The 109,792-nt window shown below is 69.3% G+C and carries 112 protein-coding genes and 1 pseudogene (2 of these 113 only partly in view); 48 read left to right on the top strand and 65 right to left on the bottom strand.

Features of this window, described 5'->3' with window-relative positions; all coding sequences use genetic code 11:
- On the top strand, positions 1-963 hold the end of the coding sequence (locus HUG10_RS13160; protein WP_179170013.1) for a TRAP transporter permease. It extends 1,746 nt beyond the left edge of the window; 963 of the gene's 2,709 nt are visible here — the last part of the coding sequence; its start codon lies off the left edge, out of view; its stop codon occupies positions 961-963.
- Positions 964-1,076: 113 nt separating this feature from the next.
- Here HUG10_RS13160 and HUG10_RS13155 read toward each other — a convergent pair whose 3' ends face one another.
- From HUG10_RS13155 to HUG10_RS13130, 6 genes are all read right to left on the bottom strand, one after another.
- Positions 1,077-1,706, bottom strand: coding sequence for an IMPACT family protein (locus HUG10_RS13155; RefSeq protein WP_179170012.1), 630 nt, complete (start codon positions 1,704-1,706; stop codon positions 1,077-1,079).
- Between the two features lie 30 nt (positions 1,707-1,736).
- Positions 1,737-2,276 (bottom strand): hypothetical protein, encoded by a 540-nt coding sequence (locus tag HUG10_RS13150; RefSeq protein WP_179170011.1) that lies wholly within the window; start codon positions 2,274-2,276, stop codon positions 1,737-1,739.
- A gap of 90 nt (positions 2,277-2,366) precedes the next feature.
- Entirely contained in the window at positions 2,367-3,536 is a 1,170-nt protein-coding gene (locus HUG10_RS13145; protein ID WP_179170010.1) for a zinc-dependent alcohol dehydrogenase, read from the bottom strand.
- A gap of 13 nt (positions 3,537-3,549) precedes the next feature.
- On the bottom strand, positions 3,550-4,332 hold the full coding sequence (locus HUG10_RS13140; protein WP_179170009.1) for an SRPBCC family protein: 783 nt from the start codon (positions 4,330-4,332) through the stop codon (positions 3,550-3,552).
- A 160-nt stretch (positions 4,333-4,492) separates the two neighbouring features.
- On the bottom strand, positions 4,493-5,083 hold the full coding sequence (locus tag HUG10_RS13135) for a hypothetical protein (RefSeq protein WP_179170008.1): 591 nt from the start codon (positions 5,081-5,083) through the stop codon (positions 4,493-4,495).
- 275 nt (positions 5,084-5,358) lie between these two features.
- Positions 5,359-5,859: an amino acid-binding protein gene (locus HUG10_RS13130; protein ID WP_179170007.1), complete on the bottom strand. Its 501-nt coding sequence runs from the start codon at positions 5,857-5,859 to the stop codon at positions 5,359-5,361.
- Positions 5,860-6,159: 300 nt separating this feature from the next.
- On the opposite strand from HUG10_RS13130, the gene HUG10_RS13125 reads away from it, so the two are divergent.
- The gene (locus HUG10_RS13125) at positions 6,160-6,933 is read left to right on the top strand and encodes a hypothetical protein (RefSeq protein ID WP_179170006.1); all 774 of its coding nucleotides are present in this window, start codon (positions 6,160-6,162) and stop codon (positions 6,931-6,933) included.
- Between the two features lie 36 nt (positions 6,934-6,969).
- Here HUG10_RS13125 and HUG10_RS13120 read toward each other — a convergent pair whose 3' ends face one another.
- Both HUG10_RS13120 and hisB read right to left on the bottom strand, forming a co-directional pair.
- Positions 6,970-7,500: a GNAT family N-acetyltransferase gene (locus HUG10_RS13120; protein ID WP_179170005.1), complete on the bottom strand. Its 531-nt coding sequence runs from the start codon at positions 7,498-7,500 to the stop codon at positions 6,970-6,972.
- A gap of 184 nt (positions 7,501-7,684) precedes the next feature.
- Positions 7,685-8,275: an imidazoleglycerol-phosphate dehydratase HisB gene (gene hisB, locus HUG10_RS13115; protein ID WP_179170004.1), complete on the bottom strand. Its 591-nt coding sequence runs from the start codon at positions 8,273-8,275 to the stop codon at positions 7,685-7,687.
- A 226-nt stretch (positions 8,276-8,501) separates the two neighbouring features.
- Between hisB and HUG10_RS13110 the strand changes: the two genes are divergently transcribed.
- A complete protein-coding gene (locus HUG10_RS13110; protein WP_179170003.1) occupies positions 8,502-8,654 on the top strand; it encodes a hypothetical protein in 153 nt (50 codons plus the stop codon).
- A gap of 32 nt (positions 8,655-8,686) precedes the next feature.
- Here the strand turns inward: HUG10_RS13110 and hisA are convergent, their stop codons facing one another.
- On the bottom strand, positions 8,687-9,415 hold the full coding sequence (gene hisA / locus HUG10_RS13105) for a 1-(5-phosphoribosyl)-5-[(5-phosphoribosylamino)methylideneamino]imidazole-4-carboxamide isomerase (RefSeq protein ID WP_179170002.1): 729 nt from the start codon (positions 9,413-9,415) through the stop codon (positions 8,687-8,689).
- A gap of 207 nt (positions 9,416-9,622) precedes the next feature.
- Between hisA and HUG10_RS13100 the strand changes: the two genes are divergently transcribed.
- Positions 9,623-10,489 carry a CheF family chemotaxis protein gene (locus tag HUG10_RS13100; protein ID WP_179170001.1) on the top strand — a complete coding sequence of 289 codons (867 nt, stop codon included), beginning with the start codon at positions 9,623-9,625 and terminating at the stop codon, positions 10,487-10,489.
- A gap of 61 nt (positions 10,490-10,550) precedes the next feature.
- Here HUG10_RS13100 and HUG10_RS13095 read toward each other — a convergent pair whose 3' ends face one another.
- The 6 genes from HUG10_RS13095 to cheB all read right to left on the bottom strand — a co-directional run bounded on the left by HUG10_RS13095 (position 10,551) and on the right by cheB (position 18,180).
- Positions 10,551-11,975, bottom strand: a complete 1,425-nt coding sequence (locus HUG10_RS13095) for a carotenoid oxygenase family protein (protein ID WP_179170000.1) — start codon at positions 11,973-11,975, stop codon at positions 10,551-10,553.
- A 134-nt stretch (positions 11,976-12,109) separates the two neighbouring features.
- Positions 12,110-12,985 carry a CheF family chemotaxis protein gene (locus tag HUG10_RS13090; protein WP_179169999.1) on the bottom strand — a complete coding sequence of 292 codons (876 nt, stop codon included), beginning with the start codon at positions 12,983-12,985 and terminating at the stop codon, positions 12,110-12,112.
- Positions 12,982-14,208, bottom strand: coding sequence for a HEAT repeat domain-containing protein (locus tag HUG10_RS13085; RefSeq protein WP_179169998.1), 1,227 nt, complete (start codon positions 14,206-14,208; stop codon positions 12,982-12,984). The genes HUG10_RS13090 and HUG10_RS13085 overlap by 4 nt, the downstream gene beginning before the upstream one ends.
- On the bottom strand, positions 14,208-15,023 hold the full coding sequence (locus HUG10_RS13080; RefSeq protein ID WP_179169997.1) for a CheR family methyltransferase: 816 nt from the start codon (positions 15,021-15,023) through the stop codon (positions 14,208-14,210). Before HUG10_RS13080 ends, HUG10_RS13085 begins: the two co-directional genes overlap by 1 nt.
- The gene (locus HUG10_RS13075; protein ID WP_179169996.1) at positions 15,020-17,161 is read right to left on the bottom strand and encodes a chemotaxis protein CheA; all 2,142 of its coding nucleotides are present in this window, start codon (positions 17,159-17,161) and stop codon (positions 15,020-15,022) included. Before HUG10_RS13075 ends, HUG10_RS13080 begins: the two co-directional genes overlap by 4 nt.
- Positions 17,161-18,180, bottom strand: coding sequence for a chemotaxis-specific protein-glutamate methyltransferase CheB (gene cheB / locus HUG10_RS13070; RefSeq protein WP_218780703.1), 1,020 nt, complete (start codon positions 18,178-18,180; stop codon positions 17,161-17,163). The genes HUG10_RS13075 and cheB overlap by 1 nt, the downstream gene beginning before the upstream one ends.
- A 188-nt stretch (positions 18,181-18,368) precedes the next feature.
- Here cheB and HUG10_RS13065 point away from each other — a divergent pair, with 188 nt between their 5' ends.
- The 4 genes from HUG10_RS13065 to HUG10_RS13050 all read left to right on the top strand — a co-directional run bounded on the left by HUG10_RS13065 (position 18,369) and on the right by HUG10_RS13050 (position 20,938).
- Entirely contained in the window at positions 18,369-18,821 is a 453-nt protein-coding gene (locus HUG10_RS13065; RefSeq protein WP_179169994.1) for a chemotaxis protein CheW, read from the top strand.
- 274 nt (positions 18,822-19,095) lie between these two features.
- On the top strand, positions 19,096-19,791 hold the full coding sequence (locus tag HUG10_RS13060) for an RAD55 family ATPase (RefSeq protein ID WP_179169993.1): 696 nt from the start codon (positions 19,096-19,098) through the stop codon (positions 19,789-19,791).
- Positions 19,791-20,237 (top strand): hypothetical protein, encoded by a 447-nt coding sequence (locus tag HUG10_RS13055; protein ID WP_179169992.1) that lies wholly within the window; start codon positions 19,791-19,793, stop codon positions 20,235-20,237. Before HUG10_RS13060 ends, HUG10_RS13055 begins: the two co-directional genes overlap by 1 nt.
- A 74-nt stretch (positions 20,238-20,311) precedes the next feature.
- Complete coding sequence (locus HUG10_RS13050; protein WP_179169991.1) at positions 20,312-20,938, top strand: RAD55 family ATPase; 627 nt, start codon at positions 20,312-20,314, stop codon at positions 20,936-20,938.
- Positions 20,939-21,101: 163 nt separating this feature from the next.
- On the opposite strand, the pseudogene HUG10_RS13045 reads toward HUG10_RS13050, so the two are convergent.
- From HUG10_RS13045 to HUG10_RS13040, 3 genes and pseudogenes are all read right to left on the bottom strand, one after another.
- Positions 21,102-21,890 (bottom strand): annotated as a pseudogene (locus tag HUG10_RS13045) (HpcH/HpaI aldolase family protein).
- Positions 21,887-22,018, bottom strand: a complete 132-nt coding sequence (locus HUG10_RS22035; protein ID WP_281375650.1) for a hypothetical protein — start codon at positions 22,016-22,018, stop codon at positions 21,887-21,889. Before HUG10_RS22035 ends, HUG10_RS13045 begins: the two are co-directional and overlap by 4 nt.
- Entirely contained in the window at positions 22,018-23,007 is a 990-nt protein-coding gene (locus HUG10_RS13040) for an alpha/beta hydrolase (protein ID WP_179169990.1), read from the bottom strand. Before HUG10_RS13040 ends, HUG10_RS22035 begins: the two co-directional genes overlap by 1 nt.
- A 296-nt stretch (positions 23,008-23,303) precedes the next feature.
- Between HUG10_RS13040 and HUG10_RS13035 the strand changes: the two genes are divergently transcribed.
- The 3 genes from HUG10_RS13035 to HUG10_RS13025 all read left to right on the top strand — a co-directional run bounded on the left by HUG10_RS13035 (position 23,304) and on the right by HUG10_RS13025 (position 25,972).
- Positions 23,304-23,642, top strand: a complete 339-nt coding sequence (locus HUG10_RS13035; RefSeq protein ID WP_179169989.1) for a DUF5783 family protein — start codon at positions 23,304-23,306, stop codon at positions 23,640-23,642.
- 70 nt (positions 23,643-23,712) lie between these two features.
- On the top strand, positions 23,713-24,099 hold the full coding sequence (locus HUG10_RS13030; protein WP_179169988.1) for a NifU family protein: 387 nt from the start codon (positions 23,713-23,715) through the stop codon (positions 24,097-24,099).
- A 316-nt stretch (positions 24,100-24,415) separates the two neighbouring features.
- Complete coding sequence (locus HUG10_RS13025; protein WP_179169987.1) at positions 24,416-25,972, top strand: sulfatase; 1,557 nt, start codon at positions 24,416-24,418, stop codon at positions 25,970-25,972.
- A gap of 166 nt (positions 25,973-26,138) precedes the next feature.
- Here the strand turns inward: HUG10_RS13025 and HUG10_RS13020 are convergent, their stop codons facing one another.
- The gene (locus HUG10_RS13020; protein ID WP_179169986.1) at positions 26,139-27,050 is read right to left on the bottom strand and encodes a ketopantoate reductase family protein; all 912 of its coding nucleotides are present in this window, start codon (positions 27,048-27,050) and stop codon (positions 26,139-26,141) included.
- Between the two features lie 438 nt (positions 27,051-27,488).
- On the bottom strand, positions 27,489-28,976 hold the full coding sequence (locus HUG10_RS21680) for a hypothetical protein (RefSeq protein ID WP_394354965.1): 1,488 nt from the start codon (positions 28,974-28,976) through the stop codon (positions 27,489-27,491).
- A 1,077-nt stretch (positions 28,977-30,053) separates the two neighbouring features.
- On the opposite strand from HUG10_RS21680, the gene HUG10_RS13010 reads away from it, so the two are divergent.
- Positions 30,054-31,775, top strand: coding sequence for a DUF4013 domain-containing protein (locus HUG10_RS13010; protein WP_179169985.1), 1,722 nt, complete (start codon positions 30,054-30,056; stop codon positions 31,773-31,775).
- 260 nt (positions 31,776-32,035) lie between these two features.
- Here the strand turns inward: HUG10_RS13010 and HUG10_RS13005 are convergent, their stop codons facing one another.
- The 4 genes from HUG10_RS13005 to HUG10_RS12990 form a co-directional block, all read right to left on the bottom strand.
- Positions 32,036-35,569: a DNA polymerase II large subunit gene (locus tag HUG10_RS13005; protein ID WP_179169984.1), complete on the bottom strand. Its 3,534-nt coding sequence runs from the start codon at positions 35,567-35,569 to the stop codon at positions 32,036-32,038.
- A 16-nt stretch (positions 35,570-35,585) separates the two neighbouring features.
- Complete coding sequence (locus tag HUG10_RS13000) at positions 35,586-36,005, bottom strand: PPC domain-containing DNA-binding protein (RefSeq protein WP_179169983.1); 420 nt, start codon at positions 36,003-36,005, stop codon at positions 35,586-35,588.
- A gap of 421 nt (positions 36,006-36,426) precedes the next feature.
- Positions 36,427-37,650 carry a homoserine O-acetyltransferase MetX gene (gene metX, locus HUG10_RS12995; RefSeq protein ID WP_179169982.1) on the bottom strand — a complete coding sequence of 408 codons (1,224 nt, stop codon included), beginning with the start codon at positions 37,648-37,650 and terminating at the stop codon, positions 36,427-36,429.
- Entirely contained in the window at positions 37,651-38,937 is a 1,287-nt protein-coding gene (locus HUG10_RS12990) for an O-acetylhomoserine aminocarboxypropyltransferase/cysteine synthase family protein (RefSeq protein ID WP_179169981.1), read from the bottom strand.
- 109 nt (positions 38,938-39,046) lie between these two features.
- Here HUG10_RS12990 and HUG10_RS12985 point away from each other — a divergent pair, with 109 nt between their 5' ends.
- Entirely contained in the window at positions 39,047-39,982 is a 936-nt protein-coding gene (locus tag HUG10_RS12985; RefSeq protein WP_179169980.1) for an ABC transporter ATP-binding protein, read from the top strand.
- Positions 39,979-40,821, top strand: a complete 843-nt coding sequence (locus HUG10_RS12980) for an ABC transporter permease subunit (RefSeq protein WP_179169979.1) — start codon at positions 39,979-39,981, stop codon at positions 40,819-40,821. The genes HUG10_RS12985 and HUG10_RS12980 overlap by 4 nt, the downstream gene beginning before the upstream one ends.
- Positions 40,822-41,290: 469 nt before the next feature.
- On the opposite strand, the gene ligA is transcribed toward HUG10_RS12980, so the two are convergent.
- Positions 41,291-43,423: an NAD-dependent DNA ligase LigA gene (gene ligA, locus HUG10_RS12975; protein ID WP_179169978.1), complete on the bottom strand. Its 2,133-nt coding sequence runs from the start codon at positions 43,421-43,423 to the stop codon at positions 41,291-41,293.
- A gap of 150 nt (positions 43,424-43,573) precedes the next feature.
- Between ligA and HUG10_RS12970 the strand changes: the two genes are divergently transcribed.
- Complete coding sequence (locus HUG10_RS12970) at positions 43,574-44,749, top strand: pyridoxal-phosphate-dependent aminotransferase family protein (RefSeq protein ID WP_179169977.1); 1,176 nt, start codon at positions 43,574-43,576, stop codon at positions 44,747-44,749.
- Between the two features lie 64 nt (positions 44,750-44,813).
- On the opposite strand, the gene serB is transcribed toward HUG10_RS12970, so the two are convergent.
- The 3 genes from serB to HUG10_RS12955 all read right to left on the bottom strand — a co-directional run bounded on the left by serB (position 44,814) and on the right by HUG10_RS12955 (position 46,769).
- Positions 44,814-45,473: a phosphoserine phosphatase SerB gene (gene serB / locus HUG10_RS12965; RefSeq protein ID WP_179171079.1), complete on the bottom strand. Its 660-nt coding sequence runs from the start codon at positions 45,471-45,473 to the stop codon at positions 44,814-44,816.
- A 62-nt stretch (positions 45,474-45,535) separates the two neighbouring features.
- Positions 45,536-46,561, bottom strand: a complete 1,026-nt coding sequence (locus tag HUG10_RS12960) for a hypothetical protein (protein WP_179169976.1) — start codon at positions 46,559-46,561, stop codon at positions 45,536-45,538.
- Entirely contained in the window at positions 46,554-46,769 is a 216-nt protein-coding gene (locus HUG10_RS12955; RefSeq protein ID WP_179169975.1) for a hypothetical protein, read from the bottom strand. Before HUG10_RS12955 ends, HUG10_RS12960 begins: the two co-directional genes overlap by 8 nt.
- A gap of 317 nt (positions 46,770-47,086) precedes the next feature.
- Between HUG10_RS12955 and serA the strand changes: the two genes are divergently transcribed.
- Positions 47,087-48,673: a phosphoglycerate dehydrogenase gene (gene serA, locus HUG10_RS12950; RefSeq protein WP_179169974.1), complete on the top strand. Its 1,587-nt coding sequence runs from the start codon at positions 47,087-47,089 to the stop codon at positions 48,671-48,673.
- 144 nt (positions 48,674-48,817) lie between these two features.
- Here the strand turns inward: serA and HUG10_RS12945 are convergent, their stop codons facing one another.
- From HUG10_RS12945 to thrC, 3 genes are all read right to left on the bottom strand, one after another.
- Entirely contained in the window at positions 48,818-49,159 is a 342-nt protein-coding gene (locus HUG10_RS12945; protein WP_179169973.1) for a hypothetical protein, read from the bottom strand.
- Positions 49,160-49,320: 161 nt separating this feature from the next.
- Positions 49,321-50,313 (bottom strand): methyl-accepting chemotaxis protein, encoded by a 993-nt coding sequence (locus tag HUG10_RS12940; protein ID WP_179169972.1) that lies wholly within the window; start codon positions 50,311-50,313, stop codon positions 49,321-49,323.
- Positions 50,314-50,451: 138 nt separating this feature from the next.
- A complete protein-coding gene (gene thrC, locus HUG10_RS12935) occupies positions 50,452-51,711 on the bottom strand; it encodes a threonine synthase (RefSeq protein WP_179169971.1) in 1,260 nt (419 codons plus the stop codon).
- 219 nt (positions 51,712-51,930) lie between these two features.
- Between thrC and HUG10_RS12930 the strand changes: the two genes are divergently transcribed.
- Positions 51,931-52,317: a hypothetical protein gene (locus tag HUG10_RS12930; RefSeq protein WP_179169970.1), complete on the top strand. Its 387-nt coding sequence runs from the start codon at positions 51,931-51,933 to the stop codon at positions 52,315-52,317.
- Between the two features lie 88 nt (positions 52,318-52,405).
- On the opposite strand, the gene HUG10_RS12925 is transcribed toward HUG10_RS12930, so the two are convergent.
- The 3 genes from HUG10_RS12925 to HUG10_RS12915 form a co-directional block, all read right to left on the bottom strand.
- Complete coding sequence (locus tag HUG10_RS12925; RefSeq protein WP_179169969.1) at positions 52,406-52,846, bottom strand: hypothetical protein; 441 nt, start codon at positions 52,844-52,846, stop codon at positions 52,406-52,408.
- Between the two features lie 99 nt (positions 52,847-52,945).
- Complete coding sequence (locus tag HUG10_RS12920; RefSeq protein ID WP_179169968.1) at positions 52,946-53,317, bottom strand: helix-turn-helix domain-containing protein; 372 nt, start codon at positions 53,315-53,317, stop codon at positions 52,946-52,948.
- A 121-nt stretch (positions 53,318-53,438) separates the two neighbouring features.
- Positions 53,439-53,675 (bottom strand): hypothetical protein, encoded by a 237-nt coding sequence (locus HUG10_RS12915; RefSeq protein ID WP_179169967.1) that lies wholly within the window; start codon positions 53,673-53,675, stop codon positions 53,439-53,441.
- A gap of 59 nt (positions 53,676-53,734) precedes the next feature.
- On the opposite strand from HUG10_RS12915, the gene HUG10_RS12910 reads away from it, so the two are divergent.
- A complete protein-coding gene (locus HUG10_RS12910; RefSeq protein ID WP_179171078.1) occupies positions 53,735-54,136 on the top strand; it encodes a VOC family protein in 402 nt (133 codons plus the stop codon).
- Positions 54,137-54,175: 39 nt separating this feature from the next.
- On the opposite strand, the gene HUG10_RS12905 is transcribed toward HUG10_RS12910, so the two are convergent.
- The 7 genes from HUG10_RS12905 to HUG10_RS12875 form a co-directional block, all read right to left on the bottom strand.
- The gene (locus tag HUG10_RS12905) at positions 54,176-54,892 is read right to left on the bottom strand and encodes a DUF5828 family protein (RefSeq protein WP_179169966.1); all 717 of its coding nucleotides are present in this window, start codon (positions 54,890-54,892) and stop codon (positions 54,176-54,178) included.
- A gap of 115 nt (positions 54,893-55,007) precedes the next feature.
- Positions 55,008-55,187, bottom strand: a complete 180-nt coding sequence (locus tag HUG10_RS12900; protein WP_179169965.1) for a hypothetical protein — start codon at positions 55,185-55,187, stop codon at positions 55,008-55,010.
- A 467-nt stretch (positions 55,188-55,654) separates the two neighbouring features.
- Entirely contained in the window at positions 55,655-56,998 is a 1,344-nt protein-coding gene (hemL, locus tag HUG10_RS12895; protein ID WP_179169964.1) for a glutamate-1-semialdehyde 2,1-aminomutase, read from the bottom strand.
- Positions 56,999-57,277: 279 nt separating this feature from the next.
- Positions 57,278-57,544 carry a gas vesicle protein GvpA gene (gvpA, locus tag HUG10_RS12890; protein ID WP_179171077.1) on the bottom strand — a complete coding sequence of 89 codons (267 nt, stop codon included), beginning with the start codon at positions 57,542-57,544 and terminating at the stop codon, positions 57,278-57,280.
- 642 nt (positions 57,545-58,186) lie between these two features.
- The gene (locus HUG10_RS12885) at positions 58,187-58,591 is read right to left on the bottom strand and encodes a hypothetical protein (RefSeq protein WP_179169963.1); all 405 of its coding nucleotides are present in this window, start codon (positions 58,589-58,591) and stop codon (positions 58,187-58,189) included.
- A gap of 542 nt (positions 58,592-59,133) precedes the next feature.
- Complete coding sequence (locus HUG10_RS12880; RefSeq protein WP_179169962.1) at positions 59,134-60,915, bottom strand: ammonium transporter; 1,782 nt, start codon at positions 60,913-60,915, stop codon at positions 59,134-59,136.
- 410 nt (positions 60,916-61,325) lie between these two features.
- Positions 61,326-61,508, bottom strand: coding sequence for a hypothetical protein (locus HUG10_RS12875; protein ID WP_179169961.1), 183 nt, complete (start codon positions 61,506-61,508; stop codon positions 61,326-61,328).
- A gap of 126 nt (positions 61,509-61,634) precedes the next feature.
- Between HUG10_RS12875 and HUG10_RS12870 the strand changes: the two genes are divergently transcribed.
- A complete protein-coding gene (locus tag HUG10_RS12870) occupies positions 61,635-62,030 on the top strand; it encodes an SRPBCC family protein (protein ID WP_179169960.1) in 396 nt (131 codons plus the stop codon).
- A 29-nt stretch (positions 62,031-62,059) separates the two neighbouring features.
- On the opposite strand, the gene HUG10_RS12865 is transcribed toward HUG10_RS12870, so the two are convergent.
- Positions 62,060-63,292: a CobW family GTP-binding protein gene (locus HUG10_RS12865; protein WP_179169959.1), complete on the bottom strand. Its 1,233-nt coding sequence runs from the start codon at positions 63,290-63,292 to the stop codon at positions 62,060-62,062.
- 306 nt (positions 63,293-63,598) lie between these two features.
- Here HUG10_RS12865 and HUG10_RS12860 point away from each other — a divergent pair, with 306 nt between their 5' ends.
- The 3 genes from HUG10_RS12860 (at position 63,599) to HUG10_RS12850 (ending at position 66,826) form a co-directional block, all read left to right on the top strand.
- Positions 63,599-63,895 carry a hypothetical protein gene (locus tag HUG10_RS12860; RefSeq protein WP_179169958.1) on the top strand — a complete coding sequence of 99 codons (297 nt, stop codon included), beginning with the start codon at positions 63,599-63,601 and terminating at the stop codon, positions 63,893-63,895.
- Complete coding sequence (locus HUG10_RS12855) at positions 63,895-64,854, top strand: ArsA family ATPase (RefSeq protein WP_179169957.1); 960 nt, start codon at positions 63,895-63,897, stop codon at positions 64,852-64,854. Before HUG10_RS12860 ends, HUG10_RS12855 begins: the two co-directional genes overlap by 1 nt.
- Before the next feature lie 139 nt (positions 64,855-64,993).
- Complete coding sequence (locus HUG10_RS12850) at positions 64,994-66,826, top strand: carbon starvation CstA family protein (RefSeq protein ID WP_179169956.1); 1,833 nt, start codon at positions 64,994-64,996, stop codon at positions 66,824-66,826.
- A gap of 266 nt (positions 66,827-67,092) precedes the next feature.
- Here HUG10_RS12850 and HUG10_RS12845 read toward each other — a convergent pair whose 3' ends face one another.
- On the bottom strand, positions 67,093-67,782 hold the full coding sequence (locus HUG10_RS12845) for a hypothetical protein (protein ID WP_179169955.1): 690 nt from the start codon (positions 67,780-67,782) through the stop codon (positions 67,093-67,095).
- Positions 67,779-68,150 (bottom strand): cupin domain-containing protein, encoded by a 372-nt coding sequence (locus HUG10_RS12840; RefSeq protein ID WP_179169954.1) that lies wholly within the window; start codon positions 68,148-68,150, stop codon positions 67,779-67,781. The genes HUG10_RS12845 and HUG10_RS12840 overlap by 4 nt, the downstream gene beginning before the upstream one ends.
- Positions 68,151-68,223: 73 nt before the next feature.
- Here HUG10_RS12840 and HUG10_RS12835 point away from each other — a divergent pair, with 73 nt between their 5' ends.
- The gene (locus HUG10_RS12835; protein ID WP_179169953.1) at positions 68,224-68,424 is read left to right on the top strand and encodes a hypothetical protein; all 201 of its coding nucleotides are present in this window, start codon (positions 68,224-68,226) and stop codon (positions 68,422-68,424) included.
- A gap of 19 nt (positions 68,425-68,443) precedes the next feature.
- Here HUG10_RS12835 and HUG10_RS12830 read toward each other — a convergent pair whose 3' ends face one another.
- From HUG10_RS12830 to hemC, 3 genes are read right to left on the bottom strand one after another with little or no spacing between them, the layout of a single operon-like run.
- Positions 68,444-69,178 (bottom strand): uroporphyrinogen-III synthase, encoded by a 735-nt coding sequence (locus HUG10_RS12830; RefSeq protein ID WP_179169952.1) that lies wholly within the window; start codon positions 69,176-69,178, stop codon positions 68,444-68,446.
- Positions 69,175-69,960, bottom strand: a complete 786-nt coding sequence (gene cobA / locus HUG10_RS12825; protein ID WP_179169951.1) for a uroporphyrinogen-III C-methyltransferase — start codon at positions 69,958-69,960, stop codon at positions 69,175-69,177. The genes HUG10_RS12830 and cobA overlap by 4 nt, the downstream gene beginning before the upstream one ends.
- 1 nt (position 69,961) lies before the next feature.
- Complete coding sequence (hemC, locus tag HUG10_RS12820) at positions 69,962-71,152, bottom strand: hydroxymethylbilane synthase (RefSeq protein WP_179169950.1); 1,191 nt, start codon at positions 71,150-71,152, stop codon at positions 69,962-69,964.
- A gap of 134 nt (positions 71,153-71,286) precedes the next feature.
- Between hemC and HUG10_RS12815 the strand changes: the two genes are divergently transcribed.
- The 10 genes from HUG10_RS12815 to argF all read left to right on the top strand — a co-directional run bounded on the left by HUG10_RS12815 (position 71,287) and on the right by argF (position 82,327).
- The gene (locus HUG10_RS12815) at positions 71,287-72,681 is read left to right on the top strand and encodes an ATP-binding protein (RefSeq protein ID WP_179169949.1); all 1,395 of its coding nucleotides are present in this window, start codon (positions 71,287-71,289) and stop codon (positions 72,679-72,681) included.
- A 356-nt stretch (positions 72,682-73,037) separates the two neighbouring features.
- The gene (locus HUG10_RS12810) at positions 73,038-74,294 is read left to right on the top strand and encodes an argininosuccinate synthase (protein ID WP_179169948.1); all 1,257 of its coding nucleotides are present in this window, start codon (positions 73,038-73,040) and stop codon (positions 74,292-74,294) included.
- Positions 74,295-74,300: 6 nt separating this feature from the next.
- Positions 74,301-75,806 (top strand): argininosuccinate lyase, encoded by a 1,506-nt coding sequence (gene argH, locus HUG10_RS12805; protein WP_179169947.1) that lies wholly within the window; start codon positions 74,301-74,303, stop codon positions 75,804-75,806.
- Positions 75,807-76,114: 308 nt separating this feature from the next.
- A complete protein-coding gene (lysW, locus tag HUG10_RS12800) occupies positions 76,115-76,285 on the top strand; it encodes a lysine biosynthesis protein LysW (RefSeq protein WP_179169946.1) in 171 nt (56 codons plus the stop codon).
- A 1-nt stretch (position 76,286) separates the two neighbouring features.
- Entirely contained in the window at positions 76,287-77,168 is an 882-nt protein-coding gene (locus HUG10_RS12795; RefSeq protein WP_179169945.1) for a RimK family alpha-L-glutamate ligase, read from the top strand.
- Positions 77,165-78,205 (top strand): N-acetyl-gamma-glutamyl-phosphate reductase, encoded by a 1,041-nt coding sequence (gene argC, locus HUG10_RS12790; protein ID WP_179169944.1) that lies wholly within the window; start codon positions 77,165-77,167, stop codon positions 78,203-78,205. The genes HUG10_RS12795 and argC overlap by 4 nt, the downstream gene beginning before the upstream one ends.
- Complete coding sequence (locus HUG10_RS12785; protein WP_179169943.1) at positions 78,202-79,143, top strand: acetylglutamate/acetylaminoadipate kinase; 942 nt, start codon at positions 78,202-78,204, stop codon at positions 79,141-79,143. Before argC ends, HUG10_RS12785 begins: the two co-directional genes overlap by 4 nt.
- On the top strand, positions 79,140-80,306 hold the full coding sequence (locus HUG10_RS12780) for an aspartate aminotransferase family protein (RefSeq protein WP_179169942.1): 1,167 nt from the start codon (positions 79,140-79,142) through the stop codon (positions 80,304-80,306). Before HUG10_RS12785 ends, HUG10_RS12780 begins: the two co-directional genes overlap by 4 nt.
- A complete protein-coding gene (locus HUG10_RS12775) occupies positions 80,307-81,383 on the top strand; it encodes a [LysW]-lysine hydrolase (protein ID WP_179169941.1) in 1,077 nt (358 codons plus the stop codon).
- An 8-nt stretch (positions 81,384-81,391) separates the two neighbouring features.
- A complete protein-coding gene (gene argF / locus HUG10_RS12770) occupies positions 81,392-82,327 on the top strand; it encodes an ornithine carbamoyltransferase (RefSeq protein WP_394354964.1) in 936 nt (311 codons plus the stop codon).
- A gap of 245 nt (positions 82,328-82,572) precedes the next feature.
- Here argF and hemB read toward each other — a convergent pair whose 3' ends face one another.
- Positions 82,573-83,553 (bottom strand): porphobilinogen synthase, encoded by a 981-nt coding sequence (hemB, locus tag HUG10_RS12765; protein ID WP_179169940.1) that lies wholly within the window; start codon positions 83,551-83,553, stop codon positions 82,573-82,575.
- 410 nt (positions 83,554-83,963) lie between these two features.
- Between hemB and HUG10_RS12760 the strand changes: the two genes are divergently transcribed.
- Positions 83,964-84,500 (top strand): DedA family protein, encoded by a 537-nt coding sequence (locus HUG10_RS12760; RefSeq protein ID WP_179169939.1) that lies wholly within the window; start codon positions 83,964-83,966, stop codon positions 84,498-84,500.
- A gap of 196 nt (positions 84,501-84,696) precedes the next feature.
- Here HUG10_RS12760 and HUG10_RS12755 read toward each other — a convergent pair whose 3' ends face one another.
- Positions 84,697-84,867, bottom strand: coding sequence for a DUF6757 family protein (locus HUG10_RS12755; RefSeq protein WP_179169938.1), 171 nt, complete (start codon positions 84,865-84,867; stop codon positions 84,697-84,699).
- A 27-nt stretch (positions 84,868-84,894) separates the two neighbouring features.
- Complete coding sequence (locus HUG10_RS12750) at positions 84,895-85,689, bottom strand: PHP domain-containing protein (RefSeq protein WP_179169937.1); 795 nt, start codon at positions 85,687-85,689, stop codon at positions 84,895-84,897.
- A 191-nt stretch (positions 85,690-85,880) separates the two neighbouring features.
- Between HUG10_RS12750 and HUG10_RS12745 the strand changes: the two genes are divergently transcribed.
- Positions 85,881-86,165 carry a DUF5789 family protein gene (locus HUG10_RS12745; protein ID WP_179169936.1) on the top strand — a complete coding sequence of 95 codons (285 nt, stop codon included), beginning with the start codon at positions 85,881-85,883 and terminating at the stop codon, positions 86,163-86,165.
- A gap of 78 nt (positions 86,166-86,243) precedes the next feature.
- Here the strand turns inward: HUG10_RS12745 and HUG10_RS12740 are convergent, their stop codons facing one another.
- Both HUG10_RS12740 and HUG10_RS12735 read right to left on the bottom strand, forming a co-directional pair.
- Positions 86,244-87,233 carry a glycosyltransferase family 4 protein gene (locus HUG10_RS12740; RefSeq protein WP_179169935.1) on the bottom strand — a complete coding sequence of 330 codons (990 nt, stop codon included), beginning with the start codon at positions 87,231-87,233 and terminating at the stop codon, positions 86,244-86,246.
- A gap of 213 nt (positions 87,234-87,446) precedes the next feature.
- Entirely contained in the window at positions 87,447-88,490 is a 1,044-nt protein-coding gene (locus HUG10_RS12735; protein ID WP_179169934.1) for a DUF5784 family protein, read from the bottom strand.
- Positions 88,491-88,608: 118 nt separating this feature from the next.
- Here HUG10_RS12735 and HUG10_RS12730 point away from each other — a divergent pair, with 118 nt between their 5' ends.
- A complete protein-coding gene (locus HUG10_RS12730) occupies positions 88,609-88,779 on the top strand; it encodes a DUF5786 family protein (RefSeq protein ID WP_394354963.1) in 171 nt (56 codons plus the stop codon).
- A gap of 203 nt (positions 88,780-88,982) precedes the next feature.
- On the opposite strand, the gene HUG10_RS12725 is transcribed toward HUG10_RS12730, so the two are convergent.
- Positions 88,983-89,966: an NAD(P)H-binding protein gene (locus HUG10_RS12725; protein ID WP_179169933.1), complete on the bottom strand. Its 984-nt coding sequence runs from the start codon at positions 89,964-89,966 to the stop codon at positions 88,983-88,985.
- A gap of 93 nt (positions 89,967-90,059) precedes the next feature.
- Positions 90,060-90,956 carry a YkgJ family cysteine cluster protein gene (locus HUG10_RS12720; RefSeq protein WP_179169932.1) on the bottom strand — a complete coding sequence of 299 codons (897 nt, stop codon included), beginning with the start codon at positions 90,954-90,956 and terminating at the stop codon, positions 90,060-90,062.
- A 77-nt stretch (positions 90,957-91,033) separates the two neighbouring features.
- Between HUG10_RS12720 and HUG10_RS12715 the strand changes: the two genes are divergently transcribed.
- The 5 genes from HUG10_RS12715 to HUG10_RS12695 all read left to right on the top strand — a co-directional run bounded on the left by HUG10_RS12715 (position 91,034) and on the right by HUG10_RS12695 (position 95,312).
- Positions 91,034-91,252 carry a DUF7561 family protein gene (locus tag HUG10_RS12715; protein ID WP_179169931.1) on the top strand — a complete coding sequence of 73 codons (219 nt, stop codon included), beginning with the start codon at positions 91,034-91,036 and terminating at the stop codon, positions 91,250-91,252.
- Between the two features lie 657 nt (positions 91,253-91,909).
- Positions 91,910-93,793, top strand: coding sequence for a helicase C-terminal domain-containing protein (locus HUG10_RS12710; protein ID WP_179169930.1), 1,884 nt, complete (start codon positions 91,910-91,912; stop codon positions 93,791-93,793).
- A 103-nt stretch (positions 93,794-93,896) separates the two neighbouring features.
- Positions 93,897-94,082: a hypothetical protein gene (locus HUG10_RS12705; RefSeq protein WP_179169929.1), complete on the top strand. Its 186-nt coding sequence runs from the start codon at positions 93,897-93,899 to the stop codon at positions 94,080-94,082.
- A gap of 151 nt (positions 94,083-94,233) precedes the next feature.
- Positions 94,234-94,869 carry a helix-turn-helix domain-containing protein gene (locus HUG10_RS12700; protein WP_179169928.1) on the top strand — a complete coding sequence of 212 codons (636 nt, stop codon included), beginning with the start codon at positions 94,234-94,236 and terminating at the stop codon, positions 94,867-94,869.
- Between the two features lie 71 nt (positions 94,870-94,940).
- A complete protein-coding gene (locus HUG10_RS12695; protein ID WP_449272352.1) occupies positions 94,941-95,312 on the top strand; it encodes a DUF7344 domain-containing protein in 372 nt (123 codons plus the stop codon).
- Between the two features lie 42 nt (positions 95,313-95,354).
- On the opposite strand, the gene HUG10_RS12690 is transcribed toward HUG10_RS12695, so the two are convergent.
- Positions 95,355-96,476 carry a 60S ribosomal export protein NMD3 gene (locus tag HUG10_RS12690; RefSeq protein ID WP_179169926.1) on the bottom strand — a complete coding sequence of 374 codons (1,122 nt, stop codon included), beginning with the start codon at positions 96,474-96,476 and terminating at the stop codon, positions 95,355-95,357.
- A gap of 98 nt (positions 96,477-96,574) precedes the next feature.
- Between HUG10_RS12690 and HUG10_RS12685 the strand changes: the two genes are divergently transcribed.
- The gene (locus HUG10_RS12685) at positions 96,575-96,838 is read left to right on the top strand and encodes a glutathione S-transferase N-terminal domain-containing protein (RefSeq protein WP_179169925.1); all 264 of its coding nucleotides are present in this window, start codon (positions 96,575-96,577) and stop codon (positions 96,836-96,838) included.
- Positions 96,839-96,930: 92 nt separating this feature from the next.
- On the opposite strand, the gene HUG10_RS12680 is transcribed toward HUG10_RS12685, so the two are convergent.
- The 3 genes from HUG10_RS12680 to HUG10_RS12670 form a co-directional block, all read right to left on the bottom strand.
- Entirely contained in the window at positions 96,931-98,079 is a 1,149-nt protein-coding gene (locus tag HUG10_RS12680; protein ID WP_179169924.1) for an SPFH domain-containing protein, read from the bottom strand.
- Positions 98,080-98,121: 42 nt separating this feature from the next.
- Positions 98,122-99,123 (bottom strand): DUF7096 domain-containing protein, encoded by a 1,002-nt coding sequence (locus HUG10_RS12675; protein WP_179169923.1) that lies wholly within the window; start codon positions 99,121-99,123, stop codon positions 98,122-98,124.
- A gap of 94 nt (positions 99,124-99,217) precedes the next feature.
- Positions 99,218-100,369 carry a helix-turn-helix transcriptional regulator gene (locus HUG10_RS12670; RefSeq protein ID WP_179169922.1) on the bottom strand — a complete coding sequence of 384 codons (1,152 nt, stop codon included), beginning with the start codon at positions 100,367-100,369 and terminating at the stop codon, positions 99,218-99,220.
- A gap of 99 nt (positions 100,370-100,468) precedes the next feature.
- Between HUG10_RS12670 and HUG10_RS12665 the strand changes: the two genes are divergently transcribed.
- Both HUG10_RS12665 and HUG10_RS12660 read left to right on the top strand, forming a co-directional pair.
- Positions 100,469-100,642: a DUF7554 family protein gene (locus HUG10_RS12665; protein ID WP_179169921.1), complete on the top strand. Its 174-nt coding sequence runs from the start codon at positions 100,469-100,471 to the stop codon at positions 100,640-100,642.
- Between the two features lie 8 nt (positions 100,643-100,650).
- Complete coding sequence (locus tag HUG10_RS12660; protein ID WP_179169920.1) at positions 100,651-101,175, top strand: 2'-5' RNA ligase family protein; 525 nt, start codon at positions 100,651-100,653, stop codon at positions 101,173-101,175.
- A 34-nt stretch (positions 101,176-101,209) separates the two neighbouring features.
- Here HUG10_RS12660 and HUG10_RS12655 read toward each other — a convergent pair whose 3' ends face one another.
- Positions 101,210-101,512: a hypothetical protein gene (locus HUG10_RS12655; protein ID WP_179169919.1), complete on the bottom strand. Its 303-nt coding sequence runs from the start codon at positions 101,510-101,512 to the stop codon at positions 101,210-101,212.
- Positions 101,513-101,870: 358 nt separating this feature from the next.
- On the opposite strand from HUG10_RS12655, the gene HUG10_RS12650 reads away from it, so the two are divergent.
- Positions 101,871-102,191, top strand: coding sequence for a DUF7344 domain-containing protein (locus HUG10_RS12650; protein WP_179169918.1), 321 nt, complete (start codon positions 101,871-101,873; stop codon positions 102,189-102,191).
- Positions 102,192-102,328: 137 nt separating this feature from the next.
- The gene (locus HUG10_RS12645) at positions 102,329-102,478 is read left to right on the top strand and encodes a hypothetical protein (RefSeq protein ID WP_179169917.1); all 150 of its coding nucleotides are present in this window, start codon (positions 102,329-102,331) and stop codon (positions 102,476-102,478) included.
- A gap of 78 nt (positions 102,479-102,556) precedes the next feature.
- Here the strand turns inward: HUG10_RS12645 and lpdA are convergent, their stop codons facing one another.
- Entirely contained in the window at positions 102,557-103,981 is a 1,425-nt protein-coding gene (lpdA, locus tag HUG10_RS12640) for a dihydrolipoyl dehydrogenase (RefSeq protein WP_179169916.1), read from the bottom strand.
- A gap of 278 nt (positions 103,982-104,259) precedes the next feature.
- On the opposite strand from lpdA, the gene glmM reads away from it, so the two are divergent.
- Both glmM and HUG10_RS12630 read left to right on the top strand, forming a co-directional pair.
- Positions 104,260-105,621, top strand: a complete 1,362-nt coding sequence (glmM, locus tag HUG10_RS12635; RefSeq protein WP_179169915.1) for a phosphoglucosamine mutase — start codon at positions 104,260-104,262, stop codon at positions 105,619-105,621.
- 65 nt (positions 105,622-105,686) lie between these two features.
- Positions 105,687-106,235 carry a GNAT family N-acetyltransferase gene (locus HUG10_RS12630; protein ID WP_179169914.1) on the top strand — a complete coding sequence of 183 codons (549 nt, stop codon included), beginning with the start codon at positions 105,687-105,689 and terminating at the stop codon, positions 106,233-106,235.
- A 14-nt stretch (positions 106,236-106,249) separates the two neighbouring features.
- On the opposite strand, the gene HUG10_RS12625 is transcribed toward HUG10_RS12630, so the two are convergent.
- The 5 genes from HUG10_RS12625 to HUG10_RS12605 all read right to left on the bottom strand — a co-directional run.
- Positions 106,250-107,434, bottom strand: coding sequence for a DUF7118 family protein (locus HUG10_RS12625; protein WP_179169913.1), 1,185 nt, complete (start codon positions 107,432-107,434; stop codon positions 106,250-106,252).
- Positions 107,421-107,798, bottom strand: a complete 378-nt coding sequence (gene hisI, locus HUG10_RS12620; RefSeq protein WP_179169912.1) for a phosphoribosyl-AMP cyclohydrolase — start codon at positions 107,796-107,798, stop codon at positions 107,421-107,423. Before hisI ends, HUG10_RS12625 begins: the two co-directional genes overlap by 14 nt.
- Positions 107,799-107,921: 123 nt before the next feature.
- Positions 107,922-108,998: an A24 family peptidase gene (locus HUG10_RS12615; protein WP_179169911.1), complete on the bottom strand. Its 1,077-nt coding sequence runs from the start codon at positions 108,996-108,998 to the stop codon at positions 107,922-107,924.
- Between the two features lie 100 nt (positions 108,999-109,098).
- On the bottom strand, positions 109,099-109,488 hold the full coding sequence (gene fer / locus HUG10_RS12610; protein ID WP_179169910.1) for a ferredoxin Fer: 390 nt from the start codon (positions 109,486-109,488) through the stop codon (positions 109,099-109,101).
- A gap of 154 nt (positions 109,489-109,642) precedes the next feature.
- On the bottom strand, positions 109,643-109,792 hold the 3' portion of the coding sequence (locus tag HUG10_RS12605) for an inorganic phosphate transporter (RefSeq protein ID WP_179169909.1). The gene runs 1,020 nt beyond the window's last position; 150 of the gene's 1,170 nt are visible here — the last part of the coding sequence; its start codon lies off the right edge, out of view; its stop codon occupies positions 109,643-109,645.

Raw genomic sequence — 109,792 nt, 5'->3', positions numbered from 1 at the left:
GCCGTCGACGACGCGGCGGAGAACACGGCCGAGACGTTCGGCCGTCGCTCGCTCGCCGACAACAACGCCTACCGCTTCGGCACGTTCGTGCTGAAGGCGATGGAGTCGGGCGCGCGGACGGCGACGGTCGTCGTCATCGCCGTCGCCGCCGCCGGCGTCATCCCCGGCGTCATCAGCGTGAGCGGCCTCGGGCCGAACCTCGTCTCGCTCATCGGGGCCGTCGCCGGCGACTCGCTCATCCTGCTGCTGGTCATCACCGCCATCTCCTCGATCATCCTCGGGATGGGGATGCCCACGACAGTGACGTACATCATCCTCATCGCGCTGCTGGGCGGGGCCATCTCCGAACTCGCGAACATCCCGCTGCTCGCGGCGCACCTGTTCATCCTCTACTTCGGCGTCATCGCCGACATCACCCCGCCCGTCGCCGTCGCGGCCTACGCCGCGTCCGGCGTCGCCAAGTCCGACCCGTTCAAGACGGGCGTCGAGGCGTTCTCGCTCTCCCTGAACAAGGCGATCGTCCCGTTCGCCTTCGTCTTCTCGCCGGGCATCCTGCTCATCCGCGGCGAGAGCACCGAGGAGTACCACATCATCAACCTCGCCGACGTGGCGGATCTCGGCTTCTTCATTCCGGAGGTGGTCGTCCCCATCGCCGGGGTCTTCCTCGGCGTGCTCGCGCTCGGGCCGACCATCATCGGCCACTTCTACTCGCCGGTCGACCGGGGCGCACGCCTGCTGTTCGCCCTCTCGTCGGTGCTGCTCATGGCACCGCAGATGCTACTCGACCCTGCGTTCACGCTCCTCTCGGCGGCGGGGACGAACGTCGGCGTCGAGATACTGACGCTCGACCTCGTCCTCCGCGCCGTCGGCGCGGTGATCTTCGGGATGCTCACGCTGCGGAACCGCAGGGAGATGGAGGGGGACCGCACCGAACCGACGTCGGCGACGCCGACGACCGACTGATACCCGGACGGTTCGCGGGCGACCCCCGCCCGCACGGCTGATTCTCACGGTCCGTCGGCGCCTCTGCCTCTCCCGATCGAGACTGCTCCAGAAGGGACTACTCGGTCACCCGGTCATCCGTCCCGGTCGATGTCCACGCGCCCGGACGTCGCGGAGCGGAGCCTGTCGCGGAGGGCGTTCGCGTCCTCGACGGGGACGCGGACGGCGAAGGTGACGTCGGCGTCGTAGTCGGCGTCGAACTCCACCCCGGAGCTCTCCAGGACGCCCCGGACCGTCCCCGAGTCGTCGTACTCGGTGGTGGCGGCGAACCGCTCGTGGGGAACGTCCTCGACGACGCCGGCGGCGTCGAGGCCCTCCTTGACCGCACGGGAGTACGAGCGTGCGAGTCCGCCGACGCCGAGATTCGTCCCGCCGTAGTAGCGCGTGACGACCGCGACGACGTTCCTGACGTCCCGCTGCTGGAGGACGTTCAGCGCCGGCTTGCCCGCGGAGCCCGTCGGCTCGCCGTCGTCGCTGGAGTACTCGCGGAGCATGACCTCGCCGGGGGATGCCGTTCCATCACCGGCGGGGACGCGGTACGCGGGGACGTTGTGGGTGGCGTCGTCGTACTCGTCCTCGACTGCCTCGACGAACGCCTCGGCCTCGGCGACGGTGTCGACGGGGGCGACGTGGCCGAGAAATCGCGAGCCGCGCACCTCGAACTCGGCCGACGCGCGGCCGGCGACGGTCCGGTACGGCTCCATACCCCGAGTCCGGGGCGCGGCCCCAAAGGGTTACTCGTCGGCGCGGTCGCCCGCGTGCTCGCTCGCGGCGTCGGCCGCGTCAGCGCGGGTGTCCGAAGTTGCGGCGGCGCCGGCATCCCGCGTCGAGTGCTGCGGGAGTTCCGGGTCGGCGACGAACAGCGCGAGGAAGGCGACCACCCCCACGACCTGGGCGGCGAACGCGACGAACGCGACCGGGTCGGTCGCGAGGTGTGCCGCGATCTCCCCGACCGGGTTCGTCACCTCGTGGCTCGGCACCAGCCCCCCGTGGTCGGTGAGGTGCCACCAGGCGTAGCCGACGGTGTACGCGAGCAGCACGCCCGCCGACAGCGAGTAGAGCCGCCGGTGACGGGCGCCGCGGACGATGACCGTCGCCAGCCCGACGAGCAGCAGCGCCGACGGGACGAACAGGTACGGGCGCGGGTCCGCGAACGAGAGGATGGGGAGGTACACCGCCAGTTTCGGTAGTCCCTCGAGGAGGTGGATGGCGGCGCTCACGATCGCCGCCTGCACCGCGAGCACCCGGAGCACGGTCGCCGTGCGGTCGTCCATGGCGGGTGGTGAGGCCGGGGGCGCGAAGAGGGCGTCGGTTCCGGGCTCCCGTTCGACGGACGCTCCAACCGAACCCGAACCGCACGGCCCTCAGGGCGTGAACACCGCCCTGACGCAGTTGTCCTCCTTGTGCTTGAACAGCTCGTAGCCGCGGGGCGCGTCCTCGAGCGGGAACTCGTGGGTCGCCAGGTACGACGGGTCCATCTCGCCCTCCTCGACGTGCTCCAGCAGCTGCGGGACGTACCGCTGGCCGTGCTGCTGGGCGGTCCGCACGGTGAGCCCCTTGTTCATGACGATCCCGAGGGGGAACTTGTCCATCAGGCCGTAGACGCCCAGGATCGACAGCGTACCGCCCTTCCGGCAGGCGACGATAGCCTGGCGAAGCGCCTCGCCGCGGTCGGTGTGGAGCCGGAGCGACTGCTTCACCCGGTCGTAGCTGTGGACGACACCGGTGCCGTGCGCCTCCATCCCGACGGCGTCGATGCAGGCGTCGGGGCCGCGCCCGCCGGTCATCCGCTTCAGCGTGTCGACGACGCTGTCGACCTCGGTGTAGTCGATGGTCTCGCTGCCCGCCTCATCGCGTGCCATCCGTAGCCGCTCGGGGAAGCGGTCGATGCCAATGACGCGCTCTGCGCCCATCAGGGCCGCGCTCTCCTGTGCCATCAGCCCCACCCCGCCGCAACCCCAGACGGCGACGGTGTCGCCGGGCTGGATGTCACAGAAGTCCGCGCCCATGTACCCCGTGGGCCAGGCGTCGGAGGCGAACAGCGCCTGCTCGTCGGTCAGTTCGTCGGGGACGTGGAAGCAGTTGCTGTCTGCGTGTGGCACCCGGACGTACTCGGCGTGCGAGCCGGCGTAGCCGCCGAAGGCGTGGGTGTAGCCGTAGATGCCGGCGGTCGTGTCGCCGAGCACCGGCTCCTGGAGTTCGGAGTTCGGGTTCGTGTTGTCACAGAGCGACCAGAGGTCGCCCTGGCAGTAGCCGCAGTTGCCGCAGCCGATGAACGACGGAACCACCACGCGGTCCCCCTCCTCGACCCCGTCCACCTTCCGGCCGACCTCGGCGACCTCGCCCATGAACTCGTGGCCGATGACGTCGCCCTCGCGCATCGTCGGGAGGTAGCCGTCGATGAAGTGGAGGTCCGAGCCGCAGGTCGTGGTCTTCCGCACCCGGAGGACGACGTCGCGTGGGCTGACGATCTCCGGCTCGGGGACGTCGTTCACCCGCAGGTCGTCGACGTCGTGCCAGCAGAGCGCCCTCACGAACGATCCCCCCTCACACCAGATCACCGCTCCCGCGAGCGGACGGGTTCCCCGCGAGCGTCGGGACCTCGCCAGTCTCGGCGAGGCTCTTGAAGCGGCGGAGCGTCTTGCCGACGAGCGTGTCAGGCACGACACCGAGGAGCCGCATCGCCGCGTCGCCGAACCCGCCGCCCGGCGGGTCGAACCGGACGCGGAGCGTCACCTCCGTCCCCCGATCGCCCGGCGCCGGTTCGAAGCGTATCTCGCCCTCGTTGGGCACCGACGCGCCGTCGAGCGACTCCCACCGAAGGAGTTCGCCGGGTCGTTCCTCGACGACCCGCGTCTCCCACGACAGGGTACGACCGAGTGGGCCGGGCACCGTCCAGTGCAGGCGTTCCACGCCCGCCCCGGTTACCTCGGCGAAGTGGCCCGCGATGTGCGACAGTCGCTCCGGGTCGTGCCAGACCTCGGAGAGTTCGTCCGCGGGCCTCCCGACGGTGACGGAGCGCTCGACCTCGGGCGCGTCGGCCGGCGGTCCGTGGCCCTCCCGGTCGGTCTCGCCGCCGGTGCCCTTGCCGAACGCCCGGACCGGGCGACCGCGTCCGCTGACGCCGCGGGCGAGCAGCCAGCCGCCGGCGAGCGCCATCGCGGCCCCGCCCGCCGAGCGCCGGCGGAGGCCACGGACGACGAGCGCCCCGCCGGCCGCCGCGGAGGCCACCCGCTCCCACGAGTCGAGACCTGTGGTGGGTGAACGATTCGACGTGTGTGGTTCCTCCGGCGCGCCAGCGGTCGGCACGCCCTGGGGTGGTTGTGACATTGGAAGCTCCCGTCGAGATTGGGACGCGCATACCTCGGCGACTGGGGTTGCAAGTGCAGACCCAGTAGACCGTCCGGCGCGAACGGGGTACCGACCGACACCGGGCGGCGTATCGCCGCCGGGCCATTTCGGGGGCGTTCGGGGGGCGTAGTTCCGCCGGTCAGATCGCGTAGCCCTCGTTTCGCAGGGCGAGTTCGACCGCCCGGTCGAACCGTTCCCGGAGTTCGGCCCCGAACTCCTCGACGCGCTCGTCGGCGTCCGTCGGTTCGAGCTGCCGTTCGTCCCCGTCGGCCTCCCCGTCGACGGGACGGAACGTCCGGGTGAACTTCCGCCCGTCGTTCCCGTACACGACTGCGACGACGGATCGCTCCTCCGCCTCCTCCCCCTTCCGGTCCGTCACGTTCACCCGTTCGAAGTCGGTCAGGTTCGTGCTGAGCCCGCCGGTCGCGAGCTGTTGTTCGAGCGTCTTGCGCTCCCACTCGCGCCGCTCGCCCGTCTCCTGGTCGGTCCCGATGACCGTCTCCGGGCCGATCGTCTCGATCGTCCACTTCCCGAGCGACGGGGACTCGAGTTCCTCCTCCGCTCGCGCGCGGATGTCGCCCTCCCGGACCACGTCGCCCTCCCTAACGCGGATGTACCGTGCGCTCGCGGCGGGGATGTCGATGAATATCTCGCCGACCTTTACGTTGACGAGCGTTTCCGTGCCCTCGATCGTCCGGGACTCCATCTTTCGCTCCCTGTCGGTTCCCATGAGTTCAGTCTCCCCCCGCGTTTGGACTCACGGATATCTAAGAATGGCGCCGGGTTCGTCCGCAAATCCACATACATCGTCGAGAACGTGGGCGTATCCGGACGTATCGTGTGTTACATCCGGTTGATAGATGACCGAACTCGCGGCGCCTGACGTAGCCCCGAATCGGAACTCGTTCGAGGTAATAGGTCCTGCTCGCGGTCGGATCACGCTCGCGGCGACCGCTTGCCGCTCGTGGTCAGAACACGCTCACGGCGACCGCCTGCCGCTCGCGATCAGAACTCCAGGCTCCGGACGTACGGCAACTGCCGGATCTCCACGAGCAGGTCGCCCGGGATCTCCTCGTCGGTGATGACGTACAGCTTCGGGTCGTCGGCGAACTCCGGGTCGTCCGAGAGCACCTGCCGGAGGGAGATGTCGGCGTCCGCGAGCATCCCGGTGATGTCTGCGACGATGCCCGAGGCGTCCGGGTCGCCGACCTCCACCGTCAGCACCGTGAGGTCGAGCACCGGCGCGAGGTCCATCAGGCTCGGGATCGCGGTGATGTTGCGGAAGATGCGCCGGAGCTCCTCGTCCTCCAGGATGGCGGTCGTCGTCGCGTCGACGACCCGCCGGTCAACGTCGGCCTCGCGGGCGATGCCGGTGTCCGCGATCTCGATGCCGCCGGAGACGACCCGTCCCTCGTCGTTCACGGAGAAGCCCCGTTCGAGCAACAGCCGGATGACCGTCTGCTGGCCCGGCGAGCCCTCGAACTTCCCCATGATCTCGTCGAACATCGCTGTTCGTGGTCCCGCCCCGGCGGACATAATCGTTCGGTGTTCGTCGATCGATTCCGGGTCGCGGTGAGACGGGGTCGGGATGCGAAGGGCGAACGAGCCCTACAGTCGTCGGAACGGGGTTCGCTGCCCCCCGGACGGGCAGACCGCGATGGCGTCGCCGGAGCTACGACCCTGTTCGGTCCAGCATCCCGTCGGTCGGTCGGCAACGCGCCGTCGAGGACGACCTTGCGGTTCCCTTCCCGCGTCCGCCGTGCGTACGACGGAAGACCCATACCCCCCGCGTTCGAGGCACCCCTCATGCGCGAACTCGACTGCGACTTCTGCGGCGCGCGGGCGGCCGGCGCCTACGAGGTCCTCCCCGACGAACTCGACCCCACGCCCGACGAACAGGTCCGCGTGGTGCTGTGCGGGAACTGTCGCGACACGCTCGACGCCGTGACCGCCCCGCTGCTCGCTCGACTCGGCGTCGACGACACCGATCGACCCTCCGGGGCGGCCCTCCGAGACGCGTCGCGACCGTCCGGGACCGCCGGAGACGACGAGGACGACGGCCCGGAGGACGGCGCGCAGGCGTCCGCGCGCTCCGAGAACCCCGTCTCCCCCGCCGACGACGCGGTCATCATCGACTCCGGGGCACGCCGGGAGCCGCGCTCGACCGACGATCGCCGGGGGAACGCGGACGCCGGGGCCACCGACGCCCCGCCGCAGGGGGACGAACCCGGCGGAGGAGACGACGGGGAAGACGACGACGGACGCGACGTGGGCGACGGACGCGGTGACGATGGCAGCACCGAAGGGGCCGATCGGAACGAGGACGCCGCCGCGTCCGCGAACGGCGACTCGTCCCGGAGCGGCGGGGGGACCGGCCGAGGGCGCGCCGAGGAACCGGAGGAGTTCCGGACCGTGATGCGCCTGCTCAACAACCGCGAGTTCCCCGTCGACCGCGGGGAGGTCGTCGACCTCGCGAGCGGCGCCTACGAACTCGAGACCGCCCAGGTCGAGGAGATCCTCGACTACGCGGTCGAACGCGGGATACTGTCCGACGAGAAGGGGAAGTTGACGAAGGCGTGACGTCGTCGGAAGACGTGCTACGGGGCCGTGTTCCCCTCACCGTGAGGCGATTCGCCGTCGCTCGTCTGGTTCCCGTCCGATCCCCTCGCGGGCGTAGGTGTTCTCGAGCAGCCAGTTCCCGCCGACGTTCGTCCACTGTTCGCCGGTCTTGACGAACCCGAGACCGCGGTAGAACTCGTTCCCGAGCGGGTTCTCCGCGAGGGTCTCCGCCTGGAGACTGACGATCCCTTCGGCGGCGAGCGTCGCCGCCGATTCGTCGTAGAGCGCCCGCCCGATCCCGCGTCCCCGATACCCCGGATGGACGTACATGCGGAGGATGTTCCCCGCTCGCTGCCGGAAGTTCGCCCACGCGTGCGAGAAGCCGACGACCCGTCCGTCCTCCTCGGCGACGAGGAGCAGCGTCAACGGGTCCGAGAGCGCCCGTCGGATCCGGTCGTCCGTGTACCACTCGTGGATCCCCTGCTGGAGCGACTCGCGCGAGAGGAACGGGTAGTCCGACTCCCACGAGTCCCGTGCGACGGCCTGAATCCCGCCGACGTCGTTCGGGGTCGCCAGTCGAATCCACATGGGATTCCGTTCGCTGCCGCCTTTATTAGGGGTGTTTACGGGATACTGGGCCGTTCTCGACGGTTCGACGTGGAGGGACGAGGCATCGGGTCCGTCTCCGACCACGTGGGACGGGTCGCGTTCGCAGTGGAAACTCCGGCCGTCTACACGGGACCCGCCCCGTCGGATGGGATCTCGGGGCGTCTCAGAGGTCGCCCTTCGTGCTCGGCGTGTCGCTCCGGCGCTCGTCGAGCCGCGTCGCGTCGTCCAGCGTCCGGGCGAGCGCCTTGAACAGCGCCTCGACCTCGTGGTGGGCGTTTCGACCGCGTTCGACCTCGGCGTGGAGGGTCAGGTCGGCGTTCATCGCCACCGAGTAGGCGAAGTGGCGGGCCATGTCGCTCGTGAACTCGCCGACGCGGTCCTGGGAGAACTCGCCCGTCCACTCGAAGTGCGGGCGACCGGAGACGTCGACGACGACGGCTGCGACGGCCTCGTCCAGCGGGACCCGGCGGTCGGCGTACCGGCGGATGCCCCGCTTGTCCCCGAGCGCCTCGTCGAACGCCCGCCCGAGGACGATGGCCACGTCCTCGACGGTGTGGTGCTCGTCGATCTCCAGGTCGCCGTCACAGCGGACCGTCAGGTCGAACAGGCCGTGTTTCGCGAGCGCGGCGAGCATGTGGTCGAAGAAGCCGACGCCCGTGTCGACCTCGTGCTCCCCGTCGCCGTCGATGGCCAACGTGACCTCGATCTCCGTCTCCGCCGTCTCGCGGGTGACGGCGGCCGTGCGGTCGCTCATGGGCGCTCCTCGGGGTGGCGCGCCAAGACGATTGCGGAACCGTGGGGGCGAGTGACGCGCTCGGGGCTTGCCGAGGAAACGGTCACGCGGTTCGGCCGTCAGGTCGGAATACAGCGTCCTCGACTATGGTCGGCCGTAACGTTCAAACGCCGTCCGTCGCCCGTCAGACGCGTCAGACGGCCGTCTGCTCGGGGTTCATGTCCTCGCCAGCCGTGGGTACTCGTCCATGCGCTCGGAACTTCCCGCCATGCTCGCGCTCGCCGGCGGCTCGGTCTCGATCTCCACGGCGACGGCGGTGGGGGTGGTGGCTGGGGTCGCGCTCATAGCACTCTCGACCACCTTCGCCGTCGCCGGTATCTCCCGGGTACTCGGCAACTGAACCGGGACGGAGAACGGAGGTGCGGCCGGCGCTCAGACCTCCATCGCTTCTTGCAGGGTGAACCGCTCCTCGTAGAGCGCGGTCCCGACGACGACGGCCGCCGCGCCGGCCTCCCGCAGTTCCCGGATGTCGTCCAGCGAGGCGACCCCGCCGGAGGCGACGACCGGGACGTCCACCGCGTCGACGACGCGCTCGACGGCCGCGCGGTTCACGCCCTCCAACTGGCCTTCCACGTCCACGTCGGTGAACAGGATGGCACCCGCGCCGAGGTCCTCGTAGCGCGCGGCGGCCTCCGCGGGGTCGAGTCCCGTCCCCTCTGTCCAGCCCGAGACGACGACCTCGCCGTCCCTCGCGTCGAGGCTCACCACCACGCTCCCCGGGTGGTCGGCGGAGATCTCCGCCACGATGTCGGGGGTCTCCACGGCGGCGGTGCCGAGGATGACCCGGTCGACGCCGCCGTCGAGCAACTGCTCGGCGTCGGCCGCGGTCCGGATGCCGCCGCCGACCTGCACCCCGACCTCGTCGCCGACGGCGTCCACGATGGCCGAGAGCGCCGTGGCGTTGGTCCGCTCGCCGACGAACGCGCCGTCGAGGTCGACGAGGTGGAGCGTCCGCGCCCCCGCCGCGACCCACCGTTCCGCGACCTCGACGGGATCGCCGTACCGCGACCCGGTCCCCGGCTCGCCGCCGACCAGCTGGACGGTCTCGCCGCCCTTCACGTCGACCGCCGGGACCACCTCGAACTCCGGAAAGTGCGTCATTCGCTGGGTGACGGTAGCGCGGGCGGGGGGAAAACCGTTCGTGGTGGCGGCAGGAGAGGCCGTCCAGACGCCCAGCCCATCCCCAGCCGAACGGCCGGTTCGCGGGCGCCGATCGCCGACGTTCGCGGGTCAGTCGGCCCGTAGTCGGGGTATCGATTCGGATACGGCGCCCGAAACGGTGAAGTAAACCGGGGTGTTGCGGGGATTATGAGCGAGTCGGTCGTCGCTGATTTCGTCGGTCGGTTCTTCGCGCCCGGCGTCACGGGGGACCCCCCCACCGGACGCATCATCCTCAGCCAGCGACGGCTCGTGCTCGCGGCGGACGGCCTGAAGGAGACGATCCCCCTCTCGTCGGTGTTCGACGTGAAGGTGGGACAGGTTCCCCCGGAGATGGCCGGCTACTTCAACGACACCGTCACCGTCGCCTACCGGGTCGGCGACGAGCGCCGCGTCGCCGCCATCGAGGGGTCGAACACCAACATCGACCGGTTCGGCACGGTGCTGTTCAAGGTGCTGCTCAACGGGACCGGCGTGCTCGTGCGCCACCCGGCGCGGATCGGCGGCCGGGTAACGGACGCGGCGCCGACGAAGGCGTCGCTGAAGCTCCAGCACGGGTCGCTCACCTTCGAGCGCGACGAGGGCCCGTTCACGGTCGACCTGGAGACGGTCATCTCGGTCGAGCGCGAGGACCGCGACCTGGGCAACGGCCCCCGGCCGGTCGTCACCTTCCGGCACATCGAGGACGGCACGGCCGCCACCTCCGAGGTCGGTATCGGCTCCGGCCGGAAGACGAACCTGCTCGGCCGGTACATCCGGCTGCGCTACGCGGACGTGCAGGAGGAACTGGCGGACGTCAGCCTCGACGAGGACGAACTGGAGGTGCTCGTGGCGCTCTACTCCGCCGGCGAGGGCGTCTCGCTCTCCTCCATCGTCGACATCGAGCCGCAGCGCCTCACGATGCTCCTCAACGGGCTCGCGGAGGAGGGCATCGTGGTGGACACCGACACCGGGACGAAGCTCACCGCGAAGGGCCGGGTCGTGGTTGGCCAGCGGATCGAGTCCGTGAACACCTGAGGTATCCTGGCTCCGGTTCGCAGGTCCGTTCGATCGGCGAGCGGACCGCCTCGATCGGGGATCACGGTTCCGCGAAGAACCGGCCGTGGAAGCCGAACGGCTCCACGTGCGGGAGGACCGCCCGTGCCCGGAGGTCGAGCGTCGCGGCGTCGAAGACGAGGAGGAGCGTCCGCTCGCGGTCGGTGTCGAGCGCCGTCGCCACCACCACGCCGTCGTCCTCGTCGGTCCCACCCGGTCGCCGTACGGGAATCGGTTCCTCCACGAACACCGACCGCTCCCACCACTCGCGTGTCGTTCCGGCCTCGCAGTCGAGTTTCACGAGGCCGGTCGCGCCGTCGCGGTCCGTCCCCTGACCGTATGCGTAGCGATGCCGGCGGCCGACGACACGACGTGGGACGCGCGGCATCTCCATCGCCGTCGGATGGAGTCGAGCGCGATCGGCGATGCCGCGTCGCGTGTCGATTCGGTACCGTACAGGGTACCCGTCCGGAACGTCCGGGAACCCCGACTCGGTATCGGACCCGTCGCCGTCGAGATCGTCCAGCCGCATCGCGTCTACGACGTCCGCGTTCGGGTACTCGACAAGGTCCAGTACCACCGCGTCGCCGTCGGCGTAGGCGTTGATGTGGTGGAACACGAACGCGGGCGGGAGCGTCGGGTCGGCCACCAGGTCGCCGGCCTCCCGATCGACGACCAGCACGCGCGTCCCCCGCTCGGGTCGCCAGTCGAACGCGTCGAGGACACCCTCGGAGAACGGGCTGAGCGCCCGCAGCACGGAGATCACCAGCGGCGTCTCGACGACGACGACGTGGTCGGCAGTGACGCTGCAGTCGTGGACGTACGCCGGCCCGTCGGCGTCGATCGACGCGATCATCTCCCGCGACCTGCTCCCCTCGGGAACCCGGTAGAGGTGGTACCGAGGCCGGCGCCCGAACTGGGTCGCGAACCCCACCCACTCCCCTCGGTGGGGGTCGTCGACGAGGTGCGCGGTCGCGACGTGTTCGGTCAGTTCGTCCTCGAACGTGAACTCCCCGCGCGTTCCGAGCGTCCGCGGATCGAAGGCGACGCGGCGCGGGGCTTCGGTGAGCGCGATGTACTCGCCGTCGAGACGGGCGACGTGGACGTTCGCGTTGTCCGTGCTGTCCGGCGGCCCGAGCGACCGGAGCCACGAGAGGACCTTCCGCCAGCCGCGCGCGTCGGTGGCGAACTGCCCGGTCAGCGACCCGCGCAACGCGTCCTCGTACGCGTTCGTCCGGAGGAACCTGTTCGAGTAGGTGACCTCGCCGTCGTCGAAGGCGTAGCGACGGAGCATCGCCAACCCGTCGAACCAGTGGGTGAGGCGTTCGGACCCGACGTCGAAGCGACCGGGTCCGTTGCGAACGAGCGTCCCCGAGAGCCACTCGGGGATCGACCCCTCCACCGGCGGGCGGTGGTCGGCGACCTCGCTCGTCAACGAGCGGAACCCCGGACCGTAGGACGCCGACATGCCCGGTTTTCGTCGTCTCGCTCCATCAAGGTGTTGCCCTCGACACCGTCGATATGAAAGAGGCCGTGGCTGTCGAGGTTAGGTTTAGTCAGCGACCACGGAACCGAACCCGAAATCGGAAACGGCCCCGGGAGTCACTGCTCGTTCATCGCCTCGCTGGCGATGTTCCGGCCGCGCGGCATCAGGTTCACCTCACGCCGCGTCCGCACCTCCTCCAACACGTCGAGTTCGACGAGGCGCTCGAACGTCTCCTCGACGCGGTCGACGTCCATGCCGAGGAAGTTCGGCACCTCGAACGACGACACGCCGGAGTAGAGCGCCATCAGCACCTCGCGCTCGGACTCGCTCAGGTCGATCGAGCCCTGGGTCTGCTCCTGGCGCTGCTTGAGGTACGACTTGATGACGGCGACGTGCCACGGCTCGCCCGAGAGGTATGTCTGGACGCTGGTTCCGTCGTCGTCGGTGTGCTCGGCCTCGATGACGGTCCGCTTCTCGTCGAAGACGGTGCGTTCCGCCTCCTCCAGCGTGCCGATGTCGTCGAGTTCGAGCCGGACGAACGCCCCGCTCTGCTGGGCGATGCTGATGCCGTCTGCCTCCACCTTCACGCGGGCTTGCTCCCACTCGGTGTCCTGGACCACGCCGCCCGCGACGGCCGGGTGCCGCGCGTAGATGACCCGCCGGTCGAGGAACGCGCGGTAGAGGTTCGTGCGGAACTCGTCGTGGTTCTCCGAGGTGAGGAGGAACACCTCCTCGCCCAGCCTGATGCTGACGTAGTTCGAGACGCGCGCGACCTCCTGGCTGGCGTCGAAGCGCCCGCCGATGCCCTCGACGGCCGAGAGCGCGATGGTGCGCTTGCCCTCGTTCGTGACCAGGACGATGCGCTTGTTCGAGAGGATGATGCGCCCGTTCGTCCAGGACACGTCGTTCAGCTTCCGGCCGCCGCGCACCGCCTGCGCGAATCGGCCGCGCGTGTCCGCGACCTTGTACTCCTCGCCGTTCTGCTCGTTCATGCTCTCACACCTCCGAGCTTGGAGAGGGCGGCGAACGCCCGTTTCCTGATCTGTTTGTCGACGCCGTCGAGGTCGGTGATCCGGTCGAGCTCCTCGCGGGCCCGCGAGCCGCCAACGTCGCCGAGCGCGAAGGCCGCCTTCGCGCGGGCCTCGACGGACGCGTCGTCGTCGCGCAGCAGTTCGATGAGCGTCGACTCGACGTTGAGACCCTCCAGTTCGGCGATGCTCGTCGCGGCGAACTGGGCGGTCATCTTGTCCTCGTCCGAGAGCGCCTCGACGAGCGCGTCGATCACCACCTGGGGCGGCTGTTCGCTCGTGACGCGCCCGAGGAACCAGACCGCGTTGCGACGCTGGCGGACCTGGGACGCCTCCTCCAGGATCTCCACCAGCGGCCCGAGCACCGTCTCGTCGTCGGCCTCGCGCAGTTCCGAGACGACCGCCTCGCGCACCTGGTGGGACTGCTTCGTCGGCGCGTTCGCCAGCAGTTCGATGATGGAGAACACCGCCGCGCGGCGGACCGTGTCGTGCTCGTCGCCGAGCGCCGCCGCGAGCCGCGGAACCGGTTTCGCGCTGGTGGCGTTGCCGAGCGCGCTCGCCGCGACCCGGCGGATGGAGGGGTTCTCGTCCTCCAGCAGGTCGACCAGGGCCGCGAGCGCGGGTCCGGTGGCGATCGTGCCGAGCGCGTCCGCGGCGGCCGCCTTCACCGCGCCGTGGTCGTCGTCGAGTTTCGCCTCGATCCTCCCGACCGCACGCGGGTCGCCGATGCGGCCCAGCGCGTGGCAGACGCGCTCGCGGACGTGCGGGTCGGGGTCCTCGAGGCGCTTGACGAGCGGGCCGACCGCGTCGGAGTCGCCGATGCGACCCAGCGCGTTGGCCGCGGCCATCCGGAACTCGGGGATGTCCGCCGAGAGCGCCTTCGCGAACGCCCGGACCGCGGCCCAGTTCGCGCCGTTCGGGTCGACGCCGGCGGTCCTGGCGAGCAGGCGCTCGATCGCCTCGTTGCCGAGGTCGTCGAGCGCGTCGACGGCGGCCGCGCGGACCCGGTCGTCGTCGTCGTCGGTGACGAGGTGGATAAGCACGTCGACGGTCCGGTCGTCCTCGACGTCGCCGACGTCGCCGAGCATCAGGGCGGCGCGCCGTCGAACCGCGGGGCTCCCGCTCCCCTTCGCCCTGTCGCAGAGCTCCTCCATGTCGTTGTCACGGGCGAGGCGGTAGAGCGACATTATCCCGTGTAGCGGTAGATCCGGCTGCGTTTCGCCACGGGCTCGAACGAGTCGCGACAGCCCGGCGGGACGGTCTCGGTCTTCCCGACCACGAGGTAGCCGCCCTCGCGGAGCGACGCCTGCAGGGTCTCGAACAGCCCCTCCTTGAACGCGGTGTCGATGTAGATGAGGAGGTTCCTGCAGAACAGCAGGTCGACGTTCGATCGGGGTCCGTCGTCGATGAGGTCCCGCGTCTCGAAGGTGACGCGCTCCTTCACCGGATCGCGCACCCGGAAGACGTTGCCGTCCTCCTCGACGTACGGCTCGTACGCCGAGAGGGGGCCGAGCTGCTCGCCGATGTCGGTCGTCCGGGTGGTCTCGTACACGCCGGCCCGTGCGGCCGCGAGCGCCTCCTCGCTGATGTCCGACGCGGTGACGCTGAGGCGGCGCTCGTTCACCTCGGGGTCGTCCGTCGCGAGCATCACGAGCGAGTACGGCTCCCTGCCGTCGGCGCACGGGGCGCTCCACGCGTCCACCCGTCGCCGGTCGGCCGAGAGCTCCCGGAGCACCGGGCGGAGGTCCGCCCACATGTCCGGGTCCCGGAAGAAGCCGGTGACGTTGATGGTGAGCGCGTCCAGGAGCTTCCCGCGCTCGTCGTCGTCGCGGCGGAGGATTCCGAGGTACTCAGAGTGGTCCTCGGCGTCCCGTCGCTGCATCCGCGCGGCGATGCGCCTGCCGAGGTACGCCTGGTTGTAGTAGCCCGGTTCGAACGGCACCTCGTCCTCCACGTAGCGGATGACCCGGGAGAGGCCGTCGTCCCCGTCCAGCGTGCTCATCGGCGGTCCCCCAGCGTCTCCACGTCGAGGATGGACACGACGTCGCCGTCCCCGAGGACCGCCGTCCCCGAGAGGCCGGGCGTCCCCGAGAGGATGCCCTCGAGCGGCTTCACGACGACCTCCTCCTGGTGGAGCACCTCATCGCAGTGGAGCGCCACGGGCCGCTTGTCCTCGCGGATGCGCAACAGCATCCCGTCGGTGTGGTCGGCTCCGTCGGCGGCCGCGTCGGCCCCGGCGAGCTCGCCCTCCGGCAGGTCGCTCCCGCCGTCGGCGACGGCGCTCGCGGCGCCGCCACCGGCGCGTACGTCGGCGAACACCTCGCCGAGGCGGACCACCGGGTAGATGTCGTCGTCGTGGCGCACGACCTCGTCGCCGTGGGCGACGTCGACGCCGGTCGCGCGCGACACCTCCGCGATGTTCTTGATCGGAACGCCGTACTCGACGCCGTCCACCTCGATGAACATTACGCGGACGATGGCGACCGTGACGGGCAGGCGGATCTCGAAACGCGTGCCCTCGCCGGGGGTCGAGGTGAGCGAGACGGCCCCGTCGAGCTCCTTGACGGTGGTCTTCACCACGTCCATGCCGACGCCGCGGCCGCTCACGTCGGTCACCTCGTCGTTGGTGGAGAAGCCGGGGTGGAAGACGAGCTCCCGCGCCTCGTCGTCGTCCATCGCCTCGACCTCCGCGGGCGTCTTCACGCCCTTCTCGACGGCCTTCTCGCGGAGCGCGTCCGCGTCGATGCCGCCGCCGTCGTCCTCGACGACGATGGTGACGTGGTCGCGCTCGCGGTCCGCGCGGAGTTCGATGGTACCCGTCGACTCCTTCCCGGCGGCCTCGCGCTCGGCCGGGTCCTCGATGCCGTGGTCCACGGCGTTGCGGAGGATGTGGACGAGCGGGTCCCTGATCTCGGTGAGGATGGTGCGGTCGAGTTCGATGTCGCGACCGTCGATGTCGAAGTTCACCTCCTTGTCCTGGTCGCGCGCGATGTCGCGCACGAGCCGCGGGAAGGTGTCGACGACCGCGGACAGCGGGATGAGCCGCATGTCCATCACCGTGTTCTGGAGGTTCGAGCTGATCTTGTCGAGCTCGTCGAGGTTGCCCGAGTCGATGCCGGACTCCTCCATCTCCCGGCGGAGCTTGATCCGGCTCGTCACCAGCTGCTCGACGAGCCCGTACAGGTCGTCGAGCTGGTCCACGTCGACGCGGACCGACGAGATGGTGTCCGAGGAGGAGCTACTGCTCCGATCGGCGCCGCCGTCGTCCGATTCCTCGGCGGCGGTGGGGTCCTCCACGTCCGGTTCGGCAGGCGGTTCCGCGCCCGATTCTGCGTCGGTTCCGCCGTCCTCGCCGGGTGCCGGTTCGACGACGGCGATGTCGGCCGAGTCGACCTGCCCGACCGCCTCGAGTCCGGCCGCCACCTCGTCGGCGCCGGGCGCAGTCAGGTAGAGGTCGAAGCCGTCCGCGCCCGCGCCGTCCTCGAGCGATTCGCGGTCGGGGTCGGTCGCGAGGTCGCCGAACGATCCCTCGACCGCCCGCAGGAGGAATATGGCGTCGACGCCCGGCATGTCGGTCTCCGCGAGCGTCACCGCCGCGCGGTAGACGCCCTCGTCGTCGGCCGGGCCGAGGCCGTGATCGAAGTCGACGGGGCCGCCGTCCTCGCCCTCCAATTCGCCGAGCCCGCTATCGGTTTTGTCCAATTTCGCTTCCGAGTCGATTTCCGCGGTCCCGTCGTCCGAATCCGAGTCTAGAGCTCCGACGCCGTCCTCCGCTAGGGTCCTGAGCGCCTCCTCCGTGTCGCTCGGGTCGACGTTCGTGTCGCCCGTCTCGTCGATGTCGCCGAGCATGGCGTCGAGGTGGTCCACGCACTCGAACAGGAGGTCCATCAGGTCGGCGGACACGTCGATGTCGCCGTCCCGGACCTCGTCGAGCAGGTCCTCCATCGCGTGCGCCAGCCCGGAGAACTTCGAGAACCCCATCGCCGCCGCGTTCCCCTTCAGGGTGTGGGCGGTCCGGAAGATGGCGTCCATCGCCGCCGCGTCGTCGGGGTCCGACTCCAGCGCCAGCAGCGAGTTGTTCAGCTCGGTGATCCCCTCCTCGCTCTCGCGGACGAACGCCTGGATGTGTGCGTCGGACATTACGAGGCACCCCCGACGATGCCGCCGGCGACGTCGTCCAGCGGGAGCACGGTGTCGACGCGCCCCGTGGCGGCCGCCCGCTTTGGCATCCCGTAGACGACCGAGGTCGCCTCGTCCTGCGCGATGATGCGGCCGCCGGCCTCGGAGATGGCCCGCACGCCGGTCGCGCCGTCGTCGCCCATCCCCGTGAGGATGACGCCGACGAGCGGGTCGTCGATCGTCGCGGCCGCCGACTCCATCGTCACGTTGACCGACGGGCGGACGTTCTGCCCGCGGTCCTCGTCGATCAACTGGACGCGGAGTCGGCCGTCGCGGTACCGCGTGACCTTCATGTGTTCGCCCCCGCGGGCGACGAGGACCTCGCCGCGGCCGATGCGCGCGCCGTCCGTCGCCTCCGCGACGTCGAGTTCACACGCCGCGTCGAGGCGGTCGGCGAACCGACCGGTGAACGCCTCGGGCATGTGCTGGACGACGAGTACCCTGAGATCCTCCCCGCCGGGAAGCGCGGAGAGCACGCGTTCGACGGCGTCCGGGCCGCCGGTCGACGAGCCGATGACGACCGTCGTGTTCGGCTCGACGCCGCCGACCGGTCTCGTCTCGGTTGCGGTCCCGCCGTGCGTCGCCGTTGCGACCGCCGCGCCGCTCGTCCGCCCCCCGCTGATGTCGGCCTCGGCGACCGATCGAACCGTCTCGACGAGCTGTTCCTCCATCCGTGAGACGCCCATCGACACCTCGCCGCCCGGTTTGGCGAAGAAATCGACCGCGCCCGCGTCGAGCGCGGCGAACGTCTCCTCGGCGCCGTCCTCGGTGTACGCCGACAGCATGAGGGTCGGCGTCGGGTGCTCGCGCATGAGCCGTTCGACCGCCTCGATGCCGTTCATCCGCGGCATCTCCACGTCCATCGTCACCACGTCCGGGTCGACGTCCGCGACCACCGACAGCGCCTCGGCGCCGTCGGCCGCCTCGGCGACGACCTCGACCCCGCCGGACTCGAGGATGTCCGTGATGAGTCCCCGCATGAATCGCGAGTCGTCGACGACGACCGTCCGCGGCCCGCTCCTCACGGCTGCGCACCTCCGATCGGTTCCGGGGCCTGTCCTGACATGTACCGTCGTATCCGCAGGCGTTCCTTGAAGGCTCCGTCCCGAATTTCAGCGGTGATAGTTCGGGGAACACGGTTAAGTCCGGCGACGGGGCGGTTAGGGTCATGGCGAGCAGTCAACAGGCGGCCGACGGACCCGCCGCCGAGGATGGGGAGATCACGCAAGTGCTCGAGTTCGGGCTGGGCGAGGAGACGTACTGTCTCGACATCGCCTACATCGACGAGATCGTCGACGCGGGCGAACTCACGGCAATACCGAACTCGCCCCGGCACGTCGAGGGCGTGATGGACCTGCGCGGGAAAACGACGACGATCATCGACCCCAAGACGCTGCTCGGGGTCGCCGAGGACGGCGCACGCGAGCGAATCATCGTCTTCGACCCGCAGGAGACCGACGAGGGCGGCACCGTCGGTTGGGTCGTCGACGAGGTGTACCAGGTGCGCGACGTCGCCCCCGAACAGGTCGACGAGGCCACGACGGCCGGCGACGACGACGTCAGGGGCATCGTGAAGGGCGACGACCGGTTCGTCGTCTGGGTCGAACCCCGAACGCAGTAACGCGTCCCAGTTCGGACTCCCGTCCCGGGAGCCGGTCGGTCGAAGATCCCGGCTCGTTTTCGGTTCGTTCTCCGGATAGCGTCCAGCTCATCGAAACATCATTCGAGTGTGTTTCGAATGTGATTCGAATCCCACTCACGGTGGATCTCGATAGGTCATCGACGCGTGCTATCGCCCCAGTCGGCGCGGGACCGCCGGATCGGAAGGTGCCGCGGTTATCCACCGTGATACTCGGGTGGGAACCCTTATTGACGGTTCGATAAGGAGTTGACGTATGCGTGTATCGAGCGGCGTGAGCGGTTTCGACGGGGTCGTCGGCGGCGGCCTCCCCGCCGGCAGGCTCTACGTCATCTGCGGTCCCCCCGGGAGCGGAAAGACGACGTTCTCGGCGCAGTTCCTCTCCGAGGGCGTCGCCGAGGGGGACCGGTGCCTGTTCATCAGCATGCACGAGAGCCAGGCGGACCTCGTGGACGACATGAGCGGGTACGGGTTCGGCTTCGGGGACGCGCTGGATTCGGGTCAGGTGACGTTCCTCGACGCCTTCTCACCAGACGGCAAGCGCTTCTTCGGGATGCCCGGGGAACGGCGCGACTCGAACAGTATCAGCAACCGCATCACCTCGTTCGTCGACTCGCGGGACATCGACCGCGTGGTCATCGACTCGACGATGCTCCTCCGGTTCTTCCTCGACGACACCGACGACACGATGATCAGGTTCCTCTCCGCGCTCAAGCGCGTGGACGCGACCACATACCTCATCTCCGAGATGACGGACCCGTCCGCCTACGCGGACGAGCACTACCTCTCCCACGGCGTGGTGTTCTTCCACAACTACATGGAGGAGGGCGGGATGTCCCGGGGCGTCCAGGTTGTGAAGATGCGCGGGACCGACGTTGACACGGACATCCACGACCTGCGGTTCACGGACGACGGGTTGGTCGTCGACGCGGGCCGGGCGGTCACCCACTGATGTACGAGGAGCGCCTGGGAACCGACTGGGAGGACCTCTCGGAGGTGGAGGCTATCGACCGGGCGTTCGCGCTCGGCGTCGCCTCCGAGTTCGGTTACGAGAACCAGGAGGAGTTCGACCGCCTCCTGGCCGCACTCGACAGCTCGTACGATCGGAGTATCATCGACCTCGCCTACCAGGAAGGGAGACAGAAGGCACGGGTCCTCCGGGGTGACGTCCCCGACCGCGGGGACGTCTGGGACCGGCTCGTCGGCGACGATGGCGCGACACGGGACGGCGACGTGGCCGGCTCGCCCCCTGGACCGGGAGGCGAGCGGGGGCCCGCCGGAAGGCTCCCCGAGAGCCTCGACCGCGTCGGCCTCCTCGACGGGGGCGACGATCTCGGAGCGCTCCAGTACCCCCGGTTCCTCCGGAGCCGGTCCGACGACGGGGACGCGAACGAGTGATCCGCGAACCACCCGGCGGCACGGCGACGGCGGCGTGGACAAAGTTCTTGACCATCGGTCGCAACCTCATACGTATGCTGGAGGACTCCCCGCTGTCTGTCGGTGATTCGCCCGAGGGGCGGAGCCTCCTCATCGCCGGCCCCCCGATGACGGGGAAGTACGACCTCATGTTCCGCCTTCTCGGGGACGCCGTCGAGCGGGGGATCGTCATCTCGACCGGGGACGCAGCCGACGAGGTACGCGCGAGCTTCGCCGAGGTTGGGGGGCTCGATCCTGCGGAGATCGCCGTCGTCGACTGCGTCTCCAAACAGCGGGGCGTCGGGACGCCGGACAAACCCCGGGTCCGCTACGTCTCCTCGCCGAAGAACCTCACCGAGATCGGGATGAAGTTCACCGACTTCTTCGAGGAGTTCCGGGAGTACGACCCGCCGGTCGGCGTCGGCATCCACTCGCTCTCGGAGCTGCTGATGTACCTCGACCCGCAGGACGTCTACCAGTTCGTCCGCGTCCTCACCAAGCAGGCCGAGAGCGAGGGGTGGTTCACCGTCGCCGTCATCGGGTCGACGATGCACGACGAGCAGACCCTCCACACGATGTACGAGCCGTTCGACACCGTCGTCAACACCCGCGAGAACGACGGCGCGCGGGAGTTGCGCGTCCGCGACCGGTCGCAGGCCGCGACCGCCTGGACGACGTTCTGAGGGCCCATCCTCGCCGTCAGCTCGCCCGGATAGCGCGCCGTCTCCCCGTTTCGTCTCCCCTGGCTACGACGTCCAGTCTCGGATCCGGACGCCGGGAACCCGACGACGGACGCCGGCTGGCCAGCCCGTAGGTGGCTTCCGGGAGGCGGCCGGCTCGACGTGCTCACGTCGCGTCGTACTCGTCCAGCCACTCCTCGACGACGGTCTGGATCGCGAGCGTCGTCGGTCCGACGTTCAGCAGCTGATACCCGTTCCTGGCTTTCTCGTTCACGTCCGCCATGCCGAAGCCGAGCCCGCCGACGGGGACGCCCCGCTCGACGCCGGCCGATCGAATCATCTCGACGGCGTCCCGCACCTCGGGGTGGTCGAGTTCGCCCGGATGGCCGAACGCGACCGAGAGGTCGAACGGCCCGACGAAGACGAACCCGAGCCCGGGAACGTCGAGGATGGAATCGATGTTCTCGACCGCCTGCCGTGACTCGACGGTCACCCCGATCAGGAGTTCCTCGTCCTCGGTCGCCACGTAGTCGTCGTCGAGACCTCATCGGCTCGCTCTCGGAACGGCGAGCCCGCGCTCGCCGGGCCCGTCGTCGTAGCGAAAGTGGGCCGCCCGGACGATACGCCTCACCTCGTCCGCCGAATCGACGTGCGAGACGAACACGTTCCTGACGCCGGCGTCGAGCGTCTTCCGAACGAGTGCCGGCTCGTCGACCGGAAGTCGAACCAGCAGCTCCGTCTGCGCCAGTTCGCTCGCACGGAGTAGCTGCTCCATCGCCGTTCCGTCCCACGGACTGGGACCCGCGTGTTCGAAATCGATCCAGACGAAATCGAGCCCCAGTTCGCCGTACAGTTCGACGAGTGCCGGCGAGTACGTGTTCTCGGCGATCCCGAGTACGACGTCCCCGTCCTCGATTCGTTCCCGTAAGCCGGGCGGGTTGGTGGAGTGGTTCATGATCGGGGAGTATCGAGGGGGCGGTGTTGGAGGATCCCGGCCTCCCGGTCGACGACCGCCTCGAACACGTCGCCGAAGAACGACCCGAGGTCGGGGACGTCGGACACCGGGGTCACGTCCAGGGCCATCACTCGAACGCCTCCCGGACCGCCTCGCCGGCCTGCTCCTGCACGTCGTTTGCAGCCTCGACGTTCGGGAAGGGTTCGGCGAGTTCGCTCATGTTGGCGAAATCGTGGATCATCCCTTCGTAGTGGGTGTGTTCGACGGGGACGCCCGCGTCGGCGAGTGCCTCGGCGTACGCGAACTGCTCGTCCCGGAGCGGGTCGTAGCCGCAGGTGAACAGGGTCGCCGGCGGGAGTTCGGCGAGGGCCTCCTCGCGGGCGCGCAGCGGAGACGCCCGGAGGTTCGCCCCGTCGATGTCGTCCCGGAGGTAGTGGTTCCAGAACCACACCATCCCGCGCGTCGTCAGGAAGTAGCCGTCCGCGTTCTCCTCGTAGGAGGTGGTGTCGAACGAGTGGTCGGTCACCGGGTAGAACAGCACCTGGTGGTCGATCGCCGGCGCGCCCACGTCCTTCTCGGCGGCCATCCCCGCGACGACGGTCGCGAGGTTGCCGCCCGCGCTCTCGCCGGCGACGGCCAGCCCCCTGTTGGTTCCGAGTTCGTCCGCGTTGTCGGCGACCCACTTCGTCACGAGGTAGGCGTCCTCGACGGCCGCAGGGAAGGGGTGTTCCGGCGCCTTCCGGTAGTCGACGGAGACGACGAGGCACTCGCCCTCGTTCGCCAGCGCGCGGGCGACCTTGTCGTGGGTGTCGAGGTTGCCGACGACCCAGCCGCCCCCGTGGAAGTAGACGACCGCGGGGAGCGCCTGGTCCGGGTCGGGGTCGTAGATCCGTACGCGGACGTCACGAGCGTACGCCCGGATCTTCCGCTCGTCCACTTCGGCGACCGGTTCGGGATCGACCGCCGGCGTGAACAGGTCGCCGAGCAGCGTCCTGGCCTGCTCGGGCGAGAGGTGGCTGAGGTCCGGGGCGCCGACCTCGCCGAGTTCGTCCAGCAGCGCCTGCGCGTCCGAGTCGAGTTCGTCGGCACGTCGATCGTCCAGTGAGGTGCTCGCCATTGCGACTCGCTATGCGATAGCACACGCAAAGAGCGCAGTTTCCGGATAGCCAACCGTGGATGCTCCAACGCGTCGGGAGGCGACAGGTCGGAGGCCGACAGCCGACGGGAGCGTATCACGTCGAGGTCTGTGCTACCGAGATAGCGTCGAGTCGCGACAGTTTCCGTAGGCGGTGCGGCCCTCGCCGCTCGATCGGGTGACAGCACTGACGCCCCGTCACCCGATTCTCTATCGCGCCATGCGGTGTATTTCCCGGACCGCCGGGCTTACGTCGCCACCACCGAAATCAGCCGATAATGGCCGATTTCGACCCCGAGAAGTTCGACGACAAGTACGTCCACTACTTCTCGGAGCTCCAGCGCGCGTACAAGAACGCGTTCGAGACAATGAACGACCGGTACGACTCCCAGCTGATCCACGGCATCGACCAGCAGATCCTGAACGAGAGCGAGCCGTTCTACGACGCCGAGTCGGGGACCTTCCGGATCGACCTCCCCGAGAACCCGAGCGAGCGGCTCACGGCCGTCGTCGTGGACGACGAGAAGCTCGAGGCGACCCTGGAGCGGTACGTCGCGGAGATCGAGTCCGAACTGTACCGCGTGTTCGACCTCGAACCGCCGGCTGAGGGGGAGTAGCGGGACGATACTGGCCGAATCTTCGAACCGAGCACAAGGCATAAACCGACGTACTCCCAACGTTCCGTTAATGAGCACCGACTCTCAGGACGCCGACGACGACCTTCGCGAGCGGGTCACGAACTTCCTGCGGCGGAACTTCCCGCAGATCCAGATGCACGGCGGCAGCGCGGCCATCCAGCACCTCGACCGCGAGTCGGGCGAGATCCACATCGCGCTCGGCGGCGCCTGCTCGGGGTGTGGCATCTCCCCGATGACCATCCAGGCCATCAAGTCCCGCATGACCAAGGAGATCCCCGAGATCACCCAGGTCCACGCCGACACCGGCATGGGCGGCGGCGCCGACGGCGACCTCGGCGGGATGGGCCACTCGGGCGGCGGCACGTCCCCCTCGTTCCCCGGCGAGTCGAGCGACGACGGCGGCGAGTCCGACGAAGGCCCCCAGGCCCCCTTCTAACCCCGGCTATTCCTCTCACGTTTTTCGACCGATCGTGAGCCGCCGCTATCGGCCCTAAATCGCGTGGATCCGCCGGTTTTCGGCACCCTGCGCGCCGTTTTCCGCGATAGGCTAATGAGAGCGGCGAACCCGTCATAAATTCTATTTCGCGATATAAAATTTCGTTCGGAGGGTGAACTAGCCGCTCGACCGGCGGAATCCGGATCGGCTGGCCGAACGGGACGTGTGACGTGATTCGGCCGGGAACAGTCGAATCAGACGGCCAACACTCCGGAGGACCAGAAGACGTATTCGGCACGGGATGGATGCAGGGGGTATGAATCAGGAGCCGGGGAACGTCCTCTTCGTCGTCCTCGACACGGTCAGGAAGGACCGGCTCGGCCCGTACGGATACGGCCGGGATACGACGCCTGGACTCGACGCCTTCGCCGAGGAGGCGACCGTCTTCGAGCACGCGGTCGCGCCGGCGCCGTGGACGCTGCCCGTCCACGCCTCGCTGTTCACCGGAATGTACCCCCACCGGCACGGTGCGGACCAGGAGAACCCCTACCTCGAGGGGGCGACGACGCTCGCGGAGACGCTGTCCGCGGCCGGATACCGGACGGCGTGCTACTCCTCGAACGCGTGGATCACGCCCTACACCCACCTCACGGACGGCTTCGACGACCAGGACAACTTCTTCGAGGTGATGCCCGGCGACTTCCTCTCCGGGCCGCTCGCCCGGGCCTGGAAGACGATGAACGACAACGAGGCGCTCCGGTCGGTCGCGGACAAGCTCGTCTCGCTCGGCAACGTCGCCCACGAGTACCTCGCGTCCGGGGAGGGCGCGGACTCGAAGACGCCAGCCGTCATCGACCGGACGAAGTCGTTCGTGGACGACGCGGAGGCCGACGGGGACGACTGGTTCGCGTTCATCAACCTCATGGACGCCCACCTCCCCTACCACCCGCCGGCGGAGTACGTCGACGAGTACGCGCCGGGCGTCGACTCGACTGAGGTCTGCCAGAACTCGAAGGCGTACAACTCGGGCGCCCGCGACATCGACGAGGACGAGTGGACCGACATCCGGAACCTCTACGACGCCGAGATCGCCCACATCGACGACCAGCTCACGCGGCTGTTCGACTGGCTGAAGGAGACCGACCGCTGGGACGACACGGCGGTCGTCGTCTGCGCCGACCACGGCGAACTCCACGGCGAACACGACCTGTACGGCCACGAGTTCTGCCTGTACGACCCGCTGGTGAACGTCCCGCTGCTGGTGAAACACCCCGCCCTCGACGGCGGTCGACGCGAGGACACCGTCGAACTCCTCGACCTCTACCACACCGTGCTCGACACGCTGGACGTCGAGGGCGGCGAGTCGACCGCGCCGGGCGAGGAGGCCGTCCCGCTGGACGCGACCCGGTCGCTGCTCTCCGCGGACTACCGCGAGTTCGCGAACGCGACCGACCCCGACCCCGGACAGGCGGCGTCGCCCGAGGGCGAGCACGGGTTCGTCGAGTACTCCCGGCCCGTGGTGGAGTTGAAGCAGCTGGAGGAGAAGGCCTCCGCTGCCGGCATCGACCTTCCGGAGGACTCGCGGTTCTACAGCCGGATGCGCGCGGCACGGAGCACCGACGCGAAGTACGTCCGCATCGACCGCATCCCGGACGAGGCGTACCGGCTCGACGAGGACCCCGGGGAGGAGAACGACCTGGCCGGCACCGACGACGAGCGGATCGAAGCCGCCGAGGCGGCGCTCGGGGAGTTCGAGGCGGCCGCCGGCGGGGCGTGGACCGACGCCGCCGAGGGCGACGTGAGCGACGACTCGCTCGACGAGATGGACGAGGAGGCGACCGAACGCCTGCGCGACCTCGGCTACGTCGAGTAGCGCCACCGACCGCCGAATCACTGATCATCCGTTCCGTCCGCGAACTTTCGAAGTCCGTCGTATTTGAGTCAAACCGATAGACTGCAGTCCGAAACGGAGGCGTTCACGCTGATGCAGCGAACGATCCGACCCGGGGTCGAGCGTTCGACGACTCGAGGTCGAACGGTCAGTCGGCGTCCGGCGGCCGCAGGTCCCGGGCTGCCTCCCAGGTCCGCACCAGCTCGGCGAGCGTCCCGTTCGTCGGCGTCGCGACGGCGTTCGCCCGGCCCAGATCGACGACCGCGCCGTTGATGGCTTCCACCTCGGTTCTTCGGCCTGCCCGCACGTCCTGGTACATCGACGATCGATTGGCCGCCGTCTCGTCGACGACATCTCGGAGCGCCGTCACGGCGTCGTCGTCCGTGAGGTCGACTCCCTCGGCCCGGGCGACGCGGGCGGTCTCGCGGGCGGCCCGCTCGGCGGTCCTGGCTCCGGGCGGCCCCGCGAGCGCGCCGTTTTCGACCCCGGCGAGCGCCGTCACGGCGTTGATACCGGCGTTGACGGCCAGTTTCTCCCACCGGCGGCGGGCCATCGCGGGGTCGGCCTCGCAGTCGAGTTCGGCGGCGCGGAACGCGGCAGCCACCCGTTCGGCGCGGTCGCTCCCCCCGTCGTCGAGTTCGCCGACGTGGATTCGACCCAGCCCGGTGCAGCGGACGTGGCCGGGGTCGACGAGTTCCGCGCCGTAGGTCGCCGTACCGGCGAGCACGCGGTCGCCGAGTCGCTCGCGGAGCGTCCCCTCGGTGAGGCCGTTCTGGAGCGAGCAGACGAGGTCGACGTCGCCGTCGGCGAGCGCCTCGGCCGCCTCGGCGGTGTCGTACGCCTTCACCGTCACGAGCGCGAGGTCGGCGACGAGTCCCGCGGGATCGGTCGTCGCCTCCGGGTGGACGAGGGCGTCGAGTTCCCCCGAGATGCGAAGGCCGTCCTCCCGGATTCGCGCCACGTGCGGGTCGCGCCCGACCAGCGTGACCGCGTGTTTGCCGGCGAGGGCGCCGCCGACGAGGCTCCCGAGCGCGCCGGCGCCGAAGACGACGATGTCCATGTCCGGGCGAGGTGCGGGGGCGAAAAGAGCAGTTCGGTCCGGGGCGGGGTTCCGTTTCGGACTGTAGTCTTGCGGTTTTTCGATTCTCGTCGGGGACAGGTCGGTTCGGGTTCGGTACGGAAGCCCTGGGTCTCCGATTCGCGTCTCCCTCTGTCGGTTTCTCCTCGTTCCGTTCCGAGCATCCACCCGGACTCGCCGTGGACTGGCTGACCGACGGGTCTTCGGCGTTCACGTCTACACGAAGCACAGTTCCTCTCGGCTTGTTCTCGTCGTTGCTCTCACCAGGGTAGCGGCTGCCCGGATGCGTGTCCGACCCTGCGACCACACAGTCGTTTTCGAGGTCGGAATGCAGCGACGGAGTGACCTCCAGAGGCCACGGGCTACCACCACGTCACTGCCAGCGAATCGAGGAGGCGGAGGCGCTAATCGGCTGTTCGCCTATCTCAACTGGAGTACGTTTCCGTTCGAGGTGACGTGGAGATCGCGACCGACCTCGTATCCCTGACTCGTAGCGAGGTCGACGTAGCCGGAGAACCCCTTCATGTTCTGGTGTGCGGGGATGATATGCTGGGGTTGCAGCGCGTCGAGCATCTCGTAGTGACCCTCCTGTGAGAGGTGACCCGAGACGTGGACGTCGTCGTAGATGCGCGCACCCTGCATCCCGAGCAGCATCTCGGACTGGTACCGCTGGCCCTCGTTCGTCGGTTCGGGGATGACCCGGGCGCTGAAGATGACCTTGTCGCCCTGTTCGAGGTCGTACGGCGTCTCGCCGCGGCCCATCCGGGTGAGCATCGCGCGCGGTTCGCCCTGGTGGCCCGTCACGACGGGCAGGAAGTTCTCCTTGCCCTCGTTCATGATGCGCGTGAACGCCTGTTCGATGGACCGCCGGTGGCCGTACATCGCGAGATCGTCGGGGAACGACGCGGCGCCGATGCGATCGGCCGTCCCGGAGTACTTCTCCATCGACCGACCGAGGAGGATGGGTTCGCGGCCGATGTCGTTCGCGAATTCGACGAGGCTCGAGACGCGCGCGATGTGGCTCGAGAACGTGGTCGCGACGATGCCGCCATCGTAGTCCTCGAGACTCCCCATGACGTCCCGAAGCTGACTGCGGGCGACCGCCTCGCTCGGCGTTCGGCCTTTCTTGTTCGCGTTGGTACAGTCCTCGATGTAGCAGAGGACGCCGTCGCCCTCACGGCCGATCTCGCGAAACCGCTTCATGTCGATCGGGTTCGCCTCGGGGAGTTGCAGGTACGGTACCTCGCCGTCGGCACCGGGTTTGTCCCCACAGTCGACGAGAATGCGCGTCTCCGGCGTGCTGAGGACGAAACTCGCGCGCCCGACTTCGCGACAGCAGCCGAGCGTCGTCACGCGGACCCACTCGGTGTCGTGCGTCGGCTCGCGGTAGATCCGCTCGCCCACGCGCTCGAGGAACGCGCGTCGCTCGTCGCGTTCCTGCATGAGGAAGTTCCGGACGTTGTCGACCGTCGACGACTCCATCGGTGGCGTCCGGAGGACCTCCGCCGTCCAGCCGACCGCCCGCGTGATCTCCCGAAGGGTGCTTCCGCGCCGGCCGATGACGAGGCCGGGTTTCTCGGCCTCGATCAGCACCTCACCGATCGTCGGGTAGAACTGGAGGTTCGAGATGCCCGCGTCCTCGGGGATCAAGTCGAGGATCTGTGGTTCGGCGTTCTCCGGGCTCGCTTGGGTACCTGCCACCGGGCGAACGGTAATTCGCTTTCGGATGGTGCTGGCGAGCTGGCGAATCAGTCCGTCCCGCTCTGCGAACTCGCGAGGCGTCTCCGTGTAGATGACGAGCTCCGGCCCCTCGTACGTGACCCGAGAGATCGAGAGGTCGTCGGGAATTTCTGTCTCCAGTTCGGCGCGGACGGTTTCGAGGGAAGTCGAGCTATCGTTCGTACTCATGCATATGTTCGCTCGGCACTCGCGGACGGTTGGCCAACGGGAGCGGTGAATCCGTACCGCACGAATCGGCTCGGCTGGCGAGTTGCCGACGTGATTTCGATCCGACCGGGTGGCGCGAGCGGGCCGTCCTTCCCTCACCCGTCGAGAACCCGGTCCTCGACAGCGAGGGGAACGATACGTCGTGCTCTCCAGTGTGCGAACGGATGAAATCGTCAGTTGGGGATTCCCGAGTCGCGGTATAAACCTCTTTCGACAACGCATCACAGGCGACTCGGCCAGGCCGATTTCGTGAAATCCCAACGACTAAGCGACTCTGGCCAACAGTACCGACCGAGAGAACACCCGATAGTCACGAGCGTGAACCGATATCGGGTAGCGGTGCCCGATGAGGCCGTCCGGCTGAGGGCGTGTATCGCCGCCTGCGGCAGCCGGCACATCCGCCAGAGGAGCCCGTGGGCCCCACGCTGGCATACGTGGGTACAACCAACCTGGCGGTCCGTCCGGAGGGTTGCTCCACGGACGGACCTGCTTCTGCTCTCCGCCGAGGTATCGCCGTTCGGTCCCCGAATCTCCGATCCGGAATCAGACGTACCGGAGGGTCCATCTCCCCGATGTAGTAGCACGCTGCACCGCGACACGGGAGGACGTATGAACTCGGCCAGATCTTCGGAGGTCGAGTGGCTGAACGTCGACGCCGGCCCACACCCGTGACGGGAATGGGGCGTGACGCTCATCGAACTGGAAAAGGTGGACTGACCGGAGTGAGGTGGTACGGTGACTTCCCGTCCGGGCGTATCGCCGGACTTGCGATCACATGAAGTCCGCGATCCCGCTCTGCTTGTTCTTGTCGAGATCACCTTCGAAGTTGAAGTCCAACCGGTCGCTCTTTTGACGTGAACCCCGCAGTAGCCGACCAGCGAGTTGTTGGCTGGCCTTCGAGAGCGGTGCGGTCAGTGATTCGTCGTATTTAGTCGGTGATTCTGACCCTGAATGGGGTGTGGCCTACACATCAGGTGGTTATTAACCAGTTTGCACTAGGGAACAATCCTTTCCAGAAATCGAAGTTCATGGTTGTACGTGCAGATTCCAGCCGATTTCTTGCAGGCAGGCACTACCCTCCGGCAGTTCGCCTCGACTCTTGCTCAAGACGTCCGTTCGATACCGAACATCGGACCGACTCTTCTCCTCGGCGGACTGCTCTGGGGCTACGCAGTCTGGCTGGTCATACCGAGCTTCTTGGTGATGGGCTTTTTCGTCCGGATTCTCAGATACGTTCCACCCTCCGCTCCCGGAGAGGACGTCACGCCGCACCCTTCGGACACGCCCAGATTCGACCGTTGGGTCGCATTGGTATTCGACGGTGTCCGAGCTTATGTAATCTGGACTGTATACATTCTCGTCGCGTTTGCAGGGTACCTCTCCATCTTCGAGTCGGAAAGTAGCAGCGCTCTCCTCCTCGCGATCTTCAGTTCGCTACTCGGGAATGTCTCGTTTCTCCTGCAACTGTACACTGCCCTCGACATCGGGATCTCCGCACCGGGGCAGGTTACAGCCGGCGTGCTGGTCGACCCGGCCCTCCTCGGGTTACTGTTCGCCATGTATGTGGGTCCAGCCGCCCTGTTGAATTTCGCTGCCCGTGGAACACTCTCGGACGGCTTTTCGTTCTCTGACCTCAGTCCGATTCTCCGAAGCCTGACCTACGCCCGGAACTGGATCGTATTCGTCCTCACATGGTTCGTGGGGACGCTCGTTCTACTCATGCCATCACAACTGGTCGCCTCTGTCCTCGTTCCAGTCGACGTTCCCATCCTCGTCGAGGCTGTTCGAGAGTCGCTTGAACTGCTCCGGGGCTTCCTGAGCTTCGCCATCTTCCTGGTGGGATACGCCGCGCTCGGCCGCGTTTCTGTCCCGCCACGGGACAAATTCTCGCTCGGGGACCACCTCCACTCGCGGCTAGACTCTGAGGTAGTCACGTTCGTCAGTCAGAACATCCGCTCCGGGCAAACCATCCTCGTCGCCGTCCTGCTCGGCGCATTCTGGTCGGTCCCGTCCGTCGTCCTGCTGATGGGCTACGTGGCCGGACTCGTCCGCGCTAACGACTCGTCGACGAACACCACCATCCCATCGTTCGGCCCGCTGTGGGGACTCATCGCCGACGGGGTGCGAGCTATCGGGCTCTGGGTCGTGTATGGACTCCCCCCACTACTGTTCCTCTTTATCTGGAATAGTCAGAACTCGTGGCCGCACGCGGTGGTCGGTAATGTATTGACGGGAGTGCCAGCATTCGTCGTCGGATCGTGGTATCTCGCTCGTAATATCTACAACCTCTTGATCGCCGTCTGGCCGGCTTGGCTTTCGAGGACACCGATAGACCCGTTCCTCGCCCTCATCGCCTTCGCTACCCTCTCGCTCCTCGCGACGTACCTGTATCCTGCTGCGCTGGTTCTCGTCGCACGTACGCGCGACCTTCGTCGTGGATTCTCCCCACATCACCTCGCCGACGCCGCAGGAACGCTGAGGTATGCTCGCGCGTGGCTTCGAGCGATCGTGTCCCTCGCGCTCGGCACCATGTTGCTTCTGGCGTGGAACTACTGGCGAGAACGACCGGAACGCTCGGAGATTCACGATACGATGTCGATTATTCAGGTTGGCGAATTTTCGCTTATCAACGTCCCCACTGAAGTCGGTATTATGAGCAGTCTCGTCCTGCTCCTCGTCGCAACTGGGAACGTTCTTCTCCTGCTTTGGGCGTATTACGGGGTTGCAATGGCGATACCCGGGTCTCGAGATCCCGAGTGAGGCCAATCTGGGCTCCGAATTTCGCGGGAGGGGATAGTCAACCAGAGAGGGAACCCAACTGGCAGCCCGTGTACAACGTAGTCTGCGCGAATCACTACTTTAGGAGTGGCCGCTGGAGCTGGCGGTGAAATGTTGATTCTCTGTACTTACCATTCAACCTGAGGAGGGACGATACGCGAAGTAGACTTGCAAAGTATAATTAGATAGGGCGTTTTTCTGCTTGGTTTTTTGCAGGCGTAGGTCCGTCTCCTCTACTGGTTTCACATGAAATCTGCAATGGTCGAGGGCCTATTCTTGTCGTTCTCGAACACCGACTCCAGCGAACGTTCGAGGATCTCGAGGCGCTGTTTCGTGTACTCGCGGCAGTCGAACTCGTCGGCGACGCGGATGGCGGTGTCCATGTACTTGTTCACCGACCCCTGGTGGACCGTGAGCGTCATCCGTCCCCCGCACTCCCGGCAGTCGCCCGTGAGCGGCACCCGGCGGTACTTCTCCCCGCAGTCCAGGCACCGCGTCTCCTGTCGGGAGAACGCGCGGAGGTTCCCGATGAGGTCCGGCAGGAAGTGGTACTCGATGACGCGCTCGGCCACGTCGGTCTCGTCGACCGCGCGGAGCTTCCGCGCCAGCGCGAGCTGGGCGTCCATCTTGTCCATCATCGAGCCGAGCGTCTTGTACGCCGAGAGGTCCGGCCCGAGCGCGATGTCGGTGGTGTCGTGGGTGTGGTGGAACCCGCGGTACTCGTCGTCGGTGCCGAGCGTGTCGTCGCCGATCCTGATGTCCACCTCCTCCGGGTCGGCCATCTCCAGAGTCGCCTCGTAGAACTCCCGCGGGTACGTCCGGACGATGTCCATGTTGTGCGCCTCGTCGTCGATCTCGCTGGGGTCGATGCGTGAGGACATGACCAGCGGGGCGTCCATCTGCCCGCCCCGTTTGTCCGGGAGGAACTGCTTCGAGAAGTTGAGGAGCCCGTCCATCAGGAGCATCACGCAGTCCTCGTCGCCGTCACAGTTCCGACGTTTCGCGGCGTGGAAGTACGGATGCGCGTAGCCGACGGCGGCCGACGTGAACCCGATCACCCTCCCGACGACCGCCGCGCTGGTGTGGGGGGCCATCCCGAACACGAGTTCGCCGACGAGGTCGTCGCGCCCGTTCACCTCGTAGAACGGGTCCAGGTCGTAGAAGTCCGTGAGCAGCTCGTCGACGAAGTCGGCCGTCTTCATCATGTGGTCGGCGGCGCCGTCGGAGAGGACGATGTCCTGCACCTTCAGCTCGACCAGCTGCTCGTCGTGGACCAGCGGCTCGCCGTCGATGTCGGTCTCGTAGCCGAGTTCGCGGAAGTGCTCGGCGGTCACGTCGAGCTCCTCGGGCCGGACCGCGGTGACCGGGAGGTCCGTCATGTCGTACCTGACGGTGCCGTCCTTGAACGCGGTGACGCCGTGTTTCGCCCGCAGCACGCCCTTCTCCATCGGCTCCGGCGTCTTGTTCGCGGAGGTGAGCCCCTTCACGCCCTTGAGGATCTCGAAGCCGGCCTCGCGTTCGCCGAGCGCGTCCAGGGCGTCCCAGTACTCGGCGTTCAGGTCGACGCGCTGCCAGTCGACGCTCTCGACCTCGCGTTCACAGCGCGGGCACTCGACGCGCCCGGACTCGTCGGGTTCACAGACCGTCCCGCACTCCTCGCACTCGAAGTGCGGCTCAGTGTGCGTCCCGCATTCGGAACACAGGTTCTCGAACGTCTTCTCGTCGCAGTCGGGACAGATCCGCTCGCCGAGCAACACGTCGAAGACGCCGCGGCCGTGTTCGGTCCGCTCGCGGGCGGCCTCGCCGACCGAGCGCTGGCTCCCGCCGAAGTCGCGGATGGGGAACAGCGTGTGGACCGCCGGCGAGAGGTCGCGGCTCTCGGACTTCTCCGGGCGGCCCATCCGGTTCCCGATCCGGGTCGGGGCGCGCTCCCGGACGGTGAACGACGCCACCTCGTTCACCGCCTTCACGGCGTTGTCGCCGCTGGCCCACTCGCGGGCCTCGGCGGGCAGGTCGTCGTACTCCCACTCGCGTCGCAGTCCGTCGGTCACGCCGAGCTGACGGAGGAGCGGCCGGAAGTCGGGGACGCGGAGGGCGTCCGGCGTCTGGGAGTGCTCGACGAGCAGCGTCTCCAGCGCCCGCCGGACCGTGTCCGTGTTCTCCAGCGCGAGAACCCCGCCGGTGACCTCCCCTTCGGCCACCGCATCGGTGAGCACGTCGAACTCCTCGACCGAGATGTCGTGCCAGAGGTACGTGTACGTCGGGTGGAGCGGCGCGTCGAACTCCTCGACCCACGCGAGCGCCTGGTCGGCGTCGGGGTCGGCCAGATCCATCCGGGGGTCGTCCCTAAGCGCCTGGAGGTCGGCACCGGCGGCATCGAGGTCCTGCTCCCACCACTCCCGGACGTAGGAGGCCGGCGCAAGCGGGTGGTTGTTCTCGACGAACTCGCCGTAGTTCACGAGGTACTCGCCGAGATCGAGGATCTCCTCGACACCGTTGCGGATCTCGAGCGCCTCGGCCGGGTCGTCGACCCGGCGGACGTCGCCGTTCGCAAGGCGGACGGTCGGCCCCTCGATGGAGTCGACGGGGACGACCCCGTGTGCCTTCCCCGGGCGCTCGGTCTTGATCTGGGTGCCGGTCGCGAGGAAGTCGTCGACGAGGTGCATCGTCGCGGGATGGACGCCCCCGGTCGCGAAGCCGTGGTTTCGCGCCCGGCCGTAGCGCAGGCGGAACCCGCCGGGTTCCGAGGGATGGCTGAACACCGGACGGCCGGCAATCAGGTCGCGCAGGAACTTCTTCGCGGGTTCGGCGCGCTTCGGGCCGGTCGGCCCCGTGGCGTCCGACTCACCCTCGGCGAGGTCGTCGCCGTTCTCGGCCGCCGCCTCCCCGTCAGCGTCTTCCCCCTCGCCATCGCCCGCGTCCGCGTCGTCGCTCTCGTAGTACGTGCCGTCGATGAGGTCCTGGAGCCACGGCCAGTCCACCTCGTCGAGCTGGCGGGTGTAACGCTGGATCTTCGGCGCCTTCAGCGCGATCCCCTCGGCCAGGACGAGGCACATCCCGCCCCTGGCGGAGTTGGTGTCCACCCGTTCGAGGTCGCGGAAGCCGGAGACCTCCTCGTCCCCGGTCGCCTCCCCGTCGAGCATGATGGGCATGTGCTTCGCGATGAACTTCGTCTCCTCGTCCTTCGGCGTGTACTGGAGGCCGGTCTCCGTGTCGTACAGCGCCACCTCCTCGGCGTAGCGCTCGACCTCGTCGCTCCGGGCGCTGTACTCCTCGATGCCGAGCAGCGACCGGGCGTAGTCGCCCACGAGCACCGAGAGGGCCTGCGCGGTGCCGCCCGCGGACCGGATCGGGCCGGCGTAGTAGACGTTCACGAACTCCGTCCCGTCGTCGTTCTGGAGCAGTTCGACGCGGTCGATGCCCTCGATGGGCGCCGCGACGACGCCCTCGGTGAGCAGCGCGACGGCGGTCCGGACCGCTCCCTCGATCTTCCCCTCGCGCGAGTCGAAGTCGCCGACTGCGCCGTCGACGAAGTCGGTCACCAGTTCGAGGGCGGCCTCCTCGCGGGAGAACTCCTCCTCCAGTTCCCGGACGCGCTCGGCCACGCCGGGGATGCCGAGGATGTTCTCGACCCGGTCGGCCATGTCCCGCGCGACGGGGATCTCGATCTCCTCGACGGGGTCCTTCCCCTGCCCCTTCGCGGCCCCCGCGCGGTCGAACGCCTCGTCGAGGCGGTCCTCGATGCGCGCGAAGTAGCGCTCGTCGTCAGGCCTCACGGGGCGACCTCCGCGGTCACAGCCAGAGGTCCAGGTCGGTCACGTCGTCCCGTTCGCGCTCCATCGGCGTCTCGAACGCGCGGAGGTACACCTCGCCGGAGAACACGGTGCCCGCGTTGAGGTGACCGGCGAGCGCCTGGCCGCTCCGCCGGGAGAGCACGGCGTGGGTGTGCGCGAACCGGTCGCCCTCCAGCAGCGCGACGTTCCCGACGCAGGAGGCAACCTCCAGCGGTTCCTCGAACTCGACCGAGCGGTACTCCTGTTCGTCCTGGTCGTAGTACCAGAGTTCCGCGTCCTCGACGGCGCCGAGCGCCGTGAACCAGCCCGCATCCACGTCCTCGCGGTCGGCCAGTTCCTCGATCTCGGCGCGCCAGTCAGCCCCCGTCTCCAGGCGCGCGAGGTACTCGCCGGCGACTTCGACCTCGCGATAGTTCATGTCTCTGTCGTCGGACGTATCCGTGTAAAGGGTTTCTCTCGTCAGCCGGCGACGAATTGTTGTTCGTTTATTGTCGTGATCCGGTGAGACCGCCTGGAACGCCTCGAGCTCCCCTGATAGGCTACACTTTTCGGGCCTCCTCTGTAGAAATTCCGGTCGATAAACTGGGCGGCTGTCCGACCTTCGTGTACCCCATCTAACCAGCTGGCATCGGCGCGCGGCGGCCGCGCACATCGACCGCTCCGAACGATCGGTCTCGGAACAGCCGAGGGTTCAAACCCCAGAACGGGGCCATTCACCCCGTGACCTGACCCCAACCGCCGGGGGTCACGCGGTCGTGCGGCTCACCCCCCGGCGGAGCGACCGAGCCGCCTGTCAGCAACAGGACGTGCCGAGCGACGTATCACCCGAACCAGAACCGCTATCCGGGGAACAGGCTCGCGTGGACGGGCGCCCGTCGTTCCCCCTCCCCGCTCCCGTCGTCCGTCGCCGTCCCCTCGTCGCGGACCGCCCGGCCCTCGATGCCGTCGGCGAGGAAGTCCCGGAGCGGCGGCCCGACCGACTCCGGTTCGACGAGGAACGCGTCGTGGCCGTGGTCCGAGTCGACGACGTGGTGGGCGACGGGCGCCCCGCCGGCCTCGAACGCCGCCGCCAGCGACCGCGACTGCTCGACGGTGAAGTGCCAGTCGGCCGTGAACGACAGCAGGAGCGCCTCGCCCTCGAAGGCGGCCAGCGCGTCCGCGTCGGAGCCGTACTCGGACGACAGGTCGTAGTCGTCCATCGCCCGCGTGAGGTAGAGGTAGCTGTTCGCGTCGAACCGTTCGGTGAACGAGCGCGCGTTGTAATCGAGGTACGACTCCACCTCGCGGTAGGGGAAGAACGCCCCCGCCGGGTCCTCCGGGAAGTCGTCCCGGCGCGCATCACGCCCCGCTGCACGCCGACCGAACTTCCGCTCCATCGACCCCTTCGAGAGGTACATCACGTGCCCGAGCTGGCGGGCGATCGCCAGCCCGTCGTCCGGGTCCGGTCCGTCGCCGTAGTAGTCGCCGCCGTTCCAGTTCGCGTCCGTCGTGATCGCCCGCCGGGCGATCGCGTCGATCGCGAGACACTGCGGGTCGAGCCGCGCGGCCGTCGCGACGGGGACGATCCGGCGCACGTCGTCGGGGAACTGCTTCGCCCAGTCGAGGACGTTCATCCCGCCGACGCTCCCGCCGACGACCGCGTGGAGCCGCCCGACGCCGAGTTCGTCGAGCAGCCGCCGCTGTGCGCGCGTCCAGTCGCCGACCGTCACGGGCGGGAAGTCCGTCCCCCAGGGCTCGCCGTCGGGACCCTCGCTCGGCGGCCCCGAGGAGCCGTAACACGAACCCGGGATGTTCACGCAGACGACGTAGTACTCGGTCGTGTCGATCGCCTTCCCCGGCCCGACGACGTCGTTCCACCACGCGCGGGCCTGACCGGCCGTGGTCTCCTCCCCGTCCTCGCGCCAGCCGGAGTCGGTGACGTGGTGGCTCCCGGTGAGCGCGTGACAGACGAGCACCGCGTTCGAGCCGTCGAACTCGCCGTACGTCTCGTAGGCGAGTTCGAGGTCTTCGATCGTCTCGCCGCAGGCGAACCGGAACTCGCCGACCGTCGCCGTCTCCGTCATTCAGACCACCTCCGCGATGGCGCGGTCGAGGTCGGCGACGATGTCCTCGGGATCCTCGATGCCGACCGAGAGTCGGAGGAGCTCCGGCCGCACCCCGGCCGCGCGCTGTTCGTCCTCGGTGAGCTGCGCGTGGGTGGTGCTCGCGGGGTGGATGAGGAGGCTCCGGGCGTCGCCGATGTTCGCGAGGAAGGAGATCAACTCGACCGCCTCGCAGAGACGCTTCCCGGCCTCGAATCCCCCCTCCAGACCGAACACGACCATGCCGCCGAAGTCGTCGAGGTAGCGCGCGGCGTTCTCGTGGGTCGGGTGCTCCTCGAACCCGGGGTAGGTCACCCACGCCACCTCGGGGTGGTCCCGGAGGTGTTCGGCCACGATGCGGGCGTTCGTGCAGTGGCGCTCCATCCGCAGTGGCAGCGTCGCCAGCCCCTGGAGGGTCTGCCAGGCGTCGAACGGCGACTGGCAGTTGCCGAGCGCGCGCACCCCCCGGTGGCGGACGACCTGCGCGAACGCGCGCTCGCCGAACCGCTCCGCGAAGTCGACGCCGAAGGCGGGATTCTCCCCCGAGAGCTCCCCGTAGTCCGCGTCGGGGTGGTCCCACGGGAAGGCCCCGCCGTCGACGAGCACGCCGCCGACGGTCGTCCCGGAGCCGTGGATCCACTTCGTCGTCGAGTTCCAGACGACGTCCGCGCCGTGCTCGATGGGATTGCAGAGCGCGGGCGTCCCGAACGTGTTGTCCACGACGAGCGGGACCGCGTGCTCGTGTGCGATCCCGGCGATCCGCTCGAAGTCCGGCGTGACGAGCGACGGGTTCGCCACGGTCTCGACGTGGACGAACGCGGTGTCCTCGTCGATGGCGTCGGCGTACGCGTCCGCGTCGGTCGTCGGAACGGTCTCGAGGTCGACGCCGCGCCGCGAGGCCATGTGCGTGAAGTAGGCGCTCGTGCCGCCGTACATGTCGCTGCTGGCGACGATGTTGTCGCCGGCGCTCGCGAGCACGCTCGTCGCGGCGTCGATGGCGGCCATCCCGGAGGCGGTGGCGACCGCGTCGACCCCGCCCTCCAGGTTCGCGAGTCGCCCCTCCAGCACCCGGGTCGTCGGGTTCGAGATGCGGGAGTACACGTCGCCCTCCCGCTCTAAGGCGTAGAGGTCCGCGGCCGTGTCGGCGTCCGCGAACGCGTACGAGGTCGTCTGGTAGATGGGCGGTGCCCGGGCGCCCGTTTCGGGGTCCCCGTCCCAGCCGGCGTGGAGCGCGCGGGTGCGGGGACCGCGTCCGTCCTCGTCGTTCATGTGCTGAGGGAATATTCCTGCGTAGGGATATGCACGTCAGTTACGGCAAGTGGTGCCGCGTGTCGGCCGGTCCAAAACCCTTTATTGTGGACCGCGGGAAGCGGAGCCTATGCCAGCCATCGAGTTGCGCGGGGTCACGAAGCGGTACGGCGACGTGGTCGCCGTCCGCAACCTCGACCTCACGGTCGAGGAGGGGACCGTCTACGGCTTCCTCGGTCCCAACGGCGCCGGCAAATCGACGACCATCAACATGCTGCTCGACTTCGTCCGGCCGACGAGCGGGAGCGTCGAGGTGCTCTCGCGCGACGCGCAGGCCGAGTCGGTCGCGGTCCGCCGGCGCACGGGCGTGCTCCCCGAGGGGTACGACGTGTACGACCGCCTCACGGGCCGCAAGCACGTCGAGTTCGCCATGCGCTCGAAGGGGGTCGAGGGCGACCCGGACGCGATGCTCGAACGCGTCGGCATCGCCGACGCGGCCGACCGCAAGGCCGGCGGCTACTCGAAGGGGATGCAACAGCGCCTCACGCTGGGGATGGCGCTCGTGGGCGACCCGCAACTGCTCATCCTCGACGAGCCGTCCTCGGGGCTCGACCCGGCGGGCGCGAAGGAGATGCGCGACATCGTCCGCACGGAGGCCGACCGCGGCGCGACGGTGTTCTTCTCCAGTCACGTGCTCGGGCAGGTTGAGGCGGTCTGTGACCAGGTCGGCATCCTCCGCGAGGGCGAACTCGTCGCCGAGGACAGTATCGCCGGCCTCCGCGACGCCGTCGGCGGCGAGGAACAGCTCGTCATCACCGTCGACTCGGCGAGCGAGGACGACGTCGCGGCGGTCCGGGCGCTCGACGGCGTCACGTCCGCCAGCACCGACGGCGGGACGGTCACCGTCACGTGCGCCAGCGACGCGAAGACGACGGTCATTTCCACGCTGGAGGACCAGGGCGTCACGGTGAAGGACTTCACCACCGAGGAGGCGTCGCTCGAGGACCTGTTCCTCCACTACACCGGCGACGATCGGGTCGCCGCCGGCGAGGAGGTGCGCGCATGAGTCTGGAGGCGGTGACGCGCAAGGACTTCGAGGACGCCGTGCGCTCGCGCTGGCTGCTGGCGCTCTCGGCGTTCTTCGTCCTGCTCGTCTCCGGCGTCGCGTACATCGTCCGGCCCGGCGGCGGCGGGACGTTCTCCTCGAACGCCATCCTCGGGCTCGTGAACGGCTCGCTTGTCACGACGCTCGTCCCGCTCATCGCGCTCGTCATCGCCTACGGCGCGGTCGTGGGCGAGCGGGAGTCGGGCTCGCTGAAGCTCCTGCTCTCGCTGCCCCACTCGCGGGCGGAGGTCGTCTTCGGCAAGGTGCTCGGCCGCACGGGCGCGATGGCGGTGCCCATCGTCATCGGTTTCCTGCTGCCGGCGCTGGTGCTCGCAGTCGGCCCGCTGCAGTTCGACGCGGGCTCGTACATCGGCTACACGCTGCTCGTCGTCTTCCTCGCGGCCGTGTTCGTCGCCATCGCGGTCGGCTTCTCGGCCGCCGTGCCGTCCCAGCGGCTCGCGGTCGCCGGCGCCGTCGCGGTGTACTTCGTGTTCGTCCCCCTCTGGCAGATCCTCCAGCTCCCGCTGCAGTTCTTCCTGCTCGGCGGGACGCCCGGCTGGCTGCCGCTCACCGGCAACGAGGTGCTCAGACTGGTCCGGCTGGTGAACCCGACGGGTTCGTTCAAGATCGTCTCGGGGGAGTACCTCGCCGGAACGCTGCTCGCTGCCGGCGAGGCAGGCAGCGACGCGGCGGGCCAGTGGGCGACGAACATGGAGATCGCCGCGGTGGCGATGCTGATCGCGTGGCTGCTCGTTCCGCCGCTCCTGGGGCTGTGGCGGTTCGAACAGGCCGACCTGTGAGCTGGCGGCTCTGACGACGTCTCGGGGTTTTTACTGTGTGGCAGTTGCTCCAATGGGAGGAGCAAGGGTGTGTTATTGGCCCCCGAGAGTGCGGTCCCTTTCTATCCCACCCTCCGAACTCGGCCGAGCGACGTTCACGCGAGCGAGGCGAGCACGAACTCGTCCGGTCGCGGTCGCGTCGACAGCAGCGGTGCGAGCAAGCGTGTTCTGACGGGTGGCGCGCGTGACTGCGAGCCGAAGGCGAGCAGACGCGCGCGAGGGATGAGCATCACAGCGCGACCGAAGGGAGCGTGAGAAGCGCAATCGGCTGGGGAGGCCGGTGGTGTCTCGTCACGCCCAGCGGTAGTGGTCCACTCTACTGCCTCGTGCTCCGCTTCACCAAGCTACCGGATTCATCGGTACCTGGAAACACACCCACAATACGCGAAACCGAAAACGAGCCACTCCAGACCAACCATCCGCCGAACGGTCACTCCTCGTCGTCCTCGGGCGGCCACTCCAGCCCGCGCTCCGCCAGTAACGCGGCGAACTCGTCCTCCTCGACGACCAGCACCTCGTTCGCGTCGGCGTCGTCGCGCTTGCTCGCACCCGGATCCTCGCCGGCGACGAGGTAGTCGGTGTTCCCCGACACGCTCCCGGTCGCGTTGCCGCCGTGGCGCTGGACGAGTTCCTCGGCCTCGCTCCGGGGGACCGACAGCGCGCCGGTGAACACGAACGTCAGCCCGGCGAGTTCGTCGCCGGCCCCGTCGACCGTCTCGGCCTCCTGCGGGGTGACGAACTCGAGGAGTTCGTCGATGACGGCCGCGTTCTCCTCGTTCGCGAAGAACTCCCGGACGGTACGGGCGACCGTCGGGCCGATGTCGGCCACCTCCGCGAGTTCGTCCTCGCCGGCCGTCCTGACGGCGTCGAGGCTCCCGAAGTGCTGCGCGAGGTTTCGCGCGGTCGCGCCGCCGACCGACGGGATCCCGAGCGCGGCGAGGAACTCCGCCAGCGGGGGCTCCCGCGAGGCCTCGATCTCCGCGAGGAGGTTGTCCGCGCTCGTCTCGCCCCACCCCTCCAGGCTCGCGAGTTCCTCGCGGCGGTCGGGGAGGCGGTAGAGGTCCGGCAGCGACTCGACCAGCCCGGCCTCCCGGAGCTGTTCGACCGACTCCTCGCCCAGCCCCTCGATGTCGAGCCCGCCGCGGCTGGCGTAGTGCTGGACCGCGCGCTCGGCCTGCGCCTCGCAGGTCAGCCCGCCCGTACAGTACGCCAGCGGACCGTCCCGTTCGACCTCGCTGCCGCAGACCGGGCAGGTGTCCGGGAACGGGTACGGCTCGTCGCTGTTGGACTCGACCACCTCGGCGACCTGCGGGATGACGTCGCCCGCGCGCTTCACCCTGACCACGTCGCCGACGTTGACGCCGAGGCTCTCGATCTCGTCGGGGTTGTGCAGCGTCGCGCGCGAGACGGTGACGCCGCCGACGTCCACCGGGTCGAGCAGCGCGACGGGGGTGAGCCGGCCGGTCCGGCCGACCTGCACGACGACGTCCTCCACCCTCGTCACCTCCGCGCGGGCGGGGAACTTGTACGCGAACGTCCAGCGGGACGAGCGCGACGTGGTCCCCAGTTGTTCACACTTGGCGACGTCGTTCACCTTGACGACGACCCCGTCGATCTCGTAGTTCAGCTCCTCGCGCTCGGCCATCAGCCGGTCGCGGTACTCGATGGCCTCCTCGATGTCGTCGACGAGTTCGGCGCGCTCGTTCGTCTTCAGCCCGAAGTCGGCGAGGATCGAGAGCTCCTCCCACTGGGTCGCCGGCGCGTCACGGCCGCCGTCCTCCCAGCCGAGGATATCGTAACAGTAGCAGTCGAGCGGCCGCCTCGCGACAGCTTCGATGTCGAGCTGGCGGAGGGTTCCGGCCGCGGCGTTCCGGGGGTTCGCGAACGGCTCCTCGCCGCGCTCGACGCGTTCGCGGTTGTGCCGCTGGAAGGCGTCCCGCGGGATGTGCACCTCGCCGCGGATCGCGAGGAACGCCGGGGGGTCGCCGCCGAGGCGGTGGGGCACCGAGGGGATCGTCCGCACCTGCTCGGTCACGTCGTCGCCCTCGCGGCCGTCACCCCGGGTCGCGGCCCGCTCGTAGACGCCGTCCTCGTAGACGAGTTCGACCGAGAGCCCGTCGAACTTCGGCTCGCAGACGTACTCGACGTCGCCGACCTCCCCGCGGACCCGCGCGTCGAAGTCCCGCACGTCCTCGGCCTCCCCCGACTGGTCGATGGAGAGCATCGGTCGCACGTGTTCGACCGTCCGCAGTTCGTCGAGCGTCGTGCCGCCGACCTGCTGGGTCGGCGAGCCGTCGACGTTGAGGTCGAAGGCCTCCTCCAGTTCCTCGAGGCGGGCGAACAGCGCGTCGTACGTCCGGTCGGCGATCAGCGGCTCGTTCTCGGCGTAGTAGCGGAAGTCGTGCTCGCGGACGGCCGCGCGCAGGAGCGCGGCCTCCTCCGCCGCCGCCTCGCTCGGGAGCGAGTCGACGGGCGCGAAGTCGGTGTCCGGCTCGACGAGGTACGGGTTGTCCGGGTCGGCGAATCGGAGCTCCTCGGCGTCGAGCCCGGCGGCGTCGGTCATCGACCGGGTGTCGGTGGCGCGGGTCGTAAAACCACGCGACTCGCGCGAACCCGACCGCGGTCACGGCCGCCCCCGCCACGCGAGCGCCCCGAGGAGGCGAGGCTTGCACCCCCCGCGAGGCTTATCCCCCGGGCGACGGAACCGGACGATATGACCGACGACGACTTCCTGCTGCTCAACCCCGGGCCGGTGCCGGTCCGCGAGGAGGTGCTGGCGGCGATGAGCGAACCGATGGTCTCGCACCGCTCGGCCGACTTCGAGGCCGTCTACGAGCGCGCACAGGACGGGCTGGACTACGTGTTCGAGCGCTCGACCCCGGACGGCGAGTCGACCTCGGCCGGCGGGACGAGCATCGTCCTCAACGGGACGGCGACGATGGGGATGGAGGCCGCGGTCGCCAACCTCGTCGGCGAGGGCGACGAGGTCGTCTCGCTCGTCAACGGGAAGTTCGGCCGTCGCTTCGCCCGCATCGCCGAGCGGTACACCGACGAGGTCGTCCGGGTGGACGCCGACTGGGGCGAGTCGATCGACGTCGCCGACGTGGAGGCTGCCGTCTCCGACGACACGGCGCTCGTCACGACGGTCCACAACGAGACCTCGACTGGGCTGGTGAACCCCACCGAGGCGGTCGGCGAGATCGCGGCCGAGCACGACGCCCGGTTCGTCGTCGACGGCGTCACCTGCATCGGCGGCGCCGAGTTCCGGATCGACGACTGGAACGTCGACATCGCGCTCACCGACGCACAGAAGGCCATCGAGACGCCGCCGGGGATCTCGGCGATGTACCTGGCCGACGGCGTCGAGGAGCACCTCGACGGCGAGTCGGCGCCGTTCTACGAGGACCTCGACTGGCACCTCCGGAAGGCCGGCCAGCACCAGACGCCGTTCACCTCCGCCGTCCCGCTGTTCCGCGCGCTCGCGGTCGCCGTCGAGGGCATCGAGTCCGAGACGATGCCGACCCGCATCGACCGCCACCGCCGCCAGGCCGCCGCGTTCCGCGAGGGGTTCACCGGCATGGGGCTGGAGCTGTTCGCGACCCCCGAGGGCGAGTCGGAGCTGTCGAACACGGTGACCGCCATCGCGCTCCCAGAGTCGATCCGGGGCGACGCCGACGACTTCTTCGACGCCGTCGCCGAGCGGAACGTCTCCATCTCGGGCGGCCAGGCCCACCTCGGCGGGGAGATCTTCCGCGTCTCGAACATGGGCTCGCTGTCGGACGAGCAGATCCTCCGCGGGATCCGGACGGTCGGCGAGGCGATGGGCGACGCCGGCGTCGACGTGGACGTCGAGGCGGGCCTCGACGCCGCTGAAGGGGAACTGGAGTAGCACCGAACGGGCGGAGCATCGACGCGCGACTCTACTCGGTCGATTCCCCCGTTTTCTACCGTTTCTACCGCTCGTTCCGCACGTCGGGGACGAGTATCCCCTCGTCCTCGAACCGGTCGGCGAGCTCCGTCATCGACTCGACCACGAGGTCGCAGGCGGGCGCGACCGCTGGCTTCGGCTGGTAGCCGACCGCCAGCCCGGCGACCTCCAGCATCGGCAGGTCGTTCGCGCCGTCGCCGACCGCGACGGTCTCTGAGAGGGGGACGTCTTGCTCGTCGGCGAGCCGCTCGAGCTGTTCGTCCTTGGTGCCCTCGATGAGCGACCCCTCGACCTCGCCGGTGAGCCGACCTCCCGAGACCGGGAGCCGGTTCGAGACGATCTCGTCCACCTCGACGCCCTCGTGCTCCAGCGCGCGCCGGACGCCGCGCTCGAAGCCGCCAGTGAGGATGGCGACGTAGTGGCCGCGCTCGCGGAGCCGTTCGATGACCCGCGCCGCGCCGGGCCGGAGTCGGACCTCGCCGTACGCCTCCTCGGCGAGGTCCTCCTCGAGGTCCGTCAGGAGACCCGCCCGCTTCCGCAGGCTCTCCGCGTAGCTGATCTCGTCGTTCATCGCCCGCTCGGTGATGTCCGCCATCTCCCCGGCGACCCCCTCCCGCTCGCCGAGCAGCACGGTCATCTCCGAGTCCGAGAGCGTCCCGTCGAAGTCGAACGCGACGATGCGCATGTGCGTGGGTCGGGGGTCGGCGGCTTGAACCCCCTGGTCCTGGCCATTCTTCATCCCGCCCGTTACCGCTGGGAGTCGCGGAGGATGAGCGGACCGATCGCGAGCGTCCGCTTGGCGACGGTTGCGACCCGGAGGATGTAGGAGGTGAACAACAGGAACGGGACCACCGTGATCGTGAACGCGACGGCGACGACCCAGGTGACGACGGGGATGTTCAGGAACGTCGCGGAGCCGAACGTCTCGGCCCCCACGAACGTGAGCATCCCGCCGGCGACCACGAGCGCGGGCACTGCGAGGTAGAGGATGTACTGGGAGAGGTTGACCAGCGCCCACTGGAAGTAGAGCGTCTTGATGTGCTCACGGGCGGGCCCGAACATCGCGAGCGCCGTTCGGAGTTCGTCGAACGCCAGTTTCTGGTCCTCGTCGAGGGTGTCGCCGAAGTCGGCGGTCATCCGCTCGATCTGGAAGATCTTCCAGGAGTAGTTGAAGTTGAGCGCGGCGAACAGCACGTCGAACGTCCCGAAGCTCGCGCCGTCCAGTTCCTTTTGGACCTCCTCCGAGTTCCCGTGGACGCTGTCGACGAACTCCGTGACCTGCCCACGCAGGTCGTCGTCGTCGCTCCGGGCGACGATCCGGTCGAGGGCTTCGGACCGGCGCTCGGTCTCCTCGACGAGTTCGTAGAGGAACGCCGACGGGTCGACGGGCACGACCTCGCCGAGCAGGTCCTTCGTGTACGTCCGGAAGTCCATCGCGGCGCTCATCCGCTGGCGCTGGTCGCCGAGCGGTCCGTTCTCCTGCGAGAGGACGAGCTGGCTGATGGTGACGACGAGGGTCGTCCCGGTGACGACCACGCCGATCATCGACGAGAAGATCGTCTCGATCGTGTCCGTCGACTTGATCTCGGACTGGAGCGACGGGTCGAGGAACACGCTGAACAGCATGAAGCTGACGAAGACGAGGACGGCGAGCACGCCCGTCAGGACGAACCGGTTCGTGCGCAGGAGCAGCCAGATCTTCAGCCGGCTCTCGTTCGACCGCTCGCGCATCGTGTCCCCGGTGCTGATGTCGTAGTCCCCGCCGTTACCCATCCTGACCCTCTCGTCCCACGCTTTCCGGCCGTTTCAACAGGAGGAACTTCGTGCCGCCGCCGACGTAGTCGATCGTCTCGACGACCTCCCAGCCCTCGGCGCCGAGGTCGTTGAGTTCGTCGACCGGGTCGCTCGCCTCCTTCTTCGTCGACTCGCGCGGCGGTCGCAACGTCCGATATTCCCAACGTGGAGGGTCGTTCGTGGACACGGTCGTTCCTTCTCGCCCCCGAAAGAAGCCAGTTGGGGCTGCGAGCCCGTCCGCCATCGTCCCTCGGCCCCGCCCGACATCCCCGACTCCGTCCCAGCAGGTCAGGGAGGCTCCGACGGCCGACGGGGAAGTCGAAACCCCTATTGGCGGTCCTGAAACCGCTCGGGAGACCCGGCCGAGGCGGTCGAATCTCCAGTCGAAACGAAGGGGTTAGCGACCGGATAACCACAGCCGACGGGTCCGCGAGCCGTCACGATCGGAGGGCGAGTTCCGCCGTCGCAGAAAGGCTTACCCTCGCGCCGGAGTTCCCTCGGTGCATGAAGGTACTCGTCAGCGACCCGGTCGCGGACGCCGGGATGGAGCTGTTACGCGAGGCGGGCCACGAGGTCGAGACAGGCTACGACCTCGACGGCGACGCCCTGCTGGAGGCGGTCAGGGACGTCAACGCGCTCATCGTGCGCTCCGGCACCGAGGTGGACCGCGAACTGTTCGAGGCCGCCCCGAACCTCGTCATCGTCGGGCGGGCCGGCGTCGGCGTCGACAACATCGACATCGACGCGGCGACCGACCACGGCGTCATCGTCGCGAACGCGCCGCAGGGGAACATCCGCGCGGCCGCCGAACACACCGTCGCGATGGCGTTCGCCGTCGCCCGCTCCATCCCGCAGGCCCACGACCGGCTCAAGGACGGCGAGTGGGCGAAGGGCGACTACCTCGGGCGCGAACTGAACAACAAGACGCTCGGCATCGTCGGCCTCGGCCGCGTCGGTCAGGAGGTCGCGAAGCGGCTCGACTCCTTCGGCATGGATCTGGTCGTCTTCGACCCGTACATCTCCGAGGAGCGCGCCGGCCAGTTCGGCGCCGAACTCGTCGACGAGGTCCACGAGTGCCTGGAGCGGGCCGACTTCGCGACCATCCACACCCCGCTGCTCCCCGAGACGGAGGGGATGATCGGCGCCGAGGAGCTGGAGTCGCTCGGCGACGGCTACCTCGTCAACGTCGCCCGCGGCGGCCTCGTCGACGAGGACGCGCTCGCCGAGGCGGTGGCGAACGGCCCCGTCAAGGGCGCCGCACTCGACGTGTTCGCCGAGGAGCCGCTCCCCGCCGACTCGCCGCTGCTCGACGTGGACGACATCGTCGTCACGCCCCACCTCGGCGCCTCCACCGAGGCCGCCCAGGAGAACGTCGCCATCGACACCGCCAGACAGGTGCTCGCGGCGTTCAACGAGGAGCCGGTGATGAGCGCGCTGAACGCGCCCTCGATGGACGAGTCGGCGTTCCCCCGCGTCAAGCCCTACATCGACGTGGCCGAGACGGCCGGGCGCATCGCCGCCCAGCTCCTCGGCGAACGCATCTCGTCGGTCGAGGTCCACTACGAGGGCGAGATCGCCGACGAGGAGATCGACCTCGTCACCGCCTCGGCGCTGAAGGGCGTCTTCTCCCAGCTCGAGTACGAGGTGAACGCCGTCAACGCGCCGCAGCTCGCCGAGGACCGCGGCATCGAGGTGACCGAGAGCAAGACCCGCCAGACCGAGGACTTCCAGAGCCTCGTCCGGGTGACCGTCGAGGACGGCGACAGCTCGATGTCGGTCGAGGGGACGCTGTTCGCCGGCGACGACCCCCGAATCGTCCGCATCGACGACTACAGGGTGGACGCCCGTCCGTACGGCCACATGCTCGTCGCACGCAACCGCGACGAACCCGGCGTCATCGGGCTCGTCGGCACGGTGCTCGGCGAGTCGAACGTGAACATCGCGGGGATGTTCAACGCCCGCGAGACCATCGGCGGCGAGGCGATCACCGTGTACAACCTCGACGGCCCGGTGCCGACGGAGACGCTCCAGCGCCTGCTCGCCGACGACCGCGTCATCGAGGTCACGACCATCACGCTGGACGAGGCCTGAGTCGGCTCCCCAGTCGGCGCGACTTACACTGTGAACCGCAGTTACAGCAGGTGAGGAACGTCTGTCGCCGGGAACACCGGCAGTAGTTCGGATCGGGAAGACCGACAGCAGTTCGAGAGAAGCGGCGGCCGGGACGGGTCGTCGTTACCGGAGTCGATCGCGGAGGAACCGGCCGATCGCGGCGACGACCGAGCCACGGTCCGACCGTGACCGGCCCGTCACGTCCGCATCGGACCCGTCCTCCCAGAAAGCTCGGTCGTCGGACGGCCGCGTGTTCGTCGTTCCGTCACCGTCCCGCTCCGCACCGTCCGGCAGCAGCGCCTCGTACCGGGCGACGAGGTTGTCCCGCTCGCGCTCCATCGTCACGACCCGGTGTCGGAGCCGGGCGTTCTCCCGTCGGAGGCGGACGACCTCGGGGGCGTCCTCGCCGCCGTACACCTCCTCGGATTCCTGCGTTTCGCTCCGACCGCGTGCCTCCGGAGACATGTGAGACACTACCACGACGCGGACCAAAAGTACCCATCGGACAGCCGTGTCACGCGCGGATGACACCCGAAGGACCTCCGACAAGTTCCCGCTCGGTCGCCGTCCGCTCCGGCGGTTTCCCGCGACCGCCCGCACGTCGAATCGCGCCCTCGAGGGCGACCCTACCGGTCGTCGTCGACGCCGTTCTCCGCCACCTCGTCGATCGTCTCGACGTGTCCGCTGGCGTCGTGGATGGCCGTGCCCTGCTCGCGGACCGCGGCGTCGATCTCGCGCGCCTCCGAGAGGATCCGGCCGGCGTTCTCGGCGGTCTGGTCGACCATCGCGGAGATCTCCTCGGCGCTGGCGGCCTGCTGGTCGGTCGCGGTCGCGACCTGCGTCACGCCGACGTCGAGCTCGTCGACCGAGTCGGAGATGTCCTCGAGGTTGTCCATCGCGTTGTCGACCTCGTCGATTCCCACCTTGACCCGCTCGTCGCTCTCGTCGAGCGCGTCGACCGCCTGGGACGTGTCCGACTTGATCTCGTCGAGCGACGTCTCGATGTCGGCGGCACGGCGCTGGGACTTCTCCGCGAGGGACTTGATCTCCTCCGCGACGACGGAGAACCCGGCACCGGCCTCGCCCGCGCGGGCGGCCTCGATGGAGGCGTTGAGCGCGAGGAGGTTCGTCTGGGCCGCGATGTCGTTCATCACGTCGATAATCACATCAATCTCGTCGACGCCGTCGTCGATCTTCCGGACGCGCTCGGAGACGACGTTCGAGGAGTCACGAACCGTCCCCATCGCGTCGACGACCTTTCGCGCCGACTGGCGGCCCTCGCTCGCGAGGTCGCTCACCTCGCGGCTCTCGGCGGCGACCTGTTCGGCCGAGGAGGCGACCTCCTCGACGGCCGCGCTCATGTCCGTGATCTCCTTTCGAACCTCGCCCATCCCCTCGGTCTGCTCGCGGCTGAGGTCGACGATGGAGTCGGTCCGCCCGGCGATCTCCTCGGAGGCCCCCTGCAGGTCGGCGAGGGCGTCCGAGACCTCGTTCTCGACGTTCGCGAGATCACCGCTCTCGTCTCCGTCGTCGAGGTCCCGTTCGGGAGTCGGTTCGTCGTCGGGGGTCGCGTCCGGTTCGACCGATCGGTCCGTGTTAGAGGCGTTCAGGGATGACACTAGTTCGTCGGAGGTCCGGCCGGCATATGACAGTTCTTTCCCGATTACCGGTTCTGGGAACCGGGAGCGTATTTTTCCGAGGAATGCGTGCGCAGACTCGTCCGACCGTAGGCGGCGGCCGACTTCGGCCCCGTCGCCTCACTCGAGCAGCGCCCGGACCGCGTCGGCGTCGTTGGCCACCGGTTCGGGGTCGTCGCCGGCGGCGAAAGCGGCGTCGGGGTCCTTCAGCAGGTGGCCGGTCGTGAGACAGACCACGTCCTCGTCGGCGCCGACGACGCCGTCGTCGCGGAGTTTGCGGAGCCCCGCAACGGACGCCGCGGAGGCGGGTTCGACGCCGACGCCCTCGGCCGCGAGCGCGCGCTGGGCGTCGGTGATCTCCGCGTCGCTCACGGCGACGGCGGTGCCGCCCGTCTCGCGGATGCCGGGCAGCGCCTTCGGCGCGTTCACCGGGTTGCCGATGCGGATGGCAGTCGCGCGCGTCTCCACCTCCTCCCAGCGGCGGACCTCGTCGGCGCCGTCCTCGATCGCCTCGACCATCGGCGCGGCGCCTTCAGCCTGCACGCCGGTGAGCGCCGGGACGTCGTCGACGTCGAGTTCGCCCGCGGTCACGAGTTCGCGGAACGCCTTGAACAGCGCCGCCGTGTTGCCGGCGTTGCCGACGGGGAGGACGATCCGGTCCGGGTAGGTGCCGTAGTCGGCGTGGAAGCGCTCGAGGATCTCGAAGCCGATGGTCTTCTGGCCCTCCAGCCGGAACGGGTTGAGCGAGTTCAGGAGGTAGACGTCGCCGTCGGCCGCGAGTTCCTGGACGATGTCGAGGCAGGCGTCGAAGTTGCCGTCGACCTCGAGGATGCGGGCGTCGTGGAGGCTGGCCTGCGCGATCTTGCCGGCCGCGACCTTGCCCGACGGGAGCAACACGAGCGTCTCCATCCCCGCACGGGCGCCGTAGGCCGCGAGCGCGGCGGAGGTGTTCCCCGTGGAGGCGCACGCCAGGCGCTCGACGCCGAGTTCGCGCGCGACGCGGACGCCGACGGTCATCCCGCGGTCCTTGAACGAGCCCGTGGGGTTCATCCCCTCATGTTTCACCCGCAGGCGGTTCACGCCGACCGACTCGCGGAGCCGTGGCATCTCGTGGAGTGGCGTGTTCCCCTCGGGAAGCGAAACGCCCTCCTCGAAGGGGAGCGCCGCCGAGTAGCGCCAGACGCCCTCCCCCTCGAACTCGTCGAACGTCGGGAGGTCCGCGTACCGCGCCTCCAGCAGGCCGCCGCAGTCGTCGCAGGTGTACCGGATGGCGTCGAAGGGGGCGAACTGCTCGCCGCAGTCGATACACTCCAGCCAGGTGCCGTCGTCGGCTTCGGGGGGTGCCGGCTGGGCGGGCGCGTCGAGGACGAGGTCGGTCATGGGCGGGAGGTGGGCCCCGGCGGTGAAAAGTCGGCGGATTGTGGCGGGTAGTGCCGAGCGGCAGGAGGAGGCCGCGAGGCTCGGGAGTGCCGGGCGTCGATGCTACGTGAAGGTGACTGGGAAAACTGGAAGGCGACACGATGTAGGACGAGAAATCGAACCTGTTCGCGGGGACTTATGTGCATAAGATTATATTGTGATGAGATTTATATGAGGCCGATGGATTCCGAACGACGATTCGCGACCAGTCCACCGCTCGGAATCAAGATCGTCTGTCTCCTCGTACTCTTCTCCACGATAGTCGGCACGGCCGTCGTGGTCTCGGTCGCCGATGCTCTCGACTGGGCGCCACGTGACTGGCTCGTTCTCACAGTGACCGTCGTCGTATCATTGTTCGCCGTGTACGGTCTCTGGACGCTCCGACCGTGGGGCTGGACGCTTGCCATGGCATCCTTTGCATTCAATTTCGTGGTCGCTTTCGCAGCGTTCTCCGGGATCCTCACCGTCGGCACTGAGGGGGCCTTTTCGCTCGTACCGACCGTGATCTATGCGATCTACGTCTACAGCAAGCGCGACCTGTATCGGCCAACTCCCGCCGAACAGTGAAACGGCGAACTCGCGGCGGACCCGACGAACCGGAGAACGGTTTCCCCGCCGACGTTCCCCCAGCCGAACCCCTCGCTCGACGGTGGGTTCAGGAGTCGGCCGACTGCCGGCCCTCCTCGCTGGATTCAACGGCGTCGTCGACGGTCCGGACGAGCGGTTCGACCGGCTCGCCGGGGTCGAGCGCCATGAACAGCCCTTCCCGGTCGATGTACACGCGGACGAGGGTGAACACGTCGAACCCCGTCGTCAGGTAGCGGACGCGCTCGGAGACCGGGAACAGCTCGTCGGTGAACAGGTCGAGCTCCGTGAAATCGAGGTGGATGTACGAGTGGATACGCTCGAAGTGGGCGGTCATCGCCGCCTCGTCCTCGTAGAACGAGAGCGCGACGTCGTCGACGTACAGCGGGTTGAACTCGTCCTGGTCGTACTCGACGAGCGACCGGAGCGAGCCTTCGACGCGTTCCTCGAGGACGGCACGGACCGCGTCGCCGTCGAAGGAGACGACGGACGAGGGGTTCGAGACGGGCATCGTCCTCCATCCGGTAACCACCATGAAGAGGTTTTCCCGACGCCCGGCCGCTAAATGGGTGTGATCCGACAGGACGACCCGCCTGCTTCGCGCCTCCGCCTACTCGTCGCCGAACCCGTCGATGCGCTCGTGGACGGTCTCGGCCCACTCGTCGAGCGCGGCGTGGAGCATCTCCTTCGCGTCCTCGAGCGGAGTCGCGGTGTACTGGTAGACGTAGCCTCCGGGGTCGAGCAGCCGGCGCTCGCGCTCGGCGAGGTTCTTCTCGAGCAGCGTCGTGAGCGAGCGGTTCACGTTCGAGCGGTCCCGGTCGAGCACCTCGGCCAGTTCCTCGACGGTGCTCCCCGGGTGCTCGCGGAGGGCGAGGTACGTGCGGCTCTCGTGTTCCTGAATCCCGAAGACGCAGGCCATCACGTGCTGGAAGGTGGGCTCCTCCGTGTGGATGAGGTCCTCCATGTCGGGTCCGTCGCTCATCTACCGGAAGTAGGGGTGAGACGGGGTTAAATCCCGGCCATGGGGTCGTTCTCGCCCGCACCGCGGACGCTGCCGGACGAAGTCCGGGGAGCGTCCGTGCCAGCCCGCATCCGAGCGCCGCTCACTCCTCGCGGGCGTACCCCATCTTCTCGATGCAAGCGCGCATCTCCGCCTCCTCGGTGTGCTTGTGGAGCCGCGTCGGCGTGTCGCAGTAGAATGTCTCGCCGTCGTGGCGGAGCGTCAGTTCGCGCTCGTCGCCGAACAGGTCGGCGGTGACGACGACGCGCCGGCCGTCCCGCATCGCCTCGATGATCTCGTCGGCCGTCAGTTCGCCGGCGTCGATGCGGAGCGGTTCCATCGGGTACGAGTCCGAGGTCCGCCGCCATGTTTCTTGCTCCCGCCGGCGAACGTCACGGCATGGACGCACGCGCCATCGATCACGCGACGCTCCACGTTCCGGCCGACGGCCTCGCCGACGCCAGGTCGTTCTACGGCGACGCGCTCGGCTTCGAACTCGAGGGAGTCGAGCGGTACCGGTCTGGCGAGACGCCGTTCTTCGACGTCAGGCTGACGCCCGACCACCTGCTCCACCTCTGGCCGACCGAGGAGTTCACGGAGCCGGACGGGACGGGGTACGACCACCTCGCGCTGATCGTGGAACAGGGGATCGACGAGATCGAGGCGGCCCTGGCGGACGCCGGCATCGACGTGGAACGGCGGCTGGAGAACCCGCTCGGGGCGACCGGACGAGCGCCGGCCGTGTACGTCAGGGACCCGTTCGGCTACCGGGTGGAGCTGAAACAGCCGGTCGAGGAGTAGGGGGGTCGGAAGGGTTGGGAGGTGGTCGACGGAACGGTCTCAGTTGGTGGTGGACTTCGAACGCCCCTCGCTGGCGTCCTCGATGGTCTCCGCGGGCGGCTCGACGCCCTCGGCGGCCTCGGCGGTGTCCATCACCTTCTCGGTGTCGACGTGCCAGCGGTCGACCTGGTCCTCGAAGTCCGCGAGGCGCTCGGACACTTCCTCCTTCAGGTCGTCGTCGTTGACGTTCACCTCGAAGACGAACGCGGGGCCGTCCTCCTCGCCGCGGGTCGTCTTCTGGAGGTTCGCCGAGACGAGTTCGTTGTCGAAGTAGTACGGCGCGAGCTGGGTCATCACCTTGCGGTAGACGGTGCCCTCCACCTTCCGGACGGCCTTCCGGCTGGCGGAGTCGGCCGCGCGGGCGACGTGGTCGATGGAGTCCTTCCAGGACTCCAGCGCGCCCTCGTTGTCGCCGTTGTCGACCTTCTCGTAGGACTCGGAGAGCTTCTCGCCGGCGGTCTGGAGGTCGTCCTCCGGGGTCTTGCCGGCCTTCTCGCCCTCGCCCTCGCCGACGCTGGCCTGTTCGGCGGTCTTCTCGCTCACGTCCTCGCCCAGGCGCTCGTGGACCTTCGGCCGCCATTCGTTCCACTCTTCGAACGCGTCCGACGTCGCCTCGCGGACGCCAGCCTCCCTGAGGGCTCGGGTGATGCGCTCGCCGTGTTCCACGACGTCGCCCCAGTCCCCCCGGACCTTGAAGCCGGAGATACTCTCCTCCATGTGAGTTGGGCGGGCTACGCCGTCGAGAGGGATAAGCGTCCCTCCGGCGTCACGCGCACGTCAGACAGGTTTCACGTTCGGCGGAAGCCGAGTTCCGGTCGGGTCGTCGTGGGGACTATCGGTCCCGACGGCCGGTGAGCCGCGAGGCGAGCCCGTCGAGTCTGGACAGGAACCCGTCGGTATCGGCGGCGAGCGGGTCGCGCGTGGCGCGCTCGGTCTCGTCGCGACCGTCCTCGGTCTCGTCGGTGACCGTCGTCGTCAGGTAAACGGTGGACTCCATCCCGCGCGTTCCCATGATACTAGTTCACACTTGGGTCGATAGCCGATATAAACTTTCCCACGGCCAGCGCCGCCCGATTCGAGTTCGTCGGCGCTGCCTTCGTGACGGAGAGACTGGGATCGTGACCTGTTCCTCGACCGTCACACCCTCTGCTCCGACGAGTACCCCACTGTTGATCACGAATCGACCACCCGAACCCCACGGCGGAACGAGTAGGTGTCCGTCCACGATGGTACCGAGAAACCGCCTGGCGACGCCCCACTGAATCACCATCGGGTGAGAATGGAAGGGGCCGCCGTCTGCGCTTGCGTGGGACGCTCTGCGCTCCTCGCTCCCTCGCGCGGCTCGGTCGCTCCGGTGCTTGAGGCCCCGGGCTTCGCGCAGACGGCGGGGGCTTCCAGACCCATCTCCGGAGCAGAATCAATCGACCGGCCCTTCGAACCTGCTCGAAGGTACCTATCGAACGAAACTGGGACTCGGAATCAGAGCGCTTCCTTGTACGCCTCCAGCGTCCGCTCGACGTCCTCCTCCGTGTGGGCGTAGGAGACGAACTGCGACTCGAACTGGTTCGCGGTGAGCCAGATACCGCGCTCCTTCATCTCCTGCCAGAACACGCGCTCCCAGCGGTCGGTCGCGGCGGCGTTCACGTCGGCGCTGTTTTTCGGGCAGATGTCGTACCGCGGGCAGGTCTCGCGCTGGGTGCAGCCGGCCTCGCAGTGGCCCTCGAACGCCTCGGGCGCCTCGCGGGTGAAGATCGTCTTGAACATCGAGTCGGTGCCGACGACGGTGTACTCGGGCGCGTGCTCCTCGCAGATGTCCCGGATCCCGGCGCGAAGCTCGTCGCCGAGGGCGTTCACGTGGTCGTACACGTCGTGCTCGGCGGCGTACTTCAGCGTCTCGTAGCCCGCCGCCATCGTCACCGGGTGGCCCGAGAAGGTTCCGGACTGGAACACGCTCCCGGCGGGCGTGAAGTGCTCGACGACCTCCGCACGGCCGCCGACGGCGCCGACCGGGAAGCCGCCGCCGATTATCTTCCCGAACGTCGTGAGGTCCGGGGTGATCCCGAACTCCCCCTGTGCGCACTGGAGGCCGCCGACGCGGAAGCCGGTGATGACCTCGTCGAAGACCAGCAGCGACCCGTGCTCGTCACAGAGGTCCCGGAGTGTCCGGTGGTAGCCGTCGACCGGGTGGACGATGCCGGTGTTTCCGAGGATGGGTTCGGTCAGGACCGCGGCGATCTCCTCGCCGTGCTCGGAGAACACCTCCGTGACGGCCTCCTCGTCGTTGAACGGCACCGCGATGGTGTGCTCCGCGAAGCTCTCGGGGATTCCGGGCGAGGACGGGTGGGTGTGGTACGGGTCCTCACCGGCCTCCACGAGCGTCGACTCCTGAGCGCCGTGGTAGCCGCCCTGCATCACGACGATCTTGTCGCGGCCGGTGTAGCCGCGGGCCAGGCGGACGGCCGAGACCGTCGCTTCGGTGCCGCTGTTCACGAACCGGAGCATCTCCACCGAGGGGACGTGTCGCGTCACGAACTCCGCGAGTTCGACCTCGATCTCGGTCGGGGCGCCGTACATCGGCCCCTGGCTGGCGTGCTGCTGGATGGCCGCGGTGACCGGGTCCGGGAGGTCGTGGCCGAACAGCAGCGGGCCGTAGCCCATCACGTAGTCGACGTAGCGGTTGCCGTCGGCGTCGACGAGGTGGGCGCCGTCGCCGCGCTCGGCGAAGAACGGGTACGGCATGCTCGCCCGGACCGAGGAGTTGACGCCGCCCGCGAGGACGGACAGCGCCCGGTCGTACAGGTCGCGGGAGCGGTCGTGATTCATATAGTCGCCACTTGGCGCGGCCCGTGGAAAGTAGTTACCGGGTCGACCCGCCGTTGTACCGTCGGAGGGCTGGCGAGTGCCTGCGACGACTCCTCACCGTCGTGACGGGTGAAAATCTACACGGAGGTGACTCAGTTCGTGCGAAAACATACACAGCCGCCATCGAAGACTTCGCCAATCCCTCCCGACGGAATGGGGCTGCTGGATACAGACGGTGTATTCGTGGCCCTTCTACTTTCGCGAGGACGACCTAGTGGATACCGAGCGATACCTGGCCGTTTACGCGGGTGACGACTCCGGCCGCGTCTCGACTTCGACTTCTTCGAGGTCAGCCTCGACGGTGGCCTGCTCCAACTTCGCGATCTCCTCCGTGTAGTGCAGGAAGGTATCGATGGAGGCCACGACGATCCGTGCCTCGATGGTGATTAGCTCGAGACCGATGACGGAGATGCGTGCCCAGACGTCGATGACGATTCCCTTATCGAGGATGCGATCGAGCACTTCCGCCAAATTCGACGGGTCTGGTCGCCGTTGTGGGCGTGCCATTGTGATCCCCATCCGAGTGTGGAGCCGGAGGTCGCTTCACCATGGTGTCTGCGGTGGCAAGTCATCACCCGCATAACGGCAGCCAAAAGGTGCTCACGAATCCGAAACGACCGTTCAAGGGTAATCGAGTACGTCTCGTTGCTGATTTGGAAGGGGGAAAGAAGCTTGAATCGACGACTTGCTGCTGAACGCGCGTTATGTACATCAGAATGGCTCAACGAACATCATCTTTTTCTGATAAAAACCCCACCAATCAGTTCGCAGGTCTACGTAGCAGTTGATTCAGATACAGCCGATTGGACAACTTCTTCCCTGTGTGTGGGCGCTGTGAGTGACCAGTCGGATCCCCGCGGAAGATCTGCCGGGAATTAGGTCTTCTCGCAAGTGACCCTGTACCGCTGACTGATGTGATGCTGAGTACTGGGAAGCAGTTCCTGGTGCGACTATCGATCCCTCCAGGAATCTGCCAAACGTCGCCTGCTGAATATAGAAGGTGTATTCAGCAGCGCACCGGCGATATTTTCGGCGAGTGAATGTTGAAACAGCCGCTAAGAGATACCGGCTTAGTTATCGCCAGTAGGTGGCGTGAGCGCACTGACGAGCCCTTCTGCAACTGTGATACCAAACCAAGTAGTTCAGCAGTTATCTCTGTGAGGACAGGTCGAGCATTCGTACGAAACCGTCTATCGCAGCGTCGAGTATCTCAGAGGGAGCGTGGCCGAATATCGTGCCGGCTAACATGAGACCGTACACGAGCCAGTGAACCGGGCTATCGGGCTCCATCGTGGCGGCTATCAGGTACATCCCGACGAGGTAGGCAAGCAAGCTCCCGATGGCGAAGTTGACGGAAGTTATCGGTGTCGTATTGCGGACGATGAAGCCGAAGCTGAAACAAAGTCCAATAATCACGAGAAGTGTTACGAAACCGCCCACCACGTCGCTCACGGCGCCCCAGTAGAACTGCCCGGGAAAAGGAGGCCAAAGTAGATACCCGATGGCAAAAGCCAAAATTCCGCTGACGATGGTTTCCAGCGCGTCACGGAACATAACCAAGGTTCACTGCCGACTGAGAAGAAGATTCCCCAGTATAGGAAGAATATTGTTCACTACCTCGCCTGTTCTTAGCGATACCTTCGACCGTCACAGTGTCTCGTTCTCGTGCCCGATACGCGCCCTGTATTCAGCACGACGTCTTGGAACCATCACTTCATTGGGGTCTCGTCACGAAAAGCCAGACCTCACTGTATGGAAGGTCCGGCGGCAGGAGCCGCCGGAGTGGCGGTCGTTGTCGGACGCGCCGCCGTCCGTCGGACGGCTGCGGCGGTCGGTCGCGACGAGTCGGCGTGACACGGATGGCAGGATGCAGCGCCGGTTGGTGGGCGCGGGTCGCGGTGACGCCCGCACCCGATGAGCCCAATACCCTCGCCGCTCCCGACCGCGTCCGCGCCGCCCGCCGGAGGGGGCGCCCGGACGGTTCCACAATCCTCGCGCGAGACGCGCGTTTCGCGGTTCCGTAACGTCTGTCGTGGTCCGCTGTGATCGGTGCGTAGTCGGATTGCGATTCGTGCTATCTGGAGCGTCCGTGCCCCTTACACGGCGACGGTCCCCTGTTCGCCGGTGCGGATCTGGTAGGCGTCCTCGACGGGCAGGACGAACACCTTGCCGTCCCCGGGCTCGCCTGTGCGGGCGGCGTCGCGGATGGCGACTGCGACGTCCTCGGCCGGGATGTCGGCGACGACGCACTCGATCTTCACCTTCTGGTGGAGGTCGACCGTATACTCCTCGCCGCGCCACTGGCCCTTCTTCGCGGGCTGGGAGCCGCGGCCGGAGACGTTCGTGACCGTGAGCGACGGCGCGCCGATCTCGGCGAGGCCGGTCTTCACGTCCGAGAGCTTGTCCGGGCGGATGAACGCCGTGACGAGCTTGATACCACTACCGGGATTCGACGAATCCCGGCCTACTCCGGAATCGCGGCGCGATTCCGGACGCCCGTCGTTCGGCTGGTCGCCACCGTCCGTGCGGACGATGCCGTTCTCCTCGACCATTCCGTCGTCTCCGACGACGCGCCCGCCATCGGCGACCGTGTCCGGACTGCCGAACTCGGGGTAGGTGTTGACGCCGTGCTCGGAGATGTCGAGCCCCTCGCTCTCGTGTTCGCGCGAGACGCGGATCTCGCCCATCGCCTTGATGACGCCGAACACGACGGCGGTCGCGAAGACCGTCCACGCGAGGATGACCGCGACCGAGATGAACTGGGTGACGAACGTGCTCACGAGGTAGCCGACGCCCGCGCCGCCCCAGAACTCGGTGGCGACGAACGGGAACGCGAGCGCGCCGAGCACGCCGGCCGAACCGTGGACCGGGAACACCGCGCACACGTCGTCTACCTTCAGGCGCTTCTCGACGAAGCCGAAGACGAGCGGGAGCTGGATGCCGGCGAGCAGGCCGACCGCGATCGCGCCGGGCCAGACGATGGCGTCGGTGATGGCGGTCACGCTGACCAGCCCGGCCAGTAGACCGTTGGCGACGTACAGCGTGTCGACCTTCCTGGTCTTGTACAGCGTGGCCGTCGCCGCGCCGATGGCGCCGGCGGCCATGCCGAGCGTCGTCGTCAGGGCGACGCGGCCGACCGTGGCGAACGAGCCGAGCTGGAGCGTCCCGTCGGAGACGGAGAACACCGTCGCCGCCGTGCCGACGTTGAATCCGTACCAGCCGAACGCCAGGATGAGCGTGCCGAGGGCGGCGAACGTCAGCGAGTGGCCGGGGATGACGTTGACGGAGCCGTCCTCGTTGAAGCGGTCCATGCGCGGACCGACCATGTAGGCCGCCGTGAGGCCGGCGAAGCCGCCCATCGCGTGGACGATGACGCCACCCGCGAAGTCGTGGAAGCCCATCTCGCCGAGGAGGCCGCCGGCCCACGTCAGGCCGGTGACGACCGGGTAGATGACCGCCGCGAGCAGCACCGTGTAGGCGACGTACGCGCGGAGCTTCATCCGCCCGGCGACGGCGCCCGAGACGATGGTCGCGGCCGTCATAGCGAACACCGCGCCGAACAGCCAGCCGACCCAGGCGTTCGCCGATCCGGGCACGAGCGTCGCGAACGCCTCGCCGATACCCACCGAGCCGGGACCGGTGAGGCCGCTCACGAGGGATTCGACGCTGGCGCCGACGAGGAAGAACAGCGTCACGCCGACGCTCCACGTCAGGAGGTTCTTCGTGAGTTGGTTCGCCACGTTCTTCGAGCGCACCTGCCCGGCCTCGAGCATCGCGAAGCCGGCGTGCATGAAGAAGATCAGGAAGGTGACGACGAGCACCCACAGGAGGTTGACCCCTTCGGCGATGACCGCCGGGTCGGCCTGGAGGAGCGTCATTCGCCCACCACCATTAGCATACGTTCGTTCACCGATTCATTGATTTTCGTGTGATCCGTGTCGGCCATCACGACAAACGGGCTGATTCGGAATGCCATAAACCCCATCGTTGAAGAAATGGAATTTTTCGCGCCGTATTCAGATGCACGTCCGATTTAATACGGAATATAGGTTGTATAAGGACGTAAGCTCGCAGAAGACTTGGCAAACGTTGCGAACGAAGTTGACGGCCGCATTATCGATTTTTTGATACATCAGCCGATATAGCTCGCGCGCGCCCCGTGACGACAGGCCGCACGAGCGGGGTCGCGTCGAAGGCGCGCGGAGGAACGTTGTTGCACGGGGTGCGTCGGAAGAACGCTCCACCGGTCGTCCCGTCGGACTGCCCGCCCTTCGTCCTCGCGGGTCGCCTACTCGTTCAGCACGACGACGTAGGTGAGCACCGCGAGCACGAGCGTCGCGATCGCGAGGTTCGGGGGCGTGAACGCGGCGATGTTGGCCAGGTCGAGCGCGTACAGCGCGACCGCGGCGAACGCCAGCGAGAGCAGGAGGTCGATGACGAGCAGCACGCGGATGTCGCCGGAGGAGGCCATCGTCCGAGTCGTGTCGTCCGCCGACTTAGAGCCACCGGGAATCCCGCATCGCTCCCCGGTACCCCCTCTGACGGCCCCCAGCACTTCCTCCCACCCCTTTTTCCCCGGTGGTGCGTACGCCGACTCATGCGCGAGGTGGAGGTCAGCCGGTTCGTCGCCGTCCCCCCGGTCGAGGTGTTGCGCGTGCTCACGCCGGCGACCGTCGTCGACGCGGAGGGGAGTTTCGACGTCCGCGAGGTGGCGGAGACGGACGAGGGGACCGTCGTGACCGCCGGGCGGGCGGGCCTCGAACTCCGCTTCCTGTTCGAGGAGCGCGAGGACGGCCTCGCCTACGAGCAGACCGAGGGACCGCTCTCGACGCTCCGGACGACGATCGCGGCCCGGCCGAGGAACGAGGGCACCGAACTCGTCGCCCGATCGGCGGTCGCGGTCGGCGGTCCGGACGTGGTGAACCGCCTGGCCGCCTGGAAGCGTCGCGGGGAGCTCCGGCGGGCGCTGGCCGGCATCGCCGACCGCGTCTGAGGGCGCGGCCGGTGGCTTCGAGCGCCTGACTACAACGCGATCGGCTCGCCGTCCAGTTCCGGAAACGGGTTCGCGAAGGACTCGGAGTCGACGGTCAGTTCGTCGTCGGTGAGCAGACAGTCGTCTAGGGCCGCCCGAACCGCGTCCTCGTCCATCCCGCGACCGATGACCACCAGTTCCGTTCGGCGGTCGCCCACCTCGTCGTCCCACTCGACGTCGGGGTTCATCCGGCGCTGCACCTCCCGGCGCGACTCCTCCATCGCGGCCATCCACTGCCGGTCCGGTTCCACCCGAACCGAGGGGCCGGCCTGGCTGAAGAACAGGGCGACGTCGTCGCGGCCAGCGACCCAGACGGTCCCCTTCGAGCGGACGACGGAGTCCGGCAGGTCGCGCGCGAACGCGGCGAACCGCTCGGGGTGGAGCGGGCGCCGCGCGCGGAAGACGAACGAGTCGACGCCGTAGGCGGCCTTTGGGTCGTGGGCGGCGTGGTCGTGGTCACCGTCCGCTCCCCCGTCGTGGTGGTGGTGCCCCTCGGCGTGCTCGGCCGCCCGTTGCCACGCGGCCGTCTTGCTGACCGTCTCGACGTCGAACAGCCTCGTTCCGAGCAGGTCCCCCGGGTCGACGGCGCCGTGGGCAGTCCTGACGATACGCGCCTCGGGGTTGAGCGCCGCTAGCAGGTCCTCGGTCTCGGCGAGTGTCTCCTCGTCCACCAGGTCACACTTGTTGAGCAGTAGCACGTCCGCACACTCCACCTGCCCGACGAGGAGATCCGAGAGCGGGCGCGTCTCGGCGTCCGTCCGTTCGGCCTGGCCGGGCCGCTTGCGCCGGAGGTCCTCGGTGGTCACGAGGTCGTCCTCCGCGAGCGTCTCCCGGAACGTCTCGGCGTTGACGACGGTCGCCAGCGTGTCGAGGTCGTAGGCCGCCGAGGCCGCACCGGTGGTGAACAGTCGTGCGACGGGTGCCGGCTCGGAGATGCCCGAGGATTCGACGACAAGGTGGTCGAACTCGCGCTCCCTCGCAAGCCTGCTCACCGCCACTTCGAGGTCGTCGCGGAGGTCACAGCAGATGCAACCGTTGGAGAGTTCGGCGACGCCGTCGTCGCCTGCCTCCACGCGCTCGGCGTCGACGTTGACCTCGCCCATGTCGTTGACGAGGACGGCGATCCTGCGGCCGCCGGGGTTCGAGAGCAGGTGGTTCAGCGTCGTGGTCTTCCCCGCCCCGAGCGACCCGCTGAGGATCGTCACCGGCGTGCCACCGTTCATGGTCGACCGGTAGCGTGGCCCACACTTATGAATCGCGTTCCCGGCCAACCCTCAGCTTGCTCTGGCGGGTGGCGCGCGTGACTGCGAGCCCCCTCGTGGGGCGAGCACCATCGCGTGCGAGGGATGAGCGAGGCGGCGCGCCCTCGTGGCGCGCCGACCGCGAGTGAATCGGCTGGGGAGGGCGTGGCTCTCATCACGCCCAGCAGTAGTGATCTGTTCCACTACCCTGCCGAACACGACGGCACTCGGCCCAAACCCCACGAATCGTCCCGATACCCTTTTCCTCGCCACGTGGTAGGAGTCGGCATGGACCTATCGGACCGGATCGCCGCGTTCCGCGAGACGGTCGAGGAGTGGCTCCGGGGGATCTACCACGGGATGATTTCCCACCCCGCCTACGAGCTCATCGAGAAGGAGGCCGAGGACCAGGAGGACGCGTTCCTGCTGGCGTGTTTCCCTGACGCCTTCGGCATCCCGAGCCCGGTGTCGTACTACACAGCCGAACTGCTCCCGTACCTCGGCGCCGAGTTCGAACAGTGGGAGCGGCGGATGTGGGACCGCGGCTCGGTGCTCGAACGGAAGGGCAGCCAGTACCACTTCTGATGGACCGGTTCGTCTTCTTCGGCGGCAAGGGCGGCGTCGGCAAGACCACGGTGTCCTCCGCGTACGCCCACAAGTGCGCGGGAGCGGGCCTGGACACGCTCCTCGTCTCCACCGACCCCGCGCACAGCACCGCCGACGTGTTCGACCAGTCGTTCGACGACGACCCGACGCCCGTCGACGGTTACGACTCGCTCGAGGTGATGGAGATCGACCCCGAGGAGGCCGTCGACGAGCACCTCATGGGCATCAAGCGCCAGCTCGGCGACCAGGTGAGCCCCGCCATCGTCAACGAGATCGACCGGCAGATCGAACTCGCCCACCAGACGCCGGGTGCCCACGAGGCCGCGCTGTTCGACCGCTTCATCGACGTGATGCGCGAGTCCGACCACGACCGGGTCGTCTTCGACACCTCCCCGACCGGCGGCACGCTCCGCCTGCTCTCGCTCCCGGAGTACCTCGGCGGCTGGATCGACCGCCTGCTGTCGAAGCGCGAGGCGAGCGTCGACCTGTACGAGAAGTCCGCCATCGGCGGGCGTGAGCCGCGCCGGACCGCCGTCGGCGACCCCATCATCGCCCGCCTGCGCGAGCGGAAGGAGAACTTCGAGTTCGCCGGGCGCACCCTGCGCGAGGAGGCGACGTTCTACCTCGTCGCCAACCCGGACGAACTGTCGATCCGGGAGACCCGGCGGTCGGTTGCGAGCCTCGCGGAGCGGGACCTCCCCGTCGCCGGCCTCGTCGTGAATCGCCTGACGCCGGAGCCGGAATCGCACGAGGAGGGACGGGGCGCGCGGTTCCTTCGCGACCGCGTCGCGACCGAGCGGGAGCGCGTGCGCGAGCTCGAGGAGACGTTCGACCCGCCGGTCGTCGCGACCATCGAGACCCGGGTCGCGGAGGTCAAGGGCGACCTACTCGACGAGGTGGCCCGGGAACTCGACATCGCGGTCGACCTCCCCGCGTAAAGGGCGGATTCCGCGACGTCGGCTCTCGTGCAACCCTTTGGATTCTTCCTATTCCAGGGTAAGGATCGCCTGGAAAAACGAATTTCCCATCAACGAACGCAACGTTTAATTGGTCGATATTCATGGGACCGAGTGTATCATGGTACAAATTGCCGTGCTGGTCATCGCCTCGCTACTAACGTTCACGGTCGGGTATTTCGCCTACTCGAAGTACCTCAGCCAGTTCGTCGAACTGGACGAGAACGCGGAGACGCCGGCCCACAAGTACGAGGACGGCCAGGAGTACGTCCCGTCGAAGAAACCCGTACTCCTCGGGCACCACTATTCGAGCATCGCCGGGGGCGCGCCGATCGTCGGCCCCATCACCGCGGGGGCGGCGTTCGGGTGGCTCCCCGCTATCGCGTGGATCGCCATCGGGAACCCCCTGATGGGCGCGGTCCACGACTTCATGTCCCTGTCGGCCAGCGTCCGGCACGAGGGCAAGTCGATCGGTTACATCGTCGGCGAGTACGTCGGCGACCGCGGGAAGGACATGCTGCTCTGGTTCGCCTTCCTGACCATCATCCTCGTCATCGCCGTGTTCGCGCTGGTGGTGGGCGTCGTCTTCGACGCCTACCCGTCCTCGGCGACGGCGAGCTTCATCTACATCACCCTCGCGCTGGCGTTCGGGGTGTACCTCTACCAGCTCGACCTCCCGTTCCTGCCCGGCGCCATCGGGTTCGTCCTGCTCGTGTTCGCCGGCGTCTGGGTCGGGCTCCAGTACCCGCTCGCGCTCGTCGACACCGGCGAGCACGCCGCCGGCACCATCCACCTGCTCGGCGACGCGTCGGCCTGGAACTGGCTGCCACTCGCGGCGGCCCAGAACGCCAACGTCGCGGCCTGGGTTCCGGTCATCGTCGTGTACGGCTTCGTCGCGAGCGTGCTCCCGGTGTGGGTACTGCTCCAGCCCCGCGACTTCCTGACGTCGAGCCTGCTGTACACGGGTGTCGGTGGGATGCTGCTGGGCGTCATCGTCGCGACCCTGCTCTCGGTGTTCGGCGGCGGCTTCTCCGTCGCGTTCTCCGGGACGACCTACACGAGCCTCGAGACGAACCTCCCGGCGTTCCTCGGGTTCAACAGCCCGCTCGGACCGATCTTCCCGTTCCTGTTCGTCACCATCGCGTGCGGGACGATCAGCGGGTTCCACTCGCTGGTCTCCTCGGGGACGACCGCGAAGCAACTGAACAACGAGACCGACGCCCGCGACATCGGCTACGGTGCGATGCTCGGCGAGGGCCTGCTCGCGACCACCGCCGTCGCGGCGCTTGCCATCATCGGCACGACCAACTTCGGCTCCGGCCTGGCGGGCGCGCTCGCCAACTTCCCGGCGGGCGGCGCCATCATGCTCGGGGCCGGCTTCGGCATCCCGACGGCCGCCGGCGCGGCGTTCATCGGCCTGGTGTTCGTCAGCTTCCTGCTCACCTCGACCGACACGGCCGTCCGGCTCGGCCGCTACATGTTCGAGGAGATCATCGGCACGCCCGAGACGAGCCTGGAGAAGACGACGACGAACCGCTACGTCAACGCCGGCCTCCTGCAGTGCGTCCCGGCGTACCTGCTCGTCGCCTCCGGCCAGTGGGCCAGCCTCTGGCCGCTGTTCGGCGGCGCGAACCAAACGCTCGCGGCGCTCGCGCTGCTCGCGGCGACGCTGTGGCTCGCCAACTGGGACGACAGCAAGCAGCTCATCAGCACCGGCGTCCCGATGGCGCTGATGCTCGTGATCACGCTCACGGCCCTGCTCTGGATCGGCCTCTACCGCGCCCCGACGTCGCTGCTCGGGGCGGAGACCCTCATCGATCAGGTGTCGTACGCCATCCAGATCATCATCTCGCTGACGTTGGTGTACCTCGCGCTCTCGCTGGCGAAGCTTGGGTACGACAACATCAAGCAGGCCCGCAGTTCACCCGGAGGGACCGCGCCGAGCGACGACTAAGCCGACCCGGACGGAGTGCGACGCGCTCGTCGGGGCGCGTCGCGGAGGAACCAGGCGGGCCGGTCTCGGTGACCGGCCCGCCGACACGGTGACCGGCAGCGGGCGTTCCGCTCCGCTGCCGACGGCAATCCATACGGTCCGGGCGGCGCTCGGACCGACGGAGCGTGCGACTTCTCGCGGCGGTTCCGTTCGGACCCGATTCCGAGCGGCCGCCCCGCTCGCCGAACGATTTTCACGGGAAAAGTATCACCAGTAGAACGGTCCGCTTACCGTCCGAACAGCCCCGAGAGCCGGGAGAGGAGCCCGTCGCTTCGGCCCTCGTCCGGATCCGCCCAGTGGACGAACGCGCGCCACACGTCGGCGTTCCGGCTGGCGACGTGCTCCTCGGCCTCGGGCGCGACGACGACGAGGTTCACCTCGTAGTGGCCGTAGTAGCCGAACTTGATGAGCGTCCGATCTCGGAACCCCGAGACGAACGAGCGCACGTCTTCGGAGACGTTGGGCGCGACGACGACGAACGTGAAGTCGGTGCTCTGGTGCTCCTCGTCGGGGTCGATCCGGTCGTCCGCCAGGTCGTGGGCGAGCTCCACGTAGCGTTCGAGCATCGCCGTGCCGACCGCGTCGGCCCGCCGGACGAACAGGTGCTCCTCGATGGCGTGGTTCGCGTAGTTGATCGACTCGTGGATGAACTTCTTCCGGTTCTCCATCCGCAGCCGGCCGTACAGCGGGAAGCGCTCGCCGACGACGCGCTCGTCCTTCCGGAGGTCGTAGTTGAACTTCAGGTCGTTCGCCACCCTGTCGAGGTACTCGTCCTCCCACTCCGGGATGTCGGGCTCCTCGATCTCCTTCGGTTCCTCGGGTTTCTCGTCCCCGCTGGCGCCGCCGTCCGCTCGGCCCGCCTCCTCGGTCCGTTCCTCGTCGCTCCCCTCGCCTGGGTACGAGTCCCCCCGGCTCATGACTCCTCGTAGGCGTGGGCGTCGCCGTCGACGTTGGGCGCGCCGACGACGATGGCGGTCGTCTCCACGCCGCCCTCCGGCACGTGGGCGAACTGCGGGCTGTCGGGCGTCACGACGAACACCTCGCCCCGGCCGACGACGTACTCCCGCTCGGGGGTCTCGACGTGGAGTTCGCCCTCGGTCACGTAGAACGCCTCCTCCTGCTCGTCGTGGTAGTGGTACGCGAGCGGGATGGCCTCGCCCGGCCCCACCTCGTACTGGTGGAGCGCGAGCTTCTCGAGGCCGCAGGCGTCGCTGATGGACCGCTGGACGCACGGGCGGTCGGGGGTCGCGTCGAGCGTCTCCGGGTCCACGTGGTGGTAGCTCATACGTTCCCCTGCACGTGCCCCCTCAAAAGGACCACGACAAGGGTTAACTATCGAGCGGCCCCAAACGCGGCCCATGGGAGGCAAGGAGGCGGAGTCCTGCGGACGGTGCGCGATGAGTTCGACCGCGGGCATGCTCGAGGACGCCGACCCGTACGAGGGCGACCGGATCGAGCTCTCCGACTCGGAGGCCCGCGCCGTCTCGCCGGCCGCCTGGCTCGGCGGCGTGACGTCCAGGCTCGACGCCTTGGCGCGGCGGCTCACCTACGGACGCTAGGTATCGACCGACCGGACGCTCACGGGTTCTCGGCGAGTGGGTCCAGTTCCCCGACGACGGCTTCCGCGAGCGTCGCGAACTCGGCCGTCTGGGGGACCACGTCGACGACGACGCCCAGGTCCTCCGCCGTCTCGCGCGTCGGGTGGCCGATGCAGCCGACCACCGCGTCGTTCAGCCCGGCGAGCGCCTCGTCCCGGATCCCGCGCTCCGCGGCGGCGTCGAGGAAGTGCTCCACCGTCAGCGACGAGGTGAAACAGGCACCGTCGAGCTCGCCGGCGGCGGCCAGCTCGGTCGATTCTCCCGCCCCTTCCGGGCGCACGAGTCGGTAGAGCACCGTCTCGTTGACCGTCGCGCCGGCGGCCCGGAGGCCGTCGAGCAACACGGGGCTGCCGTGGTCCGAGCGGGCCACCTCCACGGTCGCGCCCGCGGCGTGGTCCTCGAACTCGTGGACCAGCCCGGTCGAGGAGTACTCCTTCGGGACGAGGTCGACCGTCCAGCCGACCCCGCGGACCGCCTCGGCCGTCGCCGAGCCGATCACGGCGATCCTGGCGTCGCCCGGCTCCCAGCCCGCGTCGTCCGCGAGTTCGACGCCCGTCTTCGAGGTGAACACGACCCAGTCGGCGGGTTCGGGCGTCGCCCCCGTCGGCTCGACCGCGAGCATCGGGTCGGCGACCGGCTCGACGCCCAGCTCCTCCAAGAGTTCGACGGCCCCCACGAGCCGCTCGTCGTCGGGCCGGAAGACGGCGACCTTCATTCGCGGTCACCCCCGGCCGTGGCGTCCGCGTCGCCCCTGCCCTGCAGGAACTCGACGACGCGCTCGCGGGTCGCCGCCACCTCGCCGATCACGGTCACCGCGGGCGGCTCGATGCCCGCCTCGTCCCGCGCGTCCACGATGTCCGCGAGCGTCCCCGTCGCGACGCGCATCCCCGGCCACGTGCCGCGTTCGACGAGGGCGACGGGCGTCTCCGGCGCCATCCCGGCATCTCGAAGGGCTTGGGTGTACCCCGGGAGCTTCCCGACGCCCATCAGGACGACGAGCGTGCCGCCGGTCGCGGCCAGCGCGTCCCAGTCCACCGCGGACTCGGGTTTGGTGGGGTCCTCGTGGCCCGTGACGAACGAGACCGAGGAGGCGTGGTCGCGGTGGGTGACGGGGATGCCCGCGACGCCCGGTGCGGCGATAGCCGAGGTGACGCCGGGGACGACCTCGAACGGGATCCCGTGTTCCGCGAGGTGCTCGGCCTCCTCGCCGCCGCGGCCGAAGACGAACGGGTCGCCGCCCTTCAGCCGGACGACCGTCTCGCCCGCCTCCGCGAGTTCGACGAGCCGGTCGTTCGTGTACTCCTGGCTCGTGCGGTCGCCGCCGGCGCGCTTGCCGACGTCCTCGCGCTTCTCCTCGGGGATGGATGCCAGGATCTCAGGGCCGGGGAGCTTGTCGTGGAGCACCACGTCGGCCTCGTCGATGAACCGACGCGCCTTCACCGTCAGCAGTTCGGGGTCGCCGGGGCCGGAGCCGACGAGGTAGACGGTTCCCGGCATCTCACTCCCCCGTCCCCTCCGACCCGCCCGTCGCCCCGGACGCCTCGTTCTCCTCCCGGGGTGCCTCGTCCTCCTCCCTCGCGGCCTCGCCGTCGGCGTCGGCCTCGCGCTTCGCCGCCTCGATGAGCTCGGCCGCACCGCGCTCGCGCAGGTCCGCCGCGAAGTCGGCGGCCGCGTCGGCGTGCCGTCGGACCGGCAGGTCGCGGGTCGCCGTCACCTCCTCGCTCCCGTCTGCCGAGAGGATCCGAGCGCGGACCTGGACGTGCTCGCCCTGGAGGAGCGCGCCGACGCCGATGGGCGCGATGCAGCCGCCGCCGAGTTCCTTGAGGACGGTACGCTCGACCGTCGTGGCGACCCGGGTCGGCGGGTGGTCGACCGCCCCGCGGATCGTCTCTATGGTGTCGCGGTCGGCCGCGGTGACGGCGATGGCTCCCTGGCCGGGCGCTGGGACGAACTCGGCGCGTTCGAGCCGCTGGACCTCGTACTCAGGGCGGTTCATCAGGCCCGAACGCCGGAGGCCCGCCTCGGCGAGCACGATGGCGTCGTACTCCGTGTCGAGTTCGTACTCCATCGCGCGGCGCTGGAACTCGGAGAGCTCGTCGAACCACTCCTCGACGGTCAGGTCGTACTTTCCGGCGTCGTCGCTGGACGTGAGGTCCCCCCGCCGGTCGCGTTCCTCGTCGACGCGCGCCTCGTGCTCCCGCTGGAGCGCGGACGCGACGAGCTTCTGGAGACGGGTGTCGACGTTCCCGCGGAGCGGTTCGACCTCGAGGTCCGGGCGGGCGGCGAGCACCTGCGCCTTCCGCCGGAGCGACGAGGTGCCGACCACCGAGCCGGGCGGGAGGTCGGCCACGTCGCCGCCGTCCAGCGAGACGAGCACGTCGCCTGAGGGGGCGCGCTCTGGCACGCCGGCGACGACGAGGTCGTCGGGCATCTCGGTCGGCATATCCTTCATCGAGTGGACCGCCGCGTCGACCGCGCCCCCGAGTACTTCCTCGTCGAGCGCGCGGACGAACGCCCCCGTCTTCCCCAGCCGCGTGATGAGTTCGTCGGAGAGGCGGTCGCCGCGCGTCTCCACCTGGACGAGTTCGACCGAGCGCCGACGGGTCGAGAGCGCGTCCGCGACGCTCTCGGCCTGCACTCGGGCGAGCGCGGAGCCCCGCGTCGCGAGTCGCAGCGTGCCGTCTGTCATTGTCGGGTGTGCGGCGGGGCCGGGGAAAACACGCTCGTTTCGACGGCGACGGCTCCCATCGGCCCATCCGACCGGCTGACGGTCCGTACCGGACGCCGGGACGTTTATGTAGTAGCGCGAAGTTGCGTAGCCGAATGGTCCGGGCCCCCCCGTACAGCGGCGGCGCGCTCGCGGCGCTCGGGTTCGGATTGGCGGTCGTCCACGTGGTCCACGCCATGCGGATGGATCTGGTCGGCTCCCTCGTCGAGGCGTGGGTGCCGTTCGCCGTCGCGGTGGGGATCGCGAGCTACGGTGTGCTGCTCGTCCGCGGTGACCGGACGGGCGACCGGACGTGGACGGTGTATCGCGGGGTCGGGGTCGGGGTCGGCACGGCCGCGCTCATGTTCGTCTGGACCGTCGGCCACAGGCTCCTCCAGGGACACACCGTCGATCACCTCCCGTTCGTGGTCGCGAACGTCGCCACGGCCGGCGTCGCCATCGGGACGCTGCTCGGCTCCTACCACGCCCGCTCCCGCCGGGACCGGTACCGCGCCGAGGCGCTGTTCTCGAACCTGCCAACCCCCGCCGCGTACGTCGAACCCCGGGAGGGAACGACGGTCGTCACCAAAGTCAACGGCGCGTTTCGGAAACTGTTCGACTCCCACGAGACCCCCGTCGGCCGGCCGATCGACGACTGCGTCCCGCCGGCCGGCGACGAGGAGAAACCGCTATCGGAGGCGCTGGAGTCCGGCACGAGCGTTCGGTTCCGGTGTACGGTCGGCGTGGCCGGAACGAGGGAGTTCGTCACGACCTCGGCCGCCGCCGGCACGCCGGACCACGCGTACGTGATCCTCGTCGATATCACCGAGGAGCGGCGACGCGAGCGCCGCCTATCCGTGCTGAACCGGGTGCTCCGCCACGACGTACGCAGCGCCGCCAACGTCGTGCTCGGCCACGCGGAGGCGCTCGCCGAGGACGGGGACGCGGCACACCTCGACGTCATCGAGGGACGGGTCGACGACCTCGTGGAGATGAGCCAACGTGCGCGTACCCTGGATCGCCTCCTGTCGGACGACACACCCTCGCGGCTCGTCAACCTGCGGGACGTCGTCGAGGAACGGCTCGACCGGGGGACGCTCGGCGTCGCCGTTCGCCGGGAGCTCCCGAGGGAGACGGTCCCGTTCCACGACAACGGCCTCATCGACGCCGTCCTCGACGAGCTGCTCGCGAACGTCGAGGAGCACGGCGGCCCCGACGTGACCGCGACGGTGACGCTGACGGTCGTCGATGGGGGCGCACGGCTCACGGTCGCCGACGACGGGCCCGGCATCCCGAGGAGCGAGCGAGCGGTGTTCGAGCGGGCCCGCGAGACGGACCTCGACCACGCCAGCGGCATCGGACTCTGGTTCGTCACGTGGGTGGTCTCCGAACTCGGGGGCGACGTCGACGTCGCAACCGACGGGGACGGCACCGTCGTGACGGTGCGTCTGCCGGTCGCGAACGACGGGGCGGCGGTCGGCGCCGAGCCCGAGGCGACGCCGGGAGGGTGACCGGACGTGCGCCGCGCCGCGCGTCCGAGTCGATGGGCCGGGAGGCGACTTCGTGTGCGCGACGAGACGTCCGGGCAACGCTCGCCACTCCAGAATGGTTTAAGGCTCTGGAGCAGTAGGCTTCAGCCATGACTGTGGACGCAGTCGCTCACGTCCGCTCTTCCACCGAGCGACGCGTCCGAGTCCCGTCGCGAGCGCCGCGACGACCGGGCCTTTGAGCCCACTTATCACCCCTCTCCCCACGCCGCTTGCTGCCGCATCCTCAGCCGACCAGGCTCCCCGAGTCTCCACTCCGCCCTTTTGTTCCAAATTCTAAAGCGCCGAATTTAATACCCTGAAGGCCACAGCTATCGGTAATGACACGCGTGGCACTCGCATTCAGCGGCGGACTCGACACCACAGTTTGCGTCCCGCTCCTCGAGGAGGAGTACGGCTACGACGAGGTGATCGGCGTGACCGTGGACGTCGGTCAGCCCGAGGAGGAGTTTGCGGAGGCCGAGGAGACGGCCGAGGCGCTCGACCTCGAACACTACGTCGTCGACGCGAAGGCGGAGTTCGCCGAACTCTGTCTCGACTCCGTCCGCGCGAACGCGACCTACCAGGGCTACCCGCTCGGCACCGCGCTCGCGCGCCCGGTCATCGCCGAGAAGATCCTCGACGTGGCGCTCGAACACGACTGTGCGGCCGTCGCGCACGGCTGCACCGGCAAGGGGAACGACCAGCTCCGGTTCGAGGCCGTCTGGCGCGCCTCCGACCTGGAGGTCATCGCGCCCGTCCGCGAACTCGGGCTCACCCGCGAGTGGGAGATCGAGTACGCCGACGAGAAGGACCTGCCCGTCGAGGGCGGCAACGAGGGCGCGTGGTCCATCGACACGAACCTCTGGTCCCGCTCGGTCGAGGGCGACGACCTGGAGGACCCCACCTACGTCCCGCCGGAGGACATCTACGAGTGGACCGAGACGCCCGGCGCCGACGAGGAGCTCGTCGAGATCGAGTTCGAGGACGGCTACCCCGTCGCGCTGAACGGCGACGAGCTCGACGCGGTGTCGCTTATCCAGGAGCTGAACGAACTCGCCGGCGCCCACGGCGTCGGCCGCACGGACATGATGGAGGACCGCATGCTCGGGCTGAAGGTGCGCGAGAACTACGAGCACCCGGCCGCGACCGTCCTCCTGACGGCCCACGAGGGGCTCGAACAGCTCGTGTTCACGAAGAGCGAGCGCGACTTCAAGACGACCGCGGACGAGGAGTGGGCCCAGCAGGGCTACAAGGGGCTCGTCGACACGCCGCTGATGGCCTCGCTCGAGGGCTTCCTCGATGCGAGCCAGTCGAAGGTCACCGGCACCGTGACGGTGAAGCTCCAGGGCGGGCAGGCCCGCCCGGTCGCCCGCGACTCCGCGTACGGCGTCTACTCCGAGTCCGCCGCCTCGTTCAACACGGAGACGGTCGACGGCATCGAGCAGGCCGACGCGACGGGCGTCGCGAAGTACCACGGCTTCCAGGAGCGCCTCGCGAACGAGGTGCTGGCGAACGCGAAGAAGTCGGAGACCGAGGGGAGCGAGGACGATGACGAGAAGGCGACGCTGACGACCGACGGCGGCAACGAGGAGTAACGGAGGATGGACGGCGAGGACAGGGCGTCCGACGGACGCCACGAAGGCGGCGAAGGCGCCGGAGTCATTCGGCGCGAGCGCTTCGCGGGCGGGCCGGCCCGCTCGTTCCTGTCGAGCCTCGCGGCCGACGAGCGCATCTTCGCCGCCGACCTCGCCGTCGACCGTGCGCACGTCGTCATGCTCGCGGAGCAGGGGATAATCGGCGACGACGAGGCCGCCGACATCCTCGCCGCCCTCGACGACGTGGAGGCAGAGGGGCACGACGCGCTCCCCGACGGCGAGGACGTGCACGAGGCCGTCGAGTCGGCGGTCGTCGACCGCGTCGGCCCGGACGGCGGGAAGATGCACACCGCCCGTTCCCGCAACGACGAGGTGGCCGCCTGCATCCGCTACCGCCTGCGCGAGGACCTACTGGCCGCCGTCGAGGCGACGCTCGCGCTCCGCGAGGCGCTGCTCGACGCGGCCGCCGACGAGGCCGAGACGGTCATGCCGGGGTTCACCCACCGGCAGTTCGCCCAGCCGACGACGGCGGGCCACTTCCTCGCCTCCTACGCCGGCGCGCTGGAGCGCGACACCGCGCGCCTGCTCGATGTCTACGACCGGACGAACCAGTCACCTCTGGGCGGCGCCGCCTTCGCGGGCACGCCGTTCGACGTCGACCGCGAGCGGACGGCGGACATGCTGGGGTTCGACGGCGTCGTGGAGAACTCGACCGACGCGTCGTCGGCCCGCGACTTCCTGGCGGAGACGTGCGCGGCGCTCGCGACGCTCGCGACGACGCTCTCGGGGCTCGCGACCGACGGCATCGAGGGCGCGAAGGACGGCTACCTCGTCCTCTCGGACGACTACTCCTCCACCTCGTCGATCATGCCCCAGAAGAAGAACCCCGACACGCTCGAGCTCGTCCGCGCGGCCGCGGGCGACGCGGTCGGGTCGCTGACGGGGCTGTTGACGACGCTGAAGGGGCTCCCCCGGGCGTACAACCGCGACCTCCAGCGCGCGACGCCGCACGCCTGGGAGGCCGTCGATTCCGTGACCGAGGCGACCGAGGTCGCCGCCGGTGCGGTCGCCACAGCCGAGTGGGACGCGGAGGCGTGCGCCGCGGACGCGGGCGCCGGGTTCTCGACGGCGACGGGCGTGGCGGACGCGCTGGCGATGACGGGGGTCCCGTTCCGGACGGCCCACGAACTGGTGGCGACTGCCGCGGCCGACACCCCGAACGGGGCCGACACCGACGCTCTCGCCGCAAATCTTGACGCGGCCGCTGCGGACGTACTGGGGGAACCCCTCGACTCGTTCGTGAGCCGCGAGGAACTCGACTCGGTGCTCGATCCGGCCGGGAGCGTCGCCGCCCGCGATTCGCGCGGCGGCCCCGCCCCCGACGCGCTGGCCGAGTCCCTCGCACGCATGGAGGAGTCGTACGACGATCACGCGGCCGCGCTGGCCGACCGCCACGACGCGCTCGACGCCGCGGCCGACGACCTGGAACGGACGGTGAGCGAGTATGTCTGAGGCGACGACGGCGGCTCGACGACTCCGAGGGCGACGGTTCGCGGCGCGGTGCCCCGGTACCGCGCCGCGACGACGACCCCAGGCCCGACGAGCACCGGCCGCCACGCCGACTCCGGCGCCGGTCGTCGCTCCGACCCCGGCGCCGATCCCGCCGGCCCTTCCTGGGCCACTATCTCACAATTCCGACATCGAAACGGAACACGGCGGATGCAGCCCCTCACGACCCGATTAGCGACGACTCCGATACTTATTTTCTCTGACGGAATCGACGGATTAAAGGTGTAGACGCCGCTACGATGGAGTACATCATGACGGAAGCAGAATGCGTCGAGTGCGGGGCGGACGTGACCCTGCACGACGACCTGGAGGTCGGAGAGATCATCGACTGTGGAACCTGCGGTGCGGAGCTGGAAGTGGTGGACGTCTCCCCGCCGGTCCTCGAGCGAGCCCCGGAGCTCGAAGAGGACTGGGGGGAGTGAGATGAAGGTCGGGCTCCTCTACTCTAGGATCCGCAGGGACGAGAAGCTGCTCCTCTCGGAGCTGCGCGACCGCGGCCACGAGGTCGAGAAACTGGACGTGCGGAAGCTCCAGTTCGGGCTCGACGGGATGAACGCCGACGCGGCCGGCTGCGACCTCGTGCTGGACCGCTGTCTCGCCACCTCGCGCTCGCTGTACGCGACGAAGTTCATGCGCCACTACGGCGTCCCCGTCGTCAACACGCCGGAGACGGCAGAGACGTGCGCGAACAAGGTGAAGAACAGCCTAGCGCTCGACTCGGCCGGCGTCCCCACGCCCGCGACGGAGGTCGCGTTCACCGTCGACGCCGCCCTCGAGACCATCGAGCAGTTCGGCTACCCCTGCGTGCTGAAACCGGTCATCGGCTCGTGGGGCCGCCTGATGGCGAAGATCGACACCCGCTCGGCCGCCGAGGCCATCCTCGAACACAAGGAGACGCTCGGCCACTACGAGCACAAGGTGTTCTACGTCCAGGAGTTCGTCGAGAAGCCCGGCCGCGACGTGCGCGTGCTGGCCTGCGACGGCGAACCCGTCGCGGCGATGACGCGAACCTCCGAACACTGGCTCACGAACGCCGCGAAGGGCGGCGAGACGAACGAGTTCGAACTGGACGACGAGGCGGGAACGCTGGTGCGCGAAGCAAGCGACGCGGTCGGCGGCGGCCTGCTCGGCGTCGACCTCATGGAGGTCGGCGGCGCCGGTAGCGGCGAGTACACCGTCCACGAGGTGAACCACACGGTCGAGTTCAAGGCACTGAACGACTGCGTCGACGTCGACGTACCCGCCGCGGTCGTCGACTGGCTCGAACTCAAGGCCGACGTGGCGGCGGAGGCGGCCGCGGTATGAGCCGGTTCACCGCCGCGGTCGTCGGCGGCTCCGGCTTCACCGGCGGCGAGTTGCTGCGCCTGCTCGTCGGCCACCCCGCGTTCGAGGTGGTCCAGGCGACCTCGCGCGAGTACGAGAACAAGACGGTGGGCTACGTCCACCCGAACCTGCGGGGGCTCGACCTCCGCTTCTCCTCGCCGGAGGAGCTGGAGTCCGTGGACGTGCTGTTCGCGGCGACGCCCCACGGCGTCTCCATGCAACACATCGACTCGTTCCGCGACGCCGCGGGGCTCGTCGTCGACCTCTCTGCGGACTTCCGCCTGCCCGAGGCCGACGCCTACGACGAGTGGTACGACGGCCACACGGCGACCGAACACCTCGCCGACGCGGAGTACGCGCTCCCGGAACTGAACCGCGAGAACCTCGCCGGCGCGGATCTGATCGCCGCAGGCGGCTGTAACGCGACGGCGACGCTGCTGGCGATGAAGCCGCTCGTGGACGCCGGCTTCGTCTCCGACGGCGATCGGGTCGTCGTGGACGTGAAGGTCGGCTCCTCGGAGGGCGGCGCCGGTGGCGGAAAGGCCTCCTCGCACCCCGAGCGCTCGGGCGTCGTCCGCCCGTACGCGCCCACCGGGCACCGCCACGAGGCGGAGCTGGAGGCGTACCTCGGCCTCTCGACCGCGTTCACCGTCCACGCGGTGGAGATGGTCCGCGGCGCCTCGGCGACGTGTCACGCCTTCCCCGGCGGCCCCGTCACGAAGGGCGACCTCTGGGGCGCCTACCGCGAGGCGTACGAGGACGAACCGTTCGTCGACGTCGTCGCCGGCGGCGGCGGGACGTACCGCTACCCCGAGCCGAAGGCGGTCGCGGGGACGAACCGCGCGGAGGTCGGCTTCGCGCTCGACCCCGGAAACAAGCGCGTCGTGGCGTTCGGCGCCATCGACAACATGATGAAGGGCTCGGCCGGCCAGGCGGTCCACGCCGCCAACGTCGCGCTCGGCCTGGAGGAGACGACCGGGCTGGATCAACTGGGGCTCCACCCCGTGGGGTCGCCATGACGGAGACCCCCTGCGCCTCCGCGACCCCGAACCTGCTCACCGACGGCGGCGACCTCCCGCCAGTCGTCGTGAAGCTCGGCGGCGCCCGCGCTGTCGACCCCGCGGGCGCGGTCGGCGACGTGGCCCACCTCGTCGCCAACGGCCGGTGGGTCGTCGTCGTCCACGGCGGCTCCACCGAGGTGGACGACCAGCTCGAGGCGCTCGGTCGCGAGCCCGAGTACGTCGAGACGCCCGGCGGCGTCACCGGACGCTTCACCGACGAGGACACCATGGAGGTGTTCGAGATGGCGCTGCCCGGCAAGCTCAACACCGAACTCGTCGTCGGGCTCCGGAACGCCGGCGTCGACGCGCTCGGCCTCTCGGGCGTCGACGGCGGCCTCCTGGCCGGCCCCCGCAAGTCGGCGGTCCGCGTGCTGGAGGACGGCAAGAAGAAGATCAAGCGCGGCGACCACTCTGGCCGCATCGACGCCGTCAACGACGGGCTGCTGTCCGGGTTGCTCGCCGACGGCTACACGCCGGTACTCTCGCCGCCGATGCTCGGAGAGGAGAGCGACGGCGACGTCGCGGCGGTCAACACCGACGCCGACCGCGCGGCCGCGGCCGTCGCGGGCGCGCTCGGCGGCGAACTGGTCGTCCTGACGGACGTCGCCGGCGTGTACGAGGACCCCGACGACGCCGACACGCTCATCGGCGCCGTCGACACCCCCGCGGACTTCGAGGCCCTGGAGTCGGCCGCGGAGGGGTTCATGACCCGCAAGGTGATGGCCGCGAAGGAGGCGCTGGAGGGCGGTGCCGCGGCGGTGTACGTCTCGGACGCGAACGTCCGCGACCCCATCGTCGCCGCGCTCGACGGTGCCGGCACGCGGATCGACCGCGCCGCCGTGGTCGAACCCGGCAGCGACGCCGGCGACGACGACGCTGAGGGGGTGGAGCAGTGAGTTCCCTCGACGTCGCCGAGGACGAACTCGGCGAGGGGTTCGTCTTCTCCGAGAAGCCGCTCGGCATCGACTCCGGCGAGGGCGTCCACCTCACGGGCACGAACGGCACGGAGTACCTCGACTTCGGCGCCTCCTACGCCTGCACGCCGCTCGGGCACTGCCCGCCCGCGGTCGTGGATGCGATCCGGGAGCAGGCCGCCGAGTTGCTGTACGTCCAGGGCTCGTACCCCGTCGAGGCCCGCACCGAGCTGTACGGGAAACTCGGCGCGCTCGCGCCCGGCGACCTCCGGAAGGTGTGGCTCTGCAACTCCGGGACGGAGGCGAACGAGGCGGCGATGAAGTTCGCCCGCTCGGCGACCGGCCGGGAGAAGATCGTCGCGGCCAAGCGCGGGTTCCACGGCCGGACGATGGGCGCGCTGGCGATGACCTGGAAGAAGAAGTACCGCGCCGCGTTCGAGCCGCTGGCCGGCGGCGTGGAGTTCGTCGACTACGGCGACGCGGACGAACTCGCCGACGCCGTCGACGACGAGACGGCGGCCGTCTTCCTCGAACCCGTGCAGGGCGAGGGCGGGGTGAACCCCGCGACGGCCGACTACCTGCAGGCAGCCCGCGAACTGACCGAGGACGCCGGTGCGGCGCTGGTGTTCGACGAGATCCAGACGGGTCTCGGCCGGACGGGCGCGCTGTGGGCCTGCGAGCACGCGGGCGTCGTCCCCGACGCGCTCACGACCGCGAAGGGGCTCGCGTCGGGCCTGCCGATGGGCGCGACGCTGTGTGCCGACTGGCTCGCCGACGAGGCGGGCGACCACGGCTCGACGTTCTCCGGCGGGCCGCTCGTCGCCGCCGCCGCGAACGCGACGCTCGACGGCATCGTCGGGGACGACCTGCCCGGCCACGCCGAGGCGGTCGGCGACTACCTCCACGACGAGCTGTCGGCCGCCATCGAGGAGCACGACCTGGGCGTCCGCGAGGTGCGCGGGCAGGGGCTCATGGTCGGCATCGAGGTGAAGCGCGGGTCGAACCGCCTGCTGCGCGACCTCGCGCTGAACCACGAGGTGCTCGCGCTCCCGGCCGGCCGGTCGGTGCTGCGCCTGCTCCCGCCGCTGGTGGTCGAGGAGGAGCACGTCGACGCGGTCGTCGACGCGCTGACGGAGGTGCTGTAGATGGCCGCCGCCGTCGACGACGCGCTCGACACGGAGGGACGCCAGTTGCTGTACGACCTCGTCTCCATCCCCTCGCCGTCGGGCGAGGAGGCCGAGGCCGCCGAGCGCCTGGCGGCGTTCTTCGCGGCACACGACCGCGAGGTGTTCGTGGACGAGGTCGGGAACGTCCGCGCGCCCGCGGACGACTCGGTGCTGCTGACCTCCCACATCGACACGGTCCCTGGCGACATTCCCGTCCGCGTGGAACACGACGCGGAGGACGAGTACTCGCCCGACGGCGACGCGGTACTGTGGGGTCGCGGCAGCGTCGACGCCACCGGCCCCCTCGCCTCGATGGCCGTCGCGGCCGTCGAGACGGGCGTCTCCTTCGCCGGCGTCGTCGGCGAGGAGACCGACTCCCGGGGCGCCCGGTTCCTGGTGGAGGACCGCGAGGAACCCGACGCGGTCGTCAACGGCGAGCCGTCCGGCTGGGACGGGGTGACGCTGGGCTACCGCGGCTTTCTCGCCGGCACCTACGTCGCGACGAGCGAGTCCGGCCACACCTCGCGGCCCGACCCCAACGCGGTCGAGCACGCGATGGACTGGTGGCGCCGGGTCGAGGACTCCTTCGAGACGGAGGACTACGAACCCGTGTTCGAGGGGGTGACGACGAAGCCGGTTCGCTTCGACGGCGGGCTCTCGAAGGACGGGCTGTCGATGGAGGCGACGATGGACGTGCAGTTCCGCGTGCCGCCAGAGATGGAGGCGGCCGACGTGCGCGAGCGGGCCGACGCCGAACTCGACGCGGGGACGGTCCACTGGGAGGAGCCCATCCCCCCCGTGATGACCAGCCCGCGGAGCGAGGTGGCGACGGCGTTCAGGGGGGCGATCCGACGAGCGGGGGGCGACCCTCGACTCCTCCGCAAGACCGGCACCGCCGACGTGAACCTGTTCGCCGCGGCCTGGGACGCCCCGATGGCGACCTACGGCCCCGGCGATTCCGACCTGGACCACGACCCGAACGAACGCCTCGCGCTCGCCGAGTTCGACCGCGCAGTCGACGTGCTGTGTGCGGTCGGCGAGCGCCTCAGCGACTGAGACCCCGTATGAGCACACCAACTCACGACGCCGCCACGACCACCGACGAACCGTTCCCGACCGACATGCTCGACGTGGACGACCTCTCGTCCGCCCAGCTCGCGACGGTCCTCGACCGCGCGACCGCGCTGAAGTCCGGCAGGGACCTCACGCGGCTCCCCCGGACGACGCTCGCGATGCTGTTCGAGAAGCCCTCGACCCGCACGCGGGCGTCCTTCGAGACGGGGATGACCCAGCTCGGGGGGCACGCGATGTTCCTCGGTCCAGAGGACATCCAACTGGGCCACGGCGAGCCGCTGAAGGACACCGCCCGGGCGCTCTCGGGCTACGTCGACGCCATCATGGCGCGGCTGTTCGACCACTCGGACCTCGAGATCCTCGCGGAGTACGCCGACGTGCCGGTGGTCAACGGGCTGACCGACGACGCGCACCCGTGCCAGACGCTCGCGGACCTCCAGACGATACGGGAGGCGTTCGGCGGGTTCGAGGACGTCTCGGTCGCGTGGGTCGGCGACGGCAACAACGTCGCCCGGTCGTTCGCCGTGGGCTGCGGTCTGGCGGGGCTGGACCTCACGGTCGCCACGCCCGAGGGCTACGGCCTCGGCGAGGACTGCATCGAGCGCGCGGCGGAGGCCGGCGGGGAACCGACGCTGGCCGACTCGCCCAAGGAGGCGGTCGCGGACGCGGACGTCGTCTACACCGACGTCTGGGTGAGCATGGGCCAGGAGAAACTGCGCGAGGAGAAGCTGCCCGCGTTCGAGGGGTACCAGCTGAACGAGGACCTGCTGGCCGACACGGACGCGAAGGTGATGCACTGCCTGCCGGCCCACCGCGGCGAGGAGATCACCGACGACGTGCTGGAGTCTGACCGGACGCTAGTGTGGGAGCAGGCGGAGAACCGGATGCACGCGCAGAAGGCGTTACTTGTGGAACTGCTGGAGTAGGAATTTCGCTGGTTTTCGAACTCGTCAGCAGCAGCGGTTCGCTCAGCGTTTTCTGGCGGGTGGCACGCGTGACTGCGTGCCGAAGGCGAGCAGACGCGCGCGAGGGATGAGCGAGCCGGCGCGGCCCCGTGCCGCGCCGGCCGTGAGCGAATCGGCTGGGGAGGGTGTGGTTCTCATGACGCATGGGGCTAGTGACCCACTCCTCCGCTACACCACCGGCAAGCGCTCAAAACGGGAACACGGCTCTACAACTGATCAGCCAGATCCTCGGCGAAGTACGTCAGGATCAGATCCGCCCCGGCCCGCTTGATCGAAAGCAGCGACTCGTAGGCCGCCGCCTCCAGGTCCAGCCACCCCCGATCCGCAGCGGCGTGGAGCATCGCGTACTCCCCGCTTACATTATAAGCGGCGACGGGGTGGTCGAACTCCCGCCGGAGGGACGAGACCACGTCCAGATATGGCAGCGCCGGCTTCACCATCAGCACGTCCGCGCCCTGCTCGACGTCGAGCCTCGTCTCCCGGAGCGCCTCGCGGCCGTTGGCGGGGTCCATCTGGTAGTGCCGGCGGTCGCCGAACGCGGGCGCGCCGTCCGCGGCGTCCCGGAACGGGCCGTAGAACGCCGACTCGTACTTCGCCGCGTAGCTCATGATCGGCACCTCGGCGAAGCCGGATTCGTCCAGCCCCTCCCGGATCGCGCCGACCATCCCGTCGGTCATCGACGAGGGTGCGATCATGTCCGCTCCGGCCTCGGCGTGCGAGACGGCGGTTCTTCTGAGGAGGTCGAGCGTCTCGTCGTTCTTCACGGTCAGGGTTGGGTCCTCGGCCGCGTCCTCCTCGAGGACCCCGCAGTGGCCGTGGTCGGTGTACTCGCAGAGGCAGACGTCCGTGATGACGTAGGCGTCCGTCTCGGCGCTGATCTCGCGGACGGCCTCCTGGACGACGCCGTCCTCGGCGTAGGCCCGCGAGCCGACCTCGTCCTTCGACTCGGGGATGCCGAAGACGATGACGGCCTCGACGCCCGTCTCGCGCACCTCGGCGACGCGGGCGGCGGCCTGCTCGACGGGGACGCGCTCGTGGCCCGGCATCGACTCGATCTCGACGCGCTCGTCGGTCGTCGCGTCGACGAACACCGGCGCGATGAGGTCCGAGGCGTCGAGCTCCGTCTCCGAGACGAGCGGCCTGACGCCGTCGGTTCGGAGGCGGCGCGGCCGGTCCGTGAGGTCCATACCGGGGGTGAGCGGGGGCGTCCTAAAAACGCCGTCGGGTACTATCCGTTGGTTTCGGGTGGTGATCTGAGGGCCGTTTGTCGAATCGGGGCGGTTCTTGTTGCCGAGGTGCGGACCTCGAAAGCCCCTGTGGGAGGTCGGGCCGCATCGCGGTGGCTCCCCACGCCTCCCCGGCGGGCGCGGCTCGCGGCCCTCCGCGAGACTCACTTCGTTCGACTCGCGTGCTCTCGTTCGCTCCCCCCGGTCGCTCACGAGAACTTCGAGGCCGCTCGCTGTGCGCCCGCCGCATCCCGTCGACCTCGGGTCGGCGAATCCAGATGGAACCGTGGTTCTGGCAAACGGGGCACCAGTCGGGAGGAAAGCACTACGCAGGCCAGGACAAAAACGATATATCGGCCGGAGGGCAATCGATGGGCGTGCCGGTCCCCCTGCAGAACATCGTCGGCGAGTTCCCCCCGTGGTTCCAGGACCTCGTCGGCTCGGAGTACGCCTACCTGTTCCTGTTCGGCGTGTTCGTCCTCGAGGGCGCGATGCTGATGTACTTCGTGCCGAGCGAACTCATCGTCCCGGGGTCGCTCGTCCTCCTGGGCCACGGGCCCGACCGCGTCGTCGCCATCATCGGCGTCGCCGTGCTCGGCGCCACGGTCGGCCAGTACGCGCTGTTCAAACTGGCCGAGCGCGGCGGCCGGGAGTGGCTCCTCAAGAAGCGCTGGTTCCGCGTGAGCGAGGACACGCTCGACCGCTTCGACGGCTGGTTCGACCGCTGGGGCCCCGTCGTCGTCCCCGTCTCGAACTCGCTGCTGTTCACCCGCGGGATGCTCACCGTCCCCGCCGGGCTCGCGGAGATGGACGACCGGAAGTTCGTCCTCCTCTCGGCCGTCGGGACGCTCTGCTTCGAGGCCGCGCTCGCCGGCCTCTACCTGTTCGGCGTCGACCTGCTCTGGTGAGCCATCTGACCGGGAGTTCCCGTCAGTCACCCTTCCCCGCTCGTTGCCGCCCCCGGGAAGACGACGTCTGGGGCAGCGAGCGGGTGCGTCGCAACACGCTACGCTACGGGTTGCTGGCGCACGAGTGGCGGGCGGATCGGGAGGGCGAGAGGGGCGGGTGAGACGGCGGACGGTGGCGAGCGACGGAGCGGCGGACCTATTCCTGCTCGGTCTGGGTCACGTCGACCTGCTCGCGGAGCGCCTCGAGTCCCTCGCGCTCCGCGAGCTCCTCGACGCGTTCGCGGAAGTGCCGCTCGCAGAGGCCCACCCGCAGTCCGTCCTGTTCGGCGGTGAACGCGGCCTCGCGATCGCAGTAGTGACACTGCATGTGTTCGAAACAACGGCGCCCTCGTAGTTAAGCCCGCCCCTCCGACAACCGGCGCTCGACGCGCTCCCACCCCGAACGGTCGAGGCCCGCCGCGCCGAGTTCCTCGCCGTGCGCGTCGCTCCCCCCCGTGAGGAGCAGGTCGTGCTCCGCCGCGATCGCCTCGACGCGCCCTGGGTCGTCGGTGCCGCGGTCGCCGTAGGGGTAGAAGCGCTCGACCGCGTCCAGGCGTTCACACAGCGCCAGCGCCGCGTCGGGGTCGTCGTACCGGAACGGGTGGGCGAGTCCGACGACGGCGCAGGCGTCCGAGAGCAGGTCGATCCCCTCGTCGAGCGGCGTCACGTCCCTGCCGACGTAGCATGGGCGGTCGTCGCCGATGAGGTGCTCGAAGGCGCCCTCGAAGTCGTACGGCGCCTCGCTCTCCGCGATGGCGCGGGCGATGTGCGGGCGACCGAGTCCCACGCGGGGTTCGAGGCTGAGGTCGACGTCCGTCTCCGTCTCGACGCACTCGACGATCCGTCGACCCCGCTCGATCCGGTTCCGCTGGAGGCGCTCGCACTCGGCGCGGAGCGCCTCGGTCTCCTCGAGGCCGTAGCCGAGGAGGTCCACCTCCTCGAAGCCGGCGTCGACGCGGAGTTCGATGCCTCGGACGACCGTGATTCCCGCCAGGTCGGTGACGGGAGCGTTGAGGCCCGGATGGAACCGGTCGTGGTCCGTCACGGCGACGACCTCGACCCCGGCCGCCCGCGCGGCGGCGGGGAGCGTCCCGAGCGTCAGGGTCCCGTCCGACACCGTCGTGTGCGCGTGGAGGTCCGCGACGACCATACCGGGCCTGCACCGCCCCGGCGAAAAGCGCTTGCGATGGGCCGTGGGCGACCGTCGACCCGTCGACCGCCCGCGACGGACGTCCGGGACGCGTGTTACCGACGCACCATTAAGGACCATTAAGGAATGCCGGAGCCTCGAAGGTCGTACATGGACAATCGTTATATTCTCCCCTCGGCTTCGTCCACTCGATGCGCCTGAACGGAACCGGAGAACTCCTGAGCGGCCACGAGTACCCCGCAACGAGCGGCGAACTCATCGACGCGTACGGCGACACCCTAATCGAACACCAGGACGGCTCGGAGTCGCTCGGCGCGGTGCTCGGCCGCACGGGGGCCGAGACGTTCGACTCGGCGAACGAGGCGTACGAGACGCTCCAGGCTGGCGTCGGCCACGAGGCGGTCGGCCGTCGGTACTACAGCGACCGCGACGCCCCGTCGGTCGGGGAGAACGGTCCCGACCCGGTCTCGTTCTAGCATCCGCGGCACCGCCACCGCGGCGACGTCTGCCACGCCGCGGCCCCGCCGCGACCGTTTTTCCGGACGAAGAAACGCCTAGCGACTGGACACCGGATTCCGTGTAGGGGCCGCTCCCGTCTGCGGTTCCGCACGGGTGTCGAGCACGGACTCGTACACCGCCCGGATTCGCTCGCCCATCTGCTCCAACCCGAGCGGGGCGATCGCCTCGCGGCCGGTGGACGGTTCCCCTCGTTCCAGAACGTCGACGAGTCCGTCGACGAGTTCCCCGTCGGCCCGGCAGACGTGGGAGCCGTCGACTCCCGCCAGACGCGTGCGCACGTCGCCGACGTCGGTCGCGACGACCGGGAGGTCGCACGCCATCGCCTCCTTCACCGAGTTGGGCGACCCCTCACGCCTGGAGGTTAACAGGAGCGCGTCGGCGGCGTTCATGTACAGCGGCATCCGCTCGTGGGGGACGCCGTACAGGGTCTGCAGGTCGATATCGCCCCCGTACCGCTCGCGGGCCGCCTCGACGACGCGCTCGGCACGGGGGTAGTCCTTCACCGGTCGCTGCTCCGGGTAGGGGAACAGGACGTGGCTCGCGTCGTGGCGCCAGCCGATCGCCTCGCGTGCCGGTCGCTGGGGAAACGGCCGGAACTGCTCCAGGTCGACCCCATGGGGGATGACGTGACAGTCGATCGGGAGCGTCTCGGCCATCCGCTCGCTCATCACGATGACCGCGTCGGCGCGGCGGGCACAGAGGCGACCGAGTCGGCCGTACTTCCCCATCAGGTCCGTCCCCCAGAGCGTGAGCACCACCGGCAGGTTCGGCTGTCCGATCGCTGCCGGCGCCGTCAGCCCGTAGTTGGCGTGGACGAGGTCGTAGGAGTCGAACGATTCCCGCAGCACCTGTGGGTAGTACCGAAGGTAGTCGAGCACCGACCGGTCATCGACCCCGTCGTCCGTGAACCGCTGTTCGCCAGGGACCCCGAGCGTCGTCTCATCGATGCCCTGCCGTTCGAGAGCCCTCACCTGCAGTCGGTAGAACTCCGCGTCCGGGCTCGTGACGAGGTTGAGTACCTGCATGGTGGGAATCCACCTGTCGGCCGGTGCTCGCGCCACCATCGGTGACAGAGGACGTTCCGAACGTCCGAGCGTTCACGTTTTGTTATCGGTCCCTTACGTGCCGCTATCCGACGGCAAACCTACGAGCGCGGACACGGTACTGACCAGTCGACGTCGAATCGGATCCGAACAGAAGCGAGTTAGGGAACCCGTGGAACCGGGTTCGGCTTCGCCTTACACCCACTCGAGCGCGTCGTCGAGTTCCAGCGGGACGCTCCCTTTGCTGTACGCCTCCGTCCGACCGTCCGGACGGCTCCGGAACACGACTGCCGGCCGGTGCCCGACGTCGGGGCGCTCGCCCCGCACCGCCGCCCAGTCGTCGTCCGGGAACGACGAGCAGTCCACGAACAGCGTGATCCCGCCGCCGTGAGCCTCCAGCTGGCCGGAGGTCTTCGTCTCGACCGTGTCGCGGACGGCGGCCGCCGGGTTGCTCGTGCTCCGGCGGTTCGGCGCGACCGGCCGGGTCACCTCGACGAGCGTCGAGGTGCCGTCGGGGCGCTCGGCCCGGTAGTCGATGACGTGGTCCGTCGTCACCTCGATCTCGGGGACGATGTCGTAGTCCGCGAGGGTCAGCAGGCGGGCCACGTCGAACTCGCCCATCGTCGCGGTCATCCGCGTCTCGTCGAAGTACTCCGAGGTGCCGAGCTTGCCGGCCATCTCCTCGCGGTAGTCGTCGAGCACGCCCGTCGAGAGGAACTCCTCGTAGAAGGCGAGCGCGTCGTCGCGGGTCGCGTCCGGGAACCCGGACGCGTGGTCGCGGAAGAACCGCCGGGTCGTCCCCGCGCCGTCCTTCGAGCAGAACACGGTGAGGAAGTACCACGAGACGTGCGGGTAGTCGGCCAGCCACGGCTCCTCCTCGTGGAGGCCGGCGAGCAGTTCCTTCTCGGCCCACCGGCGAACGGGGTACGGCGCGGCCTCGAACGCGTACTTGTCGGTCCGCCACAGGCTCGACGGCGTCTCGGTGTTGCCGAGCCAGTAGGCGGCCGGACCGCCGCCGTCGGCGCCTTCCGGCCCCTCGTCGTCGTCGGTCCAGCAGAACAGCGCGAGGCTCCCGTCGTCCATGTCGAATCGGACCGCCTCGTAGCCCGACGGCGGTTTGAACCACGGGCCGTCCATCGTCGCCCCGAGGTTGGAGTCGAGCGGGCGGTAGATGTCCGACTCGACGCGCGCACGGGTCCACGAGCCGGGGGCGTACCGGAACCGAAGGGGGCGAGCCACAGTCCCGATTCCGCGTCGTTCCGTTTGAACCCTCCGCCTCGCGGGTTCGTTTCGATTATCAACGGAACGTGAACGACCGTTACATTCATATACGGATATTGCTAAGTGATGGCGTACCATGTCGATGGGTGCTTACGACGAGGACGAACACGAGCGACGCGAGCAGAAAGCGCAAGTGGACACCGAGTTCGCCGAGGAGCGCAGCGAGTATCGCGGCGAACTCTCCTACGACTCCGGCGAGTCCGCGGAGGCGCTCCTCGACCAGTTCCGGAAGATGAAGGGCGAGTAGATCGGGAACGGTTTTCGGGGACCGCGACCGCCGACGCGACGATTACTGCGAGCACGTCGCCGACGACCGCGACGAGTAGCGCCGGTCGTCGCCGACCGGCGACGGCGTCGCCCGATAGCTCCCGCCGGACGATCACGACAGCGACCGATCGACCGACTGCAACCGAGATAGCACGGCGGAGCGACCGGCCCGACCGCCCACGTTCAGTCCTCCGCTACAGCGGTGGGTGCCTCGACGGGATCCCCTTCCCTGGTCCCGCCGAGCGCCTCGCGGAGCGCCTCGTCGACCGGCGTCAGCGGCACCGGGACGTGCTCGCGGATGTCGTCGTCCGTGACGACCATCGGCGCGCGTAACCCGTCGACGAGGGGCCGGACGACCGACGCGTCGACGTCGGTGGCGAGCGCGACCCAGGAGGAGGAGAGCCGCGGGGAGAAGACCGGGACCGGGATCGCGTACAGCCGGCCGCCGAGTTCCTCCCTCGTGCGGCGCAGGATCTCCCCGTAGCTCGCCGTCTCGGGGCCGCCGATCTCGTAGCTCCCGCCGGCGGTGTCGGCGGCGTCGAGCACCCCGACGAGGTAGGCGACCACGTCGTCGATGGCGATGGGCCGACACTCCGTGCGGACCCAGCGCGGGGCGACGATCAGCGAGTGGCGGGCTGCGAGCTGGCGGAGCATCTCGAAACCGGCGCCCCCCTCGCCGACGACGAGGCCCGTCCGGAGCGTCGTGAGGTCGTACTCCCCGTCCGCGAGGGCGGACTCGACCTCGCGGCGGGCGGCGAGGCTCCGGGGGAGTTCACTCTCCTCGCCCGCCTCGCCGAGGCCGCCGAGGTAGACGACGCGGTCGACGCCGGCCTCGTCCGCCGCGGCGGCGAACGTGCGGGCGGCGTCCCGGTCCCGTTCGGCGACGTCCGCGCCGGCCCGCATCGAGTGGACGAGGTAGTAGGCCGCCTCGACGTCGAGCGCGGCGAGCAGGCGACCGAGCGGCTGGCCGGACGTCTCGCCGGGACCGGCGAGGAGGCGGACCGAGCCGGGTTCGAGCAGGTCGCCCTCGAGGACCCTGACGCCCTCCGGGGCGTCGTAGTCGGCGGCGTCGCGGACGAGGACCGTGATCTCGTGGCCCGCCGCGAGCAGTTGGGGCACGAGCCGGCTCCCGACGAAGCCGGTCGCGCCGGTGACGAGGACGCGCATACCCGCCCCACGCGGGCACCCTGATTAACCCTTGGTACCCGATTATCAAGCGTGTAGTGAGTCGGTCGTCGAGGCGGTCGGAGGGTGCCCCGGTCAGTCCTCGCGCAGGGCGTCCCAGCCCGGCGTCGGCGGGGCGCCGCGGGCCTCCTCCACCTGCTCCGGGTCGGGCGCGTCGGTCGCCGGGGCGCCGCGGTCGCCCGCCGCACGGGCCGCCTGTGTCCACTCTTCCGCCGCCCTGCCGACCCAGGAATCAGCCTCGAGCGCCCGCTCGTGGGCTCGTTCGGCCCGGGCCTCGTTCACCTCTGGCATCCCCGGCGCGGAGCCGGCGGCGGCGCCGACGAACAGCGCCCGGTCCTCGGGGGTCGACTCGCCGGCTTCGAGGCGGGCGACGACGCCGTCGAGGTCCGCGGGGTCGGGGTAGGCGAACACGGTCGAGCCGAGCGCCTGCGGGCCGAACGCCGGCGGCGGGAGGTCCTCGGGAACCGAGCGGTCGCGGAGCCGCTCGCCGGGTTCGCCGTGGGCGCGCTCGACCCGTTCGCACTCAGTGTCCTGGTCGAGCGCGAGGTTCTGGCCGGGGTAGGTGCCGCACGCCTCCGGGTAGAGGTCGTCCTCGTGGATGCGGCACTGGAGCGTCTCGGGGTCGAGGAAGGCGCAGGTGTCGAGCCACATCCGGTCGCCGTCGAACGGCGCGACCGGTTTCGGAGGTTTGCGGAGGCCGACGAGGAAGAGGGGTCGGTCGCCCATCGCGGCGACCGCGTGGCCGTCGACCGTGACGGCGCGCTCGGGGTCGTCCGCGGAGAACAGTCGCGGGGCGAGCGCGTCGCCGTAGCCGGCGTCGAGGAAGTCCCAGACCTCGTCGCGGGTGATCGGGACGAGGTTGTAGGTGGCGTCGAGCGCGCGGTACCGGCCCTGCCGCTCGTGGTCCGGGGCGCCACCGAGCGGACGCCAGTCGACACAGCAGCCCGCGCAGCCCTCGCAGTTCAGTTCCACGTGATCGGGGAGTATCGGGTCCCGCGAGGCAAGAACCTTGTCCGGACGCTTTTGTACCCCCTCGCTCGAGGGAGTGTATGGCGAAACGGTCCTGTGACGGCTGCGGCCGGCGGGTTCGGGTCGGCGGCGGCATCGGCGACCTCTGGTCGTTCGAGACGGGGAGCACCGACGGCCTGACGCTGGAGCTGGCGGACGGGACCGAACACTTCCTCTGTTACGACTGCATCGACCGGTTGCCGGACGACGAGGAGGTCACGGCGGGGGACATCGCGGCGCTGGGTGAGGGCGGGGAGTAGGGTCCGTTTTCGGGTTCGGGTATCAGTCGGAGGTTCGAAATCCGTCGAGGTTGAGGGAGAAACGGGTCAGAGCGGAATTTCTTGCTCGATCGCGTGGACCACTGCTGCTTGGCGTGACGAGACACCACCGGCCTCCCCAGCCGATTCACTCGCTTTTGGCGCGCCACAGGGGCGCGCCGGCTCGTTCATCCCTCGCGCGCGTTTGCTCGCGCCCGATGGCGCTCGCGTCACGCGCGCCAACCGCCAGAGCGCGCTCTACCGCTCGCCATAGCCGACACTCCCGTGGTCGGACAGGCGAACGTCAAGAAGGACTACCAACGGCGTGTACGTCCGGTAGTCAGGACTACGCCGCTCGGCCAGACCTCCGGCGGGTGGGACTGAAAGGGGCCGCGGCTCTCGGCGAAGGACGACGACGCAAGCACCGCAAGGAGCGAGCCGGAGGCGAGCGACTGAGGAGCGCAGCGAGACGCCCGAGTCGAGAGCCGCGGGGGCTTTCGCGGTCGTCACTACGTTTCCCCCGAATGCGCTACCGAAAATCCGCGAACGGATACGATCCGCACTGACACGAACGAAGAACACAGTCAGTCAACAAAACCACGGGAAGACGAATCCATCCGACACCCTTACACCGACGCCGACGGTCCATTAGTATCAGAAGTGGACCCCGAGCGAATCCTCGCGTCGTTCCCCGCGCCCTCCTTCCGCGGCGCCCAGCAGGCCGCCCTGGAGGACATCCGCGACGCCTTCGCCGCCGGCAACGACGTCGTCTTGGTACGCGCGCCGACCGGGAGCGGGAAGTCGCTCCTCGCGCGCTCGGTCGCCGGCGCGGCCCGGACCGTCGAGGAGGCCAGCCCCTCGCAGCCGACCGGCGCCTACTACACGACGCCGCAGGTGTCCCAGCTCGACGACGTCGCCGAGGACGACCTGCTGGAGGACCTCAACGTCATCCGCGGGAAATCGAACTACACCTGCATCCTCCCCCACGAGGAGACGACGCCGGTCAACCGGGCGCCCTGCGCCCGCCAGCGCGGCTACGACTGCTCGGTGAAGCACCGCTGTCCGTACTACTCCGACCGCGCCATCGCCTCCAACCGCCCCATCGCGGCGATGACGCTGGCGTACTTCATGCAGACCGCCGGCTCCGAGGTGTTCCGCAAGCGCGACGTGGTCGTCGTCGACGAGGCCCACGGGCTCGCCGAGTGGGCAGAGATGTACGCGACCATCGAACTGAAGCCCCGCACCGTGCCCGTCTGGGACGACATCACGGTGCCCGACGTGGACAACCACGAGGTCGGGCCGGTCGAGCGCACCGCGAGGTTCGCCGACCAGCTCGTCGGCGTCTGCGAGCGCGCGAAGGACGACCTGCTCGCGAAGGGGGACCTGACCCCCGAGGAGGCCGCCCGGCGGGACCGGCTCCAGGAGCTCCGCTCGGAGCTGAAGTGGTTCCTCGAGGACTACCGCGACCGCGACTCGGCGACGACCTGGGTCGTCGACCAGCCCGACGGCGAGGGCGGCGAGCTAGCGATCAAGCCCCTCGACCCCGAGAAGTACCTGAAACACACCGTCTGGGACCGCGGGAACAAGTTCTGTCTGCTCTCGGCGACCATCCTCAACAAGGACGCGTTCTGCCGGCAGGTCGGGCTGAAATCGGACCGCGTCGCGCTCGTCGACGTCGAGCACACGTTCCCGGTCGAGAACCGGCCGCTATACGACGCGACCCAGGGGAAGATGACGTTCGAGCACCGGAGCGAGACGGTGCCCAAGATCGCCCGGCTCTGCCTCCGCCTGATGGCGAAACACCCCGACGAGAAGGGGCTCGTCCACGCCCACAGCTACGCCATCGCCGGCCAGCTGGCCGAGAAGTTCGGCGAGTTCGGCGTGCGGGCCCGCGTTCGGACCCACGAGCGCGAGGACCGCGACATGCAACTGGAGGAGTGGAAGGCCAGTTCGGACCCGGAGGTGTTCGTCTCCGTGAAGATGGAGGAGGCGCTGGACCTGAAGGGCGACCTCTGCCGGTGGCAGGTGCTGTGCAAGGCGCCGTACCTCAACACGGGCGACTCGCGGGTCGCCCGCCGCCTGGAGGAGGGCCAGTGGGCGTGGTACCACCGCGCCGCCCTCCGGACGGTCATCCAGGGCTGCGGCCGCGTCGTCCGCGCCCCGGACGACTACGGCGCCACCTACCTCGCCGACTCCAGCCTGCTCGACCTGTTCGAGCGCGCCGAGCACGACACGCCGCCGTGGTTCCGCGAGCAGGTCGACCGGATGACCGAACCCGACCTGCCGGAGTTCGACCCGGCGGCCGCGCTCGCCGGCATGGACGCCGAACCGGGGCCGTCGAGCGGGCGGGGCGGGCGAGGCGGCCGCGGTGAATCCCGTGGCGGGTCGACGTCGCGGTCCGTCGGGAACGCCGCGTCCGGGCCCGCGAGTAGCGGGTCCGCCGGAGGCGCCGCCGGATCGGGCGGGAGTGGCTCCAGCGCGGGGAGCGGCGGCGACGACGACCCGATGGCGGGCCACCCGCTCTCGGACGTGTGGGGCGAGTAGGGCGCCCTCGTATCGATATCCAGAGCCGACGCGGGCGTACAGCGACCTTAGTGGCATATTATCTCACGAAGGATTATGTATTGCCTTGCACAATCGAGGAGGTATGACGCTGCAGTCGGTCCAGACGGCGCTGACGCTGTACGGCGCTGGAACGCTCACGAAAGAGCAGGCCGCCTCGCGCGCCGGGGTCACCCCCGAGCGGTTCGCGGCGCTCTGCGAGCGCTTCGGCGTGGGGACGACCGAGTCGGACGTGGCCGCCGACTCGCCCTGTCCCGCGAGCGCCGACTGAATCGGTTCGAGAGCATTTCCGTCACTTCGTCGTTTCTCCACGGTGAGTACCGGTAGCGTCGCCTGCCCGCGCGCTGCGGTATATGCTTTGAGTGCTCTCCGAGGCCCATCGGAACCCCACCAATTATCATGACATACGTTCAACAGGCCGTATGCTCATCGTGGAGTTCTCGACCGACATGGCCCTCGGAAAGCACGCCCTGAAGCGAGCGCCCGGGATGGTGATCCGGAACGAGGAGGAGTACATCCACGGCGGCGGCGGCGACTTCATCTTCTGGGCGGAGGGTGGCGACTTCGAGGCGTTCGAGGCGGGCCTCGAGGCCGACCCGACCGTGACCGACCCGAAGCAGATGACCGAGACGGACACGCGACGGCTGTATCGGGCGACGGCCACCGTGGAGGCGATCGAGAACACGACGATGCCCGTGTGGAGCGACCTCGACGTCGTCCTCCTCGAGGCCGAGGGTACGCACGAGGGCTGGACGGTCCGAATGCGCTTTCCGACCCGGGAGACGCTCGACCGCTACCGGTGTGCCCACCGGGAGCGCGACCTCCCCTTCCGACTGCGGGCGATCTACCGCGAGTCGGCCGCGGACAGCGTCGGGGAGTCGGGGGTGACGGAGTCCCAGCGCGAGGCGCTGCTCGCGGCCTACGAGGCGGGCTACTACGACGTCCCGCGGACCGCGCGCCAGACCGACGTCGCGGCGTCGCTGGGGATCTCCTCGCAGTCGCTCTCGGAACGGCTCCGGCGGGGGACCGCCGCGCTGGTCGAGTCGACGCTGACGTGAGCCGCCTGCGTACTTAGGTGCCTGACGATTCAGGGTGAGAGGCGAACCGCCGGGAATCCGTCGTTCCGGCCATGGAGGACCGAGATTCCGATTCGCTCTTCGGCGCGTTAGCCGACCCCCGGCGTCGACGGATCTGCTGGCACATGGCACGTACCGGTGACTCCGTCGTGACGCTCGAGGAACTGGCGGCGGCGATCGATCCGGGCGAACGACGCGAGTCCTCCCCACCAGCCGCCGAAACGGGGTCCCTGACGAACGTCCGGGCCGGACTCTACCACGTCCACCTGCCGAAGCTCGACGAGGCGGCCGTCGTCGAGTACACGCCCGACAGCGGGGAGGTTCGAACCGGCATGGCGTTCCCCATCGCGCTCGACCTCCTCCGAGCGGTCGAACCCCTCGAGTACGCCCCCGACACGGACCTGGACGGCGAGTTCGAGCGGTAGCGAACGAGCGATCCCGCGCGTTCCCCCCACGGGGACGGTCGTTCACTCCTCCGTCTCGTCCTCCGGGAGCACGAACAGTCCCGCGTCGGTCTTCAGGGACCGGACCGTCTCGTCCCCGCCGTAGAAGTCGGGGTTCGGGACGGTGACCGCCTCGTACGTCTCCGGGTCGAGCACCTGCACAGCGTTCTCGTCCTCGACGGTGACGACGGTCGTCTCCGCGGCCTCGGCCGCCTCGCCGACCTTCTCGGCGTCGGGCGTCTCGCCCTCCTCGAACTCCGCCTCGTAGCGCTCGCCCGTCCGGAGCCGGACGCCCTTCAGGTTCCCCCGTACCGACCTGACGAGCACCGGGCCGTCGCCGTCGTCGGGGTCGATGACGTCGCCGGGGCGGAACTTCGGGAGGCGGACCGCGAAGGTGACCCGGTACACCTCGTTGCCGTCGCGGTCCTCCGTGACGAGCGTCGGCGCCTCGGAGTAGCTGCCCCCTAGCTGCTCGGTGATCCGGGTCGCAACGGCCTTCCCGAGCTTGTTCGTCGAGAGCTTGACGTCCTTCCCCTCGGGCTGGTCGGTGATCTCGGTGATGAACGCCTCGCGGTCGCCGTCGGCCTCCCGGCTCGCCACCATCGACTCGGCGATCTCGACGGCCTCCCGCTGCTCGGCCGGGTCGGGGACGCGATCGACCCCGCGGACCTGCACCGTCGCGGCGTAGGATCCGCCGGCGATGCGACCGCAGCGCTCGCAGGTGCCCCGCGAGATCCGCACTGGCACGGTGAACGCCTCCTCGACCGGGATGCCGCGGACGACGCCAGAGAAGGTGCAGTGCATCCGGATGGTCGTCGGGTCGACCTGCTCGGGTTCGACGCCCCAGCGGACGTCCTCCGCCTTCACGTGGACGCCCAGCGACTCGGACACCTCCTCGACGGCGACGTCGGTGTAGTCGCGGGCGCCGACGTCGATCCAGCGGTTCCCGCGGCGGATCGCCCCGCAGCTGGCGCAGACGAGCACCTCGACGCGTTCGGGCGCGTCGACGAGTTCGAAGTCCTCGAAGTAGCAGGCGTCACAGAGCACCCGGTCGCGGTCGCGCGGCTCGCCGGGGAGCGGCTCGTCCCGCTCGGGGACGGGGTCGCCACAGCGCGGACAGAACTCGGACCCGCGTGCGTCGCTCATTCGTTGCCCGACGTAGGCCGGTCGGGGGTTTAAGCGGCCCGACCCGGCGCCGATACCGGACAACGTTGACGGACGTGGACGCCCACGGACGAGGCGGAATGCTCGAACTGTACCAGGCGGAGGGCTGTCCGCACAGCACGGAGGTCCGCGAGGCGCTCACGGAGCTCGGCGTCTCCTACGTCATCCACAACCCCCGACTGCCGGGCGACGAGGGCGGCGACGTGCGCAACGAACTGACCCACCGGGAGCTGACCGAGTTCGGCGGGGAGGACCAGATCCCATTCCTCGTGGACACGGATCGGGAGGAGTCGCTCTACGGGAGCGACGACATCGTGGAGTACGTGGAACGGCACTACGGGTAGCGGCCCGAGTGGACTGCGAGTAATGGGTCCGGACGCGGTCGATGTGGAGGAACCGGTGAGGGGTCCACGGCCACGTTACCGAACGCCGGCCCTCACCGACCGCGGGACGCGTCGTCGCCCTCGACGACGGTGGTCGTCTCCACCTCGCCGTTACCGACGATGCTTCCGATGTCGTCCAGTCCCAGTAGCTCGCGCTCCTCGTCGTCGAAGTCGCGGCCCTCGAGCGCCCGGCCCGTGGCCACGTCGCTCCCCGAGAGCCGCCGGCCGTAGCGACCGACGAGCGAGGTGAGCTCCTGCGGGAGGACGAACGTCGTGGACTCGCCCCGCCCGACGTCGACGAGCGCGTCCAGCCCCTTGTCGACGATGGCGCGCTCGCCCATCGACTCGGCGGCGCGGGCGCGGAGCACCGTCGCGACGGCGTCGCCCTGCGCCTCCAGCACGGACGCCTGCTTCTCCCCCTGCGCCGTGAGGACGTTGGAGACCCGGTCGCCCTCGGCGGACTCGACGGCCGCGCGGCGTTCGCCCTGCGCCTCGAGAATCATCGCACGGCGGCGGCGCTCGGCGGAGGTCTGCTCCTCCATCGCGCCGCGGACGACCGGCGTGGGGAGCACCTCGCGCACCTCGACCATCTCCACCTCGACACCCCAGTCGTCGGTCGGCCCCTGGAGCCCCTCCCGGATTCGGGCGTTGATCTCGCTCCGGCGCGAGAGCGTGTCGTCGAGTTCCATGTCGCCGAGCACGGCACGGAGGGTCGTCTGGGCGAGCAGCGCGGTCGCGTTCCGGTAGTCGTCCACCTGGAGGAACGCCCGTTTCGCGTCGACGACCCGGACGTACACGACCGCGTCGGCGGTCACCGGCGAGTTGTCGCGGGTGATCGCCTCCTGTCGGGGCACGTCGATCGTGATCGTCCGGAGGTCGAAGCGGTACGTCCGGGAGACGAACGGCGGGACGATGTGGAGCCCCGGGTCGAGCAGGCCGCGGTAGCCGCCGAACACGGTGAGCGCACGGCGCTCGTACGCCTGGACGATCTCGACCGCGGAGACGGCGGTCGCCAGGACGAGCGCCGCGAGGAGGAATCCGACGGCGTAGACGGGCGAGACGACGCCGAGGAGGAGGGCGACGACCGCGACGAGGGCCGCGAACGCCAGGCGGGACGGGCCGGCGTCCGGGCGGGTGATGGCCGCGGGGGCGGCGCTCAACCGTCCGAGTTCGCGGAAGAACGCCCGGCCGGGTTGGTCCATGCCGTACGTTGGCACGCCGGGGCACTTACCGATTTCGCGAGGTCACCCCTCAGTCGGGGTGGGGGTGAGGGTCGCGTCGTCAGCGGTGGGGTCGTCGGTGGAGTCGTCGCCCTCGGCCGCGTCGTCGTCAGCTATCCCCTCGTCGTTACCCCGGTCGTCCGCGCTGTTCCCCCGGTTCTCGCCGGGGCCGCCGCCCGAACCGTTTTCGGCGTCGGCGCCGCCGGCTCCGTTCCCGCGGTCGTCGGGCCGACTCGCGTTCTCGCCGGGGTCGTCGGCGCCCTGATCTGCGCCGGCGTCGTCGTCCGAGGCGTTGCCGTCGGCCGTCCCGTTTCCGTTCGCGCGGTCGTTCGCGCCGCCCCCGCGTCGCTCGTCGGGACCGGCGTCGTCCGGGGGACCGCCGTCGCCGCCGTTCCCGCGGTCGTCGCTGCTCCGTTCGTTGTCGTCCCCTTCGTTCCCGTCCGTGGGCGGGCCGGCGTCCTCGGGCGGGCCGAGCCCGTTACCGACGCCGTTGCCGGCGACGCCCCGCGCGGCCTCCGCGGCCTCGTCGTCGTCGAGGTCGTCGGCCTCATCGCGGAGCCCGGCGATCGCCGAGGCGTTCACGCCGCGCTCGCGGGCCGCCTCCGGCGGCAGCGAGCGGGCTGCCGCGGCGGTCCCGTTCAGCCGGCGTTCGAGCGTCCGCGCCTCGGCAGCGATGTTCGCGAGCCTGGCCCGGTACTCGGACTCGGAGACGCTGCCGTTCTCGTGGCGCTCGCGGAGGTCCGAGCGCCGCTCCCGGAGCGCTTCGAGTCGTTCGCTCGCTTGTTCGGACTCCGCCGCGACGACCCTCGCCCGCGAATCGTTCGAGTCCGCCGCCGCGAACCGCCGGTCGAGCGCGCGCTCCTCGACCTCTCCCTCCACCTCGGCACCCTGGACGCCGACGGCGCCCGCGAACTGCGCGCCCGGCTGGACGCCCGAGTCCGAGGGCTGGCCCGCGACCGCGGCCGCCGCCGGGAGGCCGGCGGTCACCAGCATCGCGGCAGCCAGCAGCGCGGTCAGTCGCTTCATGCCAGCACCCTCGGGCTCCTCCCTCATATACCGTCCACTCACGTAAGCCGCCTTCACCGCGGTTAAGCGACGTTAAGGCGTCGCGGTCGGGGGGTTACGTGGACGGGCCGTCGTCGGCGTCGTCGACCCCCTCGGGGAGCCGGAGGACGTTCTCGCGCCCGAGCCGGAAGCTCTCCAGGTCGCCCGCGTCGCGGAGGTCGCCGACGACCTGGCTCGTCCGGGCGGCGCTCCAGCCCAGCGCGTCGGTGACGGCCGCCTGTTTCATCCGGCCGCCGTTCCCCTCGACGAGACGGAGCACGCGCTCGCGGGGGCTCAACAGCTCCTCCGGCGGGCCGTCGTCGGCGTCGGTTCCCGTCCCAGTGCCCGTCTCGCCACCCGAACCGACCTCCCCGCCTGCGGCGGTCGCCCCGCCGGCTTCGGTGGCTGGCTGGCGGGGCGGCTCCGGTTCGGTCTCATCGGCAGTCGGTCCGGCCGACCCGGCCCCCGAATCGCCGAGGAGCGGCACGGACGACAGGTCCGTCCCCTGTCGCCCGAACCACGCGGCGCCGAGGACGGCGATCAGCGCGAGGCCGGCGACCGCGAGGTACATGGGCCGCATGGAGAGCGCGGAGGCGGGCGCGACGGTCATGAAGGGCTGGTCCGGGCCGAAGCTCCGGTCCCCCTGCCACGTCACCGATGTCTCGGTCCGCTCGTCCGGCGACGGGTCCACGGCGCGCGTCTCGTACTCCGCGGGCCACGACACCGTGAGGCTGGTCCCCTGGTCGAGGAACAGGCCGGCGAGCGCGTCGCCGACGACGAGGCGATCGCCGTCCGTCGCCGCGAAACCGTCCCAGGTGAACGTGTAGGCGACCACGCCGAAGTCCTGGAACGGGTCGCGCTGGGCCGTCACGGAGACGTTCCGGACGGCCATCTCGCGGCCGGTCGCGTTCTCGGCGGTCGCCACGGTCGAGCGCATCCGCGCGGCGAACTGGTCGGCGTAGGCGCTCTCGTTGGCCTCGACGTCCCGCCGCAGGCTCTCGAACGCCTCGGTGGCGTTCTCGTCGTCCAGCCGGACGCGGTAGGCGATGCGCCACTCGGCGCTCCCGTCGGGCGAGACGGCGGCGCGAAGCGAGACGCGGTCGGGGTCGACGTCGCCGGTCTGGAGGAGGGAGGCGAAGCCCTCGCCGTCGTCCTGGACGCCGACGGCCGGCTGTCCGACCGGGACCAGGAGCACCAACGCGAGGACGACGGCGAGGACGCGTCGCATCGTCCGACGTGCCACCGGCCTGGGCAATAACGGTTGCCGTGTACGCTGGCGCGCCGGCACGCCGTCGCGCTTTTGCCCCCCGCGGTGATTTGGCCGTCCATGGACGTGGATAATCTGCTGAAGATCGTACTCGTGCTGGTGCTCGTCTGGCTCGTCCTCGAGATCGTCGAGGGGGTGCTGGGCCTGTTCGTCGGCATCCTGTCCGCGCTGCCGTCGATCCTGGGAGTCGTAGTCGTGGTCCTTATCGTCCTCTGGCTCCTGGACAGGATTTAACCATCGCCGTGTACAGCCTGAACGTCCCGGTGCCGCCGACGGTGAAGCGGCTCGCGGACGACCTGTCGCCCGAACTGGCCCCGTTCCGGACGCTCCGGGACCGGAAGACGCTCGTCGTGAAGCGGTTCGACTCCGACGGGGCGGGTCAGTCACTCCCGCACCTCCGCGAGCGACTGCGACCCGTCCTCGCCGACGTCCGACCGTTCGAGGCCCACGTCGCCGGGATCGACACGTTCGACAACCCGCCGATGGGAGACGCGCCGGTCGTCTACCTCGTCATCGGCGGCGAGGGGCTCTGGAGCCTCCATCGGCGACTCGTCCGGGAGTTCGGCGCCGTCGAGGGGCTGGAGGGGGACGAGTACGACCCGCACGTCACGCTCGCGCGCGGGGTCGGCGGCGACCGCGCCGAGGCGGAGGCGGCCGTCGAGCGACTGCGGGAGCGCGAACTCGAGCCGGTGCAGTGGACCGTGAACGAACTCGGAATCTGGACGCGGGAGTACAAGGAGATCGCGGCGCGGTTCCGGCTGGGATAGCGGGACCGACCACGGGACCGGGCGGTGGGGACGGCTACTCGTCCCCGACGAGGTCCGTGTCCGCCAGCGGAACCGCCGCGAGCCCGCCCGCGTTGCCGTTGCCGTAGGCGTACAGCACGACGCCGGCCTCCTCGTCCACGGCGCGCTTGAGGGTGCCGTTGAAGTCGTCGTCGCGGAAGCGGACGGGGACCAGTTTCGAGACCGGTGACGAACCGGCGGACCCGGAGTCGTCGTCCCCGTCTCCCGGTGCGGTCCCCTCCACGGGCTCGAACCGCGGGCCGTCGTCGGTGGAGGGCTCGTCGGCGCTCATGTCGGTGTTCCGGTCGAAGAGACCCATGGACCGTGATGTGTGGCGGTCGTGAAGAATCGCTCGGGGTCGACAGGCACCCGATACCGGCCGGAAACCCGAACGTATCTGCACCCATATCCCGTGGAATCCCACAAAGTGAGGTCGAGGCGTACTACACGAAGGTAACCACCTCCTATCGAGTTCGGCCTGTGACGATGCGGGTGACTGACGCCCTTATTCGTCTGACGTGCGTCCGACTAGCTACAGCAACCGAGAACACAGTATGCGTCTACTTACCCGAGCAGTGGACGACGTACTGACGGCGTTCCGCCGTCCATTCCCGTGGAGGCCCCACGTGGTGCGCATACACAGTTCACCCGATCACTGTGCCGAGCGGACCACACCAATGGACCACCAGCAACAGACCAACCCTGACACGACGAACGAGCTACTGACGCTCCTCTCCGACGAGTACCGCCGCGCTACCATCGCCTACTTCCGGGATTCGTCGGAGAGCGTGTCCTCCCTCGAGGACATCGCGGACGAACTCTGCGAGGAGGATCAGAGCGAAGCGGACCGGATCGCGGTCCAGTTACACCACTCGATCCTCCCTCGACTGGCGGATTCCGGTGTCGTGAACTACGACACGAAGACGAACACGGCCCAGTACCGGGGGCACTCGGAACTGGAGGCGATGCTGGACGGCATTCAGCACGCGTCCCAGTAGCATCCGCCGTCCCCCGTAGCGTTCGGTCGTGGATTCAGACGGCTGCTTCAGCGGCCGCCGGGGTTAAAAACAGTCCGCGGATGCAGGGAGCGTGCTGACGTGAACGAGTTCCGAACTGGGACGCGAAACTGATCGTCATGACGTACGTCGTAACCTGCCCCGAATGCGCTTTCGAGTACGAGATGGAGGACGTGGAGGACGTCCTCGATTTCCAGGACGAACACCGGGCCGACCTCGGCGAACGGCACATCCTCGAGTTTCGGATGGTTCGCCAGAGGGCCCACTGACCGGCCGAGTCACCGTCCACGAGTTCTGAAGAACAGCCGTACGCCGAGTCGGAGGTCGTCCGCGACCGGCCGGCCCGTCTACCGGTTCAGCGTGTGGATCGCCGTCCCCATCGCGTTCTCCGCGGCCTCCATCACGGCCTCCGCGAGCGTCGGGTGGGTGTGGATGGTCGCGGCGACGTCCTCCAGCGTCGCGCCCATCTCGATGGCGAGCGCGAGTTCGGCGACGAGTTCGGAGGCCTCGGGACCGACGATCTGCCCGCCGAGCACGAAGCCCGTCTCCTCGTCGGCGACGACCCGCACGAAGCCGTCCGACTCGCCCATCGTGAGCGCCCGGCCGGAGGCGTTGAACGGCATCTGGCCGACGACGGGGTCGAAGCCCGCCTCCTCGGCTTCCGCCTCGGTCATCCCTACGGTGCCGATCTCGGGTTCGGTGAACACCGCGGCCGGGACGGCCTGGTAGTCCAGCGCGGCGGGTTCGCCCGCGGCGACCTCGGCGGCGACGATGCCCTCCTTGCTCGCCTTGTGCGCGAGCATCGGCTCGCCGGCGACGTCGCCGACCGCGAAGATGCTGTCGACGTCGGTCCGGGCCTGGTGGTCCGTCTCGATGAAGCCCCGGTCGTCCGGTTCGAGGCCGACCGCGCCCAATTCGAGCGTGTCGGTGACGGGCTCGCGGCCGACCGCGACGAGCACCGCGTCGCCGGCGTACTCCGTCTCCATCCCGTCCTCGGTCTCGGTGGTGACGACGACGCCGTTGGGCGACTCGCGCCACGCGCTCGCGCCCTCGCCGAAGTGGAACTCGATGCCGAGTTCCTCCGCGCGCTTGCGGACGATGCGCTTCACGTCGTCCTCGTAGCCCGGGAGGACGTCCTCCAGCATCTCGACGACGGTCACGTCGGTGCCGAGCTTCGCGAGCATCGTCGAGAGCTCCATCCCGATGTAGCCCGCGCCGACGACGACGAGGCGGTCCGGGACGGCCTCCATCCCGAGCAGGTCGCGCGAGGAGAGGACCGGGTCGTCGGCGAAGTCGAAGCCCGGGATCTGCATCGGTCGCGAGCCGGTCGCGACGATGGCGTGCTCGAACTCGATGGACTCGCTGCCCTGTCCCTCGCCGCCGTGGGCGACCCTGAGCTTGTTCTCGTCGGCGAAGGTGGCGGTGCCCTCGATCAGGTTGACGCCGTTGGCCTTGCAGAGCTTCTCGACCCCGCCCGTGAGCCGGTCGACGACGCCCGACTTCCACTCCTGCATCTGGGCCACGTCGACCGCCGGGTCGGCGTGGATGCCGAGTTCCTCGGCGTTGCCCGCCTCGTGGGCGACGTCCGCGCCGTGGATGAACGCCTTCGAGGGGATGCAGCCGTGGTTCAGGCAGACCCCGCCGTAGGCGTCCCGCTCGATGAGGGTGGTGTCGAGCCCCTCCTGGGCGGCGCGGATGGCGGCGACGTACCCGCCGGGTCCAGCGCCGATGACAGCCACGTCCGTGCCGGTCGAGATGTCTCCGACGACCATCTTGTCTCCCCCTTTCGCTCCGGAGTGATAAACTGGCAGGAATTGCTACAAGGTGAAGTGGTCGAGCCACGGCGTCCCGGGAGCGGTTCCGGGTCGACGAGGGAGACAGTTCCCCGCGAGACGCATGAACGACGCCACCCCCCGGGGGAACAGTCGGCACTCTCGGAGCAACGAACCGGACCCAGGTATCAGACCGACGTAATTGAACAGGCAACCGTCACTAAACCGGAAAGTACCTTCGGAACCACTATCCCGACACCGACCCCACACCTTCCCGAATGAAGATCTTCGGCTCCAGCGGGACCCGCGGCGTCGCGGGCGAGGAGCTCACCCCGGAGTTCGTCCTGCGGGTCGCGAAGGCGGCCGCGAGCGTCTGGGACGCCGATCGGGTCGCGCTCGGTCGCGACACGCGGACGACGGGGGCGATGTTCTCCGACGCCGCCGCGGCGGGGATCGCGAGCGCCGGGGTGGACGTCGCCCGGCTCGGCGTGACCCCGACGCCCGCGACGGTCCGCTACTGCGAGGACGAATCGATCCCCGGGGTGCTCATCACCGCGTCGCACAACCCCCCGGAGTACAACGGCGTGAAGCTCGTCGGCGACGACGGCATCGAACTCCCCGTCGACCGGCTCGAGCGCATCGAGGGGGCGCTGGTCGCCGAGACGTTCGACGCCGCCCCCTGGGACGAGGTCGGCGGGACGACCCACGTCACCGACGCGAACGAGGACTACGTCGCGGAGATGCTCGCGACCGTGGGCCGGGAGGCCATCGCCGACGCGGACCTGACGGTCGCGCTGGACCCCGGCCACGGCGCCGGGGCGCTCACCTCGCCCGACTTCTTCCACGAGCTGGGCTGTGAGGTCGTCACGGTCAACGCCCAGCCGGACGGCCACTTCCCCGGTCGCGATCCCGAACCCGTCGAGGCGAACCTCGGCGACCTCGGCCGCCTCGTCCGCGCCGCGGACGCCGACGTGGGCATCGCACACGACGGGGACGCCGACCGCGCCATCTTCTTCGACGAGCGCGGCCGATACGTCGAGGGCGATGCCTCGCTGGCCGCGCTGGCCGCCCACACGCTCTCGGCCGGCGACACCACGGTCGCCGCGGTGAACGTCTCCCAGCGGCTCGTCGACGTCTGCGAGGCGGCCGGCGCGACGCTGGAACTCACCCCGATCGGCTCGACGAACATCATCACGCGGATCCGGCAGCTGTGGGCCGCCGACGAGTCGGTTCCCATCGCCGGCGAGGGCAACGGCGGGGTCTTCTTCCCGGACTACCGGCTGGTGCGCGACGGCGCGTTCATCGGCGCGAAGTTCCTCGAACTGCTCGCCGAGCGCCGCGAGTCGGTCAGCGAGATCGTCGCGCCGTACGGCGACTACCACAACGTCCGGTTGAACCTCGTGTACGACGACGAGCGCGAACTCGACGCGATGCTCGCGGCGGCCGAGGAGTACGCCGCCGCCGCCGACGCGACGCCGACGACCATCGACGGCCACCGCCTCGACTACGGCGACGCCTGGGTGCTCGTGCGCCCCTCCGGCACCGAGCCGAAGGTCCGCATCTACGCCGAGGCCCGCGACCGCGACCGCGCCGCCGGACTCGCCGCCGAGGTCCACGAGGCGCTCGACGACGCCCGCTGAGGCGACGTTCCGCCGCACCCGGATTCCGCCCCCCGATTTTTCACGTCGGCGTGAGAGCGCCCGATATGGAGATCCGTCCGGTCGACTCGATCGAGGAGTTCCGCGACGCGATGGCGGTGAACCGTGCGGCGTGGCGCGACGCGTACGACGACATCCTGCCCGCGGAGGTCCTCGACGGGCTCGACGTACCCGAGGGCGACGCGTTGCGCGAACTGTACGCCGACGCGTGCGCGGAGGGACAGCACTTCCTCGTCGCCCTCGACGGCGGGCCGGACACGGGACGCGGCGACTCGGGCGCCACCGACGTCGTCGGCTTCGCCCAGTTCGTCCACCATCCCAGGCTCAGCAAGCCGTTCGTCGGCGACGAGGAGACCGGCCTTCGCGCGCTCTACGTCGAACCCGACGAGCAGGGCGAGGGCGTCGGGAGCGAGTTGCTCGGTTCCGGGTTCGACCGCCTCCCGTCCGACACCGACGCCGTCGCGCTCGAAGTGTTCCGCGAGAACGACGACGTACGGGAGTTCTACGAGTCCCGGGGGTTCGATCGGCGGGGGGAGAACAGCTTCGAGGTCGGCGAGGAGCAGTACCCGACCGTCGTGTACGAGAAGCCGGTCTGAGGCGTGCAGGTGCCTCAGGTGCCGTCGGTGTCGGCGTCCTCGAGCGCCTCGCGAAGCCGCTCGCGCTCGGCCCGCGCCGCCTCCAGTTCCTCGGCGATCGCACCCGACTCCAGTTTCCCGCGCTCCTCGTCGGTGAGATCCGCCTCCGCGACGGCGACCCGGCGGAGCCGGTCGTAGTCGTCCCGCGTGACCGCCCGCCGGAGCTCCCTGGCGTCGGCGACGACCGACTCGTCCGCGAACTTCGCGACCACCGAGACGAGTTCGCCGGCCAGCGCGCGGAGTTCGCCCGCCGGCGGGGCGGGCCAGCCGACCGTCAGCGGGTCGGCCGAGAGCCGGTCGAGGTAGGTCCGATGGACCGGGACCCGCGTCCGGAACGCGCCGGGGTCGTCGACGTAGTGGCCGAGCTTCGAGGCGGAGTAGTCGGCGTACTCAAGCAGGTCGGGCAGCGGCTCGGTGCCGACCTCGTGGTCCTCGACGTAGGCGAGGAGTTCGTCGGGCGGCGTCTCGAACTCGACCAGCGGGTAGTGGGCGGTGTCGTCGACGAAGCCGAGCAACTCGCGGGCGCTCGCCTCGCGCCGGAAGTCGGCGAACGCGTCCCGGACGGACCCGTCGTACGTCTCGACCGTCTCGCGGAGGTCGGCGACCCGTTGGTCGACGTCTGCCCCGCCGTTCCCGTCCGCGCCGGCGTGTTCGGAGGCCGCGTCGAACGCGTCGCCCAGTTCCAGCACGCGCTCGCGGTCGGCGATCCGGTCGTCGAGGACCGCGATCCGGCGCTCGACGTCCCGTTCGGCCTCGCGGACCGCCCTCCCGGCCTGCTCGCGGTCGGACAGCAGATCGGTGAGCTCCCGGGCGGGAGCGAGGTGTTCGCGCGCCGCCGCGAAGTCCGACTCCGAGAGGCGGCGCTGGTCGATCGTCCCGTTGGCGGCCTCGAAGGCGTCCCGCGCCGGGAGGTCGTCGGGGAGCCCCTCCACGAGGTCGGCGAACTCGCCCTGGAACTCGACGTACGCCTGGAAGTCGCCCGTCCCGGTCGCCGAGTCCTCGTACCGGTCGAGCAGCCCCTCGGCGCGTGTCAGCGCGTCCCGGACCCGTTCGAGGTCAGCCTCGCCGTGTTCGGCGACCGCCGACTCGGCGTCCGCGAGGCGCCGGCGCGCCTCCCGGAGCGCGGTCCCCGCGTCCGCCCCCGTCTCACTCGTAGACATCGTCGGGGTCGAAGACGCGTTCGCCGACCTCCTCGCCGTCGACGGTGCGGTGGAAACACGACCGGAAGCCGGTGTGGCAGGCGCCGCCGGCCTGGTCGACGAGGTAGAGGAGCGCGTCTGCGTCGCAGTCGACGCGGACCTCCTCGACCTCCTGGGTGTGGCCGCTGGTGGCGCCCTTCTCCCACAGTTCATCGCGCGACCGGGAGTAGTAGTGCGCACGACCCGTCTCGCGGGTGCGGGCGAGCGCGGCCTCGTCGGCGTACGCGAGCATCAGCACCTCGCCGGTGTCGGCGTCCTGGGCGACGGCGGGGACCAGCCCGTCGTCGCCGAAGTCAACCTCGACGCCCTCGGCGGTCGAACTCATACGCGGGGGGAGGTGCGACGGGCCGATATGTCTTGTGCGTCAGTTCGTCGGGGGGTGGGGCGTTCCAGGCTATCGTTGTCCAACATCCTCCCATCACCTCTCTCGACATCCCCCCACACTCGTCTACAGCAGTCCTCCGGCCGCGAGAATGAGCGTCAGCACGTCGCCGAAGGTGAGCGACACGACCAGCCCGAGGAACAGCGGCACGACGAACGGGAGCCCGGGTGACACCCAGACGGCGTCCGCCTCCGAGACGGTCTCCAGGCCCTCGCGGAGCGTCTCGGGGTCGGTGCCGTACGCGGTCCCCTCGATGGAGTCGAGGAACCGCTCGGCCGCCCACGGGTCGTCGAACTCGGCCGTCTCGGTGGCCGTCGCGGGCCCGTCGGAATCGGCCGTCCCCGGCGGATTGGACACGTCCCCCTCCGCCGGGACGCCGCCGTCGGTCCGCGGGCCGACGTGGACCGCGCCGTCGGTCGGTTCGCCGGTCCCGGTGACGCTGACGGGGTCGCGGTGGCGGGCGGGGTCGGCGCGGAGGTCCTCGAGCGTCGACCGTCGCCAGCGGAGGTACATCCGGAGCGCGTCGAGGTCGAGCCCGCGGGAGGGGAGCGGGCCGTCCGCGTCGAGCAGCGAGCCGTGCCGGTCGGGCAGGTCCCTCACGTCGGTCCACTCGCCGACGAACATCGCCGGCGAGATCCGACCGGCGAGCGCGTTCCTGACCCCGAGCGAGAGGACGAAGGCCGCGCCGAGCAGGACGCCGTTCGTCAGCGCCGACATCGCCGTCACGCCGAGCGTGGAGGGGTACAGCGGGAAGACGGCATTGTGGATCCAGGCGACCCCGGGGAGCACCGCCGTCGGGACGATGTACTCGGGCGTCGCGGGGAAGGCAACCGCGAGCACGACGAGCGCCTTCATGTCCGCGCCGCCGAACGCCGCCAGCCGGTAGGCGAGCACGGAGAACGGGACGAGGAACAGCAGCGAGAAGCCGGTGCGGACGAGGAACAGCCGTCCCTCGAAGCCGGCGAATGGGTACGCGGCGGCGACGTCGAGCGCCAGCGCGAGGAGGCCGATCGCGAGCAGCGGCGGCCAGAGCCGGTTGGGCAGCCGACGGGTGCGGACGTCGCGGTAGGCCGCCCACGCGAACGCCGGCACGACCAGGAGGCGGAGCAGGTCGGCCAGCGTGGCGATACCGAGCACGGTCATTGGGGGCAACGGGAACCGGGGGGAGTTAGCCGTTGGGAAAGCGGGTGCGGCGGCTAGGCAGTCCGGAGAACGAAAACGGAAGTGAACGGATCGGCCCGGGCTAGATGACGCGGTTCTGCAGGTAGTCGAGGTGCTTCGCGTTGTAGACGATCTGGATCTCGTCGGTCGCCGGCGACCCGATGCAGGTGAGCCGGACGTTCTTCTCCTCGACCTCCTCGTCGGAGAGGATCTGCTGCATGTCCATTTCGATCTCGCCCTCCGTCACGATCGCCGCGCAGTTCGCGCAGGCGCCGGCGCGGCACGAGAACGGCCAATCGTACCCCTGTGCCTCCGCGGCCTCGAGGATGTACTCGCCCTCGTTGACCTCGAGTTCGCCGTAATCCTCCGCGTCGAGGCCTGCATCGGCGGCCTCGTCGAAGAGGTCGTCGTCGTCCATTTCCCAGCCGTGGTCATCCAGCACTTCGTAGTTGAGGTATTCGACCGTGGGCATCATGGACGGCTTCGGTCGCCGCCCAATTAGATGTTGCTATCTCGCGGCCCGAATTCAGCGGATAGAAGGGTTTAGGCCAGCCAAAAGGCCGGATCGCGGTCGGTACTCACCCGGACTGCCCGGAGCTGATCGACCGCCCACCCGGGATCGGGAGTCACACGGGGGCGACGGTGAACAGGACGAACGACGCCGCGAACGAGAGCGACGGCGTGAGGATCCAGAAGAAGATGACCCTGCCGGTCGTCCCGGGGTTGAACAGGTCGTCCGCGAGCAGTTCCTCGCCCGTCTCCTCGCCGACGCGCGG

Source organism: Halorarum halophilum (assembly GCF_013401515.1).
GTDB lineage: Archaea > Halobacteriota > Halobacteria > Halobacteriales > Haloferacaceae > Halorarum > Halorarum halophilum.
The sequence above is the reverse complement of the archived record's forward strand: the minus strand, read 5'-3'. Positions and strand labels throughout refer to the sequence as shown.

Excerpts from the sequence above, each read along its gene's own strand:
- HUG10_RS13155 (WP_179170012.1), bottom strand. The coding sequence starts at position 1,706 with ATGGAGCCGTACCGGACCGTCGCCGGCCGCGCGTCGGCCGAGTTCGAG.
- HUG10_RS13150 (WP_179170011.1), bottom strand. The coding sequence starts at position 2,276 with ATGGACGACCGCACGGCGACCGTGCTCCGGGTGCTCGCGGTGCAGGCG.
- HUG10_RS13140 (WP_179170009.1), bottom strand. The coding sequence starts at position 4,332 with ATGTCACAACCACCCCAGGGCGTGCCGACCGCTGGCGCGCCGGAGGAA.
- HUG10_RS13135 (WP_179170008.1), bottom strand. The coding sequence starts at position 5,083 with ATGGGAACCGACAGGGAGCGAAAGATGGAGTCCCGGACGATCGAGGGC.
- HUG10_RS13130 (WP_179170007.1), bottom strand. The coding sequence starts at position 5,859 with ATGTTCGACGAGATCATGGGGAAGTTCGAGGGCTCGCCGGGCCAGCAG.
- HUG10_RS13125 (WP_179170006.1), top strand. The coding sequence starts at position 6,160 with ATGCGCGAACTCGACTGCGACTTCTGCGGCGCGCGGGCGGCCGGCGCC.
- HUG10_RS13120 (WP_179170005.1), bottom strand. The coding sequence starts at position 7,500 with ATGTGGATTCGACTGGCGACCCCGAACGACGTCGGCGGGATTCAGGCC.
- hisB (WP_179170004.1), bottom strand. The coding sequence starts at position 8,275 with ATGAGCGACCGCACGGCCGCCGTCACCCGCGAGACGGCGGAGACGGAG.
- HUG10_RS13110 (WP_179170003.1), top strand. The coding sequence starts at position 8,502 with ATGCGCTCGGAACTTCCCGCCATGCTCGCGCTCGCCGGCGGCTCGGTC.
- hisA (WP_179170002.1), bottom strand. The coding sequence starts at position 9,415 with ATGACGCACTTTCCGGAGTTCGAGGTGGTCCCGGCGGTCGACGTGAAG.
- HUG10_RS13100 (WP_179170001.1), top strand. The coding sequence starts at position 9,623 with ATGAGCGAGTCGGTCGTCGCTGATTTCGTCGGTCGGTTCTTCGCGCCC.
- HUG10_RS13095 (WP_179170000.1), bottom strand. The coding sequence starts at position 11,975 with ATGTCGGCGTCCTACGGTCCGGGGTTCCGCTCGTTGACGAGCGAGGTC.
- HUG10_RS13090 (WP_179169999.1), bottom strand. The coding sequence starts at position 12,985 with ATGAACGAGCAGAACGGCGAGGAGTACAAGGTCGCGGACACGCGCGGC.
- HUG10_RS13085 (WP_179169998.1), bottom strand. The coding sequence starts at position 14,208 with ATGTCGCTCTACCGCCTCGCCCGTGACAACGACATGGAGGAGCTCTGC.
- HUG10_RS13080 (WP_179169997.1), bottom strand. The coding sequence starts at position 15,023 with ATGAGCACGCTGGACGGGGACGACGGCCTCTCCCGGGTCATCCGCTAC.
- HUG10_RS13075 (WP_179169996.1), bottom strand. The coding sequence starts at position 17,161 with ATGTCCGACGCACACATCCAGGCGTTCGTCCGCGAGAGCGAGGAGGGG.
- cheB (WP_218780703.1), bottom strand. The coding sequence starts at position 18,180 with ATGCGGGGACTCATCACGGACATCCTCGAGTCCGGCGGGGTCGAGGTC.
- HUG10_RS13065 (WP_179169994.1), top strand. The coding sequence starts at position 18,369 with ATGGCGAGCAGTCAACAGGCGGCCGACGGACCCGCCGCCGAGGATGGG.
- HUG10_RS13060 (WP_179169993.1), top strand. The coding sequence starts at position 19,096 with ATGCGTGTATCGAGCGGCGTGAGCGGTTTCGACGGGGTCGTCGGCGGC.
- HUG10_RS13055 (WP_179169992.1), top strand. The coding sequence starts at position 19,791 with ATGTACGAGGAGCGCCTGGGAACCGACTGGGAGGACCTCTCGGAGGTG.
- HUG10_RS13050 (WP_179169991.1), top strand. The coding sequence starts at position 20,312 with ATGCTGGAGGACTCCCCGCTGTCTGTCGGTGATTCGCCCGAGGGGCGG.
- HUG10_RS22035 (WP_281375650.1), bottom strand. The coding sequence starts at position 22,018 with ATGGCCCTGGACGTGACCCCGGTGTCCGACGTCCCCGACCTCGGGTCG.
- HUG10_RS13040 (WP_179169990.1), bottom strand. The coding sequence starts at position 23,007 with ATGGCGAGCACCTCACTGGACGATCGACGTGCCGACGAACTCGACTCG.
- HUG10_RS13035 (WP_179169989.1), top strand. The coding sequence starts at position 23,304 with ATGGCCGATTTCGACCCCGAGAAGTTCGACGACAAGTACGTCCACTAC.
- HUG10_RS13030 (WP_179169988.1), top strand. The coding sequence starts at position 23,713 with ATGAGCACCGACTCTCAGGACGCCGACGACGACCTTCGCGAGCGGGTC.
- HUG10_RS13025 (WP_179169987.1), top strand. The coding sequence starts at position 24,416 with ATGAATCAGGAGCCGGGGAACGTCCTCTTCGTCGTCCTCGACACGGTC.
- HUG10_RS13020 (WP_179169986.1), bottom strand. The coding sequence starts at position 27,050 with ATGGACATCGTCGTCTTCGGCGCCGGCGCGCTCGGGAGCCTCGTCGGC.
- HUG10_RS21680 (WP_394354965.1), bottom strand. The coding sequence starts at position 28,976 with ATGAGTACGAACGATAGCTCGACTTCCCTCGAAACCGTCCGCGCCGAA.
- HUG10_RS13000 (WP_179169983.1), bottom strand. The coding sequence starts at position 36,005 with ATGAACTATCGCGAGGTCGAAGTCGCCGGCGAGTACCTCGCGCGCCTG.
- metX (WP_179169982.1), bottom strand. The coding sequence starts at position 37,650 with ATGACGGAGACGGCGACGGTCGGCGAGTTCCGGTTCGCCTGCGGCGAG.
- HUG10_RS12990 (WP_179169981.1), bottom strand. The coding sequence starts at position 38,937 with ATGAACGACGAGGACGGACGCGGTCCCCGCACCCGCGCGCTCCACGCC.
- HUG10_RS12985 (WP_179169980.1), top strand. The coding sequence starts at position 39,047 with ATGCCAGCCATCGAGTTGCGCGGGGTCACGAAGCGGTACGGCGACGTG.
- HUG10_RS12980 (WP_179169979.1), top strand. The coding sequence starts at position 39,979 with ATGAGTCTGGAGGCGGTGACGCGCAAGGACTTCGAGGACGCCGTGCGC.
- ligA (WP_179169978.1), bottom strand. The coding sequence starts at position 43,423 with ATGACCGACGCCGCCGGGCTCGACGCCGAGGAGCTCCGATTCGCCGAC.
- HUG10_RS12970 (WP_179169977.1), top strand. The coding sequence starts at position 43,574 with ATGACCGACGACGACTTCCTGCTGCTCAACCCCGGGCCGGTGCCGGTC.
- serB (WP_179171079.1), bottom strand. The coding sequence starts at position 45,473 with ATGCGCATCGTCGCGTTCGACTTCGACGGGACGCTCTCGGACTCGGAG.
- HUG10_RS12960 (WP_179169976.1), bottom strand. The coding sequence starts at position 46,561 with ATGGGTAACGGCGGGGACTACGACATCAGCACCGGGGACACGATGCGC.
- serA (WP_179169974.1), top strand. The coding sequence starts at position 47,087 with ATGAAGGTACTCGTCAGCGACCCGGTCGCGGACGCCGGGATGGAGCTG.
- HUG10_RS12945 (WP_179169973.1), bottom strand. The coding sequence starts at position 49,159 with ATGTCTCCGGAGGCACGCGGTCGGAGCGAAACGCAGGAATCCGAGGAG.
- thrC (WP_179169971.1), bottom strand. The coding sequence starts at position 51,711 with ATGACCGACCTCGTCCTCGACGCGCCCGCCCAGCCGGCACCCCCCGAA.
- HUG10_RS12930 (WP_179169970.1), top strand. The coding sequence starts at position 51,931 with ATGGATTCCGAACGACGATTCGCGACCAGTCCACCGCTCGGAATCAAG.
- HUG10_RS12925 (WP_179169969.1), bottom strand. The coding sequence starts at position 52,846 with ATGCCCGTCTCGAACCCCTCGTCCGTCGTCTCCTTCGACGGCGACGCG.
- HUG10_RS12920 (WP_179169968.1), bottom strand. The coding sequence starts at position 53,317 with ATGAGCGACGGACCCGACATGGAGGACCTCATCCACACGGAGGAGCCC.
- HUG10_RS12915 (WP_179169967.1), bottom strand. The coding sequence starts at position 53,675 with ATGGAACCGCTCCGCATCGACGCCGGCGAACTGACGGCCGACGAGATC.
- HUG10_RS12910 (WP_179171078.1), top strand. The coding sequence starts at position 53,735 with ATGGACGCACGCGCCATCGATCACGCGACGCTCCACGTTCCGGCCGAC.
- HUG10_RS12905 (WP_179169966.1), bottom strand. The coding sequence starts at position 54,892 with ATGGAGGAGAGTATCTCCGGCTTCAAGGTCCGGGGGGACTGGGGCGAC.
- HUG10_RS12900 (WP_179169965.1), bottom strand. The coding sequence starts at position 55,187 with ATGGGAACGCGCGGGATGGAGTCCACCGTTTACCTGACGACGACGGTC.
- hemL (WP_179169964.1), bottom strand. The coding sequence starts at position 56,998 with ATGAATCACGACCGCTCCCGCGACCTGTACGACCGGGCGCTGTCCGTC.
- gvpA (WP_179171077.1), bottom strand. The coding sequence starts at position 57,544 with ATGGCACGCCCACAACGGCGACCAGACCCGTCGAATTTGGCGGAAGTG.
- HUG10_RS12885 (WP_179169963.1), bottom strand. The coding sequence starts at position 58,591 with ATGTTCCGTGACGCGCTGGAAACCATCGTCAGCGGAATTTTGGCTTTT.
- HUG10_RS12880 (WP_179169962.1), bottom strand. The coding sequence starts at position 60,915 with ATGACGCTCCTCCAGGCCGACCCGGCGGTCATCGCCGAAGGGGTCAAC.
- HUG10_RS12875 (WP_179169961.1), bottom strand. The coding sequence starts at position 61,508 with ATGGCCTCCTCCGGCGACATCCGCGTGCTGCTCGTCATCGACCTCCTG.
- HUG10_RS12870 (WP_179169960.1), top strand. The coding sequence starts at position 61,635 with ATGCGCGAGGTGGAGGTCAGCCGGTTCGTCGCCGTCCCCCCGGTCGAG.
- HUG10_RS12865 (WP_179169959.1), bottom strand. The coding sequence starts at position 63,292 with ATGAACGGTGGCACGCCGGTGACGATCCTCAGCGGGTCGCTCGGGGCG.
- HUG10_RS12860 (WP_179169958.1), top strand. The coding sequence starts at position 63,599 with ATGGACCTATCGGACCGGATCGCCGCGTTCCGCGAGACGGTCGAGGAG.
- HUG10_RS12855 (WP_179169957.1), top strand. The coding sequence starts at position 63,895 with ATGGACCGGTTCGTCTTCTTCGGCGGCAAGGGCGGCGTCGGCAAGACC.
- HUG10_RS12850 (WP_179169956.1), top strand. The coding sequence starts at position 64,994 with ATGGTACAAATTGCCGTGCTGGTCATCGCCTCGCTACTAACGTTCACG.
- HUG10_RS12845 (WP_179169955.1), bottom strand. The coding sequence starts at position 67,782 with ATGAGCCGGGGGGACTCGTACCCAGGCGAGGGGAGCGACGAGGAACGG.
- HUG10_RS12840 (WP_179169954.1), bottom strand. The coding sequence starts at position 68,150 with ATGAGCTACCACCACGTGGACCCGGAGACGCTCGACGCGACCCCCGAC.
- HUG10_RS12835 (WP_179169953.1), top strand. The coding sequence starts at position 68,224 with ATGGGAGGCAAGGAGGCGGAGTCCTGCGGACGGTGCGCGATGAGTTCG.
- HUG10_RS12830 (WP_179169952.1), bottom strand. The coding sequence starts at position 69,178 with ATGAAGGTCGCCGTCTTCCGGCCCGACGACGAGCGGCTCGTGGGGGCC.
- cobA (WP_179169951.1), bottom strand. The coding sequence starts at position 69,960 with ATGCCGGGAACCGTCTACCTCGTCGGCTCCGGCCCCGGCGACCCCGAA.
- hemC (WP_179169950.1), bottom strand. The coding sequence starts at position 71,152 with ATGACAGACGGCACGCTGCGACTCGCGACGCGGGGCTCCGCGCTCGCC.
- HUG10_RS12815 (WP_179169949.1), top strand. The coding sequence starts at position 71,287 with ATGGTCCGGGCCCCCCCGTACAGCGGCGGCGCGCTCGCGGCGCTCGGG.
- HUG10_RS12810 (WP_179169948.1), top strand. The coding sequence starts at position 73,038 with ATGACACGCGTGGCACTCGCATTCAGCGGCGGACTCGACACCACAGTT.
- argH (WP_179169947.1), top strand. The coding sequence starts at position 74,301 with ATGGACGGCGAGGACAGGGCGTCCGACGGACGCCACGAAGGCGGCGAA.
- lysW (WP_179169946.1), top strand. The coding sequence starts at position 76,115 with ATGACGGAAGCAGAATGCGTCGAGTGCGGGGCGGACGTGACCCTGCAC.
- HUG10_RS12795 (WP_179169945.1), top strand. The coding sequence starts at position 76,287 with ATGAAGGTCGGGCTCCTCTACTCTAGGATCCGCAGGGACGAGAAGCTG.
- argC (WP_179169944.1), top strand. The coding sequence starts at position 77,165 with ATGAGCCGGTTCACCGCCGCGGTCGTCGGCGGCTCCGGCTTCACCGGC.
- HUG10_RS12785 (WP_179169943.1), top strand. The coding sequence starts at position 78,202 with ATGACGGAGACCCCCTGCGCCTCCGCGACCCCGAACCTGCTCACCGAC.
- HUG10_RS12775 (WP_179169941.1), top strand. The coding sequence starts at position 80,307 with ATGGCCGCCGCCGTCGACGACGCGCTCGACACGGAGGGACGCCAGTTG.
- argF (WP_394354964.1), top strand. The coding sequence starts at position 81,392 with ATGAGCACACCAACTCACGACGCCGCCACGACCACCGACGAACCGTTC.
- hemB (WP_179169940.1), bottom strand. The coding sequence starts at position 83,553 with ATGGACCTCACGGACCGGCCGCGCCGCCTCCGAACCGACGGCGTCAGG.
- HUG10_RS12760 (WP_179169939.1), top strand. The coding sequence starts at position 83,964 with ATGGGCGTGCCGGTCCCCCTGCAGAACATCGTCGGCGAGTTCCCCCCG.
- HUG10_RS12755 (WP_179169938.1), bottom strand. The coding sequence starts at position 84,867 with ATGCAGTGTCACTACTGCGATCGCGAGGCCGCGTTCACCGCCGAACAG.
- HUG10_RS12750 (WP_179169937.1), bottom strand. The coding sequence starts at position 85,689 with ATGGTCGTCGCGGACCTCCACGCGCACACGACGGTGTCGGACGGGACC.
- HUG10_RS12745 (WP_179169936.1), top strand. The coding sequence starts at position 85,881 with ATGCGCCTGAACGGAACCGGAGAACTCCTGAGCGGCCACGAGTACCCC.
- HUG10_RS12740 (WP_179169935.1), bottom strand. The coding sequence starts at position 87,233 with ATGCAGGTACTCAACCTCGTCACGAGCCCGGACGCGGAGTTCTACCGA.
- HUG10_RS12730 (WP_394354963.1), top strand. The coding sequence starts at position 88,609 with ATGTCGATGGGTGCTTACGACGAGGACGAACACGAGCGACGCGAGCAG.
- HUG10_RS12725 (WP_179169933.1), bottom strand. The coding sequence starts at position 89,966 with ATGCGCGTCCTCGTCACCGGCGCGACCGGCTTCGTCGGGAGCCGGCTC.
- HUG10_RS12715 (WP_179169931.1), top strand. The coding sequence starts at position 91,034 with ATGGCGAAACGGTCCTGTGACGGCTGCGGCCGGCGGGTTCGGGTCGGC.
- HUG10_RS12705 (WP_179169929.1), top strand. The coding sequence starts at position 93,897 with ATGACGCTGCAGTCGGTCCAGACGGCGCTGACGCTGTACGGCGCTGGA.
- HUG10_RS12700 (WP_179169928.1), top strand. The coding sequence starts at position 94,234 with ATGCTCATCGTGGAGTTCTCGACCGACATGGCCCTCGGAAAGCACGCC.
- HUG10_RS12695 (WP_449272352.1), top strand. The coding sequence starts at position 94,941 with ATGGAGGACCGAGATTCCGATTCGCTCTTCGGCGCGTTAGCCGACCCC.
- HUG10_RS12690 (WP_179169926.1), bottom strand. The coding sequence starts at position 96,476 with ATGAGCGACGCACGCGGGTCCGAGTTCTGTCCGCGCTGTGGCGACCCC.
- HUG10_RS12685 (WP_179169925.1), top strand. The coding sequence starts at position 96,575 with ATGCTCGAACTGTACCAGGCGGAGGGCTGTCCGCACAGCACGGAGGTC.
- HUG10_RS12680 (WP_179169924.1), bottom strand. The coding sequence starts at position 98,079 with ATGGACCAACCCGGCCGGGCGTTCTTCCGCGAACTCGGACGGTTGAGC.
- HUG10_RS12675 (WP_179169923.1), bottom strand. The coding sequence starts at position 99,123 with ATGAAGCGACTGACCGCGCTGCTGGCTGCCGCGATGCTGGTGACCGCC.
- HUG10_RS12670 (WP_179169922.1), bottom strand. The coding sequence starts at position 100,369 with ATGCGACGCGTCCTCGCCGTCGTCCTCGCGTTGGTGCTCCTGGTCCCG.
- HUG10_RS12665 (WP_179169921.1), top strand. The coding sequence starts at position 100,469 with ATGGACGTGGATAATCTGCTGAAGATCGTACTCGTGCTGGTGCTCGTC.
- HUG10_RS12655 (WP_179169919.1), bottom strand. The coding sequence starts at position 101,512 with ATGGGTCTCTTCGACCGGAACACCGACATGAGCGCCGACGAGCCCTCC.
- HUG10_RS12650 (WP_179169918.1), top strand. The coding sequence starts at position 101,871 with ATGGACCACCAGCAACAGACCAACCCTGACACGACGAACGAGCTACTG.
- HUG10_RS12645 (WP_179169917.1), top strand. The coding sequence starts at position 102,329 with ATGACGTACGTCGTAACCTGCCCCGAATGCGCTTTCGAGTACGAGATG.
- lpdA (WP_179169916.1), bottom strand. The coding sequence starts at position 103,981 with ATGGTCGTCGGAGACATCTCGACCGGCACGGACGTGGCTGTCATCGGC.
- glmM (WP_179169915.1), top strand. The coding sequence starts at position 104,260 with ATGAAGATCTTCGGCTCCAGCGGGACCCGCGGCGTCGCGGGCGAGGAG.
- HUG10_RS12630 (WP_179169914.1), top strand. The coding sequence starts at position 105,687 with ATGGAGATCCGTCCGGTCGACTCGATCGAGGAGTTCCGCGACGCGATG.
- HUG10_RS12625 (WP_179169913.1), bottom strand. The coding sequence starts at position 107,434 with ATGTCTACGAGTGAGACGGGGGCGGACGCGGGGACCGCGCTCCGGGAG.
- hisI (WP_179169912.1), bottom strand. The coding sequence starts at position 107,798 with ATGAGTTCGACCGCCGAGGGCGTCGAGGTTGACTTCGGCGACGACGGG.
- HUG10_RS12615 (WP_179169911.1), bottom strand. The coding sequence starts at position 108,998 with ATGACCGTGCTCGGTATCGCCACGCTGGCCGACCTGCTCCGCCTCCTG.
- fer (WP_179169910.1), bottom strand. The coding sequence starts at position 109,488 with ATGCCCACGGTCGAATACCTCAACTACGAAGTGCTGGATGACCACGGC.